This window comes from Domibacillus robiginosus (assembly GCF_000966195.1).
Lineage (GTDB): Bacteria > Bacillota > Bacilli > Bacillales > Domibacillaceae > Domibacillus > Domibacillus robiginosus.
Genome location: NZ_LAHL01000011.1, coordinates 57,672 through 173,014 on the forward strand (window position 1 = coordinate 57,672; position 115,343 = coordinate 173,014).

Annotated in this window: 104 protein-coding genes, 1 tRNA gene and 4 other annotated features (2 of these 109 cut by a window edge); of the genes, 86 read left to right on the forward strand and 19 right to left on the reverse strand. The window is 44.2% G+C overall.

Annotated features, from left to right (window positions below; genetic code table 11):
- Both VP97_RS07420 and ccpA read left to right on the forward strand, forming a co-directional pair.
- Nucleotides 1-734: the 3' portion of a bifunctional 3-deoxy-7-phosphoheptulonate synthase/chorismate mutase gene (locus tag VP97_RS07420; protein WP_050181106.1), read on the forward strand. Its footprint begins 343 nt before the window's first position; only the last 734 of its 1,077 coding nucleotides appear in the window; its start codon lies off the left edge, out of view; its stop codon occupies nt 732-734.
- A 78-nt stretch (nt 735-812) separates the two neighbouring features.
- Nucleotides 813-1,811 (forward strand): catabolite control protein A, encoded by a 999-nt coding sequence (gene ccpA / locus VP97_RS07425; protein ID WP_050181107.1) that lies wholly within the window; start codon nt 813-815, stop codon nt 1,809-1,811.
- Between the two features lie 55 nt (nt 1,812-1,866).
- Here the strand turns inward: ccpA and VP97_RS07430 are convergent, their stop codons facing one another.
- Genes VP97_RS07430 through VP97_RS07440 form a run of 3 tightly spaced genes read right to left on the reverse strand, consistent with a single transcriptional unit; the run spans nt 1,867 to nt 4,320 of the window.
- Nucleotides 1,867-3,027: an acetoin utilization protein AcuC gene (locus tag VP97_RS07430; protein ID WP_050181108.1), complete on the reverse strand. Its 1,161-nt coding sequence runs from the start codon at nt 3,025-3,027 to the stop codon at nt 1,867-1,869.
- A complete protein-coding gene (locus VP97_RS07435) occupies nt 3,024-3,671 on the reverse strand; it encodes an acetoin utilization AcuB family protein (RefSeq protein WP_050181109.1) in 648 nt (215 codons plus the stop codon). Before VP97_RS07435 ends, VP97_RS07430 begins: the two co-directional genes overlap by 4 nt.
- A gap of 16 nt (nt 3,672-3,687) precedes the next feature.
- Nucleotides 3,688-4,320, reverse strand: a complete 633-nt coding sequence (locus VP97_RS07440) for a GNAT family N-acetyltransferase (RefSeq protein ID WP_050181110.1) — start codon at nt 4,318-4,320, stop codon at nt 3,688-3,690.
- A 187-nt stretch (nt 4,321-4,507) separates the two neighbouring features.
- Here VP97_RS07440 and acsA point away from each other — a divergent pair, with 187 nt between their 5' ends.
- The 3 genes from acsA to VP97_RS07455 all read left to right on the forward strand — a co-directional run bounded on the left by acsA (nt 4,508) and on the right by VP97_RS07455 (nt 9,269).
- Entirely contained in the window at nt 4,508-6,226 is a 1,719-nt protein-coding gene (gene acsA, locus VP97_RS07445) for an acetate--CoA ligase (protein WP_050181111.1), read from the forward strand.
- A gap of 126 nt (nt 6,227-6,352) precedes the next feature.
- Nucleotides 6,353-6,565 (forward strand) — a binding site (T-box leader).
- A gap of 43 nt (nt 6,566-6,608) precedes the next feature.
- Entirely contained in the window at nt 6,609-7,871 is a 1,263-nt protein-coding gene (gene tyrS / locus VP97_RS07450; RefSeq protein WP_050181112.1) for a tyrosine--tRNA ligase, read from the forward strand.
- 180 nt (nt 7,872-8,051) lie between these two features.
- Nucleotides 8,052-9,269, forward strand: a complete 1,218-nt coding sequence (locus tag VP97_RS07455; RefSeq protein ID WP_050181113.1) for a sensor histidine kinase — start codon at nt 8,052-8,054, stop codon at nt 9,267-9,269.
- A gap of 82 nt (nt 9,270-9,351) precedes the next feature.
- On the opposite strand, the gene rpsD is transcribed toward VP97_RS07455, so the two are convergent.
- The 3 genes from rpsD to hisJ all read right to left on the reverse strand — a co-directional run bounded on the left by rpsD (nt 9,352) and on the right by hisJ (nt 11,497).
- On the reverse strand, nt 9,352-9,954 hold the full coding sequence (gene rpsD, locus VP97_RS07460; RefSeq protein WP_050181114.1) for a 30S ribosomal protein S4: 603 nt from the start codon (nt 9,952-9,954) through the stop codon (nt 9,352-9,354).
- A 239-nt stretch (nt 9,955-10,193) separates the two neighbouring features.
- Nucleotides 10,194-10,679 (reverse strand): GAF domain-containing protein, encoded by a 486-nt coding sequence (locus VP97_RS07465; protein ID WP_050181115.1) that lies wholly within the window; start codon nt 10,677-10,679, stop codon nt 10,194-10,196.
- 2 nt (nt 10,680-10,681) lie between these two features.
- Complete coding sequence (gene hisJ / locus VP97_RS07470) at nt 10,682-11,497, reverse strand: histidinol-phosphatase HisJ (RefSeq protein WP_050181116.1); 816 nt, start codon at nt 11,495-11,497, stop codon at nt 10,682-10,684.
- A 207-nt stretch (nt 11,498-11,704) separates the two neighbouring features.
- Here hisJ and ezrA point away from each other — a divergent pair, with 207 nt between their 5' ends.
- From ezrA to VP97_RS07505, 7 genes are all read left to right on the forward strand, one after another.
- A complete protein-coding gene (gene ezrA / locus VP97_RS07475; protein WP_050181117.1) occupies nt 11,705-13,402 on the forward strand; it encodes a septation ring formation regulator EzrA in 1,698 nt (565 codons plus the stop codon).
- Nucleotides 13,403-13,489: 87 nt separating this feature from the next.
- Nucleotides 13,490-14,632 (forward strand): cysteine desulfurase family protein, encoded by a 1,143-nt coding sequence (locus tag VP97_RS07480; RefSeq protein ID WP_050181118.1) that lies wholly within the window; start codon nt 13,490-13,492, stop codon nt 14,630-14,632.
- Nucleotides 14,629-15,825 (forward strand): tRNA uracil 4-sulfurtransferase ThiI, encoded by a 1,197-nt coding sequence (gene thiI, locus VP97_RS07485; RefSeq protein WP_050181119.1) that lies wholly within the window; start codon nt 14,629-14,631, stop codon nt 15,823-15,825. The genes VP97_RS07480 and thiI overlap by 4 nt, the downstream gene beginning before the upstream one ends.
- 69 nt (nt 15,826-15,894) lie before the next feature.
- Nucleotides 15,895-16,800 (forward strand): EamA family transporter RarD, encoded by a 906-nt coding sequence (gene rarD / locus VP97_RS07490; protein WP_050181120.1) that lies wholly within the window; start codon nt 15,895-15,897, stop codon nt 16,798-16,800.
- A 74-nt stretch (nt 16,801-16,874) separates the two neighbouring features.
- Nucleotides 16,875-17,375 (forward strand): thiol peroxidase, encoded by a 501-nt coding sequence (gene tpx, locus VP97_RS07495; protein WP_050181121.1) that lies wholly within the window; start codon nt 16,875-16,877, stop codon nt 17,373-17,375.
- Nucleotides 17,376-17,458: 83 nt separating this feature from the next.
- Nucleotides 17,459-18,451: a class I SAM-dependent methyltransferase gene (locus VP97_RS07500; protein WP_050181122.1), complete on the forward strand. Its 993-nt coding sequence runs from the start codon at nt 17,459-17,461 to the stop codon at nt 18,449-18,451.
- A 5-nt stretch (nt 18,452-18,456) separates the two neighbouring features.
- Entirely contained in the window at nt 18,457-19,281 is an 825-nt protein-coding gene (locus VP97_RS07505; RefSeq protein ID WP_050181123.1) for an EcsC family protein, read from the forward strand.
- A 14-nt stretch (nt 19,282-19,295) separates the two neighbouring features.
- On the opposite strand, the gene VP97_RS07510 is transcribed toward VP97_RS07505, so the two are convergent.
- Nucleotides 19,296-19,607: a hypothetical protein gene (locus VP97_RS07510; protein WP_050181124.1), complete on the reverse strand. Its 312-nt coding sequence runs from the start codon at nt 19,605-19,607 to the stop codon at nt 19,296-19,298.
- 232 nt (nt 19,608-19,839) lie between these two features.
- On the opposite strand from VP97_RS07510, the gene VP97_RS07515 reads away from it, so the two are divergent.
- Nucleotides 19,840-21,042, forward strand: a complete 1,203-nt coding sequence (locus VP97_RS07515; RefSeq protein WP_050181125.1) for an argininosuccinate synthase — start codon at nt 19,840-19,842, stop codon at nt 21,040-21,042.
- A 2-nt stretch (nt 21,043-21,044) separates the two neighbouring features.
- Entirely contained in the window at nt 21,045-22,421 is a 1,377-nt protein-coding gene (gene argH / locus VP97_RS07520; RefSeq protein ID WP_050181126.1) for an argininosuccinate lyase, read from the forward strand.
- Between the two features lie 192 nt (nt 22,422-22,613).
- On the opposite strand, the gene VP97_RS07525 is transcribed toward argH, so the two are convergent.
- Nucleotides 22,614-23,063, reverse strand: a complete 450-nt coding sequence (locus tag VP97_RS07525) for a universal stress protein (RefSeq protein WP_050181127.1) — start codon at nt 23,061-23,063, stop codon at nt 22,614-22,616.
- A gap of 494 nt (nt 23,064-23,557) precedes the next feature.
- On the opposite strand from VP97_RS07525, the gene VP97_RS23765 reads away from it, so the two are divergent.
- Together VP97_RS23765 and VP97_RS07535 are read left to right on the forward strand one after the other, a co-directional pair.
- Entirely contained in the window at nt 23,558-23,719 is a 162-nt protein-coding gene (locus tag VP97_RS23765) for a hypothetical protein (RefSeq protein ID WP_156153440.1), read from the forward strand.
- A gap of 127 nt (nt 23,720-23,846) precedes the next feature.
- The gene (locus VP97_RS07535) at nt 23,847-25,160 is read left to right on the forward strand and encodes a CBS domain-containing protein (protein WP_050181308.1); all 1,314 of its coding nucleotides are present in this window, start codon (nt 23,847-23,849) and stop codon (nt 25,158-25,160) included.
- 28 nt (nt 25,161-25,188) lie between these two features.
- On the opposite strand, the gene VP97_RS07540 is transcribed toward VP97_RS07535, so the two are convergent.
- The gene (locus VP97_RS07540) at nt 25,189-25,500 is read right to left on the reverse strand and encodes a YtpI family protein (protein WP_050181129.1); all 312 of its coding nucleotides are present in this window, start codon (nt 25,498-25,500) and stop codon (nt 25,189-25,191) included.
- Between the two features lie 97 nt (nt 25,501-25,597).
- Here VP97_RS07540 and VP97_RS07545 point away from each other — a divergent pair, with 97 nt between their 5' ends.
- From VP97_RS07545 to pyk, 8 genes are all read left to right on the forward strand, one after another.
- Nucleotides 25,598-26,533: a DHH family phosphoesterase gene (locus VP97_RS07545; protein ID WP_050181130.1), complete on the forward strand. Its 936-nt coding sequence runs from the start codon at nt 25,598-25,600 to the stop codon at nt 26,531-26,533.
- Between the two features lie 664 nt (nt 26,534-27,197).
- The gene (gene dnaE / locus VP97_RS07550; RefSeq protein ID WP_050181131.1) at nt 27,198-30,461 is read left to right on the forward strand and encodes a DNA polymerase III subunit alpha; all 3,264 of its coding nucleotides are present in this window, start codon (nt 27,198-27,200) and stop codon (nt 30,459-30,461) included.
- A gap of 86 nt (nt 30,462-30,547) precedes the next feature.
- Complete coding sequence (gene ystJ, locus VP97_RS07555; RefSeq protein ID WP_050181132.1) at nt 30,548-31,786, forward strand: NADP-dependent malic enzyme; 1,239 nt, start codon at nt 30,548-30,550, stop codon at nt 31,784-31,786.
- Between the two features lie 60 nt (nt 31,787-31,846).
- Nucleotides 31,847-32,320 carry a FadR/GntR family transcriptional regulator gene (locus tag VP97_RS07560; RefSeq protein ID WP_425388445.1) on the forward strand — a complete coding sequence of 158 codons (474 nt, stop codon included), beginning with the start codon at nt 31,847-31,849 and terminating at the stop codon, nt 32,318-32,320.
- A 12-nt stretch (nt 32,321-32,332) separates the two neighbouring features.
- A complete protein-coding gene (accD, locus tag VP97_RS07565; RefSeq protein ID WP_050181134.1) occupies nt 32,333-33,208 on the forward strand; it encodes an acetyl-CoA carboxylase, carboxyltransferase subunit beta in 876 nt (291 codons plus the stop codon).
- Nucleotides 33,205-34,176, forward strand: coding sequence for an acetyl-CoA carboxylase carboxyl transferase subunit alpha (gene accA / locus VP97_RS07570; RefSeq protein WP_050181135.1), 972 nt, complete (start codon nt 33,205-33,207; stop codon nt 34,174-34,176). Before accD ends, accA begins: the two co-directional genes overlap by 4 nt.
- A 156-nt stretch (nt 34,177-34,332) precedes the next feature.
- A complete protein-coding gene (gene pfkA / locus VP97_RS07575) occupies nt 34,333-35,292 on the forward strand; it encodes a 6-phosphofructokinase (protein ID WP_050181136.1) in 960 nt (319 codons plus the stop codon).
- Between the two features lie 23 nt (nt 35,293-35,315).
- Nucleotides 35,316-37,079: a pyruvate kinase gene (pyk, locus tag VP97_RS07580; RefSeq protein ID WP_050181137.1), complete on the forward strand. Its 1,764-nt coding sequence runs from the start codon at nt 35,316-35,318 to the stop codon at nt 37,077-37,079.
- On the opposite strand, the gene ytvI is transcribed toward pyk, so the two are convergent.
- The gene (gene ytvI, locus VP97_RS07585) at nt 37,066-38,085 is read right to left on the reverse strand and encodes a sporulation integral membrane protein YtvI (protein ID WP_050181138.1); all 1,020 of its coding nucleotides are present in this window, start codon (nt 38,083-38,085) and stop codon (nt 37,066-37,068) included. The two genes, pyk and ytvI, sit on opposite strands and share 14 nt — an antisense overlap.
- A gap of 76 nt (nt 38,086-38,161) precedes the next feature.
- On the opposite strand from ytvI, the gene VP97_RS07590 reads away from it, so the two are divergent.
- The 22 genes from VP97_RS07590 (at nt 38,162) to VP97_RS07700 (ending at nt 60,278) form a co-directional block, all read left to right on the forward strand.
- On the forward strand, nt 38,162-38,614 hold the full coding sequence (locus VP97_RS07590; protein WP_050181139.1) for a DUF441 domain-containing protein: 453 nt from the start codon (nt 38,162-38,164) through the stop codon (nt 38,612-38,614).
- Nucleotides 38,615-38,680: 66 nt separating this feature from the next.
- Nucleotides 38,681-38,917: a hypothetical protein gene (locus tag VP97_RS07595; protein WP_050181140.1), complete on the forward strand. Its 237-nt coding sequence runs from the start codon at nt 38,681-38,683 to the stop codon at nt 38,915-38,917.
- 294 nt (nt 38,918-39,211) lie between these two features.
- Nucleotides 39,212-40,330: a citrate synthase gene (citZ, locus tag VP97_RS07600; protein ID WP_050181141.1), complete on the forward strand. Its 1,119-nt coding sequence runs from the start codon at nt 39,212-39,214 to the stop codon at nt 40,328-40,330.
- Between the two features lie 111 nt (nt 40,331-40,441).
- Nucleotides 40,442-41,710 (forward strand): NADP-dependent isocitrate dehydrogenase, encoded by a 1,269-nt coding sequence (icd, locus tag VP97_RS07605; RefSeq protein WP_050181142.1) that lies wholly within the window; start codon nt 40,442-40,444, stop codon nt 41,708-41,710.
- Nucleotides 41,711-41,787: 77 nt separating this feature from the next.
- On the forward strand, nt 41,788-42,729 hold the full coding sequence (mdh, locus tag VP97_RS07610; RefSeq protein WP_050181143.1) for a malate dehydrogenase: 942 nt from the start codon (nt 41,788-41,790) through the stop codon (nt 42,727-42,729).
- 119 nt (nt 42,730-42,848) lie between these two features.
- The gene (locus VP97_RS07615) at nt 42,849-43,565 is read left to right on the forward strand and encodes a response regulator transcription factor (RefSeq protein ID WP_050181144.1); all 717 of its coding nucleotides are present in this window, start codon (nt 42,849-42,851) and stop codon (nt 43,563-43,565) included.
- Nucleotides 43,562-45,337 carry a two-component system histidine kinase PnpS gene (pnpS, locus tag VP97_RS07620; protein ID WP_050181145.1) on the forward strand — a complete coding sequence of 592 codons (1,776 nt, stop codon included), beginning with the start codon at nt 43,562-43,564 and terminating at the stop codon, nt 45,335-45,337. Before VP97_RS07615 ends, pnpS begins: the two co-directional genes overlap by 4 nt.
- Before the next feature lie 371 nt (nt 45,338-45,708).
- Nucleotides 45,709-48,333 (forward strand): DNA polymerase I, encoded by a 2,625-nt coding sequence (gene polA, locus VP97_RS07630; RefSeq protein ID WP_050181147.1) that lies wholly within the window; start codon nt 45,709-45,711, stop codon nt 48,331-48,333.
- A gap of 12 nt (nt 48,334-48,345) precedes the next feature.
- The gene (mutM, locus tag VP97_RS07635) at nt 48,346-49,182 is read left to right on the forward strand and encodes a DNA-formamidopyrimidine glycosylase (RefSeq protein WP_050181148.1); all 837 of its coding nucleotides are present in this window, start codon (nt 48,346-48,348) and stop codon (nt 49,180-49,182) included.
- Nucleotides 49,179-49,775 carry a dephospho-CoA kinase gene (gene coaE / locus VP97_RS07640; RefSeq protein WP_050181149.1) on the forward strand — a complete coding sequence of 199 codons (597 nt, stop codon included), beginning with the start codon at nt 49,179-49,181 and terminating at the stop codon, nt 49,773-49,775. The genes mutM and coaE overlap by 4 nt, the downstream gene beginning before the upstream one ends.
- 136 nt (nt 49,776-49,911) lie before the next feature.
- The gene (locus VP97_RS07645) at nt 49,912-50,943 is read left to right on the forward strand and encodes a glyceraldehyde-3-phosphate dehydrogenase (RefSeq protein ID WP_050181150.1); all 1,032 of its coding nucleotides are present in this window, start codon (nt 49,912-49,914) and stop codon (nt 50,941-50,943) included.
- A gap of 210 nt (nt 50,944-51,153) precedes the next feature.
- Entirely contained in the window at nt 51,154-51,537 is a 384-nt protein-coding gene (speD, locus tag VP97_RS07650) for an adenosylmethionine decarboxylase (protein WP_050181151.1), read from the forward strand.
- A gap of 130 nt (nt 51,538-51,667) precedes the next feature.
- Nucleotides 51,668-52,126, forward strand: coding sequence for a transcriptional regulator NrdR (gene nrdR / locus VP97_RS07655; RefSeq protein WP_050181152.1), 459 nt, complete (start codon nt 51,668-51,670; stop codon nt 52,124-52,126).
- A gap of 66 nt (nt 52,127-52,192) precedes the next feature.
- Nucleotides 52,193-53,596 carry a replication initiation and membrane attachment family protein gene (locus VP97_RS07660; RefSeq protein ID WP_050181153.1) on the forward strand — a complete coding sequence of 468 codons (1,404 nt, stop codon included), beginning with the start codon at nt 52,193-52,195 and terminating at the stop codon, nt 53,594-53,596.
- Nucleotides 53,583-54,518 carry a primosomal protein DnaI gene (gene dnaI / locus VP97_RS07665; protein WP_050181154.1) on the forward strand — a complete coding sequence of 312 codons (936 nt, stop codon included), beginning with the start codon at nt 53,583-53,585 and terminating at the stop codon, nt 54,516-54,518. The genes VP97_RS07660 and dnaI overlap by 14 nt, the downstream gene beginning before the upstream one ends.
- A 47-nt stretch (nt 54,519-54,565) precedes the next feature.
- Nucleotides 54,566-54,786: a binding site (T-box leader), on the forward strand.
- Between the two features lie 51 nt (nt 54,787-54,837).
- Nucleotides 54,838-56,769 carry a threonine--tRNA ligase gene (gene thrS / locus VP97_RS07670; RefSeq protein WP_050181155.1) on the forward strand — a complete coding sequence of 644 codons (1,932 nt, stop codon included), beginning with the start codon at nt 54,838-54,840 and terminating at the stop codon, nt 56,767-56,769.
- Between the two features lie 124 nt (nt 56,770-56,893).
- Nucleotides 56,894-57,031: a sequence feature (ribosomal protein L20 leader region), on the forward strand.
- A gap of 53 nt (nt 57,032-57,084) precedes the next feature.
- Nucleotides 57,085-57,603, forward strand: a complete 519-nt coding sequence (infC, locus tag VP97_RS07675; RefSeq protein ID WP_156153449.1) for a translation initiation factor IF-3 — start codon at nt 57,085-57,087, stop codon at nt 57,601-57,603.
- 23 nt (nt 57,604-57,626) lie between these two features.
- Entirely contained in the window at nt 57,627-57,824 is a 198-nt protein-coding gene (rpmI, locus tag VP97_RS07680) for a 50S ribosomal protein L35 (RefSeq protein WP_050181157.1), read from the forward strand.
- A 36-nt stretch (nt 57,825-57,860) separates the two neighbouring features.
- A complete protein-coding gene (gene rplT / locus VP97_RS07685) occupies nt 57,861-58,217 on the forward strand; it encodes a 50S ribosomal protein L20 (RefSeq protein WP_050181158.1) in 357 nt (118 codons plus the stop codon).
- Between the two features lie 205 nt (nt 58,218-58,422).
- Nucleotides 58,423-58,692, forward strand: coding sequence for a DUF1294 domain-containing protein (locus VP97_RS07690; protein ID WP_050181159.1), 270 nt, complete (start codon nt 58,423-58,425; stop codon nt 58,690-58,692).
- On the forward strand, nt 58,689-59,174 hold the full coding sequence (locus VP97_RS07695; protein ID WP_050181160.1) for a dUTP diphosphatase: 486 nt from the start codon (nt 58,689-58,691) through the stop codon (nt 59,172-59,174). Before VP97_RS07690 ends, VP97_RS07695 begins: the two co-directional genes overlap by 4 nt.
- Nucleotides 59,175-59,192: 18 nt before the next feature.
- Nucleotides 59,193-60,278 carry a M42 family metallopeptidase gene (locus tag VP97_RS07700; RefSeq protein ID WP_050181161.1) on the forward strand — a complete coding sequence of 362 codons (1,086 nt, stop codon included), beginning with the start codon at nt 59,193-59,195 and terminating at the stop codon, nt 60,276-60,278.
- A 39-nt stretch (nt 60,279-60,317) separates the two neighbouring features.
- On the opposite strand, the gene sspI is transcribed toward VP97_RS07700, so the two are convergent.
- The gene (gene sspI / locus VP97_RS07705; RefSeq protein ID WP_050181162.1) at nt 60,318-60,518 is read right to left on the reverse strand and encodes a small acid-soluble spore protein SspI; all 201 of its coding nucleotides are present in this window, start codon (nt 60,516-60,518) and stop codon (nt 60,318-60,320) included.
- Nucleotides 60,519-60,610: 92 nt separating this feature from the next.
- Here sspI and VP97_RS07710 point away from each other — a divergent pair, with 92 nt between their 5' ends.
- From VP97_RS07710 to pheT, 3 genes are all read left to right on the forward strand, one after another.
- Nucleotides 60,611-61,366: a TrmH family RNA methyltransferase gene (locus VP97_RS07710; protein ID WP_156153441.1), complete on the forward strand. Its 756-nt coding sequence runs from the start codon at nt 60,611-60,613 to the stop codon at nt 61,364-61,366.
- Between the two features lie 48 nt (nt 61,367-61,414).
- Nucleotides 61,415-61,646: a binding site (T-box leader), on the forward strand.
- Between the two features lie 42 nt (nt 61,647-61,688).
- A complete protein-coding gene (gene pheS, locus VP97_RS07715) occupies nt 61,689-62,723 on the forward strand; it encodes a phenylalanine--tRNA ligase subunit alpha (RefSeq protein ID WP_050181164.1) in 1,035 nt (344 codons plus the stop codon).
- Between the two features lie 14 nt (nt 62,724-62,737).
- Complete coding sequence (gene pheT / locus VP97_RS07720) at nt 62,738-65,152, forward strand: phenylalanine--tRNA ligase subunit beta (protein ID WP_050181165.1); 2,415 nt, start codon at nt 62,738-62,740, stop codon at nt 65,150-65,152.
- A 183-nt stretch (nt 65,153-65,335) separates the two neighbouring features.
- Here the strand turns inward: pheT and rnhC are convergent, their stop codons facing one another.
- Nucleotides 65,336-66,259: a ribonuclease HIII gene (gene rnhC / locus VP97_RS07730; RefSeq protein WP_050181167.1), complete on the reverse strand. Its 924-nt coding sequence runs from the start codon at nt 66,257-66,259 to the stop codon at nt 65,336-65,338.
- Between the two features lie 91 nt (nt 66,260-66,350).
- Between rnhC and zapA the strand changes: the two genes are divergently transcribed.
- The 10 genes from zapA (at nt 66,351) to uvrC (ending at nt 77,928) form a co-directional block, all read left to right on the forward strand.
- Complete coding sequence (gene zapA, locus VP97_RS07735; RefSeq protein WP_050181168.1) at nt 66,351-66,629, forward strand: cell division protein ZapA; 279 nt, start codon at nt 66,351-66,353, stop codon at nt 66,627-66,629.
- 66 nt (nt 66,630-66,695) lie between these two features.
- A complete protein-coding gene (gene polX / locus VP97_RS07740) occupies nt 66,696-68,402 on the forward strand; it encodes a DNA polymerase/3'-5' exonuclease PolX (protein WP_050181169.1) in 1,707 nt (568 codons plus the stop codon).
- Between the two features lie 25 nt (nt 68,403-68,427).
- A complete protein-coding gene (locus VP97_RS07745) occupies nt 68,428-70,782 on the forward strand; it encodes an endonuclease MutS2 (RefSeq protein WP_050181170.1) in 2,355 nt (784 codons plus the stop codon).
- Between the two features lie 11 nt (nt 70,783-70,793).
- Nucleotides 70,794-71,201 carry a DUF350 domain-containing protein gene (locus tag VP97_RS07750; protein ID WP_050181171.1) on the forward strand — a complete coding sequence of 136 codons (408 nt, stop codon included), beginning with the start codon at nt 70,794-70,796 and terminating at the stop codon, nt 71,199-71,201.
- Between the two features lie 227 nt (nt 71,202-71,428).
- On the forward strand, nt 71,429-73,108 hold the full coding sequence (locus VP97_RS07755; protein ID WP_050181172.1) for an AMP-binding protein: 1,680 nt from the start codon (nt 71,429-71,431) through the stop codon (nt 73,106-73,108).
- 108 nt (nt 73,109-73,216) lie between these two features.
- On the forward strand, nt 73,217-73,801 hold the full coding sequence (locus VP97_RS07760) for a fatty acid metabolism transcriptional regulator FadR (protein WP_050181173.1): 585 nt from the start codon (nt 73,217-73,219) through the stop codon (nt 73,799-73,801).
- Between the two features lie 25 nt (nt 73,802-73,826).
- Nucleotides 73,827-74,600: an electron transfer flavoprotein subunit beta/FixA family protein gene (locus VP97_RS07765; protein WP_050181174.1), complete on the forward strand. Its 774-nt coding sequence runs from the start codon at nt 73,827-73,829 to the stop codon at nt 74,598-74,600.
- Nucleotides 74,601-74,620: 20 nt separating this feature from the next.
- Entirely contained in the window at nt 74,621-75,601 is a 981-nt protein-coding gene (locus tag VP97_RS07770; protein ID WP_050181175.1) for an electron transfer flavoprotein subunit alpha/FixB family protein, read from the forward strand.
- Between the two features lie 101 nt (nt 75,602-75,702).
- Nucleotides 75,703-76,017 (forward strand): thioredoxin, encoded by a 315-nt coding sequence (gene trxA, locus VP97_RS07775; RefSeq protein ID WP_050181176.1) that lies wholly within the window; start codon nt 75,703-75,705, stop codon nt 76,015-76,017.
- A gap of 135 nt (nt 76,018-76,152) precedes the next feature.
- Entirely contained in the window at nt 76,153-77,928 is a 1,776-nt protein-coding gene (gene uvrC, locus VP97_RS07780) for an excinuclease ABC subunit UvrC (RefSeq protein WP_050181177.1), read from the forward strand.
- 17 nt (nt 77,929-77,945) lie between these two features.
- On the opposite strand, the gene VP97_RS07785 is transcribed toward uvrC, so the two are convergent.
- Nucleotides 77,946-78,380, reverse strand: coding sequence for a YslB family protein (locus tag VP97_RS07785; RefSeq protein ID WP_245629859.1), 435 nt, complete (start codon nt 78,378-78,380; stop codon nt 77,946-77,948).
- Nucleotides 78,381-78,600: 220 nt separating this feature from the next.
- Between VP97_RS07785 and VP97_RS07790 the strand changes: the two genes are divergently transcribed.
- The 11 genes from VP97_RS07790 to VP97_RS07840 all read left to right on the forward strand — a co-directional run bounded on the left by VP97_RS07790 (nt 78,601) and on the right by VP97_RS07840 (nt 87,085).
- Nucleotides 78,601-79,209 (forward strand): succinate dehydrogenase cytochrome b558 subunit, encoded by a 609-nt coding sequence (locus VP97_RS07790; protein WP_050181178.1) that lies wholly within the window; start codon nt 78,601-78,603, stop codon nt 79,207-79,209.
- Nucleotides 79,210-79,276: 67 nt separating this feature from the next.
- Nucleotides 79,277-81,040, forward strand: coding sequence for a succinate dehydrogenase flavoprotein subunit (gene sdhA / locus VP97_RS07795; protein WP_050181179.1), 1,764 nt, complete (start codon nt 79,277-79,279; stop codon nt 81,038-81,040).
- Nucleotides 81,040-81,807, forward strand: a complete 768-nt coding sequence (gene sdhB / locus VP97_RS07800) for a succinate dehydrogenase iron-sulfur subunit (protein ID WP_050181180.1) — start codon at nt 81,040-81,042, stop codon at nt 81,805-81,807. The genes sdhA and sdhB overlap by 1 nt, the downstream gene beginning before the upstream one ends.
- A gap of 485 nt (nt 81,808-82,292) precedes the next feature.
- Entirely contained in the window at nt 82,293-82,511 is a 219-nt protein-coding gene (locus VP97_RS07805; protein WP_050181181.1) for a helix-turn-helix domain-containing protein, read from the forward strand.
- A gap of 114 nt (nt 82,512-82,625) precedes the next feature.
- Nucleotides 82,626-83,075, forward strand: coding sequence for a MarR family winged helix-turn-helix transcriptional regulator (locus VP97_RS07810; RefSeq protein WP_050181182.1), 450 nt, complete (start codon nt 82,626-82,628; stop codon nt 83,073-83,075).
- A 10-nt stretch (nt 83,076-83,085) separates the two neighbouring features.
- Nucleotides 83,086-83,880 (forward strand): glutamate racemase, encoded by a 795-nt coding sequence (racE, locus tag VP97_RS07815; protein ID WP_050181183.1) that lies wholly within the window; start codon nt 83,086-83,088, stop codon nt 83,878-83,880.
- A gap of 64 nt (nt 83,881-83,944) precedes the next feature.
- Nucleotides 83,945-84,940 (forward strand): GerMN domain-containing protein, encoded by a 996-nt coding sequence (locus tag VP97_RS07820; RefSeq protein ID WP_050181184.1) that lies wholly within the window; start codon nt 83,945-83,947, stop codon nt 84,938-84,940.
- Nucleotides 84,941-85,008: 68 nt separating this feature from the next.
- Nucleotides 85,009-85,767 (forward strand): ribonuclease PH, encoded by a 759-nt coding sequence (gene rph, locus VP97_RS07825; RefSeq protein ID WP_050181185.1) that lies wholly within the window; start codon nt 85,009-85,011, stop codon nt 85,765-85,767.
- Nucleotides 85,760-86,368, forward strand: a complete 609-nt coding sequence (locus tag VP97_RS07830; RefSeq protein WP_050181186.1) for an XTP/dITP diphosphatase — start codon at nt 85,760-85,762, stop codon at nt 86,366-86,368. The genes rph and VP97_RS07830 overlap by 8 nt, the downstream gene beginning before the upstream one ends.
- On the forward strand, nt 86,365-86,874 hold the full coding sequence (locus VP97_RS07835; RefSeq protein ID WP_050181187.1) for a metallophosphoesterase: 510 nt from the start codon (nt 86,365-86,367) through the stop codon (nt 86,872-86,874). The genes VP97_RS07830 and VP97_RS07835 overlap by 4 nt, the downstream gene beginning before the upstream one ends.
- Nucleotides 86,875-87,011: 137 nt before the next feature.
- Nucleotides 87,012-87,085 (forward strand) — tRNA-Arg (locus tag VP97_RS07840).
- A gap of 979 nt (nt 87,086-88,064) precedes the next feature.
- Here the strand turns inward: VP97_RS07840 and VP97_RS07850 are convergent.
- Entirely contained in the window at nt 88,065-88,454 is a 390-nt protein-coding gene (locus tag VP97_RS07850) for an SET domain-containing protein (protein WP_050181189.1), read from the reverse strand.
- Between the two features lie 133 nt (nt 88,455-88,587).
- Between VP97_RS07850 and VP97_RS07855 the strand changes: the two genes are divergently transcribed.
- From VP97_RS07855 to yihA, 5 genes are all read left to right on the forward strand, one after another.
- On the forward strand, nt 88,588-89,535 hold the full coding sequence (locus VP97_RS07855; protein WP_050181190.1) for a hypothetical protein: 948 nt from the start codon (nt 88,588-88,590) through the stop codon (nt 89,533-89,535).
- 121 nt (nt 89,536-89,656) lie between these two features.
- Nucleotides 89,657-90,943, forward strand: coding sequence for a trigger factor (gene tig, locus VP97_RS07860; RefSeq protein ID WP_050181191.1), 1,287 nt, complete (start codon nt 89,657-89,659; stop codon nt 90,941-90,943).
- 198 nt (nt 90,944-91,141) lie between these two features.
- Entirely contained in the window at nt 91,142-92,407 is a 1,266-nt protein-coding gene (gene clpX / locus VP97_RS07865) for an ATP-dependent protease ATP-binding subunit ClpX (RefSeq protein ID WP_050181192.1), read from the forward strand.
- Between the two features lie 274 nt (nt 92,408-92,681).
- Nucleotides 92,682-95,006, forward strand: a complete 2,325-nt coding sequence (gene lon, locus VP97_RS07870; protein WP_050181193.1) for an endopeptidase La — start codon at nt 92,682-92,684, stop codon at nt 95,004-95,006.
- Nucleotides 95,003-95,641 carry a ribosome biogenesis GTP-binding protein YihA/YsxC gene (gene yihA / locus VP97_RS07875; protein ID WP_050181194.1) on the forward strand — a complete coding sequence of 213 codons (639 nt, stop codon included), beginning with the start codon at nt 95,003-95,005 and terminating at the stop codon, nt 95,639-95,641. The genes lon and yihA overlap by 4 nt, the downstream gene beginning before the upstream one ends.
- 32 nt (nt 95,642-95,673) lie before the next feature.
- Here the strand turns inward: yihA and VP97_RS07880 are convergent, their stop codons facing one another.
- Nucleotides 95,674-96,168, reverse strand: a complete 495-nt coding sequence (locus VP97_RS07880; RefSeq protein ID WP_050181310.1) for a hypothetical protein — start codon at nt 96,166-96,168, stop codon at nt 95,674-95,676.
- Nucleotides 96,169-96,548: 380 nt separating this feature from the next.
- On the opposite strand from VP97_RS07880, the gene hemA reads away from it, so the two are divergent.
- From hemA to VP97_RS07915, 7 genes are all read left to right on the forward strand, one after another.
- Entirely contained in the window at nt 96,549-97,892 is a 1,344-nt protein-coding gene (gene hemA, locus VP97_RS07885) for a glutamyl-tRNA reductase (RefSeq protein WP_050181195.1), read from the forward strand.
- 13 nt (nt 97,893-97,905) lie between these two features.
- Nucleotides 97,906-98,739 carry a cytochrome C assembly family protein gene (locus VP97_RS07890; protein ID WP_050181196.1) on the forward strand — a complete coding sequence of 278 codons (834 nt, stop codon included), beginning with the start codon at nt 97,906-97,908 and terminating at the stop codon, nt 98,737-98,739.
- A 34-nt stretch (nt 98,740-98,773) separates the two neighbouring features.
- On the forward strand, nt 98,774-99,700 hold the full coding sequence (hemC, locus tag VP97_RS07895; RefSeq protein WP_050181197.1) for a hydroxymethylbilane synthase: 927 nt from the start codon (nt 98,774-98,776) through the stop codon (nt 99,698-99,700).
- Nucleotides 99,697-100,452, forward strand: coding sequence for a uroporphyrinogen-III synthase (locus VP97_RS07900; RefSeq protein WP_050181198.1), 756 nt, complete (start codon nt 99,697-99,699; stop codon nt 100,450-100,452). The genes hemC and VP97_RS07900 overlap by 4 nt, the downstream gene beginning before the upstream one ends.
- 4 nt (nt 100,453-100,456) lie before the next feature.
- Nucleotides 100,457-101,434: a porphobilinogen synthase gene (gene hemB, locus VP97_RS07905; RefSeq protein WP_050181199.1), complete on the forward strand. Its 978-nt coding sequence runs from the start codon at nt 100,457-100,459 to the stop codon at nt 101,432-101,434.
- A gap of 14 nt (nt 101,435-101,448) precedes the next feature.
- On the forward strand, nt 101,449-102,738 hold the full coding sequence (hemL, locus tag VP97_RS07910) for a glutamate-1-semialdehyde 2,1-aminomutase (RefSeq protein WP_050181200.1): 1,290 nt from the start codon (nt 101,449-101,451) through the stop codon (nt 102,736-102,738).
- Nucleotides 102,739-102,843: 105 nt separating this feature from the next.
- Complete coding sequence (locus VP97_RS07915; RefSeq protein WP_050181201.1) at nt 102,844-103,533, forward strand: hypothetical protein; 690 nt, start codon at nt 102,844-102,846, stop codon at nt 103,531-103,533.
- On the opposite strand, the gene VP97_RS24490 is transcribed toward VP97_RS07915, so the two are convergent.
- Nucleotides 103,475-103,660, reverse strand: a complete 186-nt coding sequence (locus tag VP97_RS24490) for a hypothetical protein (protein WP_245629860.1) — start codon at nt 103,658-103,660, stop codon at nt 103,475-103,477. The two genes, VP97_RS07915 and VP97_RS24490, sit on opposite strands and share 59 nt — an antisense overlap.
- A gap of 451 nt (nt 103,661-104,111) precedes the next feature.
- Between VP97_RS24490 and VP97_RS07925 the strand changes: the two genes are divergently transcribed.
- From VP97_RS07925 to VP97_RS07935, 3 genes are all read left to right on the forward strand, one after another.
- Entirely contained in the window at nt 104,112-106,754 is a 2,643-nt protein-coding gene (locus tag VP97_RS07925) for a valine--tRNA ligase (RefSeq protein ID WP_050181203.1), read from the forward strand.
- Nucleotides 106,755-106,817: 63 nt separating this feature from the next.
- Complete coding sequence (locus VP97_RS07930; RefSeq protein WP_050181204.1) at nt 106,818-108,119, forward strand: bifunctional folylpolyglutamate synthase/dihydrofolate synthase; 1,302 nt, start codon at nt 106,818-106,820, stop codon at nt 108,117-108,119.
- A 57-nt stretch (nt 108,120-108,176) separates the two neighbouring features.
- Nucleotides 108,177-111,095 carry a vWA domain-containing protein gene (locus tag VP97_RS07935; protein WP_050181205.1) on the forward strand — a complete coding sequence of 973 codons (2,919 nt, stop codon included), beginning with the start codon at nt 108,177-108,179 and terminating at the stop codon, nt 111,093-111,095.
- A 51-nt stretch (nt 111,096-111,146) separates the two neighbouring features.
- On the opposite strand, the gene VP97_RS07940 is transcribed toward VP97_RS07935, so the two are convergent.
- Genes VP97_RS07940 through VP97_RS07950 form a run of 3 tightly spaced genes read right to left on the reverse strand, consistent with a single transcriptional unit; the run spans nt 111,147 to nt 114,551 of the window.
- A complete protein-coding gene (locus VP97_RS07940; RefSeq protein WP_050181206.1) occupies nt 111,147-113,447 on the reverse strand; it encodes a hypothetical protein in 2,301 nt (766 codons plus the stop codon).
- A complete protein-coding gene (locus VP97_RS07945) occupies nt 113,447-114,115 on the reverse strand; it encodes a PilW family protein (protein WP_082220290.1) in 669 nt (222 codons plus the stop codon). The genes VP97_RS07940 and VP97_RS07945 overlap by 1 nt, the downstream gene beginning before the upstream one ends.
- Nucleotides 114,063-114,551 (reverse strand): type IV pilus modification PilV family protein, encoded by a 489-nt coding sequence (locus VP97_RS07950; protein WP_050181208.1) that lies wholly within the window; start codon nt 114,549-114,551, stop codon nt 114,063-114,065. The genes VP97_RS07945 and VP97_RS07950 overlap by 53 nt, the downstream gene beginning before the upstream one ends.
- Nucleotides 114,552-114,671: 120 nt before the next feature.
- Here VP97_RS07950 and VP97_RS07955 point away from each other — a divergent pair, with 120 nt between their 5' ends.
- Nucleotides 114,672-115,343 carry the start of a hypothetical protein gene (locus tag VP97_RS07955; protein ID WP_050181209.1) on the forward strand. Its footprint extends 1,257 nt past the window's final position, so the window shows 672 of its 1,929 coding nt (coding positions 1-672); the start codon lies at nt 114,672-114,674; the stop codon falls past the right edge of the window.

Below are 115,343 nucleotides of genomic sequence, written 5' to 3' on the forward strand. Positions count from 1 at the left end.
GCGATGGAAATGTTACATTTGTTTTTGGTCCCTGTGCGGTTGAGTCGTACGAGCAGGTAGCAGAGGTAGCTAAATCGATCAAGGGAAAAGGGTTGAAAATGATCCGCGGCGGCGCCTACAAACCTCGTACCTCACCTTATGACTTCCAGGGTCTTGGGTTAGAAGGATTGAAAATTCTAAAACGTGTAGCTGATGAGTTTGATCTTGCTGTTGTCAGTGAAATTGTTAATCCAGCTGATATTGAAGCAGCGTGCGAGTATATCGATGTGATTCAAATCGGTGCCCGCAATATGCAAAATTTTGAGCTTTTAAAAGCAGCGGGATCTGTGAAAAAGCCGGTTCTCTTAAAACGCGGTTTAGCAGCTACGATTGATGAATTTATTAATGCAGCAGAATATATTCTGGCGCAAGGAAACGATCAAGTCATTCTTTGTGAGCGAGGAATTCGTACTTATGAGCGGGCCACTCGAAACACGCTTGATATCACAGCTGTGCCAATCTTAAAACAAGAAACACATCTTCCTGTTTTTGTTGACGTTACGCACTCAACTGGACGTCGCGATCTCCTTCTTCCAGCTGCAAAAGCAGGCATTGCGATTGGTGCAGACGGAATTATGGCAGAGGTGCATCCAGACCCGGCTGTTGCGCTTTCCGATGCAGCTCAACAAATGAATTTGCAACAATTTGATGAATTTTATGATGAGATTTTAAAATCTGTAGCAGTAAAAGCATAAAATTAAGGCTCCTGTGTTTGCACAGGAGCCTTTTTTCGTTAATATAGAGAGAAAGAAATGAAAAGGAGCAATTACTAAATGAATATTACGATTTATGATGTGGCAAGAGAGGCAAACGTGTCGATGGCAACCGTATCGCGCGTAGTAAATGGAAACCCGAATGTGAAACCAGCCACAAGAAAGAAAGTAAACGATGTAATCGAGCGTTTAGGCTATCGTCCAAATGCGGTTGCACGCGGGCTGGCGAGCAAAAAAACAACAACTGTCGGATTAATTATTCCTGACATTTCAAATATTTTCTATGCAGAGCTTGCACGCGGAATTGAAGATATTGCGACGATGTACAAATACAACATCATTTTAAGCAACTCTGATCAAAATGAAGAAAAAGAAATGCATTTAATTCAAACGATGCTTGGCAAACAAGTAGACGGCCTAATTTTTATGGGCAATCACATTACAGAAGAGCATGTAAAAGAATTTGACCGCTCGCCGGTTCCAGTTGTTTTGGCTGGTTCTGTTGAATCGTCTGGAAAAACAGCTTCTGTTAATATTGATTACAAAGAAGCAGCCCGGGAAGTCGTGCAGTCCTTGATTGACGGCGGTCATAAGCGTATTGCCTATGTAGCCAGCCCGTTTCATGATGTGATCAGTACGGAATATGCGCTTGCAGTTTATAAAGAAGTGTTAGCGGGCGCTGGCCTTTATGATGAATCACTGGTTGTAGAAGGTGATTACACATATGATTCTGGTATTGAGGCATGGGAAAAGTTAAGCGAAGCAGGTGAGAAGCCAACCGCTGTATTCGTTTACAATGATGAGATGGCCCTTGGCGTCGTTCATGCGGCACAGGAAGCAGGTTTATCGATTCCAGACGATCTTGAAGTCATCAGCTTTGATTCTACAAAGCTGTCCCTAATGGTCCGTCCTCAGCTAACAGCAGTTGCGCAGCCATTATATGATATTGGCGCAGTTGCGATGCGTTTGTTGACAAAGCTGATGAACAAAGAAGAAGTAGAAAATCCAGTTGTTGTCCTGCCGCACCGGGTTGAAAAACGCGGCTCTACAAAAGGATAAAGTAAAGCAATAAAAATCGAATGTGCACAGTTGGGCAAAAACTGTGCACATTCGATTATTTTTTTTGATCACGAAGTGGATAAAGAAGCTTATCAACGGTCAGCTTGTTCTTTTCTGCAATTTCACTTTTCCGTGGAATAGCAGGATACATATCAGGCGGGTCAGTCCAGGAAGAGGGAAGAGGATGCGGCGCTTTTGGCTGCCACTTTGCTGTCCAGCCCCCTGGAAATGTGGCTGCCAGGTGCTGCTGTCCACTCATCTCAAGCCACAGGAGAGACCAGGCACGGGGAACAACACGCCATATATCATAGCCGCCTCCGCCAACGGCAATCCAGCGGCCATCACAATATTCGTGGGCGAGCTCATGAGCAAGCGCCGGGATATGTTTGTAAATGTTGATTGTAGCAGACAAGTGCGTTAACGGGTCATAATAATGGGCATCCGCTCCGTTTTGCGTTAAAATCACGTCCGGCTTAAAAAAATGCGCTACTTCACGGAGTGTCGTTTCATAAGAAGCAAGCCAGGACTCATCTTCTGTAAATGCATCGAGCGGAACATTAAAAGAATACCCATACCCTTGGCCGTGTCCCCGTTCGGTTACATTGCCTGTACCGGGGAAAAGGTAGCGACCCGTTTCATGAATAGAATAGGTTGCTACGTCAGGATCATCGTAAAAAGACCACTGAACACCATCACCATGATGGGCATCCGTATCCACATACAACACACGTGCCTTGTATTTTTCCTGCAAATATTTGATCGCAACAGCACTGTCATTATAAATGCAAAAGCCGGATGCTTTTCCGCGAAACCCATGGTGAAGGCCGCCGCCTGGATGAAAGGCGTGATTCGCCTGGCCGGTCATCACCTGGTCAGCTGCGGTCAGCGTACCACCGACAAGAAAAGCACTTGCTTCGTGCATATCCTTAAACATAGGCGTATCTTCTGTACCAAGGCCAAACCCTTCGCCAATTGATTCAGACAATTCACCGCGGCCTGCTTTTTTTACCGCTTCTACATACTCAAGGTCGTGAATAAGTGTTAATTCTCCATCGTCAGCCATACGGGGTTCGATGATCTGGCTGTTATCTAATGCATGCAGCTGATGAAGTAAATCAATGGTTAACGTAAGACGAAACTGGTTAAAAGGATGCTGTTCTGAAAAACGGTACCGTAGTAATTGATCAGAATAAATAAAAACGGCATCGTGTTTCATGGACGAATACCCGGCATGTTTGGCCACAGCACTTCATGACCTTCTTTTTTCAAATCATCGATGATGCCGACAGGATTCATTGTTCGAATGCGCAAAACAATGACTTTATGTGTTTGCGCGATGCGGTCCGGATAAACCAGAACACTTTGCACATTCACTCGTCGATGATGCAGCACATGCAAAATTTCGTATAACACACCTGCTTTGTTTTCAACACGGATTTCAATACGTGAGCCCGGCTGATTTACACCTGTCAGCTCTACAAAGGTGTGAAGAACATCCGTTTCTGTTACCAGCCCGATGACAACACCATTGTGAACAACAGGCAAACAGCTGATATTATGTTCGTAAAATATTGCAGCGGCATCTTCAACAAAATCAAGTGGATGGCCGGTAATAACATTTGTCTTCATAATAAGGCTGAGCGGCTTGTTTAACTGCTCAGAGCCATTTTCCTGTTTTAAAATAGAAGGAGTCGCATCCTTTATGTCCCGATCGGTCACCAGCCCAACTAGTGTATGGGCCTTGTCCAAAATAGGGATATGGCGGATTTTATGATCGCGGCAAAGCTGAAGGGCAGCCGCAATCGTATCATCAGGGGTAAGTGTATGTATATCGACTTTCATAATTTCTTCTAGAACCATTAATAAGCCTCCTTTCTTAATACATAAAGCGGTTCATAAAGCGAATTTGATCAAATTTTTGTATAGACTCCTGATCGACTCTTGAACCGATTCGAACCATTAAGCAATTAGCAGGATGAGAGCTAATTTCAGGATCATCCGTTGCGTACCAGACAAGGCCACCGGCGCTCATCATTTTTTCCATAATCTTACGGTATTCCCACACGTTTAAACCGGTTCCTTTTAAATCCCAGTGCCAGTAGTATTCTGTTGTAATCGTAATGTATTCTTCCATTTGATCATCCATCATGGCAACCCGCAGCATCGTTTGACCGACCTGTGCCCCCCGGTAATCAGGCGCTACTTCAATGGCACCAAGCTCAATTAAATTATCAAGTTTCGCTTCTGACCATCGCTCAAGAGGGTCCGGATACAAAAAGGTTACATATCCAACGATTGTCTGGTCATTTCTTGCGATAATAATTCGTCCCTCTGGAAGACCGGCAATCTCAATAACTGCTTCGAGCTGCTGGTCAGGCTGCCGAAATGCAACCAGACCTTCGTGGAACTTGTATTGTGCGAGCTGTTCAGGCTCGATGGGTCCTTCGACAACCAGTGTCCCGCTGGGTGTTTGTAATTCTTTTGAATAATAGGTTTTCATATGTTCCATTAGGTCACCGCCTTCATAAATCTTCTATCCTAACCATATACATAATTAAACAATAAATAAAGCGGTTTCACTAAAAATTCAAAGAATCCTTACAATCTTCATAAATTTAATTTTGTATAAATTGTGAAAAATCTGGATGTATTATATAATAAAAGTGCATTCATCATACATAAGGGGGAATCGGTTTATGAAATTGGAAGCGCTATCAGCTGTGAAGGGGAATTATAACTTAGCGAATTACGATGAGACGTATACTTCCTTTGATTGGACAGAAGCAGAAAAAGCTTTTTCCTGGTCTCAAACGGGCAAAGTAAACGCCGCATATGAAGCGATCGACCGTCATGCCGAATCTGAAAAAAGGGAGAAAGTGGCGCTTTATTACCGGGATGCCAGCCGTAATGAGCAATACACCTTCGCGGAGATGAAGGCGAACACCAACAAAGCAGCCAATGTATTAAAACAGTATGGGGACCTTCAAAAAGGGGATCGTGTGTTTATTTTTATGCCGCGTTCACCAGAGCTTTATTTTGCAGCATTGGGGGCGATTAAAGCAGGAGCCATAGTGGGCCCGTTGTTTGAAGCGTTTATGGAAGGAGCGGTACGCGACCGTCTTGAAGACAGTGAGGCACGGATGATTATTACGACACCGGAGCTGGCCAGCCGTATTCCAGTGAACGAGCTACCAAAGCTGGAAAAAGTATTTATCGTATCTGATAGCGTAGAAGAAAATGAAAAGCAAATTGATTTCATGCAGAAATGGCAGGAAGCATCAGATCAGTTTGAGATTGAATGGGTAGACCGCCAGGATGGAATGCTGCTTCATTATACATCCGGTTCAACTGGAAAACCTAAAGGGGTTTTGCACGTACATAATGCAATGATTCAGCAATATCAAACAGCCAAGTGGGTGCTTGACCTGCAGGAGGATGACGTATATTGGTGCACAGCGGATCCCGGCTGGGTAACAGGTACAGCTTATGGCATTTTCGGTCCATGGCTGACCGGCTCTACAAACGTCATTGTTGGGGGACGCTTCAGTCCAGAAGCATGGTATGGAACGATTGAAGAGTATAAAGTAAGCGTCTGGTACAGTGCGCCAACCGCTTTCCGGATGTTGATGGGCGCTGGCGATGAAGTGGTGAAAAAGTTTGACTTGTCGTCCTTGCGCCACATTTTAAGCGTTGGAGAGCCATTAAATCCAGAGGTGGTACGCTGGGGGAAAAAAGTCTTTGACCTTCGCATTCACGATACATGGTGGATGACAGAAACAGGCGCTCAAGTGATTTGCAACTATCCGGCAATGGATATTCGTCCGGGCTCAATGGGAAAACCAATTCCAGGCGTGAAAGCAGCGATTGTAGATGATCAGGGCAATGAGCTGCCGCCAAACCGAATGGGCAACCTGGCAATCAAAAAAGGGTGGCCGTCTATGATGGCAGCGATTTGGAACAACGAAGCCAAATATGAATCTTATTTTATGCCGGGTGACTGGTATGTATCCGGAGATTCAGCATACATGGATGAAGACGGCTATTTTTGGTTCCAGGGCCGTGTCGATGATGTGATTATGACCGCAGGAGAGCGCGTTGGCCCATTTGAAGTAGAAAGCAAGCTTGTCGAACATCCTGCTATCGCTGAAGCAGGCGTGATTGGAAAACCAGATCCAGTCCGGGGAGAAGTGATTAAAGCGTTTATTGCACTTCGTGACGGATATGAGCAATCAGACGACTTAAAAGAAGAAATCCGCCAATTCGTGAAAACGGGCCTTGCTGCTCATGCTGCTCCACGCGAAATCGAGTTCCGTGACAAGCTTCCAAAAACACGCTCCGGCAAAATTATGCGCCGCGTCTTGAAAGCATGGGAGCTTGATCTGCCGACGGGTGATTTATCGACGATGGAAGACTAACAAGTTTGAACGGCTGCTCCGAAATGTGGAGCAGCTTTTTTAGTGAAGCTCGAGATCATGTAACAAAGAACAATTTCCGTTTGACAAACAAAGTGGTGCAGGCTACAATGTTTGTTATATTCAATAAACAAAGCGATGAACGGAACAAGTAGTCTGCTGTCCCTGTTACAAAGAGAGCTTTCGGCTGGTGGAAGAAAGCACAAACAGTGAGATGAATTACCTCCCGGAGCTTTCGCCGTGAACAACAAGTAGCGGCTGACGTCTGCCGTCGTTACCGGTATAGAGTGGAGAATGATTTCTCAAGCCTGGGTGGTACCGCGCGTAAACAGCGTCCCTGCATTGATTGCAGGGGCGTTTTTTTGTTGAAAAAGGAGAGGATAATGTGGAATTGTTAGAAGACTTAAAATGGCGGGGCATCGTCTACCAGCAGACAGACGAAGAAGGCATTGAAAAAATGCTGCAAGAGGAAAAAATTGCTTTGTACTGCGGTGTCGATCCGACGGCAGACAGCATGCATATTGGTCATTTGCTGCCATTTTTAACATTGCGCCGTTTTCAGCAGCACGGTCATAAGCCAATTGTATTGGTGGGCGGGGCAACAGGAACAATCGGTGATCCGAGCGGTAAAAAAGAAGAGCGCACACTACAGACGATGGAGCAAGTACAGAAAAATGTAGAAGGCCTTCGTGCTCAGCTGGAAAGAATCTTTTCCGTTGAAGGCGATAATGGTGCCGTTCTTGTCAATAACTACGACTGGATCGGGTCTATGGATGTGGTGACGTTTCTGCGCGACTTTGGAAAAAATATTGGTGTTAACTATATGCTCGCCAAGGACACTGTATCGTCGCGGCTTGAGAGCGGTATTTCATTTACAGAATTTGCTTACACGATTTTACAGGCGATGGATTTCTACTATCTTCATAAAAACCATGGCTGCCGCATGCAAATTGGAGGCAGTGATCAATGGGGCAATATTACAACCGGCCTTGAAATGATTCGTAAACTAAACCCGGAAGGCGAGCAGGCTTTTGGCTTTACGATCCCGCTTGTAACGAAATCAGACGGAACAAAATTTGGGAAAACGGAAAGCGGAGCAGTCTGGCTTGATCCTGAGAAAACATCTCCTTACGAGTTTTACCAGTTTTGGATTAACACAGCGGACGCTGATACAATCCGCTACTTGAAAATTTTCACATTCCTTTCAAAAGAAGAAATTGAAGCCCTTGAAGCGTCGATGAAAGAAGAGGCGCATCTTCGTAAAGCACAAAAAGCGCTTGCAGAAGAAATGACACGCCTCATTCATGGAGAGGAAGCACTGGCTCAAGCGATCAATATTACAAAAGCGCTTTTCAGCGGTGACATTAAGTCACTATCTGCTGATGAAATCGAGCAGGGGCTTAAAGATGTTCCAAGCTACACGGCAGAAGGCGAGCTCTCAAACATTGTTGACTTGCTTGTCGACGCTAAAATTTCTCCATCAAAACGCCAGGCGCGTGAAGATGTACAAAATGGTGCTGTATCGATCAATGGTGAAAAAATGACGGATACGGCTTACGTTTTATCAGAAGCAGACAAAATGGACGGCCGCTTCACTGTCATTCGGCGGGGGAAAAAGAAATACTTTTTAATTCAATACAATCAGTAATAAGCAGGTAAAATGTACAGGAATAAAAGAAAACCGCCGCATAAAAGTGGCGGTTTTTTCAATTTGATGCTAAAAAATAATGCCTGTTTATGGTAAGCTGAAAGGCAGTGAAAAAAAGCCGCATTTCGTTCAATGGAAAAAATAATAGTAATCTATTACAAGGCAGGGAGTAACGAAAAAGTGAAGAAAACAAACTTTAAATTGAAAAAAAAGTATTATATAGGGATAGGAACGGCTATAGCTGCCATGATCACAGGGCTTTTTTGGGGAAACCCGCATGTTGCTGTAATGGATTCAACCTTTATTTTGCATGCCTTTTTTTTAGCTAGTTTTTCTTTTTGCCTGGTCTTATATCCAATTTTTAAAAGTCGTATAATGAAGGCTGTAACCCTTATAACAGCCAGTGCTTATTTCTATACCATTTTCTTTTTATATCCAGATACATGGTCTACGTTCATATATATTTGTTTAATTCCAGCAGTTTCTATCTTCTTCTTTGATTCCGTACTTTTTTACTTCACGCTCATTTTAAATAGCTTGTTTATCACAAGTGTATTTGGTTATATCATGTTCAATAGACAGAGTGAGCTATTCTTTTTAACAAGTCAGGATGTAATAGGGAACATCATCAACTTTTTAGGGAGTCAGCTCATTTTATTTGTTCTTTATTATGTTACCTATTTACGGATTAAAAGACAGCAGGATGACTATGAACATATTCAACAGTCAGAGCGAATCAAAACAGCCGGACAATTAGCAGCTGCAGTTGCACATGAAATAAGAAATCCGCTAACGGTTGTGAAAGGATTTTTACAGCTATATGAACAAGACTCCTCATACAATGAAGAAACAAAAAAGCACTTTGCTTTAATGATAGATGAGCTCAATACGGCAGAGAAAGTGATTTCTCAATTTTTAACGCTTTCTGCGCCAAGCAAAGAAGTGAATATGGAAAAAATAAAGGTAAAAGAAAGTCTCTACAGTGTAACAGGCCTGCTTCATTCATATGGCCTGCTGCATGCAAATCAGATTAAGTTAGAAGTGGAGGAAGAGTGCTTAATTGCGGCCAATCAAATGGAATTCAAGCAATTATGCATTAATCTCATTAAAAACGCGATAGAAGCGTCTGAAGACGGCGATTCTGTACTTGTTCGGGCAAAACGGGTGAAAAAAAACGTAGAAATTAGCGTTATCGATTATGGAAAGGGCATGTCAGAAACAGAAATTCAATCACTGGGCACTCCTTTTTATTCATTAAAAAGCAAAGGAACCGGCCTCGGCTTAATGATTTGCTTTAATATCGTAAAAAAATACAAAGGAACAATCCGCTTTCAAAGCGTAAAAGAAAAAGGGACAACAGTAACAATTCAGTTTCCTTTGTATGAAGACACGGTATAAATCTATTTATTGAGCATAAAAAAACACCAGCTGTTATGTACATAACAGCTGGTGTTTTGCGTAAATCCATAAAGCGATAAAATTAACGAGAGTAGAACTCTACGATAAGCGCTTCGTTGATTTCTGCTGGAAGTTCAGAACGCTCTGGAAGACGAGTGAACGTACCTTCAAGTTTATCAGCATCAAACGTCAAGTAGTCAGGTACGAAGTTGTTTACTTCAACTGCTTCTTTGATGATTGAGAAGTTGCTTGATTTTTCGCGAACGCCGATTGTTTGGCCGATTTTCACTTGGTATGATGGAATATCAAGACGTTTTCCATCAACAAGGATGTGGCCGTGGTTAACAAGCTGACGAGCTTGACGACGAGTGCGGGCAAGACCTAAACGGTATACAAGGTTATCAAGACGTGATTCAAGAAGAATCATGAAGTTTTCGCCGTATACGCCTTTTAGTTTACCAGCGCGGTCAAACAAGTTACGGAATTGACGCTCAGTCACGCCGTACATGTGACGAAGTTTTTGTTTTTCTTGAAGTTGTTGTCCGTATTCAGACATCTTTTTACGCTGGTTCGGGCCGTGTGGACCTGGAGCGTAAGGGCGTTTTTCGATTTCTTTACCTGTACCGCTAAGAGAAATGCCTAGACGGCGGGATAATTTCCAGCTTGGACCTGTGTAACGAGCCATTGAATGACTCCTCCTTCTGTGTTTTTATTTTGTTGTAAAATAAAAACCGGTGTGAATAACTGTCAGCACATTTTGTTTTCATGCACCATCGCCCTGCAGCAACGGGTTACACGATGCCCCTTTTCCAGATTGATACCTGATAAAGAAACAAAATGACATCCAAACAGCGAACACATAGGCTGCATTTATTTTACACAAAGAATAGTATATAACGTGCCTACTATAGTGTCAACCTTTTCTTATAAAAAGCGGACGAGTGTTTCGGCGAACTGAACGAGTCCTTTTTCATCCTCTTCGTCAAAACGGTTTGTTTCCGGACTGTCAATATCGAGCACACCCAGCAGTTCACCATCTTTGATTAAAGGAACGACAATTTCAGACCGGGATGCAGCGTCACAGGCGATATGTCCCGGAAATGCATGTACATCCTCGATACGAAGAGTTTTTCGCTCTGCAGCAGCTGTTCCGCATACACCTTTGCTAAATGGAATGCGGACACAGGCGGGAAGTCCCTGGAAAGGACCAAGCACAAGTCCGGTTTTGTTTTCATCCAATACGTAAAACCCAACCCAGTTAATCCGGGAAAGGAATTGGCCAAGAAGAGCCGACGCATTGGCTAAATTGGCAATCGTATTTGTTTCTCCTGTCAGCAGAGCTTCTAACTGCTTGTTTGCAAGTGAATATTGTTCTGGTTTCGTTCCAGAGTAAGCGGCGGTTTGAAACATGTTTAAACACTTCCTTCTATTATAATAGTACGGTCAATTTGCTCTAGACCCTGACCAATGCCGGCAGCCGCGTGAGCATCTGACCCGTAAACGAGCGGAATACCGAGCGAATAAGCGGCACGGGCAATATCAAGAGGTGGATACGTTTCGCGGCAAAGGGGCTTAACAAAACCGGCGCCGTTGTAATCGAGTGAATAACCGGCTTTTTTCATTTCCTGGAGCACACGGTTAATCTCCGGCTCGAAAGACTTTGTACACGGAAACATGCGCTGAAATTTACGGGCGAGCGTAATATGCCCAATTCGAGTCGGTTTACATGGGCCGAGATTTGCCTGCACGGACTTCAATACGGTATCATAGTACAACTGATGCACAAATTCAATTGACCCAGCTTCTTTTACGATTCTTTCAAATTCTTCTTCACTAAAATCAATGCAAACAAATTGACCATTTAAGGGAAGAAAGTGAACAGATAAAATCGCATCATCTAAATGAGGACCATACTCTGTCAGGAATTGAGTAGTTTCTTTTTCAAAACCTGGAATAAAATCAACTTCAAGACCCGTGTATATGGTCAAAGAAGAGGCATACTGTTTTTTTACATATTCAACGTCCCTTAAGTAAAGTTCAAGGTCGCTTTTTCGCATTGAGCTGTCCCGGCTGGGCGCAGGGTCCATAAAGCCCTCGGGCAACGGTGCGTGTTCTGTAAAGGTGATCTCTGAAAAACCAAGCCCCAGCGCACGTTCAATGTATTGATCGAATGAATCTGTAGAGCCGTGCGGGCAGTACTGCGTATGAATGTGACCGTCTCTAAGCATACGAAAAACTCCTTTTTCTTTTGAAAAGCCATTATTTTGACATTTTTTTGCGAAAACTAGTTTAAAAAAACGTAAGTTCCCATTAAAAATGTGAACAATCGTGCTATTATTAAAGATAGTGAAATTATACGCAATTAGCTGAAAGGACGCAATGAGGCGTTTTCTTTCTATACATACTATTTATTTGTGGTTATGAGGGGGCTTATTATGGTGGGATTTGTCATTGGAGCGATCGTTGTCTTACTTGTTTTCCTTATTTATGCAATGATAAGAAAGAAAAAAAATAGGGCTGAAATTGATCAGCTGGATATGAAAAAAACCGAACTGCTTCATCGTCCAGTTCATGAAGAGCTGGCTAAAGTAAAAAGACTGAATATGACGGGGCAGACAGAGTCCCTGTTTGATAGATGGCGCACCGAGTGGGATGAAGTCGTGACAGTTGATATTCCTGCCGTAGATGAAAAACTTTTTCTTTCTGAAGAGCAGACGGATAAATTTCGGTTTGGTGCTGCCCAAAAAACAAATAATGAGATTCAAAGCCGCCTTCATCAAATTGAAAAAAAAGTAAATAATATTTTGTCGGAGCTTGAACAATTAGTCGGCAGTGAGGAAAAAAATCGATCTGAAGGTGAAGACATGCATACGCGCCAGCGAGAAGCCAAAAAAAGGCTTCTTGCACACCGTCATACTTTTGGCAAAGCAGCGAATGTTCTTGAATTACAGCTTGATATCCTCGCGGGTCGTTTTGAAAAGTTTGCTGATTTAACCGAAGATGGAAACTATCTTGAAGCACGGGAGCTGTTAATGGACATTCAAGCAGAAATGGATGTGATGGAGCATAAAATGGCTCGTATCCCTGTGTTGATGACAGAAGTGAATCAGACACTTCCGGCTCAAGTGTCTGAAATTGAACACGGTTATAAAGAAATGAAGCAGGATGGCTATCTGCTCGACCACTTGCAAATTGAAAAAGAAACAGCGGCGCTAAAGGAAGAGTTAAGTCGGGGACGCGATCTTCTTTTAAAAACAGAAGTGGGAGAAACAGAGCTTATTGTGTCGGATGCGAGAGACAGCATCGACTTTTTCTATGATCTGCTTGAAAAAGAAGTAATGGCCAAGCACCAGGTTTTAAAAGATGAAGGAGAAACGGGAACAGCCATTGCTGGAATTAGTGACCAGAACGAGGAGCTGCTTGAAGAAACCGATCTAGTGAAGCAAAGCTATCAGCTTAGCGGAGAAGAATCTGATGTACCGAAACGGCTGAAAGAGGAAATTTACCATCTTGAGAAACAATACGAAATTTTGCACGGGCGCATTCAAGAAGAAAAAACGGCTTATTCTTTTCTTCATGATGAATTGAAAGAAATTCAAGCCCGTATCGCCGAGATGAAAAAGGAACAGCAGGGCTTTGCTGCTTTTCTTCAAACACTTCGAAAAGATGAAGTAGAGGCAGCCGAGGAGCTGCACGGGCTCAGAAGCCGGCTTCAGCAGATTATGCGAAAAGTAAAACAAAGTAATCTTCCTGACATTCCGGACTACTACCGGGAAATGAGTGAAGATGCGCGGGTGCGTATTCAACAGACGAATACACATTTAAATGAAAAGCCGTTAAATATGAAAGCGGTCCGGGAACAGCTGGATGCAGCGAGCGGATCCATTGATCATCTCGCAAACAAAACAGATGAGCTGATTGAACAAGTGGCGCTGGCTGAACGAATGATTCAGTTTGGGAACAGGTACCGCCGTACTCACCCTGCTATAGGACCAAAGTTAAATGAAGCTGAACTTGCTTTTCGTCAGGCAGATTACAGCAAAGCATTGGAGCTATGTGCGACAGCGATCGACAGAGTGGATTCTAAAGGGCTTAAAAAGTTTGATGCCCAGTACAAACAAGAGCAATTGTGATGCAAGGCCGCCTCGAGAAAAAGAGGCGGCTTTTTCTGTCTCGATGTGCTAACATGGATAAGTAAAAAAAATGAGGAGCAGCGCCAAATGATTTATTTCGACAATAGTGCGACAACGATGCCCGATGAGTCGGTACTCGAGACATTTATAAAAGCAAGCACACGCTTTTTTGCCAATCCTTCTTCTCTTCATCATGCAGGCATGGAAGCGGAACGGTTTCTTCAAAAAGCACGATCACAAGTAGCTTCACTGTGCGGTGTGTCGGCTTCAGAAATTATTTTCACGTCAGGCGGAACAGAGTCGAATAACCTGGCGATCAAAGGGACGGCGCAATTTTACAGGAATAGAGGACGTCACATTATTACTACTCAAATTGAGCATCCATCTGTTTTTGAGGCCTGCCGGGATCTTGAAAGGGAAGGGTTTCAAGTTACCTACGTAAAGCCGTCTGAAAATGGCATTATTAACCCGGAAGATGTTGAACAGGCCATCACCAATGAAACCATTCTTGTTTCTGTTATGCATGTGAACAATGAAACAGGAGCGATACAGCCGGTTGAAAAAATTGGTCAAATCGTGAAAAAGCAACCGCAAATCCTTTTTCATGTTGATGCTGTTCAGGGATTCGGAAAAATACCACTTAACCTGGTCCGTTCAGGTATTGATCTTATGTCTGTGTCCGGACACAAATTAAATGGGTTAAAGGGAACAGGTTTTTTATTCAAGAAGCAAGGGATACATCTTCTTCCATTGCTCTCAGGCGGAGGACAGGAAAACGGGCTTCGCAGTGGCACAGAACATACCGCTGGCGCTGCATCGCTGGCAAAAGCGGCCCGGCTCTCATTTGAAGCGGATATGGAGCCCGTTTGGCACATCATTAAATGGATGCGACGCCAGCTGGAAGATCGTCCATGGGTGAATATTCATACGCCCGCTTCAAAGGCTGCTCCGCACATTTTGAATATATCTTTACCTGGCTTAAAGGGAGAAGTTCTTGTACATGCCCTTGAGCAGGAAGGCATTATTGTTTCAACAACAAGCGCCTGCTCTTCCAAGCTGGCGAAGCCAAGCAGGATACTCCAGGCGATGAATATTAGCAGCGAACTTGCTTCCTCGGCGGTCCGTCTAAGCTTGTCAACCCGCAACACGATGCAGGAAGCAGAACAATTTATCGACGCACTGGATCGGGTCGTTCCAGTGCTCGCAAAAAAAAGGAATGAACGAACATGAATTATGACCGCGTATTAATCCGGTACGGCGAAATGTCTACAAAAGGGCGGAACCGGAGTAAATTTACAAATAAAATGAAAACCAATATAAAACGTTTGTTAAAAGATGATCGAATTGGTGTAGAAGCACAGCGGGATCGGATGTTTCTTTATTTAAATGGAGCATCTTTTGACGATGTACGAGAAAAGCTTGTTCATGTATCAGGTATTCAGTCCTTCAGCCCGGTAATGAAAACGACACAGAATATCGATGAAATAAAGGAAGCAGCACTGGCGCTTGTTCAAAGAACAATGAACGGCAACCCGGCTTCTTTCAAAGTTAATACGCGCCGTGCAGACAAGCAATTTCCGCTTGATACGCATGAACTGAATCATGAAATTGGCGGACATGTATTACGCGAAACTAAAGAACTGAAGGTCGATGTTCGCAATCCAGACTTTATTTTAACGGTTGAAGTGCGCGCGGAAGGTGTTTACTTATCGTCCCAAACGATTCCGGGTGCAGGTGGGATGCCAGCTGGAGCTGCGGGAAAAGCTGTCTTGCTTTTATCGGGCGGTCTTGATAGTCCTGTAGCTGGTTATATGATGATGAAGCGCGGCGTTGAAATTGAAGCCGTCCACTTTTTCAGCCCTCCTTACACAAGCGACCGGGCAAAGCAAAAAGTCATTGATTTAGCGAATGTATTAACGACCTATGGCGGTAATGTCCGACTCCATATCGTTCCGTTTACAAAAATTCAGGAAACGATCCACAAGCAGGTGCCGGAAAATTATACGATGACGTCAACCCGGCGTATTATGATGCGTATTGCAGATCGCATTCGTGAACAAACCGGCGCATTGGCCATTGTGACAGGAGAAAGCCTCGGCCAGGTAGCCAGCCAGACAATGGAAAGCATGGCAGCAATCAACGATGTAACCAATACACCGGTTCTTCGCCCACTGATTGCAGCGGATAAGCTTGAAATTATGGACATCGCCCGCAAAATCGGGACGCATGACATTTCAATTCTTCCCTTTGAAGATTGCTGTACGATTTTTACACCTGCTGCACCAAAAACAAAGCCGAAAACAGAAAAAGTTCAGTTTTTTGAAAGCTTTTTGGATTTTGATCCACTGATTGAGGAAGCAATTGGGTCAACTGAAACGATCGTACTTCCAAACATTGAATCCGAAATGGATGAATTGTTATAATAGTCCGCGCTAATGAGCGCGGGATTTTTTAAGATATATTTCGTGTATAGAAATAAATGGGGTGAAAACATGCAGGATGAACGAAAAGCCGGCATTTTATCTACAGCCGGCTCTTATATTATGTGGGGATTGATTCCGATTTACTGGAAGCTGATCAGTGAAGTGTCAGCTTATGAGATACTGGCAAACCGTGTTATCTGGTCATTTGTATTTATGATTGTGCTGCTTGTATTTATGAGAAAGCTTACGCCGCTTGGGAAGGTGTTAAAAGAAATCACGGTTCAGCCAAAAAAAGCATTGGCACTAGCAGCGGCTTCTGTTTTAGTCAGCATCAACTGGTTTGTGTTTATTTGGGCAGTAAATAACGATCATATTATCGAAACAAGCATGGGCTATTATATTAACCCGTTGATGAGTGTGCTGCTTGGCGTTCTTGTCTTAAAGGAAGCTCTTTCAAAAGCACAAGTTTTTTCTTTTGTTCTGGCTGCATGCGGCGTCCTTATTATGACATTTTCTTATGGCTCTTTTCCGTGGGTATCCATCTCGCTTGCTGTTTCGTTTGCGTTTTACGGGCTGGCTAAAAAAATGATCCGCATGGATGCTGCAGTGGGCTTAACGATTGAAACGGCTGTTGTCACACCGCTCGCTATTATATACTTGCTTTTTTTGTCGTCAAATGGAGCACTTCAGTTGTTTTCCGGCAGTGTGCAAACGGACCTGCTTCTTATGGGAGGGGGCGTATTAACGGCTGTGCCGCTTCTTTTATTTGGGCACGGTGCCCAGAAGATTCCTCTTTATTTAATCGGTTTTTTGCAATACATCGCTCCTACGATGACACTGCTGCTCGGTGTGTTTTTGTATCATGAGCCTTTTACCTCGTCCCAATTGCTATCGTTTGCTTTTATCTGGAGCGCGCTGATTGTGTTTACATTTGCTCAATTAAAAGGTATTCAAAAGAAAAAAGCCGTCGTTTAACTCTTTTTCATTGCAATGGTATAAGCGGATTCAGTATGATGTATGTATAATGCTGAATTTGGAGGGAATTATAGATGGCAAACGTAACATTTAAAGGCAACCCAGTAACATTGATTGGCGATGAAGTAAAAGTAGGAGATCAAGCACCGGACTTCACAGTTCTGGCAAATGACTTATCCCCGGTTACGCTTGCTGATACAGCAGGCAAAGTACGCTTAATCAGCGTAGTGCCTTCGATTGATACTGGTGTATGCGATGCGCAGACACGCCGTTTTAATGAAGAAGCAGCGAAAGTAGATAATGTTGAAGTATTAACCATTTCAGCTGACCTTCCATTTGCTCAAAAACGCTGGTGCGCGGCAGCTGGCCTTGAAAATGTGAAAACTTTATCGGATCACCGTGACTTTTCATTTGCAAAAGCATACGGTGTTGGCATAAAAGAGCTTCGCCTTCTGGCACGTTCTGTTTTCGTTATTGATTCAAACGACAAGGTTACATACGTGGAGTATGTGGGAGAAGGAACGGATCATCCGGATTACGTCGCAGCGATTGAAGCAGCAAAAGCAGCAAACTAATTCAGTAAAGGTTCGGTTTGCAGCCGGCTTTGACATTATGTCGGAGCCGGCTGTTTTTTTCGAAACGAAAGTGAGGATTTTTTATGACACAGGAGCTAACAGTAGAAAAATTGTATGGGACACTTGATCAGTCTGCCGTGCTTTTAAGCCATCTTTTGTCGATTCCATATTTAGAAGCGCTGGGTGAGACGGCAGAAAACCTTTTTCACGGATATGTGGTGCAGGAAGAGTTAAACGAAATGGATGAAAAACGTCTGCAAAAGCTATACAGCAGCGCGCAGCTTGACCGCTATTCAAAAGAAGCGATTCGTAAATCGTTTCAGCTTGCTATTTTAAAAGGGATGAAAGAGCATGTACAGCCCAACCATCAGATGACACCGGATTCAATTGGATTGTTTATCGCTTATTTACTAAGAAAAAGTATGGGAAAAACAGCTTCTTTTACTCTGCTTGATCCAACGATCGGAACAGGAAACCTGGTCACAACTGTTTTAAATGAATTTGACGGGAAAGTGGAGGCGCACGGAGTAGATATTGATGATGTACTGCTCAAGCTGGCGTATGCTGGTGCCAATCTGCTCCACCATCCTATTTCACTTTATAATCAGGACGCGCTGGAGCCGCTTTTGATTGATCCGGTTGATGTGGTGGTATGCGACCTGCCTGTTGGCTACTATCCAAATGATGAGCGGGCGTCCTCTTATAAGCTAAAAGCAGACAGTGGCCATTCGTATGCACATCATTTGTTTATTGAGCAAAGCTTACATCATACAAAGCCAGGCGGCCAGCTTTTCTTTATTATTCCAAATGGTCTTTTTGAGTCTTCTGAAGCCAAAAAGCTGCAGGCTTTTTTAACGGAAGAAGCTTACATTGAAGGCGTAATTCAGCTGCCGGAAACCCTCTTTAAAAACAAAAGGGCGGCAAAAAGCATTTTAATGATTCGCAAAAAAGCACCTGGTGTCAAAAAGCCGCAGGAAGTGCTGCTTGCTGCGATGCCGTCTTTGACGGATAAAAGAGCAACAGCTTCCATTGTACAAAAAATTGATCGTTGGTTTGCAGATTATCAGAAGGGATGACAAAAATGTGGACGAAACGGGATCAGGCTTACTGGGATGAATTAATGATATGGGAACAGCAGCTTGCAGCTGCTCAAAACAGAGCGGCGAGTGAAGCTCATTTTTTTACAAGCCAGGCTGCAGCCGTCCTGCCAGAAGAAACACAAGTGCTTCTCGCTGAAAAAGTGGACGAAGGCTTACAGAGTATTTATGCGTTTATGCAAAAAACACAGCTTCAAAACGAAGCGTGTGAGCGGGTACTGGCTGTAGCCCGGGTTTTCGATGATGAAATTCAAACACTGGCACATATGCGCTGTCTGTCCATCGACCAACTTCATTACATAAGCAGCCAGCAAACAGTCCGCAGTCGTTTTATGGCTGTTGTACAGGGAGCCCTTACAGGGACGGGGAAGCTCCTGCCAATGGCGGCTGATGTTCTTTCGCTGCCCGTTATTCAGCTGCATGTGATTGAGACAACAGCCATGTCCTATGGCTTTGATCTTAACAAACCATTTGAAAGAGAAAATGTTCTCCATGTGCTTTACACAGCCATGCTCCCTAAGCAGTCCAGAATAGACGGATGGGCGCGGCTTATTACTGAGGTGGAGGAAGGGACATTTTACATCGACGGCAGCTGGTCATTCAATGAGTCAATGCTGCGGGAACCACTGCAGTATATGATCAAGCTTGCAGCTGTCAGAGGGCTTCGTCGTCAGAAGCTATCCGGCATTCCGCTTTTATCTATGGGAATCGGCATCGGATCGAGCTGGCAGATTGTAAACGAAACAGCCCTTTTAGCAGAACGATATTATCAATACCGTTATTTGCATGAAAAAAAGAACCGGAGCTAAAAAGCCGGTTCTTTTTATGTGTGCATTTTTCTTTCCTCATAAACATCTGGCGTTGTTCTAAACCAAAGCCATAAATCATTAATAACAGAAGCAAGTTCGCTGATTTCTGTATTAAGCCGGCAGGATTGATCAAAATTTTCTTCTTCGTTCAACTGAGATTGTTTCCGATGGATCTGCTTTTCAAGTTCACGAATACGATCAGGGATGGTGCCCCGAATGGTTTCCCATTCCAGCGTGATCTGCTGCCGCTCCTCTATCGTGTAAAGAAGCCAGTCGTGCTGGAGTATAGGAACGGGAACGCCCAGGCGTTTATCATACTGGAACATTTGGTCACCTGCTTTTGCCCATTTTCTTCTATAGTAAAAGAAAAAAGATAAAATAGCAAAAGAGCTGAATATGCAGGATTTTTACATAAATACACAAAAAAATGTATTTTTTTTTAGAAAAGTACTTGAAAGGCCCACTAGAACGTGATATTCTTTATACATAATATAAGAATAAAAATAAGATTTGTTGAATAATTATACTGTTGTTCGGGAAAATGAGGAGGAAATATAGATGGGTAAGAAAGTAGTTCTGGCATATTCGGGTGGTCTTGATACATCTGTTGCGATTCCGTGGCTAAAAGAAAAAGGATACGATGTCGTAGCGGTTTGCCTGGATGTCGGTGAAGGAAAAGACCTTGAATTCATTAAAAACAAAGCCCTGCAGGTAGGTGCAGTAGAAAGCTACATGATCGATGCGAAAAAAGAATTCGCGGAAGATTTTGCGCTTGTTGCTTTACAGGGGCATACATGGTATGAAAACAAGTATCCAGTTGTATCTGCACTTTCTCGTCCGCTTATTTCAAAAAAGCTGGTTGAAATCGCAGAAAAAGAAAATGCAACAGCTGTTGCGCACGGATGCACAGGAAAAGGAAACGACCAGGTTCGTTTTGAAGTGGCGATCCGCGCTCTTAATCCAGACCTTGAAGTACTGGCACCTGTTCGTGACTGGGCCTGGTCACGTGAAGAAGAAATCGAATATGCGAAGCAGCACAACGTTCCGGTTCCAATCGGTAAAGAAAGCCCGTTCTCAATTGACCAAAACCTGTGGGGACGCGCCAATGAGTGTGGTGCTCTGGAAGATCCGTGGGCAGCACCGCCGCTGGACGCTTATGACTTAACAGCACATTTAGAAGATACACCGGACACACCGGATATTATTGAAATCGAGTTCGAGCAAGGGGTTCCAACAGCTGTAAACGGCGAGAAAATGGAACTTGCTGAATTGATTCTTCACTTAAATGAAGTAGCTGGCAAGCACGGCATCGGCCGTATTGACCATATTGAAAACCGCTTGATCGGTATTAAATCACGTGAAGTATACGAGACTCCAGGTGCAACGACATTAATCACGGCACATAAAGAGCTTGAAGACATTACGCTTGTAAAAGAATTGGCTCATTTTAAGCCGGTTATCGAAAAACGTTTAACAGAAATTATTTATGATGGCCTTTGGTTCAATCCGATCCGCGAATCACTTGTAGCTTTCTTAAAAGATACGCAGAAATATGTAACAGGCACAGTGCGTGTGAAACTTTTTAAAGGCCATGCAATTGTAGAAGGAAGAAAATCACCGTATTCATTGTATGACGAAAGCCTGGCAACATACTCGAAAGACGATGCATTTGACCATGCGTCAGCGGTTGGTTTTATCAACTTGTACGGCCTTCCAACAGTTGTGAGCTCACGGGTTCATAAAGAGAAGGGGCTTAAGTAATCATGACGAAAAAGTTATGGGGCGGAAGATTTCAAAAATCAGCGGAAGAGTGGGTAGACGAATTCGGAGCGTCCATCTCATTTGACCAGGAGCTCGTTTTCGAAGATATCGAAGGCAGCATCGCCCACGTGACCATGCTTGGTGAAACAGGTATTTTAACAAATGAAGAAATGGATCAAATCAAGTCTGGGCTTGAGGCTTTAAAGAAGAAAGCCGAAGCTGGGGAAATCGAGTTTTCGGTTTCGCTTGAGGATATCCATTTAAACCTGGAAAAAGCATTGATTGATTCGATTGGTCCTGTTGGCGGAAAGCTTCATACCGGAAGAAGCCGGAATGACCAGGTCGCTACAGACATGCATTTGTACCTGAAGAAGCAGGTCAAAAACATTATCGGATTAATCAGCCAGTTCCAGTCGGTTTTAGTGGAGAAAGCCGACAAGCACAAAGAAACGATTGCGCCAGGCTATACACATTTGCAGCGGGCGCAGCCGATTTCATTCGGCCATCATTTAATGACATATTTTTGGATGCTTCAGCGTGACAAAGAACGGTTCACCGAAGCGCTTAAACGGATCGATGTATCACCGCTCGGGGCGGGGGCACTTGCGGGAACAACATTTCCGATCGACCGTGAGCGTTCGGCAGAACTGCTTGGATTCGCCGGCGTCTACCAAAACAGCATGGATGCGGTAAGCGACCGGGATTTCATTCTTGAGTTTTTAAGCGCATCGTCCATTTTAATGATGCACTTATCCCGCTTTGCGGAAGAGATTATTTTGTGGTCAAGCCAGGAGTTTCGCTTTGTCGAGATGGACGATACGTTCTCAACAGGCTCAAGCATTATGCCGCAAAAGAAAAATCCGGATATGGCCGAATTGATCCGCGGCAAAACAGGTCGTGTCTACGGTAACCTGTTCAGCCTGCTGACTATTTTAAAAGGATTGCCGCTTGCGTATAACAAAGATATGCAGGAGGACAAAGAGGGCATGTTCGACACCGTTCACACCGTTCTCGGTTCTTTAAAAATTTTCGCTGGCATGGTCGATACAATGACGGTAAATGAAGGCCGCATGAAAGACGCCGTGCAAAACGATTTCTCTAATGCAACGGAGCTTGCCGACTATCTGGCTGCAAAAGGTATCCCGTTCCGTGAAGCCCATGAAATTACAGGGAAACTCGTATTTACATGTATTCAAAAAGGATGCTTCCTGCTTGACCTTTCAATGGAAGAGCTGAAAGAAGCCTCTAATGTAATTGAAGAAGATATTTATGGTGTTCTGTCTCCCTATGAAGCAGTTAAGAGAAGGAAGTCTCTTGGCGGCACTGGATTCGATCAAGTGGAAAACCAAATTCAAGCGGCGAAAGAACTGCTTAAATAAGAAAAGCGCAAGGCGCCCGTTCATCAGCGAACAGCATAGGGCGGGCACTGCTGGAGGCGTTCTTTGCCTCCAGCAAGGACTGACTTATGACCTCGTGCTGATGGCGCCTGAAGCTGGAGCAGAAGAAAAGCGCAAGGCGTCTGCTCACCAGCAGCGCAAAAAAAACCGCCAAAGAAGTGGCGGTTTTTTTGTTTATTCATCGATATCATCTGTACGGACGATTAATACATCACAGCCGGCCGCTCTTGTAATATGCTCAGAAACGCTTCCGATTAAAAAGCGTTCCATGGCGTTCAGGCCAGTAGCACCACATATAATTAAATCGGCTTCGACATGCTTAGCAACGTCTTTTGGAATAACGGATTTTGGAGAACCATATTCTACAAACACGTTTACGTTTGTAACCCCAGCCGCTGCTGCTTCCTTTTTATAATCATTTAAAAGCTCATTACCGTATTTTGTTGCGCGATCGGCAATCGAACGGTCATACGCTTCAATTGCGGCGAATGAGCGGGTATCAATGACATGTACTAAGTTGAGCGAAGCGCCATTTCGTTTTGCAATTTGAACGGATTTTTTAAACGCCCATTCCGCTTCTTTTGACCCGTCTACCGCTACTAAGATGTGCTTATATTTCAGCATAAGTCATTCCCCCTTATACTTTTATATTACCTCAAAAAAAGGAAATCAAAAGTGATAACTCTAACATTTTTGTAAACTTTTCAAGACAGGTTTGAACTCTCTCAAAACGGGAAAAAGCGCTTGATGTATGAAAAAGCCTTCTTCTAAAAGTATCGTATCATGGCCATTCAGTTGCAAAAAACGAATCAAAAAAACAGTTTTAGATAATCCATTTATTACAGGAAGCGATTTAACAGATGTAAAGCAGAAGAACAAAATTCGACTTTATTTTTTTGCTATAGGCATGGGGAGCACACTGGCGATACGGTGGACATGACAATGACGAAGCGATACACTTGTGACGGCAAAAAATGAACTTTACAGTATTAAGGTATGGAAGCTTACCTAATACATATTGGCGGCAGTCATGATTTTGACTTTAGAAAAATAAAATTCACGCATGCTTTTCAAGTCTCAGCTCAGGATTTCAGCAGGAAAACGGAACCTTCCTTTACATGGGTATGCAGGCAGTTGTGCTGATTATGAATGCAGTTGATACAGGCTCATTATTAGATATGAAGCTGATTGCTAAGCATAACCTGATTGATCCTGACTTTTTGCCAATTGGAGATAATGTTACAATGGAACCGGACGACCCAGCCATTGCGGCAGAATGATGAGTGCTGGTGAAGTCATTGAATGATAAAAACCGGGCCGTCTCAGTTGGGGCGGCTTCTTTTTTTTCGCTTTGTTTTGTTCTATAATTGAAAAAGGAACAAGAGCGGAAAGGGACGGGTGGAGCCATTGATGACGAAACATGAACAAATCCTTCAATATATTGAGGAGTTGCCGATTGGTGAGAAAATTTCCGTCCGCCAGATTGCGAAGGCGTTGTCACTTAGTGAAGGAACGGCTTATCGAGCGATTAAAGATGCTGAAACAAAAGGAATGGTCAGTGCCATTGAGCGTGTTGGCACTATACGAATCGAGCAAAAGAAAAAAGAAAACATTGAAAAGCTGACATTTGCAGAGGTTGTAAACATTATAGATGGACAAGTGCTCGGCGGGCGGAATGGATTACATAAAACATTAAACAAATTTGTTATCGGAGCGATGCAGCTCGAAGCGATGATGCGCTATACAGGACCGGGTAACCTGTTGATTATCGGAAATCGTGTAAAAGCCCATGAGCTTGCTCTTCAAGCTGGTGCTGCCGTTCTTATAACAGGAGGCTTCGAGGCAGGAGATGAAATTAAAAAGCTGGCAGATGAGTTAGAGATGCCGGTTATTTCAACAAGTTATGACACGTTTACCGTGGCAGCTATGATTAACCGGGCGATTTACGATCAGCTGATCAAAAAAGAAATTGTTCTCGTCGGTGACATTTTAACGCCAGTAGAAAGCAGTGTTTTCTTGGAGATGGGAGATACAGTAGGGGACTGGCTCGATAAAAACAGAGAAACCTCACACAGCCGATTTCCGGTAGTGGATGAACATCTGAAGGTATTCGGGATGGTAACAGCGAAGGATATCATGGGGAGCGGCCGGGAAGTTGGCATTGAGAAAGTGATGACTAAGCACCCGATCACGGTTACGTTAAAAACAAGCGTGGCCTCAGCAGCTCATATGATGATTTGGGAAGGAATTGAGCTTCTGCCAGTTGTGGACGAACAAAACCGTCTGCAGGGCATTGTCAGCCGGCAGGATGTACTAAAAGCGATGCAGCTGTCGCAGCGTCAGCCGCAGGCGGCAGAAACACTTGATGACACGATTGCCAAGCAATTGATTTTACCGGAGGATCAAAGCGCAAACGGCAGTTATCAATTTGAAGTGACGCCGCAAATGACAAATCAGCTCGGTACGATTTCTTATGGAGTATTTACAACAATTGTTACGGAAGCGGCAAACCGTGTACTGCGTGCGCACAAACGCGGCGATCTTGTAGTTGAAAACATTACCATTTACTTTTTAAAGCCGGTTCAAATGGAATCTATTTTAACCGTTGTGCCAAAAGTACTGGAAATCGGACGTAAATTCGGAAAAGTGGATGTAGAGGTTTACAATGGAGGGGTGCTTGCAGGCAAGGTTATGATGATGTGCCAGTTAATTGACCGATAAAAAAGCAGGGGACCGCCTGGTTTCCCAGTTACGAACGGTCCATTTCTTCTGCTTCCTGACGGGCGAACGGGAGGTAATGCTTATACATTTTAAAGCCGGCAGCCATGCTTGCAAATCCATATAAAATGAAAATTGCTGCAATAATGTAAGCTGTTGTGGTTTGTTGAATAAGCAGGGTATTAACACCAAACATACCGACGAAGAAGCCCAGTGCCATACTGGATTTAGCGGACAGCCACTTTTTTTCCACAGGCCGTCTGCTTCTGACATATTGAACTTTATAAAACAAGTAGAACATGAATGACAACACAATAAAGACGACCAAAAAGAAATTAGGCATTCTATGTATTCCTCCGTTTTTGTATTTCCATTTTTATTGTAACGGGAATAACAGAGGATTTCCACCAGAAATGAGCCTGTAGAGAAGGGGAAAAAAGTTGAAACAACAAATTATTGATAAAATTAAACAATATGATACGATCATTCTTCACCGCCATGTGCGTCCGGATCCAGATGCGTATGGATCACAAGGTGGGCTTGCTGAAATTATTCGTGCTACCTTCCCTGAAAAAACTGTATACACCGTTGGTGAGGAAGAGCCGACTCTTTACTTTATGCGGCGTCTTGACCGGATCGAAGACAATGTTTATGAACAGGCACTCGTTATTGTATGTGATACAGCCAACCAGGCGCGTGTGTGTGATCAGCGCTTCAAGCTTGGTAAGGAAGTGATTAAAATTGATCATCATCCAAACGAAGACCCGTATGGAGATTTGCTTTGGGTAGATGAAGATGCCGCAGCATGCAGTCAAATGATTTATGAATTATATAAAACTTCCGGCGGTCAGTTGAAAATGAGTGATGAAGCTGCGCGTCTTCTTTATGCAGGCATCGTCAGTGACACGGGGCGGTTTTTATATCCATCTACAACAATTGAAACGATGCAATATGCAGGGGAGTTAATGCAATATGCTTTTGATCGGCAGACCTTGTTTAACCATTTGTATGAAAAAGACGCTCATGTCTTAAAGCTTGAAGGCTACATCCTGCAGCATTTTATCATGGATGCTTCTGGTGTAGCCGAGGTGAGGCTGACAAAAGACCTGCTCAAACAATTCGGTGCAACACAATCTGAAACCTCCCTTCTCGTCAGTATTTTAAGCGGTGTGAAAGGCATTCGGGCGTGGGTATTTTTTATTGAAGAAGAAGACCAGATTCGTGTACGGTTTCGTTCAAAGGGTCCAGTTATTAATGGGCTGGCGATGAAACATGGGGGCGGCGGTCATCCGCTTGCTGCAGGAGCAAGCGTTTATTCATGGGAAGAAGCAGACCAGGTGCTTGCAGATTTAAAAGCCCTTGTAGCAGGACAATAAAGAAAAATGGCTTTATTGGAAAAATATAATCAACGAAAGAAGCGGGCTTACTAAAAGCCCATTTCAAGTGTAGGCAAAGTCTTTCTCTTTGAAAAAAAGAGCCGATAAGTGCAGCCTGCCGGACTTCGTGTTCCTCGGGCAGTGCGGAAGCCTCCTCGGCTTGTGCCTGTAGGGTCTCCCGACTTCACTGTACGTCCCGCAGGATTCTTCGTCCAGCTGGCTTCACTAAGTATCGTTGAATGTGAATCAGCCAAGGACTGAATAGACATTTTTCTTTTTTTTAAAAGAACAAATATGACCTTATTAGCTCTACACCCTCCTGGTGCAAGCCACTTGGCGGCGTCCGGGCAGTGCAGACTCCTATGGGCTCAGCGCTTGCTCCATGGAAAGCGGAGCTGCCCGGACGCCGCCGATTTATCCTATTCATGTGCACGTTTATCAATCATTTATCTACACACTGAAGCAAGCTTGTTAAAAGCCCGTTTTTCGAGAAACGCTGCCGGATGGAAAGCAGAATATCCTTCTTGAGGTTATCACGATTCCTACACGGCAAGTGATGCCAAAAGCAGGCGTTTATCAACAGCCTGAAAGGAGAATTTTTTTCTCCTTTCTTTTTATATCAAAGGTAGAACATACATTCATACAGCGGAGGGAGTGAAAAAAAGTGATTCAACTGGAGACCGAAACAGCATACAGTTTTCGCAGTGCAACGCTTACACCGGAACAAATCGCCGAAAAAACGCGGCAAATGGGCGGGGAAGCTGTCGGACTGACAGACTGGAATAACCTTCATGCAGCAATTCCTTTTTACCTTGCCTGTCAAAAGCGTGGAATCAAGCCAATAATGGGATTAAAGGCAGAAGTGGAAGCACAGCAAAGTGAGCGTGCTTATCCGCTTCTTTTGTACGCACAAAATGACCATGGCTTTGCTAATTTAATGAAAATTTCTAGTGCATTGCAGACAAAAGCAGAGACCGGACTTCCGCTTCGCTGGCTGAGTGGATATGCAAAAGATCTTATTGCTGTTCTTCCTGGGCTGGACGGTGATCCTTCCGAAGAGGCGTTAGATTTTTTTAAAGAGGTCTTTCAACACTTTTATATCGGGCTTCGTGGAACGAATGACGAACGGTTTTTAGTGGAGAGAGCAAGAGCTGCCGGCATTCCAGTTGTGGCCATTGGTCATGTTCAATATTCTGATGCAGCAGGTGCCTTTGCTTCAAAGTGCCTTCAGGCCATTCGAGACAATCGATTAATCGAATCAGGTGAAGAGCTGGCCGAACCGGTACATGCCTTTAAATCTGAAGCCGAGTGGAAAGAGATTTTTAAAGAAATACCGGAAGCCATCGAAAATACTATAACAATTGCCAGGCTGTGTGATGTAAGTATAAAGTTTGGCAGTCGGCTTCTTCCTTTATTCCCTCTTCCAGACGGAGAGAGAGCAGATGAATATTTGAAACGTTTATGCCTGGAAGGAATCAAAAATCAAAGGGATCCTTCTTATAAGGAACGTCTTTTTTACGAGCTGTCCGTGATCAGCAGGATGAATTTTAGTGATTACTTTTTAATTGTGCATGACTTTGTGCAATTTGCTAAAAAGCAGGGGATTCTGCCGGGTCCAGGACGCGGGTCGGCTGCCGGGTCACTGGTAGCCTTTGCTCTTGGTATTACAGCAGTAGACCCCATACGTCATAACCTGTTGTTTGAGCGGTTTTTAAATCCGGAGCGGATTACAATGCCGGACATTGATATTGATTTTCCAGACTACCGCCGGGACGAGGTGATTCGGTATATTGCCCGAAAATATGGGACGGTTCATGCGGCACAAATTGTCACCTTTGGTACACTATCCGCCAAAGCAGTCATGAGAGATACAGCACGGGTATTTGGTTTTGACAGCGCGGGATTATCCCGTATTTCCAGGCTTATTCCGTCGACGCCTGGAACCAAGCTTTCACAGGTTCGGCTGGACGGCTGGCGGGCAGAGTCGCCGGTCCATGAGCGAATTTACCAAACGGCACTGCGCCTGGAAGGACTGCCGCGCCACACTTCTACACATGCAGCAGGTATTGTGATCTCCCAAAAGCCGCTAACTGACTATGTACCGATTATGAAAGGGCATGAAGAAGTTTATTTAACCCAATATCCGATGGAGCCGCTTGAGCAGCTGGGTCTTTTAAAAATAGACTTGCTTGGACTGCGGAATTTAACTACAGTTGAACGAATAGTGGCTTCTATTCGAAAAAAAACCGGCCGGCAAATTGATTTGTTGTCTCTTACGCTAGATGATCCGCGTGTTTTCGGGCTGCTTGGAGAAGGGAGAACAGCGGGTGTTTTTCAATTTGAATCTGAAGGAATGAAAAACGTTCTTATGCAGCTGCAGCCAAACCGCTTTGAGGATATGGTAGCCGTCAATGCCTTGTACCGTCCCGGCCCAATGGAACAAATTCCATTGTATATCAAGCGCCGGCATGGGCAGGAGTCCATCCAGTATCCGCATCCTGTATTACAAGAGATACTCGAGCCAACGTATGGCATTATTGTTTATCAAGAACAGATTATTCAAATTGCTGTGCAGCTGGCTGGTTTCACACCTGGTGAAGCAGATTTGCTGCGCCGGGCTGTAAGCAAAAAGAAAAAAGAGACATTAGAACAGGAGAGAAAACATTTTGTCAGCGGTGCTGTTCAAAACGGTGTGGATGAAAACACCGCTCTTCTGGTTTACGACCTGATTGTCCGGTTTGCTGACTACGGCTTTAACCGAAGTCACGCTGTTGCCTATAGTATGATTGCTTACTGGCTTGCCTGGCTAAAAGCTCATTATCCAGCGCACTTTTTATCAGCGCTTCTTCAAGCGCAAACAGGGAATGAAGAAAAGCTGCGGCAGTATGCGGCGGAAGCAGCAGAAAACGAAATTGCTTTTCTGGCACCCTCTATTAATTTGAGCGGTTATTCATTCCAGGCAGATCATGACGGGATTCGATTTGGCCTTGTTCCAATAAAAGGAGTGGGTCAGTCCGTCGCCAAAGCCATTATAGAGGAGCGGAAAAACGGCTCTTTTAAAAATTTATTTGATTTTTGCCAGCGTGTTCCCATCGGCAGTGTAAACAAAAAAGCGATCGAAGCACTTATTTATGCAGGTGCTATGGATGAGTTTGGCCAGGATCGTGCCGTGCTAGCAGCTAGTATAGATGCAGCCCTGGATCATGCAGCTCTCGTCCAGCCGGGTGAAGGAAGTTTGTTTGAGGGTCTTGGTGTATCGTTTCACCCCAAGTATGCGGATGTGGAGAAGCTTCCAAGTGACATGAAGCTCGAAAAAGAAAAAGAGCTGCTCGGTCTTTATGTTTCAGATCATCCTGTGGCCGCTCATCGGTCTCTGCTTAATCAAGCAGGAGCCGTTCCGCTCGTGAAAATTCAAGAAAAAAGAAAAGTAACGGTGGCTGGAATAACAGGGAACATTCGTGAAATTCGCACAAAAAAAGGAGATAAGATGGCTTTTTCCATCCTTGCAGATGAAACAGGTGAGCGGGAAATTGTCATATTTCCGGAAGTGTACCGAAAATATGGAGCATTCATTGAAAAGGGTCGCGCTGTTCTCGTAAATGGGGCGGCAGAAAAACGAAATGGCAGCCTTCAGCTCATTGTTCAATCGATTGAGTCGATTGAAGAAGGAGCGAATAAAGCTATTGAAGAAAAGCAAGTTCTTTTTATACAGCTGCCGGAGGGGAAAGGAGAAAGCGAGCTGGCTGAATGGGTGGTCGATATGCTGCAGCTTTATCCTGGCCAGGCCAGTGTTGTGATTCACTATGAGCGTACAAAAGAAACCGTGAGACTCGGACCAAAATATAAAGTATCACCAAAAGAGCGGCTAATTGATGAATTGAAAAGTCGGTGTGGAGCGCGAAACGTAGTTTTAAAAACCTTTGACTAACCTTTACAATTCTGAATGAATCGTTTAAAGTATTAAATGAATTGTGTGGTCTGACCACTTAAAGGAAGATAAGAGGAGCTGGCAGGATGTCAAATCGGGAAGAAGCACTTCAGATGCATAAAGAAAACCAGGGGAAATTGTCAACAGGCATTAAAACAGTTGTGCAAAATGCAAAAGACTTGAGCCTTGCTTATTCACCTGGTGTGGCCGAGCCGTGCAAAGAAATTTATGAAAAGCCGGAAACAGTGTATGATTATACGATGAAGGGCAATATGGTAGCCGTTGTATCCAACGGTACCGCAGTGCTTGGCCTTGGAAATATCGGTCCAGAGGCGTCTCTTCCGGTTATGGAAGGAAAAGCTGTCCTATTCAAAAGCTTTGCTGGTGTGGACGCATTTCCGATCTGTTTAAATTCATCCGATCCAGAAAAAATCATTGAAGCCGTTAAATTGATGGAACCAACGTTTGGCGGCGTGAATTTGGAAGACATTGCAGCTCCCAATTGTTTTATCATTGAGGAGCGCCTGAAAAAAGAAACAAATATCCCTGTTTTTCATGATGATCAGCATGGAACGGCTATTGTCACAGCAGCGGGACTGATTAATGCCCTCAAGCTGACAGGGCGGACAATGGCGGATATTAAGGTGGTCGCAAATGGTGCAGGCGCAGCAGGCATCGCGATTATTAAACTATTAAAAGGCTATGGAGTACAGGATATCATCATGTGCGATTCACGCGGAGCCATTTACGAAGGCCGCCCGGACGGCATGAATCCTGTAAAAGACGAAGTGGCAAAGTTTACAAACCGTGAGAAAAAAGCCGGCAGCCTTGCTGATGTTATTGAAGGAGCCGACGTATTTATCGGAGTATCTGTAGCAGGTGCGCTAACAAAAGAAATGATCGAAACAATGAACGATGAGCCCATTATTTTTGCAATGGCAAACCCGACACCGGAAATTATGCCGGAAGAAGCAAAAGCAGCCGGAGCAAAAGTAATCGGAACCGGCCGTTCTGATTTTCCGAATCAGGTAAATAATGTGCTGGCTTTTCCAGGTATTTTCCGCGGGGCATTAGATGTCCGTGCTACACATATAAATGAAAAAATGAAACAAGCTGCTGTAGAAGCGATTGCCAGCCTTGTGGATGAAAAAGATCTTCATGCTGATTATGTAATCCCAGGTCCTTTTGATCCTCGGGTTGCGCCTGCTGTAGCAGCGGCTGTAGCCAAGGCGGGTATGGAAACCGGTGTGGCGCGCCTTAAAGTAGATCCAGAGAATGTCCGTCAAAAAACAATGCAGCTGTCACTGATCGGCAAAGGTGAATAAATGACTGGTTCTGTGCGTCCGCCATCAAAATTTTTGGCTGCCATAGCACAAATTCAGGAAATGATCAAAAGGGACCGCCTTGGGCCCGGAGATAAAATCCCTTCAGAGCGCGAGCTTTCAGACAGGCTTTCCATTGGGCGTTCATCCGTTCGCGAGGCATTGCGGGCATTGGAACTGCTTGGGCTTATTGAAACACGGCGTGGTGAAGGGACTTTTCTGCGTGATTTTAAAGATCACCAGCTTGTTCCGCTCATCGGCACCTTTCTTTTTGATGGCGATCAAACAAAAGAAGATATTCATGATGTAAAAGCGATATTGGAATTGGGCTGTCTGGCTGTCTTGGTCAGAAACGAGACCGCAGATGCAAAAGAGCTGACAAATTCTGTTGGACAATTGATCGAAAAAACCGACAACCGGCTTTTGCAAAGTATATGGATGATCATTTCAAATTACGCAGGAAATGACCCGGACGATGAACGGCTCCAAAAGCTGCTCGCATCGGCCAGGGAAATTCAGTATTCAAAACGCCAGTAAAGGGGTGGGACAATGGCGATTAAAAATATGTTTACCAAACAAAAACCAAAAAAAATAAAATATGCCACAATTCCTTCAGAAGCAGCTAAACAAGATGTTCCAGAAGGCATTATGCAAAAGTGTCCGAAGTGCAAAAAGATTATGTACACGAAGGAATTAGAGAAAAACCTTCATGTTTGTTTTGGCTGCGGATATCATTATCCGATGAAGGCTTTTGAACGAATTAAGAGCCTGCTTGATGAAGGATCTTTCCGCCAGCTCGACGAAGAGCTGTCAACAGCGAATCCGCTTGGGTTCCCGGATTACGAAGAAAAAATCGCTGCTGACCGAAAAAAAACAGGGCTGAACGAAGCGATTGTTACAGGCGTTGGAACCATTGACGGACGTCCGTCTGCTTTTGCATTCATGGACTCTTCTTTCCGCATGGGCAGCATGGGTTCAGTTGTAGGCGAAAAAATTACGCGTGCCGTTGAAGAAGCGATTCGCTTGCAAATTCCTTTTATCATCTTTACCGCTTCCGGTGGCGCCCGAATGCAGGAGGGAGTTTTGTCTCTTATGCAAATGGCTAAAACAGGCGCTGCCTTTAAACGTCTCAGCGATCGTGGCGGATTAATTATTTCTGTAATGACCCATCCAACAACAGGTGGGGTGTCTGCGAGCTTCGCGTCTCTTGGTGATTACAATTTTGCGGAGCCGGGAGCACTGATTGGATTTGCCGGACGGCGGATTATCGAGCAGACCATCCGTGAAAAATTGCCCGAGGACTTTCAAACAGCCGAATTTTTGCTTCAATGTGGACAGCTTGATGCCGTTCTGCATAGAAAAGATATGAAAGAGAAGCTTTCATTTTTACTCGACATTCATCAAACGGGTGGTGTAGAAAAGTGACAGGACTTGAATTTGAAAAGCCGGTCCGTGACCTGCAGGAAAAAATAGCAGAACTTAAACATTTCACGTCTACGTCGGACGTGGACTTATCAGATGAAATTGCAAAACTTGAGCTTCGCTTAAAAAAGCTGGAGGACGATATTTATAACAGCATGACGCCCTGGGATCGTGTTCAAATGGCACGCCATCCAAATCGGCCAACCACGCTTGATTACATTCCCTGTTTGTTTGAAGGTTTTTTTGAGCTTCACGGGGACCGCGCTTACGGCGACGACGCAGCCATTGTAGCAGGCGTAGCAAAATATCATGGACAGCCTGTAACGGTCATTGGCCATCAGCGCGGCCGTGATACAAAAGAAAATATTCAGCGTACATTTGGGATGCCTCACCCGGAAGGCTACCGAAAAGCACTTCGTTTGATGAAGCAGGCGGAGAAGTTTAACCGGCCTATCATTTGTCTAATTGACACAAAAGGGGCGTATCCGGGAAAAGCCGCAGAGGAACGGGGGCAAAGTGAAGCAATTGCCCGTAATATTTTTGAAATGGCCGGTTTAACCGTTCCGATTATTTGTATCGTAATTGGAGAAGGAGGAAGTGGAGGAGCATTAGCACTTGGCGTCGGCGATCGCTTGCTTATGCTTGAGAATTCTACATACTCCGTTATCTCACCTGAAGGCGCAGCTGCTTTATTGTGGAAAGATGCGGGTCTTGCAAAGCGTGCAGCAGAAACAATGAAAATTACAGCACCTGACCTGCGTTCACTCGGCATTGTGGATGAAATTATTCCAGAGGTACGGGGTGGAGCGCATCGTGATGCGAAAAAGCAAGCAGAACTGATTGATCGGGTTTTACATCCAGCTCTTAAAGAATTGCAAGGAATGGGCCATTCGGAGCTGGTTGACCAGCGCTATGAGAAATACAAACGAATTGGCGGCTATGCTGATCAAACAACCGGACTGAATAGTTAATATTCAGGACCGGTTTTTTTCTGCGGCTTGATATTTTTCTTGTGGTAACGTTTACTTATTGAGTAAACATTGTGAACGGCAAAACGTTCTGTTATCTTAAAAGAGGGCAGACATACTAAAAATAAAACTGACAAAATATTTTAGAGGTGACCAGATATGAAACGAATTGGTGTATTAACAAGTGGTGGGGATGCACCTGGAATGAATGCAGCCGTGCGTGCTGTTGTTCGGAAAGCTATTTATCATGATATGGAAGTATTCGGTGTATACCAGGGTTACCATGGTCTAATTAATGGACATATTAAACAATTAGACCGCGGCTCGGTCGGCGATATTATTCATCGTGGCGGTACGATGCTGCGCTCTGCCCGCTGCTTAGAGTTTAAAACACTTGAAGGACAAAAGCAGGGCATTGCACAAATGGAGAAGTTTGGTATTGAAGGCCTAGTTGTAATTGGCGGAGATGGTTCTTACATGGGTGCAAAAGCATTAACAGAGCACGGTTTTCCATGTGTCGGCGTACCTGGAACAATTGACAATGATATTCCGGGCACTGAGTTTACGATTGGCTTTGACACTGCTTTAAATACAGTAATCGACGCCATTGATAAAATTCGTGATACAGCAAGCTCACATGAACGTACATTTATCGTTGAAGTAATGGGCCGCCATGCCGGCGATCTCGCGCTCTGGTCAGGTCTTGCAGGTGGTGCTGAGACCATCTTGATTCCAGAAGCGCCATATGACATGAATAAAATTGCATCCAAGCTAAAACGCAGCCAGGAGCGCGGTAAAAAACACAGTATTATTGTTGTGGCGGAGGGCGTCATGACAGGCAGCAAATTTGGTGCTATTATTGAAGAGTTGACAGGGTTCGACACGCGCGTTTCCGTTTTGGGCCATATGCAGCGCGGAGGCACGCCAAGTGCGGCAGATCGTGTACTTGCAAGTCGTCTTGGTGCGCATGCAGTGGAATTACTTCTAGAAGGAAAAGGTGGTCGTGCTGTCGGGATCGAACAAAACCAAATTGTTGATTACGACATTATTGAGGCTCTCTCGAAACCGCATAAAGTCGATCAGCGTATGTATGAATTATCGCAGGAACTGTCGATTTAATCACAAAAATGGAGGAACTATCAATGCAAAAAACGAAAATCGTCTGTACAATTGGACCAGCAAGCGAAGGCCTTGAGACGCTTCAATCATTAATGAACGCAGGCATGAACGTAGCACGCTTAAACTTTTCTCACGGAAGCCATGAGGAGCACGGAGCGCGCATTCAAAACATTCGCCAGGCAGCAAAAAACACAGGAAAAACTGTTGCGATTTTGCTTGATACAAAAGGTCCTGAAATTCGTACACACAACATGGAAAATGGAGCCATTGAGCTTGAAAGCGGCAAAGACGCAGTGATTTCCATGACAGAAGTACTGGGAACACCTGAAAAGTTTTCGATTACTTATTCGGGCTTAATTGATGATGTGGAGCCAGGTTCAAGTGTTTTGCTTGATGACGGCTTGATTGGTCTTCTGGTTACAGGCGTTGATCGTGAAAAAGGCGAAATCGGCGTTCGTATTTTAAACAGCGGTACATTAAAAAACAAAAAGGGTGTCAATGTACCAGGTGTTTCTGTTAAATTGCCAGGTATTACTGAAAAAGATGCGGACGATATTCGTTTTGGAATCGAGCAGGGTATCGACTTTATCGCTGCTTCTTTTGTACGCCGCACATCTGACGTGCTAGATATTCGCGAATTACTGGAAAAACACAATGCAACTCACATTCAAATCATCCCGAAAATTGAAAACCAAGAAGGCGTTGATAACATTGATGACATTCTTGAAGTATCAGACGGGCTAATGGTTGCACGTGGTGATCTTGGTGTGGAAATTCCAGCTGAAGAAGTGCCGATCGTTCAAAAGAAGCTGATTAAAAAGTGTAATTTGCTTGGTAAACCAGTTATTACGGCTACACAAATGCTTGATTCTATGCAGCGGAATCCGCGTCCAACACGTGCGGAAGCAAGTGACGTAGCGAATGCGATTTTCGATGGAACTGATGCGATTATGCTTTCAGGTGAAACAGCAGCAGGTTCATATCCGCTTGAAGCAGTAAAAACGATGCATAACATCGCAGTCCGTGCAGAAGCAGAGCTGCAAATGAGAGATATTCCGCCTCGCCGCCGCAATAATACAGGTCGTATGACTATGACAGATGCTATTGGCCAGTCTGTCGCAAAAACAGCAGAAGCACTGGAAGTAAAAGCGATTATCGCGCCAACGTCAAGCGGACATACTGCGCGGATGATTTCGCGTTATCGTTCTAAAGCATCTATCTATGCCGTAACAGACAGTGAACGCGTAATGAGAAGCTTGTCACTTGTCTGGGGCGTATTCCCAGTAATGGGCCTTAGTGTGTCTTCAACAGATGATATGCTGGATAATGCGATTGTTCGCTGCCTCGATGAAGGTCTGATCAGCCACGGTGAGCTTGTTGTCATTACAGCTGGCGTTCCAGTAGGTGAATCTGGAACAACTAATCTAATGAAAATCCATGTTGTAGGTGACATTCTTGTGAAAGCACAGGGTATCGGCCGTCATTCAGCATATGGAAGAGTTGTTACAGCTAAAACAGCTTCTGAAGCCCTTGAAAAAGTAAAGCCGGGCGATATTCTCGTCACATACGGAACAGATCGTGAAATGATGCCGGCGATTGAAAAATGCAGCGCCATCGTCACGGAAGAAGGCGGATTAACAAGCCATGCAGCGGTTGTTGGTATTAACCTTGGTATTCCGGTCATCGTAGACGTAGAAGGCGCACTAGCAACACTTTCAGATGGCCAGGAAATTACAGTAGATGCGGCACGCGGCATTATCTACAATGGCCACGCTAACGTTTTGTAAAAAGCAAACCGGCCTGGTGAACAGACAAACAAAGCAGCAAAAACAGAGGTCCTATAAGCAGTCCGAAAACCCCGAATAAATGGTAGCCGGCAAACGCTGTAAACAAAACAGCGAGGGGATGAAGGCCGGCTGAATCGGAAACAAGTTTTGGTTCAAGCAGCTGGCGCATCACCACAAGAAGCATGTACAAAACAGCGGCAAAAATGGCTGCATGCGTCTGGCCAGTAAGGACACAGAAAAAAATCCAGGGCAGAAATAAAAGGCTGGAGCCGATAATCGGAACGAATTCAAGAACAGCTGTTAAAAAAGCAAGCTCTAATACATGAGGGGTATCTAGTAGAAAAAAGCCTATGCATGCTGTACCAAACGTCACAGCAAATAGCTTTAACTGGGCGTATCCGTAAGCATAAAAAGAAAATGTAAAGGTATTGGCAGCAGCAGCAGCTTTGAAACGAATTGATTCAGGTAAGTAAGAAAGAAACAAAGATCCGTCTTTTGCAATGAAAAAAGCAGCCAGCAGGGCAATCAGCAACTGAGCAGCTGTCCCGGGAATAGAGAGAAAGTAAAAAGTGCCTGTTAAAAGCCATTTTCCAGCGGATTCTTCAATTGTGTGAGCAGCGGATGTTTCAATTGCATGTAAAGACTGCAGCAAAAGATCAAGCTGTTCTTTTGTAAGAAAGTCCATTATATTTTGAAGGTGCTGTTCCAAATGTGTAACGGCGATTGGAATATAATGAGGAATCACAAAGTGAAGATGCGAGATGGTGCGGGCACCGATCCAGGTAAACAGTAAGAAACAAGCTGACAGGAATAAAAAAACCCAGACGATCGACACACATACAGCTATAGTCCGGGAGGCATTTGTTTTTCTTTGAACAAAGTGGGCTGGTTTATGTAAAACAGCGGCGAAAAATGCCCCGGCTAAGAAAGGTTTGAAAATCGGCAGCAGCCAGTACACAAGCAGAAGAGCTGCGCTGGCAAAAAGATATTGAACAATAATCCGCATGGTACATGCCCCCATTTCTATACTACTCGTATGAGAAAAGGGGCACGTCCATGCGTCTTTTTTTAGGAGTGAAAGTATGCAGGCGTTTTTATTTTTACTTTTGCTGACGGTCATCAGCATCATAGCGAAAAATCAATCACTGCTCATTGCTTCCGTTTTCCTGTTGGTATTAAAAGCAGCAGGTCTTGATATAAAATGGTTTGATATGATGCAGAAAAACGGAATAAACTGGGGAGTGACGGTTATCACGATAGCCGTTCTGGTACCTATTGCAACAGGTGCCATTGGCTTTAGGGAGCTTGGTGCGGCCTTAAAATCGCCCTATGCATGGATTGCACTGGCGGCCGGCATCTTAGTAGCGCTCATTGCCAAAAATGGGGTGGTGCTTTTAGCAGAAGATCCGCATATTACAACGGCGCTTGTGCTCGGAACCGTACTCGCGGTAGCTCTTTTCAACGGAGTTCCGGTTGGTCCATTAATTGGTGCGGGAATTGCGTATTATGCCATGAAACTGTTTTCTGTGCTTTAGCAAAAAAGTGAAACTTTTTGATGATTCTATCCGTAAGCATAACCAACAAAATAAAAGGAGCTGGGAATGTTGTTAACTAAAAATCCGGGTATTGCGGCTGTCTTAAGCGTATTCTGGACGGGCGTGGGACAAATTTATAATGGGCAGATTATGAAAGGCTTAATTTTAATTGTTGTACAGATGATTAATGCGGCTTTGATGTTTGTCTTGATTGGTTTTATTACGTATCCGCTCGTATGGATCTGGGGCATTTATGATGCCTATAAAACAGCAGAAAGAATGAACCGGCGATCTGATTTTTAAACCAAAACATATTATAATACCATAAATTCCGGTTATTTCATGGCCGGAATTTTGTGGTTTTTTAAAAAAGTTCGAACAATTTGCTACGTTTTGATTCACAAACTTGCTTATATTGTTTATAATAAGCAATGTAAGCGCACAACTTTTTGAACATTTAAGTAATTTTGTTTCAAAAGGGCACGTCATTTACATATGCTTTTTTATTTTAAAAATGGTACTGAGCAGTTGCTCAGAATACATAAACAAATAAAAAAGCGGGTAACGGGGAAATAAACAAGCGAAGGAGAGATAATTATGACTACTGCACGCGGACTCGAAGGAGTAGTGGCTACAACGTCATCTGTCAGCTCAATCATCGATGATACACTTACATACGCAGGTTATGACATTGACGATCTGACTGAAAATGCGAGTTTTGAAGAAGTAATTTATTTGCTTTGGCACCGCAGCCTTCCAACACAGGCACAGCTAGATGAACTAAGATCACAGCTTTCAGAAAGCTATGAAATTCCTCAAGAAATTATCGATCATTTTAAGATGTATCCAATTGAAAAAGTTCATCCAATGGCTGCGCTTCGCTCTTCTGTTTCGCTGCTTGGCCTTTACGATGAAGAAGCAGATGTCATGACAGACGAAGCAAATTATCGTAAAGCAGTTCGTATTCAAGCGAAAATTCCGGCTCTTGTTACAGCTTTTGCCCGTATTCGTAGAGGAGAGGAACCTATTTCGCCTAAAAAAGAATACGGAATTGCAGCAAACTTCTTGTATATGCTTTCTGGTAATGAGCCAACAGAAGTGGAAATTGAAGCTTTTGATAAAGCGCTCGTTCTTCATGCTGACCACGAGTTAAATGCCTCAACATTTACGGCGCGCGTTTGTGTGGCTACGTTATCTGATATATATTCAGGTGTAACAGCTGCATTGGGCGCATTGAAAGGACCACTTCACGGTGGTGCAAACGAGCAAGTTATGAAAATGCTTACAGAGATTGGCTCTGCTGACAATGTTGAGCCTTATATTCTTGAAAAATTAAACAACAAAGAAAAAATCATGGGCTTTGGCCACCGCGTTTACCGTCAAGGCGACCCGCGAGCGAAGCACCTTCGTGAAATGTCAAAACGCCTGACTGAGCAAAACGGTCAGCCTGAGCTGTATAATATGTCGGTTGAAATTGAAGCGCTTGTGACAGGAAGCAAAAACCTTCCGCCAAACGTTGATTTCTATTCGGCTTCTGTTTACCACAGCCTCGGTATTGAGCATGACTTATTCACACCGATTTTTGCAGTAAGCCGTGCATCAGGCTGGATTGCACATATTCTGGAACAGTATGCCAACAACAGACTGATCCGTCCGAGAGCTGAATATACAGGCCCGGATATGCAAAAATATGTACCTATCAGTGAACGCGTATAATTAAGAAAGCATTTGCAAAAAAATAAAGAGTTAGTGTAATATGAAAGATGGTAAAACGGGTTAGAGAAAACTTCTCTAACCTTTGAACATGGAATTGGAGGGAAAGGCAAGATGACTCAAGGCGAAAAAATTTCAATGCAAAATGGCGTACTAAACGTACCAAATAATCCAATCGTTCCTTTTATTGAAGGCGATGGAATCGGTCCAGATATTTGGGCAGCTGCTTCACGTGTTTTAGATGCAGCAGTTGAAAAAGCATACAATGGCGAAAAGAAAATCGTCTGGAAAGAAGTTCTTGCGGGTGAAAAAGCTTTTAACCAAACTGGCGAATGGCTTCCAAAAGAAACGCTTGAGCAAATTGACGAGTATTTGATCGCAATTAAAGGTCCACTTACAACGCCAGTCGGCGGTGGAATCCGTTCACTGAACGTAGCACTTCGCCAGGAATTGGATCTTTTCACATGCCTTCGTCCTGTTCGTTATTTCGATGGCGTACCTTCACCAGTAAAACGTCCTGAGGATACTGATATGGTTATCTTCCGTGAAAACACAGAAGATATTTATGCAGGTATCGAGTATGCTGAAGGCTCAGATGAAGTGCAAAAAGTGATCGAGTTCTTGAAAAATGAAATGGGTGTTAATAAAATCCGTTTCCCTGAAACATCTGGTATTGGTATTAAGCCTGTATCAAAAGAAGGAACAGAGCGTCTAGTACGTGCAGCGATCAACTATGCAATTAAAGAAGGCCGCAAGTCACTAACGCTTGTTCATAAAGGCAACATCATGAAATTCACAGAAGGTGCATTTAAAAACTGGGGCTATGAGCTGGCTGAAAAAGAATTTGGCGATAAAGTGTTCACTTGGGCACAATACGACAAAATCAAAGAAGCTGAAGGCACAGAAGCAGCAAACAAAGCACAATCTGAAGCGGAAGCTGCAGGCAAAATTATCGTAAAAGATTCCATTGCCGATATCTTCTTACAACAAATTTTAACTCGTCCAAAAGAGTTTGATGTCGTAGCGACAATGAACTTGAACGGAGACTATATTTCTGATGCGCTTGCAGCTCAAGTAGGCGGAATTGGAATTGCACCAGGCGCCAATATCAACTATGAAACTGGCCATGCGATTTTCGAAGCAACACATGGTACTGCGCCGAAATATGCAGGTCTTGATAAAGTAAATCCATCATCTGTTTTGTTGTCAGGCGTTTTGCTTCTTGAGCACCTTGGCTGGAATGAAGCAGCAAATGCGATTACAAAATCAGTTGAAAAAACAATTTCTTCGAAGGTTGTTACATATGACTTTGCTCGTCTGATGGACGGAGCAACAGAAGTTAAATGTTCCGAGTTCGCTGACGAATTGATTAAAAACTTGTAATATTACTTGATGCTCTCCCCAAAAGGAGAGCATCTTACATAATATCTGGTTCCACCATATAAAGGAGGAGTTTTATTATGACAGCATACAATCGTAAAAAGGTTTCTGTAATCGGCGGAGGCTTTACGGGTGCCACAACTGCATTCCTGCTTGCACAAAAAGAGTTGGCCGATGTCGTTCTTGTTGATATCCCGCAAGCCGACGGCCCAACGAAAGGAAAAGCATTGGATATGCTTGAAGCAAGCCCAATTCAAGGGTTTGATGCAAATATTACCGGCACGTCTGATTATGCAGAAACAGCAGAATCAGATATCGTCATTATCACAGCTGGTATTGCGCGTAAGCCCGGCATGAGCCGCGATGATCTTGTGCAAACAAATCAAAAAGTTATGAAATCTGTTACCGCTGAAATTGTAAAATATTCTCCAAATTGTACAATTATTGTGTTGACAAATCCTGTTGATGCGATGACATACACAGTCCTAAAAGAATCAGGATTCCCGAAAAGCCGTGTTATTGGTCAGTCAGGTGTACTTGATACAGCTCGTTTCCGTACATTTGTAGCGCAAGAACTTAAAATTTCTGTGAAGGATGTAACAGGATTCGTTCTTGGCGGACATGGAGACGACATGGTGCCGCTTGTGCGCTATTCGTATGCAGGTGGCATTCCGCTAGAAACGCTTATTCCAAAAGATCGTTTAGAAGCCATCGTTGAACGCACACGCAAAGGCGGCGGTGAAATTGTTCAGCTTTTAGGCAACGGTTCAGCCTACTATGCACCAGCTGCATCACTTGTTGAAATGACTGAAGCTATTTTAAAAGACCAGCGCCGCATTTTGCCGGCTATTGCGTATCTTGAAGGTGAGTATGGCTACAACGATTTATATTTAGGTGTTCCTACTATTTTGGGCGGCAATGGTATTGAAAAAATCATTGAGCTTGAATTGACAGCGGACGAAAAAACAGGCCTTGATAAATCTGCTGAAGCTGTGCGCAATGTTATGTCTGTTCTTTCTTAATAAGTGACTAAAAGAACCTGCCACATAAAGGCAGGTTCTTTTTTTATGTAGAACGGTACTTTATTGGGTTCCATTTCTTCGTTATAATGAAAGATAGACATTTGAATCAGGAGGGACATATGAAGAAAATTTTGGTTGTAGATGATGAACCATCTATTGTCACACTAATTAAATATAATCTTGAGCAGGCAGGTTTCGAAGTAGAAACAGCTTGTGATGGAGAAGAAGCTCTTCAAAAAGCAGAGTCTGTGGCTGCAGATTTAATTATTTTAGATTGGATGCTGCCAAAGTACGATGGAATGGAAGTTTGCAAAGATTTGCGGCAAAGACGGGTTACTACGCCCATTTTAATGCTGACAGCAAAGGACGAAGAATTTGATAAAGTGCTTGGCCTAGAACTGGGTGCGGATGATTATATGACAAAACCATTCAGTCCAAGGGAACTAATTGCACGCGTAAAAGCTATTTTGCGGCGTGTACAGCTGCCGCCAGTGGAAGTTGTCCCTGTTGAGGAAGAAGACAGCGCACTGATTAAGGTGGCCGATTTAAAACTTTATCCTGAAAAATATGAAGCCTATTATAAAGAAAATTTGCTTGATTTAACGCCAAAGGAATTTGAACTGCTGTTGTTTTTAGCCGAAAACAAAACGAGAGTCTTGACGCGTGACCAGCTGCTTGCCGCGGTTTGGAAATATGACTTTGTGGGTGACACGAGAATTGTTGATGTACATATTAGCCATTTAAGAGACAAAATGGAAGAAAACACAAAGAAACCACAATATATCAAAACAATCCGGGGCCTCGGCTATAAATTGGAAGAGCCAAAAGAAGCGTGATCAATTTTCGTGCAAAACTGATTTTGTCGCTTTTTATTTTGATTGCTGCCGTATTAGCTGCTTTAGGCATTTGGCTCGGTCAAATGTTTAAATCATATTATTTGGCGACGATCAATGACCGCCTGGAACGAGAAACTTCTATGCTCGCTGGTACAATAGAAGACTGGGGAGGCGTGGAATCGTATAATTCTGACATGCTCGAAAAATGGAGCGGACAAATGGATACGCGTCTGAGTATCGCAGATAACAATGGGAACCTTCTTTATGATAGCGGTGGAGAAGATGAGCGAGAAACAAATATCCATCGCGATATTGTTTACCGTATTTCGAATACACTAAATGAAGAAAATTATAGAGATTCACTGCTTCGAAAAATGGATGTTCAATATCACTGGGAGCCTATCGTAAATGCGAGGGAAGAAAGGGAAGGTTATATCGTTGTCAGCATGCGGGTAGATGCGCTTGACGAAATTTATGGACAAATTTGGGCTATTTTGCTTGCATCGCTTGGGTTTTCGCTCGTTTTAATTGTGTTGATAGGTACAAAAATCACAACCCGTTATGTTAAGCCAATTGAATCTGCTGCTGCGGTTGCGATTGAACTGGCAAAAGGTAATTACCGGGCCAGAACGTATGAAACACCGCCAGACGAAATGGGGATGCTCAGTACATCGATTAATATCCTGGCGCGGAACCTTCAGGAAATGATGCAGGCGCAGGAAGTCCACCAAAATCGTCTTACCACATTGATTGAAAACATTGAAAGCGGCCTCCTGCTAATTGATGACCGTGGATATGTTGTGATGGCCAATCGATCTTTTAAAAAGATGTATAGTACGGGTCGTATTATTAAAAAACGATATTATGAAGTGATCACGCAGGAAGACGTGATCAAAATTGTCGAGGACGTCTTTATGACAGAAAAAAATGTCCGCCGCCAAATTAAAATAACATTTGATCTTGAAGAAAAGGATGTTGAAGTATCGGGTGCTCCAATTATCGGCACGAATGATGAATGGAAAGGTATCCTTGTCGTATTCCATGACATTACCGAAATCAAGCATCTTGAACAAATGCGGAAAGATTTTGTGGCTAACGTTTCTCACGAATTAAAAACACCTATTACCTCTATTAAAGGATTTTCTGAAACTTTATTGGATGGGGCTTTAAGTGATCCAGATGCTGCCAAGATGTTTCTGGATATTATTTGGAAAGAAAGTGGCCGGATGGAGCGGCTTGTTGCTGATTTATTAGACCTTTCAAAAATTGAGCAAAAAGGTCTTGCACTGAATGTAACGACTGTATCCCTGGCGAAACTTTTAGAAGAAGTGATCGTTACGCTTGAAAGCCGGATGGAGGCAAAGCAGATAGATCTTCAAGTCAATATACCGGATGGGCTGGTTATTGAAGGAGATGAGTACCGGCTAAAGCAGGTATTTGTCAATCTTATTACAAACGCCATTTTATATACACCAAAAGATGGCCAGATTTTTATTCAAGCAAATGAGTCAGATCAAATGGTAAATGTAAAAGTTTCCGACACCGGAATTGGGATTGAAAAAGCGGAGCTGCCGCGTATCTTTGAGCGTTTTTATCGTGTAGACAAAGCGCGAAGCCGTGATTCGGGTGGCACGGGACTGGGCCTGGCTATCGTTAAACATATTATGGAAGCCCATCATGGAAAAATCAATGTAGAAAGCAAGCTGAATGAAGGGACGACGTTTACTGTTTCATTTATCAAGGAATTAAGGCATGACTTTACAAAAGATTAATGAACCGTTTACATTCATTTTATATTGAGCTGGTATAGTATGAGTATCAACCCCTTTATCCAGCTTTTGTTTGGCGAAGGTACTTAGTTGATGGTCCTTCGCCGCTTTTTTTCCAGAGCGATCCAAGCCGTTGTTTTCTTTTTTTCTGCCGTGCATGGTAGAATAAAAAAGAAAAACAACGGCTTTTTTATTGAATAATGTCGAGCTCCAGTCGCTGTCGTGTCGGTTTGAAAGCTTACGGGAGGTCATTTATAAAGACGCTTAAGCAGGACGCTGCGTTATCAGCTTTTGTTTTATTCTGATGCTTACTACCGATAAACAGGCGCTTACGTTCTTTTAAATGTATTTACTATAGGTGTCAAGGAGGATGTATGGAAAAAAAATTAGTGCTTATCGATGGCAACAGCATTGCATACCGAGCTTTTTTTGCATTGCCGCTTTTAAGCAATTCAAAAGGCGTGCATACAAATGCAGTATATGGCTTTGCGATGATGCTGAATAAAATGGTGAAAGACGAACAGCCAACTCATATGCTAGTAGCGTTTGACGCAGGCAAAACCACTTTTCGCCACAAAACTTTTACTGAATATAAAGGGACGCGCCAAAAAACGCCGCCTGAGTTATCCGAGCAATTTTCTTATGTGCGTGAACTACTGAAAGCATACAGCATTCCTTATTTTGAATTAGAAAATTACGAGGCGGACGATATTATCGGAACACTGTCTCTTCAAGCAGAAAAAGAAGGATATACAGTCAAGGTTTATTCAGGTGACAAAGACTTAACACAGCTGGCAACAAATAAAACGACAGTATGCATTACCCGCAAAGGGATTACGGACATTGAAGAATATACGCCAGAGCATATTGAAGAAAAATACGGCTTAACCCCTCTTCAAATTATTGATATGAAGGGGCTGATGGGAGATGCCTCCGACAATATTCCCGGTGTGCCGGGCGTTGGTGAAAAAACAGCGATAAAATTGTTGAAGCAGTTTCGCTCTGTTGAAGAATTAATGGAGTCAATTGATCAGGTGAGCGGCGCCAAGCTCAAAGAAAAGCTTGTTGAACACAAAGACAAAGCGGTGATGAGCAAGCAGCTTGCTACTATTTTACGGACAGTGCCAATGGAGCTTGGGATCGAACGGCTTGCTTATAACGGGGCAGACCAGGATAAATTATATGATTTATACCGGGATCTTGAATTTAAAACGTTACTTGACGGCATTCAGCGCACCGAGGCAGCAGAACCCGTAAAAGATGTGGATTTTACAATTGTAAGGGAGCCGGAAGCGTCTTTTTTTGAACAAGCGGATGCTGTATATGTAGAAATGCTCGATGTAAATTACCACCGGTCGCCCATTGCGGGCATTTCGGTATCCGGAAATGGTAAAACAATTTTTATGCCGGGTGAAACGGCTGTATCTTCCTCAGCATTCAAAGAGTGGGCCGAAAACCCGTCCGTTCGAAAAACCGTTTATGATGCAAAAAGAACGGTGATTGCGCTTCGGCGTGCCGGCATTGAATTAGCGGGGATTGACTTTGATGTTTTCCTGGCCTCATATTTAATTAACCCGTCTGAATCACCGGAGGATTTTGCGGCTGTCGCAAAGCTGCATGGCGAAGAAGGCATTGCTTCTGATGAAACCATTTATGGAAAAGGAGCGAAGCTGGCTCTTCCAGACGAACAGGTTTATGCGAGGCATATTAGTGCAAAAGCAGAGGCATTAAGCCGTCTTGATGACACGTGTCGGCAGGAATTAACCCAAAACGATCAAAACCAGCTGTTTGATGAGCTGGAGCTCCCGCTTGCCCTTATTTTAGCAGATATGGAGTCAGAGGGCATTCGGGTGGATGTAGACCGGTTAAATGAAATGGGTACAGAATTGAAAAAACGACTGGCTCAAATGGAACAAACGATTCACGAGCTTGCCGGAACAGATTTTAATATTAATTCACCAAAGCAGCTTGGCGTCATTTTGTTTGAAAAGCTGGGGCTTCCGCCAATTAAAAAAACAAAAACCGGCTATTCCACTTCTGCAGACGTGTTGGAAAAGCTGGCGCCATCTCATGAAATTGTGCAGCACATATTAGATTACCGGCAAATTGGCAAGCTTCAGTCGACGTATATTGAAGGGCTGCTAAAAGTGGCGGATCCAGCTACACATAAAATTCATACCCGCTTTAACCAGGCTTTGACCCAGACAGGACGATTAAGCTCGACCGACCCCAACCTGCAAAACATTCCGATCCGTTTAGAGGAAGGACGAAAAATCCGGCAGGCATTCGTTCCGGAAAAAGAAGATTCTGTTCTGTTTGCGGCTGACTATTCCCAAATCGAGCTTCGGGTTCTGGCGCATATCAGCAGAGATGAAAAGCTCATTGATGCTTTTCAGCAGGGACTCGACATCCATACAGCAACCGCTATGGAGGTCTTTCACGTGGAAGAAGAGGGAGTCACCTCCAATATGCGACGCCAGGCAAAAGCAGTCAATTTCGGTATTGTGTATGGAATCAGTGATTACGGCTTGTCTCAAAGCCTTGGTATTACACGCAAGGATGCCGCTGCTTTTATTGAACGTTATTTAAACACGTATCCTGGTGTGAAAGAATACATGGACTCGGCTATCCGTGGAGCAAAAGAAAAAGGATACGTAACGACATTGCTAAACCGCCGCCGTTACATTCCTGAAGTAACCAGCCGGAATTTTAATTTGCGCTCTTTTGGTGAACGTACAGCGATGAACACGCCGATTCAAGGAAGTGCCGCTGATATTATTAAAAAAGCGATGATTGATACAGCAGAGCGTCTGGAACGGGAAGGCTTAACGTCCAAGCTTTTGCTGCAGGTGCATGATGAACTGATTTTTGATGTACCAAAAGAAGAAATTGAACAAATGGAGCGTATTGTGCCGGATGTAATGGAACATGCTTTTGAGCTCGATGTACCGCTCAAAGTGGATTATTCATTTGGTCCGACATGGTACGATGCCAAGTAAGGAGAGAGAAACATGCCGGAATTACCGGAGGTTGAAACCGTCCGCCGTACGCTCTTGGAACTTGCGGCGGGCAAAACGATTGCCAGTGTCGATGTGCGCTGGCCAAAGATGATTAAACAGCCCGAAGCAGATGCTTTTCGGGATGCACTAATCGGTGAAACGATTCAGTCAATCGATCGAAGAGGGAAGTTTTTGATTTTCCAGCTTGATCATTATGCCCTTATTTCTCATTTGCGGATGGAAGGTAAATTTAGTGTTAATCACTCTTCAGACCCTGAGGCACCTCATACGCATGTTGTTTTTACATTTACAGATAACACCGAGCTTCGGTACCGTGATGTTCGTAAATTTGGCACGATGCATTTAACAGCAAAAGGAACGGAACACGAGCTGGCTTCGTTGAGGGTGCTGGGACCTGAACCATTTGATGAACGTTTTACGGCCGAACATTTATATGAAAAACTGCAAAAAACATCACGTCAAGTCAAAACGGCTCTTTTAGATCAAATAATCGTTACAGGGCTTGGCAACATTTATGTAGATGAAGTGCTGTTTCGGTCACGCGTGCATCCGCACCGGCTTGGCCGGACGATTACAAAGAATGAAGCAAGGGATATTCATCAGCATACGATTTCCGTGCTGGCAGAGGCGGTTGAGCGGGGGGGAAGCACCATTCGCACGTATGTAAACAGTCAGGGACAGAAAGGAACATTTCAAGAAGTGCTGAATGTATATGGTCGTGCAGGAGAAGCGTGTGTAGAGTGTGGAGCAGAGATTGTCAAAACAAAAACGGGTGGGCGCGGCACCCACGTTTGCCTTCATTGTCAGCCGCTGGAGCATCCTTTATGATTATTGGATTAACGGGTGGGATTGCAAGCGGAAAAAGCACAGTCAGCGATATGTTAAAAGAAAAAGGCTTTCCTGTAATTGATGCTGATATTGCGGCTCGCGCTGTTGTTGAACCGGGCCAGCCGGCTCTGCAAAAAATTGCCGATACATTCGGTCGGGACATATTGAGCTCAGACGGAACGTTAAACCGGGAAAAGCTCGGCTCTGTTATTTTTCATGATGAGGAGAAGCGAAAGCAATTAAATGAAATTGTACATCCTGCTGTACGCGCCTGGATGATGGCGGAAAAGGATAAAGCGATAGATAAAGGACATAAAACCATTGTTTTTGACGTTCCACTTCTTTTTGAAAGCAAGCTCACATGGATGGCGGATCGTACATTGCTTATTTACGTTGCTCCCCCTATTCAACTAGAAAGGCTGATGAAGCGTAATGGTTATACAGAAGAAGAAGCATCAGCCCGTATTGCGTCTCAAATGCCCATTGAAGAAAAAAAAGAACTAGCTGATGACATAATCGACAACAGTGGAACAAAAGAGGAAACAGCGAAGCAGCTGGAACAATGGCTTGCCCGATTAGGAATTGATTCTTAATCGGGTCTTTTTTTGTCCCCTTCTAAAAAAAATTCAATAAGTGGGACATTTATTGTTCCATTGTCGATGAAATATGTTATACTAAATTCAGTTAATTAATATAAAGTATAACATTATTAGTAGGAGGGGCTTTTTTATGACAAAAGCAAAAGTAGCAATTAACGGATTTGGACGTATTGGACGTATGGTGTTTCGTAAAGCCATTTTAGAAGACAATCTTGATATTATTGCGGTAAACGCCAGTTATCCAGCCGAAACACTTGCACATTTGCTTAAATATGATACAAATCATGGCAAATTTGAAGGAGATATTCAAATTGACGAAAAAGCCCTTATCGTAAATGGGAAGCGCGTTCAGCTTCTGTCCAGCCGTGATCCGCTTGAGCTTCCATGGGGTGAACTTGAGATAGATATTGTAATTGAAGCAACAGGGAAATTTAATGCTCGTGATAAAGCAGCCCTTCACCTGCAGGCAGGAGCCAAAAAAGTGATTTTGACTGCGCCTGGCAAAGAGGAAGATGTAACGATTGTAATGGGTGTTAATGAAGAAGTACTTGATATTGACAATCACCATATTATTTCCAATGCATCCTGCACAACAAATTGTCTTGCGCCGGTAGCAAAAGTGCTTGATGACCAATTTGGCATCGAAAATGGCTTGATGACAACTGTACATGCTTACACAAATGACCAAAAAAATATTGATAATCCACATAAAGATCTGCGCCGCGCCCGTGCATGCGCTCAGTCTATTATTCCTACTTCAACAGGAGCAGCGAAAGCACTTTCTCTTGTGCTGCCGCAGTTAAAAGGAAAAGTGCATGGAATGGCCCTGCGTGTGCCAACTTCTAATGTTTCACTGGTTGACCTTGTTGTTGATGTGAAAAAGCCGGTAACAGTAGAAGAAGTAAACGAAGCCTTTCAAAAAGCAGCGGCAGGTCCATTGAATGGTATTCTTGGCTTTACGGAAGAGCCGCTTGTATCGGTTGATTTTAATACAAATCCTCATTCTTCTACGATTGATGGCCTGACTACGATGGTGATGGGTGAAACAAAAGTAAAAGTGCTCGCCTGGTACGATAATGAGTGGGGATACTCCTGCCGTGTTGTCGATCTTGCTCAGTTTGTTGCGAAAGAAATGAAGAAAGAAGCTTACGTTCCAGCTTAAGTATCCCATACATAAGCTCCGGTGCCGTCCGGAGCTTTTTTGTTTGAAAAAAATAGAGAAACTTGTTGCAAAATGTTGTGACAGGTCGTATACTCAACTTTGTGAAATAAATGCTTAAAGGGTTAGGACCTCTTCGGACTAACTTTCCCCCGTGGCAGTGATCACTTTTACAATTGATTCAAAAAATACTTTGTAAAAGGGGGAACGATCATGGAAACAATGGGTCGTCACGTCATTTCAGAATTATGGGGCTGCAATTTTGACAAATTAAACGATATGGAAGTCATCGAGAGAACGTTTGTCGACGCCGCTCTTAAGTCAGGTGCGGAAATTCGCGAAGTCGCGTTCCACAAGTTTGCTCCGCAGGGAGTTAGTGGAGTCGTCATCATCTCCGAGTCTCATTTAACGATTCACAGCTTCCCGGAACATGGATATGCTAGTATTGATGTTTATACATGTGGGGATCTTGATCCGAACATTGCTGCCAACTATATTGCAGATGCGCTTGAAGCTGAAACCCGCGAAACAATTGAAATGCCGCGCGGTATGGGTCCTGTGCGCACGCAACTTAAAGAAACTGCAAATGCGCTGTAAACAAAACGGGGTGTATGAACTTTCATACACCTCTTTTTTATTTTCATAAAGTCTCTTTTTTAGTATGATAATGAGTAAGAACAAACCAGCACATTGAAGGATATAAATAAAATCGGAGTTGATTAAAGCCATGATTTGCCCTGACTGCCGTTTTAACGGGACGAAAGTTGTTGATTCGCGCCCGGCAGATGACGGGCATTCCATCCGCCGGCGCCGTGAATGCGAAAAATGCGGCTACCGGTTTACGACATTTGAACGTGTAGAGCATATGCCGCTCATCGTTGTAAAAAAAGAAGGAATGCGCGAAGAATTTAACCGCGAAAAAATGCTTCGCGGATTAATAAAAGCATGTGAGAAGCGTCCGGTTCCGCTTGGAACGCTTGAGAAAATAACTGCAGATATTGAACAGGAACTGCGCTCAAAAGGTACATCGGAAGTACAGTCAGATGAAATTGGTGAAATGGTGATGGACCGCCTTGCAGACATTGACGAAGTAGCGTATGTTCGCTTTGCATCGGTTTATCGGCAGTTTAAAGATATTAATGTGTTTTTGGATGAATTAAAAGAAATCATTAACAAAGAAAAATAAACTCCCGGGAGAAACATGGCTCCGGGCTTTTTTCTTCTTATTTAAGAAAACTTTGAGGTGAAGAACATGAATCGGCACTGGAATGAAATGCAGCCCGCCGATGCTTACAGGGTAACAGTATCTGGCTGCGTGGACAGCCTTGAACAAAAAGTGATGGCGCTGTTGTACCAGCCGCTAATTGGCGCCCAGGCGCTCAGCTTATATATGACCATGTACGCGGAAGTAGAGGATGGCAAGCTGTCATCTGATAGTGCCCTGCACTATCACTTAATGAATACACTCGGCTGCAGTCCGCAGCAAATATATGAAGATCGGCTGAAGCTTGAAGGAATCGGCTTACTAAAAACATATGTAAAAAAAGCAGAGGAAAACCGGGAATTTCTTTATGAACTGCTGTCTCCGCTTGCGCCAGACCAGTTTTTTACAGACGGACTTTTAAATGTTTTTCTTTATCGAAAAATCGGCCGGCCTCATTTTTTACGGCTCAAACGGATGTTTTGTGACCGGGAAGCAAAGTCATCGGATTATCGCGAGGTGACACATGCATTCCCAGATGTATTTTCGACAGGGTATGCCGATGCGCAGGAAGCAGAACAAGAAAGCATGCCGGAGCCTGGCAGCCGATTCGCTTCAAAGGGGGCAAAAGCAGGACCCGTTTTAAATGAGTCATTCGATTTTTCAGAGCTTGAGCGTGCACTCAAGGATGCGCTTATTCCCGCGTCTTCCTTAACGCCGTTTATTAAAGAAACGATAAAAAAATTGTCTTTTTTGTATGGGATCAAAGCGCTGGATATGAAAAACCTGGTTTTGTCTTCTTTGAATGAGCAGGATGAAATTGATGTAGACGAGCTTCGAAAGTCTGCACGTAACGCGTACCAGTTTGAGTCAGGCGGCCGTCTTCCTGACATGACGCCGCGTATGGGAAGCCCCGAACATAAAGAAGTAGTTCAGCCGAAAACGCAGGAAGAAAAGCTGATTTTTCATTGTGAATCGGTCACACCTTATCAAATGATGATCGATATATCAGATAGAGCGCCTTCATCTGTTGATATGAAGCTGATTGAACAGGTGATGCTTCAATACGATTTTACGCCAGGTGTGATGAATGCACTTATTCAATATGTTATGCTGAGATCAAATATGAAGCTGTCGAAAAGCTTTATGGACAAAATTGCTGCTCAGTGGGCGCGTAAAAAAGTGAAAACAGCCAAAGAAGGCATTGAACTGGCGAGAAGCGAGCAAAAGCAATCAAAGGAATGGACGTCCAGTAAATCAAAAGCCGGCCAAAAACCGAATGTGAGAGCCACCCGTATAGAAAGAATGCCGGACTGGCTTCAGGAAAAAGATCAAAAGTCTAAACGCTCTCCAGAAGAAGAGAAAGCACTTGAGAAAGAAAGCCGTGAACTTGAAGAGAGAATTAAAAATAGGCAGCGAAGAAGGCAGGCGATGAAGACAAATGAAAAGGATTAATGAAAGTTTAAAGAAAATGACAAATTCGCTTGATTTTCAATCGCGCTTTGAGGCTATGCGAAATGAAATTTTAAGCGATCCGTCTATTAGAAATTTTATTGAGAAAAATAAAAGTGATTTATCTGATGAGGCGATCCAAAAAAATTTGGTGAAACTATATGAGTATAAGACTCAAAGTAAAAAATGTGATAAATGCCCAAGCCTTTCTCAATGTATAAACATCATGCAAGGCTTTGAGCCGGAATTGTTGTGGCGTCGAGGAAGAGTAGAGCTGGATTACCATCGTTGCTCGCGAAAAATAAATGACGACCAGAAAAAAGAGAATGAAAAATTAATTAAAAGTTTGTATGTGCCAAAAAATATACTTAATGCCAGATTTGATGACCTGGATTTTAAAGATCCTGATCGACATAATGCAATAAAAGCAGCAGAAGAATTTGTCGAGAACTATATAAAAGATAAGCAAACGAAAGGCCTGTACATTTACGGAGCGTTTGGCGTGGGCAAGTCATATTTGTTAGGCGCTATCGCAAATGATCTGGCTGAGGAAAATAATACATCTTCACTTATCATGTACTTTCCGGAATTTGTAAGGGAAATGAAGCAATCTTTAAGTGATCAATCACTGGATAGTAAGCTGGAGAAAGTAAAAAGTGCGCCAGTGCTTATGATAGATGATATTGGAGCCGAGTCTATGTCCAGCTGGGTACGCGATGATATCTTAGGAACGATTCTTCAGTTTAGAATGCTTGAAAATCTGCCAACGCTTTTTACATCTAATTTTAAGCTTGACGATTTAGAATACCATCTTACTTACTCACAACGTGGAGAACAAGAAGGGCTAAAAGCAAAGCGGATCATGGAGCGCATTAAATATCTGGCGCTTCCGGTTGAAATGGCCGGTATGAACCGCCGTCATTAAAACTCATGCTTGATTTTGAATGAACGGGAGACTATAATAACGTCATACGAAAAGCGAAGACAGGGACATGTTTTATTTGAGACGTCTACAGAGAGGGAAAGCAAAAGAGCTGCAACTTTCCCGTCGGACCAAATAAATTCACCACCCTCGAGCTCTGCTTCTGAACCTGAAAGTAAGAAGCGGCGGCACCAGACCGTTATCTGACTGCAATTGAGCCAGGGATTCCCTGGAAAGTTGGGTGGAACCGCGATTAAACCTCGCCCCTTCATTTATGGAGGAGCGGGGTTTTTTGTCGTTTAAAAAGAAGGAGGAAACACATATGTCGATTCAATTAACATTCCCAGATGGCGCTGTAAAGGAATTTCCGTCTGGAACAACAATGGAAGAAGTGGCGCAGTCAATCAGCCCGGGTCTGCGTAAAAAAGCACTTGCGGGAAAAGTCTCAGGTCAGTTTATTGATTTAAAAACACCAATCGAGCAGGATGGCGCGATTGAAATTATCACACCGGAGCATGCGGATGCGCTTGAAGTGCTGCGCCACAGTACAGCGCACTTGATGGCTCAGGCAATCAAGCGTGTTTATGGAGCTGATAAAGTCAAGCTTGGTGTTGGGCCGGTTATCGAGGGCGGCTTTTACTATGACATTGATCTTGACGAATCTATTACACCAGAAGATTTGCCGAAAATTGAAAAAGAAATGAAAAAGATCATTAACGAAAATGTGCCAGTTATCCGTAAAGAAGTGTCACGTGTGGAAGCAGAGCAGTTTTTCAAAGAAATCAATGATGAATATAAACTGGAGCTTCTCCAGGCGATTCCAGCGGACGAAACCGTAACACTTTATGAGCAGGGTGATTTCACTGATTTATGTCGCGGTGTGCACGTTCCGTCAACGGGAAAATTAAAAGAATTCAAGCTGCTGAATATTGCCGGTGCATACTGGCGCGGAAATTCCGATAATAAAATGCTTCAGCGCATTTATGGAACAGCTTTCTTTAAAAAGGAAGACCTTGAACATCACTTGAAGATGATTGAAGAAGCAAAAGAGCGCGATCACCGCAAAATCGGAAAAGAGCTTGATTTGTTTACCAATTCTCAGAAAGTTGGACAGGGTCTGCCGCTCTGGCTGCCAAAAGGCGCAACAATACGCCGTATTATTGAGCGCTATATCGTCGATAAAGAAGTAAGCCTTGGCTATGATCACGTATATACTCCGGTGCTTGGAAGCGTTGAATTGTATAAAACAAGCGGCCATTGGGGGCATTATCAAGAAGGCATGTTTCCGGCGATGGAAATGGATAATGAAGATCTTGTGCTTCGCCCAATGAACTGCCCGCATCATATGATGATTTACAAAAATGATATTCACAGCTATCGTGAGCTGCCAATTCGTATTGCGGAACTGGGTACGATGCACCGCTATGAAATGTCAGGAGCGCTCGCTGGCCTTCAGCGCGTTCGCGGTATGACATTAAATGATGCTCATATTTTTGTTCGCCCAGATCAGATCAAAGAGGAATTAAAGCGTGTTGTTGAATTGATACTCGCTGTGTACGAGGATTTCGGCTTGAACGATTATTCATTCCGTCTGTCTTATCGTGATCCGGAAAACACTGAAAAATATTACAATGATGATGAAATGTGGGAAAAAGCACAGGCGATGCTGAAAGAAGCAATGGATGATTTTGGAATGGAATATGTTGAGGCAGAAGACGAAGCGGCATTTTACGGGCCGAAGCTTGATGTACAGGTGAAAACAGCGCTTGGTAAAGAAGAAACGTTGTCTACTGTGCAGCTGGATTTCCTTCTTCCGGAACGCTTTGACTTAACGTATGTCGGGGAAGATGGCAAGCAGCACCGTCCGGTCGTTATTCATCGTGGTGTTGTTTCCACAATGGAACGCTTTGTTGCGTTTTTGATTGAGGAATACAAAGGGGCATTCCCAACATGGCTTGCACCTGTGCAGGTTCAAATCATTCCTGTTTCCAATGAGGTTCACTACGACTATGCAAGAAAATTACAGGATGAGCTGAAGGCAGCCGGTATCCGTGTCGAGATGGACAGCCGTGAAGAAAAGCTTGGCTACAAAATCCGTGAATCACAAATGAAGAAAATTCCATACATGCTTGTTGTTGGTGATAAAGAACTTGAGGGCGGTACGGTGAATGTCCGCAAGTATGGTGAACAGAAGTCTGAAACAATGTCTTTTGACGCTTTCCGCGACCTTGTTCAAAAAGAAGGCAAACGTTAAGAAAAAAACTATTGTTTTTTTTGAAAAGCAATGGTATTATTTAAAACGTTGGTTCTTTCAATTTGTTTTCTGGACATTTGAAAGACGATATGATATAGTTACTTAGGTGAATAAAACACGTAATAAAAGAAAGCAGAAGCACCCGCTTCTCACCTCGTCTGGCAAACAAGCTGGCAGGTTGACATGGTAAACGACTAAGCTGACTCGTTCAGCTTTTTACTGGCGGGGCATCTACTTCTAGATGTCTCGCTTTTTTCATGCTGCAGTGCGCTTCTCTTTTAACCAGTGTTTTTTAAAATGACCCGGAGGTGGCTTATTATTAGCAAAGACATGAATTTAAACGAAGGCATTCGTGCCCGTGAAGTACGCTTGATCGATCAAAACGGCGATCAGCTCGGCATCAAACAAAAACGCGAAGCACTTGAAATTGCTGCCCGCGTAAATCTTGATCTTGTACTTGTTGCTCCGAATGCGAAACCACCTGTAGCCCGTATCATGGACTACGGCAAATTCAAATTCGAACAGCAGAAGAAAGAGAAAGAAGCCCGCAAAAACCAGAAAATCATCCAATTAAAAGAAGTGCGCTTCAGTCCAACGATTGATGACCACGATTTTAATACCAAGCTTCGCAATGCGATTAAGTTCTTGGAAAAAGGTGACAAAGTAAAAGCATCGATCCGATTCAAAGGACGTGCGATTACGCATAAAGAAATCGGCCAGCGTGTACTTGACCGCTTTGCAGAAGCGTGCAAGGACGTTGCGACTGTTGAGTCCAAGCCGAAAATGGACGGCCGTAGTATGTTCCTTATTATGGCGCCTAAAAACGAAAAGTAAACCAGTTTGAGGAGGAAGACGAAATGCCAAAAATGAAAACTCACCGTGGTTCTGCCAAACGTTTCAAGAAAACAGGTTCAGGTAAACTGAAACGTTCACATGGTTACACAAGCCACTTGTTTGCAAACAAATCTACTAAACAAAAACGTAAATTGCGTAAAAGCGCAATGGTTTCTAAAGGCGATTTCAAACGCATTCGCCACATGCTTGACAATCTGTAAGAAAAATTTTTGTAACATCACTAGGAGGGAAATAGTATGCCACGCGTAAAAGGCGGTACTGTAACACGCAAACGTCGTAAAAAGGTTCTTAAATTAGCAAAAGGTTATTTCGGTTCGAAACATCGTTTATATAAAGTTGCCAACCAACAAGTTATGAAATCCCTGCAATATGCATACCGGGATCGCCGTAACAAAAAACGTGACTTCCGCAAATTGTGGATCACTCGTATCAACGCAGCTGCTCGCACAAACGGTCTTTCTTATAGCCGTTTAATGCACGGTTTGAAGCTTGCTGGTATCGAAGTGAACCGCAAAATGCTTGCTGATCTTGCTGTTAGCGATTCACAAGCATTTGCACAGCTTGCAGACGCTGCAAAAAAACAACTAGGTTAATAACCTCAAAACCGTCCTGATTGATCAGGGCGGTTTTTTCGTATACATAAACATCATCTGTGACGCTGAAGACCCAAGACGAGTAGAATATGGGCTGAATTGCTGGTCCATCATCTTGTCGTTTTTTTAAAAAAGAGAAAGGGGCCGTTCTCCAAATTAGGCTGTTTCGGGAAAAGTTTGTTAAAATAAAGAAGGAGGAAAGCAGATGTCTATTGTTTTTATTTATTTTATCTTTATAAACTTTATCGCTTATCTTACAATGGCAAATGACAAAAAAAAGGCTCAGAAGCGGCTTTATCGAACCAGGGAAAGGACGCTCTGGCTGCTGGCTTTGCTTGGTGGTGCGCCCGGCGGATGGGTCGCCATGCAGACGTATCGGCATAAAACAAAGCATGCATCCTTTAAATATGGAATGCCGCTCCTTGCTGTGCTTGATTTGATCGTGTTAGCCATGATAGGAGGAACAGCCATTTGAATATGAATACATTGTTTCACATGCAGCGCGGACTTGATTCTTACATAGAAAAAGAGCATAACCTGGAAGGAACCGACCTGTTTGACCAAAAGGTGCTTGCTCTGCTTGTTGAAATAGGCGAACTGGCCAATGAAACCCGCTGCTTTAAATTTTGGAGTACAAAAGGTCCTTCAGATCGAAGTGTAATTTTAGAGGAATTCGTAGATGGCGTCCATTTTATTTTATCACTCGGTATTTTAACAAATTGGACAGATACCACTCCGGCGTCTCAGCAGCCTGCTAAAACGGTGACTGATCAGTTTTTGCTGGTGACAGGAGCGATTCATGCCTTTCACCAAAGCAAAACAAAGAAAGCTTATCAATTACTAATGAACCGCTTTTTCACACTGGGTGATATGCTTGGGTTTTCAACAAAAGAAGTGGAAGAAGCGTATATTGCCAAAAATGAAGTAAACTATAAACGCCAGCAATCGGGCTACTAAGAAAGGGGATTTTATTTAATGAAGAAACTGGATGAAACATTGACGATGCTAAAAGAGTTAACCGACGCAAAGGGGATTGCCGGAAATGAACGTGAAGCACGTGAAGTGATGCAAAAGTATATCGAGCCATTCGCTGAAGAAGTCACAACAGATGGGCTTGGCAGCTTGATTGCGAAAAAAACAGGAGATGCAAACGGACCCAAAATTATGGTGGCTGGACACCTGGATGAAGTCGGCTTTATGGTTACACGCATTGATGACAAGGGATTCATTCGTTTTCAAACCGTTGGCGGATGGTGGAGCCAGGTTATGCTCGCGCAGCGTGTGACAATCGTGACCCGTAAAGGAGATGTAACGGGCGTGATCGGTTCAAAGCCGCCGCATATTTTGCCGGCTGAAGCACGCAAAAAACCGGTTGATATTAAAGATATGTTTATCGATATTGGAGCATCAAGTCGTGAAGAAGCTTCAGAATGGGGCGTGCGTCCTGGCGACATGGTCGTTCCATACTTTGAATTTACCGTTATGAATAATGAAAAAATGCTCCTTGCTAAAGCATGGGATAACCGAATTGGCTGTGCGATTGCCATTGATGTGATGAAATATGTGAAGGATAAACAACATGCGAATATTGTTTACGGTGTTGGGACTGTACAGGAAGAGGTCGGTCTGCGTGGAGCGAAAACGTCCGCTCACCAAATCGGTCCGGATATCGCGTTTGGTGTTGATGTCGGCATTGCCGGCGACACACCGGGCGTAACGGAAAAAGAAGCAATGGGTAAAATGGGCAAAGGCCCGCAAATCATTTTGTATGATGCATCGATGGTATCCCACAAAGGACTGCGTGACTTTGTAACAGACGTAGCAGATGAATTGAATATTCCTTATCAATTTGACGCTATGGCAGGCGGCGGAACAGATTCCGGGGAAATTCATAAAACAGGCAACGGTGTTCCGTCATTGTCTGTGACGATTGCTACACGCTATATTCATTCTCATGCAGCTATGCTTCACCGTGATGATTATGAAAATGCTGTAAAGCTGCTTGGAGAAGTTATCCTTCGCCTTGACCGCGATACGGTTAATACCATCACTTTTGATTGAAAATAAAACCGCTCACAGCGCTGTGAGCGGTTTTTAATGTTACTGAAGAGCTGATGCCATACGTTCTAACACAACTTTTTGCTCTTCCGTTGTGCTTTTTTTCCAGAAAAGTTCAAGCATCACACCAAGACCTGGAAGTGTTTTTTCTTCGCCATTTGAAATGGCATCCTGAATAACAGCCGATAATTCATTTGGGTTTTGTCCGTTTAAATTTTGAATAATAGCGCCTCGTAAATTCATGTGTATCCCTCCTTGTTTTGATTATTTTTACCACTACAGCGCCCATTATACAGAGAAATGCTATAATGGATTACGGCGAAAGGAGAATGACATTGACTTACATTCAATCCGTAAACAACACGCATATAAAACAGCTGAATAAACTATGGACAAAAAAAGAACGGGATAAAACAGGCCTCTATATGCTTGAAGGCTTTCATCTTGTGGAAGAGGCGCTTCGCTATAAAGACCAAATAGAGGAACTTCTTTTATCAGAAAAAGCAGCAGTACCCGCATCATGGAATATAGATAATATAAACGTGACGATGATTTCGGAAGAGGTAGCGAAAAAGCTTTCTGACACTGAAAACGGCCAGGGTGTTTTTGCAGTGTGCAGAAAACAGGAATCAGCAGGGCTGCCGGCAGGAAAAACGTTTCTGATGCTTGATGCTGTCCAGGACCCGGGCAACATTGGCACGATGATCCGGACTGCTGATGCAGCCGGGATTGATGCGGTGCTGCTCAGCCATGGATCTGCTGATCTATTCAATCCAAAAGTGCTTCGTTCTGCACAGGGAAGCCATTTTCACCTGCCTATTGTCAGCATGGATTTAATCGAAGCGGCCGAGGAACTTCAAAAGCGAGATATTCCCGTGTACGGAACGGCTTTAGATGGAGCATCGGATTACAGACAAGAACAGGCGGGACCGTTTGCATTGATTGTGGGCAACGAAGGAAATGGCGTGCGTCCAGAGCTTTTAGCAAAAACAACAAAAAATGTATACATTCCGATTTTCGGACAAAGCGAATCGCTGAACGTTGCAGTGGCAGCCGGCATCCTTCTTTATCATTTTCGGGAAAACAATTGAATTCTAAAAATGGGTTGTCTATAATAAGAAAGTATAAAATTTGATAATTAAAAGGCAATGACGGAGAAAAGTACGCCATCCTTCTTTTTTTAGGAAGAAAATGCCCTGACTGAAAGCATTTTTAAAAAGAAATGGCTGAAGTTCACCTCCCGAGCCGGTGCTTGGACCACACTCGTGTAAAGGCATACCGGTTTTTACCGTTATCTGAATGAAGTGAATACGTGTTTTTTTTGCGTATTAAAAAGGGTGGTACCGCGATATCAAAAGCCTCGTCCCTTTCCGGGAACGGGGCTTTTTTTGTTGCCAAAAAGGAGGAAAAAACGTGGAAGAACAGTTGAAAGGGCTGCAGGAAGAAGCGATTTTAAAAGCAGCGGCTGCACAGGATTTAAAGGAACTGAATGATGTACGCGTAGCGTATCTTGGCAAAAAAGGGCCTGTAACAGAAGTGCTAAAAGGCATGGGCAAGCTGTCGGCAGAAGAGCGTCCGAAAATGGGAGCGCTTGTGAATGTCGTGCGTGAAGCGATCACAAAAGCGATTGAATCAAAGCAGGCTTCTCTAGAGTCTGAAGCCATTCAAAAACAGCTGGCAGAGGAATCCATTGATGTGACACTGCCGGGCCGTCCAGTGAAACTTGGCGGACATCATCCGCTTACGCGTGTGACCGAAGAAATTGAAGACTTGTTTATTGGTATGGGTTACAAAGTAGCGGAAGGACCGGAAGTGGAGCAGGATTATTACAACTTCGAAGCACTTAACCTGCCAAAAGGTCATCCGGCGCGTGATATGCAGGATACCTTTTACATTACACCAGAGTTGTTAATGCGTACGCACACGTCACCGGTGCAGGTACGGACGATGCTTGAGCATGCAGGTAAAGGACCCGTTAAAATTATTTGTCCGGGTAAAGTGTATCGCCGCGACAGCGATGATGCGACGCATTCCCACCAATTCAATCAGATTGAAGGGCTTGTGGTTGGCGAAAACATCCGCATGAGTGACTTGAAAGGCACACTGGATGCGTTCGCAAAGAAAATGTTTGGTGAAGACCGCGAAATCCGCCTTCGTCCAAGCTTTTTCCCGTTCACTGAGCCATCTGTTGAAGTAGATGTCAGCTGCATGTGCGGCGGCAAAGGATGCTCGATCTGCAAGGGCACTGGCTGGATTGAAGTGCTTGGTGCCGGAATGGTACATCCAAATGTACTGGAAATGGCCGGTTTTGATTCAAATGTGTACTCCGGCTTTGCATTCGGCATGGGGCAGGAGCGCATTGCCATGCTGAAGTACGGCATTGATGATATCCGCCACTTTTACACGAACGACCTGCGTTTCTTAAAGCAATTTTCTGTACATGAATAAGGAGGAATTAACCCATGTTTGTTTCATATAAATGGCTGTCTCAATATGTGGACATTGCCGACCAAACACCGGAAGAGCTGGCGGAGAAAATTACACGCGCCGGTATTGAAGTAGAAGGCGTTGAAATGCCTGCTTCTGAAATGAAAGGCATTGTGGTAGGGTATGTACAATCACGTGAACAGCATCCGAATGCCGACAAATTAAGCAAGTGCCTTGTAGATGTGGGCGAAGCGGAGCCAGTACAAATCATCTGTGGTGCCAAAAATGTAGATGCCGGCCAGTTTGTTGCCGTTGCCAGAACCGGTGCGGTTTTGCCGGGTAACTTTAAAATCAAACGTGCAAAGCTGCGCGGTGAGGAATCAAACGGCATGATTTGCTCGCTTTCCGAGCTTGGGATTGAAAGCCGCTTAAATCCGAAAGAATACGCGGAAGGCATTTTTAATTTTCCAAATGATGTAACGCCAGGGGAGGATGCGCTTGCTGCCTTGAACCGTGACGATGCGATTCTGGAATTGTCCCTAACACCGAACCGCTCGGACGCACTCAGCATGATCGGGGTAGCGTATGAAGTAGCTGCCATCCTGGGCCGAGATGTCAAGCTGCCGGAGCCAAAGCCGGCTGAAGCGGCTGAACAGGCGTCAGACGCGATTCGTATTCACATTGACGCACCGGAAGACAACCCGCTTTATATTGCGCGTGTTGTGAAAAACGTAAAAATCGGCCCGTCACCGCTCTGGATGCAGACGCTACTCATGAATGCCGGTGTTCGTCCGCACAATAACGTCGTTGATATTACAAATTACGTATTGATGGAATACGGACAGCCGCTTCACGCTTTTGACCTTCACCGGATCGAAACAGGTGAAATCGTGGTTCGCCGAGCTGCAGAAGGTGAAAAGTTCACAACACTTGATGACGCAGAACGGACATTATCAGCCGATCAGCTTGTGATTACAAACGGGCAGGAGCCGATCGCCCTCGCCGGTGTAATGGGAGGAGCAAACTCGGAAGTAACTGACCAAACCGTAAATGTATTAATTGAGTCTGCTTATTTTAACGGTCAAACCGTCCGTACAGCTTCTAAAGCGCACGGTCTTCGTTCAGAAGCAAGCGCCCGTTTTGAAAAAGGGGTAGATCCATCCCGTGTGCAGGCGGCATGTGACCGTGCGGCCGAGCTTATGTCAGAGCTTGCAGAAGGAACGGTTCTTTCAGGATCGGTTGTGGCCGGGGAGTATGCACCCGAGCCTAAAGAAGTATCCGTTACATTGGATCGTTTAAATACCCGCCTTGGCACAAGCTTAACAATGGAAAACGTGGAAGATATCTTCAGCCGTTTGAAATTTAAAACAGCAACAAACGGGGATACCATCACCGTGACCGTGCCAACGCGCCGTGGCGATATCACTATTCCGGAGGATTTAACGGAAGAAGTAGCCCGTCTTTATGGCTATGACCATATTCCGCTTACACTGCCGGAGGGAGAAGCGCTGCCGGGAGCTTTATCACCGTATCAGCTTGGGCGCCGCATCGTTCGCCGTTATTTGGAAGGAGCCGGCTTTACTCAAGCTGTAACGTACTCTTTAACATCCCAGAAGCGGGCAACACAGTTTGCGCTTGAGGTACGCGAGCCGGTCGCGCTTGCGATGCCGATGAGTGAAGAGCGTGCGTACTTGCGTGAAAGCCTGCTGCCGCATTTAATTGAAGCAGCTGCTTACAACAATGCACGTCAAATGGGATCTGTCGCTTTATACGAAACGGGCTCCGTTTATTTAAATGAAGGGGATAACGTGCAGCCGAAAGAAGAAGAGCGGCTTGCCGGGATCGTTACAGGGCTTTGGCAGGAACATCTATGGCAGGGAGAGAAAAAAGCTGTTGATTTCTTTGCCGTAAAAGGTGTGATTGAAGGAATAGCAGCTCGTCTTGGCTTGACCGACCGCCTATCGTTCCAAAAAGCTGCGCCGGAAGGATTTCACCCGGGCCGTACAGCCTTTGTGCTGCTTGATGGGCAGCCGGTCGGAGTCATTGGGCAAATTCATCCATCACTTACAAAAGAAGTAGATGTAAAAGAAGCTTATTTGTTTGAATTAAAGCTTGATGTTCTCTTGAGTGTGGAACGCCCGGCGCTTTCTTATACGCCGATTCCGCGTTTTCCATCCATCAGCCGCGATATTGCCCTTGTAGTAGACAGCGCCGTTGAAGCAGCTTCGCTTGAGTCCATCATTAAAGAAGCAGGCGGAGCGCTTTTAACAAACGTTCATGTGTTTGATGTATATGAAGGAGAGCGGATGGAAGCAGGCAAGAAATCTGTTGCCTTTGCTCTGACGTATATGAATCCCGAGAAAACATTAACAGACGAAGAAGTAACCGCGGTGCATGAAAAAGTACTTGCTGCACTCAAAGACAAAGCAAACGCTGATTTGCGCGCATAAAAGAAAAAAGCAGTCCCTCACATAGCGGGACTGCTTTTTTGATGAAAAATATACTTTCTGGGCCGGAATAAGCTCTTTTAAACCGGATTTTTAAAGTGGCAGGCCGGATTTTGGGGGAATCCGGCTTTCGAATGGGATAAACCGGCCACAATTTTTTTATTCCGTTTCTGCAGGAATAAACCATTATCTTCCTCGCACGATCTGTCTTGCTTTTTCCGTATTGGCAAAATGAAGCTTGGTAAAATGACGCAGCACACTTTCATTGTACGTTCGAAGGAGACGGGCAGCCGCTTCGTCAACCTTTTGGCCGGCGCCTTTCGGAAGCTTAAAGCCCGCTTTTTCGGACAGCAGATCCATTTCTTTCAAAAAAGCATAGCGGGCCAGAATCGAAGCAGCCGCTACAGATAAATGGATGCTCTCACCCTTTGTGCTGAAAAAGACGTTTTCTTCTACGATCCGTTTCTGCCCTTTTAAGTGCCGGTAATAAATCGGTTTTTCAGCAAATTGGTCGATTAGGATGGCTTCTGGCTTAACAGGGGATATTTTTTCCTGCAGCTTGCCGAGCGCCTGATTATGCAAAATGGCTTTTATTTTCCCTTGCGACATGCCGCTTTCCTGCAGATCATTGTATTTTTCATTGCGCAAAACAAGCAGGCTGTATGGAAGGGTTTTAAGCAGCTTTTTTGCAACCGAGACAATTTCCGGGTCTTTCATATCTTTCGAATCACGTACACCAAGTGCGGCAAGCTCGGAGATTCGACTCCTTTCGACGTAGGCGGCTACGACTGTAATAGGTCCGAAATAATCTCCGGTGCCCACTTCATCGCTTCCCATGACCGACATTTGAGCAAACCCAGCGGGCAGCTGCCCGCTCGGCTGGGACACTTTTTTCTGCTTGGGAACAGCGGCCTGTCCGTCCCATTTAGCGGACTCTGTTTGGGCTTGTCTGCCTTGAAACAGAACTTTACCTGACCGGTAGCCTGTCACAGAACAGCCGTCTACTTTTGCCGCAAAAACAGCGCCAGCAGGAAGCTTTGTTGAAATTCCGTAATGATCTTTCATTTTTTGAAGTGTAGCTTCGTTTACAACAAGGACAGTATGACTCAATTCGACACCCTCCAGACTTTCTTCCTTTTCACGGTAAATGACTCATGGTATGATATATAACAGAATTGCAACAGAAATGGGGGCCTTGCATTTGTCAGATAGACAAAAGACTCGCCTAACAGTTGACATTTACGGTTATCAGTACACAATTGTTGGAACTGAATCAGAATACCATATTCGCCGCGTGACGGAAATGGTTGACGATAAAATGCGTGAAATCGGCAGCCGCAATGCTTCGCTCGATACGCAGAAAATTGCGGTGCTGACGGCTGTTAATATGGTGAACGATTATTTAAAAATGGAAGAAGAATTGGAACAAATGAAAATGGAAATGAGCCGAATGAAAAATCGGAACGCCGTTAACGGCTGAAAACTTCTCTCCTATTTGGTAGAGAAGTTTTTTTCTGCTACTATAAAAGAAAAGCAGGTGACCTATATGGTAAATAAAAAAGACATTATTCGACTACTTGAAAAAATCGCAATTTATATGGAACTAAAAGGGGACAATCCATTTAAAATATCCGCATTTCGAAAAGCGGCTGCTGCTCTTGAGCAGGACGACCGCAGTCTTTCTGAAATTGATGATGTAACAAAGCTGTCCGGCATTGGAAAAGGAACCGCTGCTGTGATTACGGAGTACATGGAAACAGGGCAATCAACTGTACTAACCGAGCTGTCAAGTGAAGTGCCGGAAGGGCTTGTAGCCCTGCTCGGTCTACCGGGGCTCGGCGGCAAAAAAATTGCCAAGCTGTATAAGGAGCTCGGTATTACCAGCATGGTTGAACTAAAAGCAGCCTGTGAGGAACATCGCGTACAGGAGCTCGCCGGGTTTGGCGCTAAAACGGAAGAAAAAATTCTGGCAGCAGTAGCAAAGGCCGGCACGCAGCCCGAGCGGCTTCCGATTATGTATGTAATGCCTGTTGCAGAAGGTATTGAAGCATATCTCGACAGCTTCGAGGAAATTAGCCGCTTTTCACGTGCCGGCAGCTTGCGGCGTCTGCGTGAAACAGTCAAAGACCTTGACTTTATTGTAGCCACTGAACAGCCAGAGCGGGTAAAGGAACATCTTTTAGCGATGCCGGAGATCAAAGAAGTGATTGCCGCCGGGCCAACAAAGGTGTCAGTTATTATTGGAGGAGAGTTTGATCTGTCGATTGATTTCCGTATTGTCACGCCGGATCAATTTGCGAGCGCACTCCATCACTTTACTGGTTCGAAAGATCATAATGTGAAGATCCGCCAAATTGCGAAAGAGCGGGACGAAAAAGTAAGCGAATACGGTATTGAGCAGCCTGATGGCAGCGTAAAAACATTTGACAGTGAGGAATCGCTGTACTACCATCTTGGGCTTCCGTATTTTCCGCCGGAAATTCGCGAGGACGGCACAGAAACGGATAAATATAAAGCGGGTACTTTAATTGAATTGTCTGATATAAAAGGTGATTTGCATATGCACACAGCCTGGTCGGACGGAGCATTTTCGATTGAAGAAATGATTGAAGCATGCCGCACGCGCGGATACGAGTACATGGCCATTACAGATCACTCTAAATATTTAAAAGTAGCAAACGGATTGTCTGTTGACAGGCTGATCCGCCAAAACGAGGAAATCAAAGAATGGAATGCCAAATATAGTGATATCGAAATCCTATCTGGCATTGAAATGGATATTCTTCCAGATGGAACGCTTGACTATGAGGACGACGTTTTAAAGCAGCTGGATTTTGTCATCGCATCGATTCATTCAAGCTTTTCGCAGACGCAGGCGCAGATTATGGAGCGTTTAAAAACAGCACTGTACAATCCATATGTAAAACTGATTGCCCACCCGACCGGACGGATTATTGGCCGGCGAGACGGCTATTCGGTTGACATGGCGGAGCTGATCCGGCTTGCTGCCGAAACAAATACCGCACTGGAATTAAATGCAAATCCGCACCGGCTCGATTTGTCCGCTGAGCACTTAAAGGCGGCACAGGAAGCCGGTGCGAAAATAATGATTAATACAGATGCCCATGCCATCGAGCATCTTCAATTTATGGAAACAGGCGCGAGTGCTGGCCGAAAAGGATGGCTACGGCCGGAAACGGTTGTTAATACATGGCCAAAAGCGGAGCTGATGTCATTTCTCCGCCGCTTGTAAGCGTCTTTAAAGGAGTCGAAACGCATTGAATAAAAAAGTGCTTGCCACACTTGAATTTGATAAAATCATTGCAAAATTGGCCGAACACGCATCTTCTGAAGTGGGCCGGCAGTTTGCGGAAGAATTAAAGCCATCACAAAATAAAGAGGAAGTCCAGCGGTGGCTTGATGAAACAGAAGAAGCGGCTGCTGTGATTCGAATTAAAGGCAATGTACCGCTTGCCGGTATTTATGACATTCGGCCGCATGCCAAGCGCGCTCAAATCGGCGGTGTTTTAAGTGGAGCTGAATTGATGCGGATTGCGAGTACGATCGCTGCAAGCCGGCACATCCGTAATTTTATTGACGATGTGCGCTCAGAAGGACAGGTAACGCTGCGTATTTTACCGGAAAAAACCTCTGTTATTCCTGTTCTGACAGAATTAGAGCATAAAATTAAGCATACAGTTGATGAAAATGGGCGTGTGCTCGATTCTGCGAGTGACAGCCTGCGTCATATCCGTCATGGCATGCGTTCAGCAGAATCACGTATCCGGGCAAAGCTGGAAAGTCTGACACGCGGGCAAAGCGCCCAAAAAATGCTGTCGGATGCAATTGTAACCATTCGAAATGACCGCTATGTGATTCCGGTAAAGCAGGAATACCGTTCCCATTATGGTGGCATCGTACATGATCAATCGTCTTCTGGACAAACCCTCTTTATTGAACCGGCATCCGTTGTCAGCTTAAACAATGAGCTGCGAGAGCTAACGGTCAAAGAACAATATGAAGTAGAAAAGATTTTACAGGAGCTGACAGCCCAGACAGCTGAACACGCGCCCGGTCTTTTTACCATGACGAAAATGCTGTCCGAAATTGATTTTATTTTTACAAAAGGAAAATTTGCCCGCTCGATGAGTGCAACAAAGCCGCTTTTGAATGAGGAGGGGTATATTCATTATATTGGAGCGCGTCATCCGCTTTTGCCTGCGGACGAAGCAGTAGCGAGTGATATCGAAATTGGCCGCGACTACACAGCAATTGTTATTACTGGGCCGAATACAGGGGGGAAAACCGTTACGTTAAAAACAACCGGTCTTTCCGTATTGATGGCGCAGTCCGGCTTGTTTATTCCGGCGGAGGACGGATCGGAAACCGCTGTTTTCCAGTCTGTGTTTGCAGATATCGGCGATGAGCAGTCAATTGAACAAAACTTGAGTACGTTTTCTTCCCATATGGTCAACATTGCGGCCATGTTGAAAGAAATTGATCATGAAAGCCTTGTCCTGTTTGATGAGCTTGGATCAGGAACCGACCCGCAGGAAGGCTCCGCTCTAGCTATTTCCATTTTAGATGAAGTCATCGGCCGGGGGGCACGAATTATCGCCACGACACACTACCCCGAATTAAAAGCGTACGGGTACAACCGTGACCGTGTCATTAATGCAAGCGTGGAATTTGATGTAGAAACCTTGAGTCCGACCTACCGATTGTTGATTGGTATACCAGGGCGAAGCAATGCTTTTGAAATCTCCAAACGAATCGGTCTTGATACCAATATCATTGAAAATGCCCGTAACATGATCAGTGCGGATTCACATGAAGTCGATAACATGATTGCAGCGCTTGATGAAAGCCGCCGTAAGGCCGAACAGCACGAGCAGGAGACGCGGGACTATTTGCGCGATACAGAAAAGCTGCACCGTGACCTGCAAAAAGAAGTAATCGCTTATCATGAGCAGAAAGAAAAGATGGAGGAAAAAGCGCGTGCTGAAGCGGCTGAAATTGTAGCAAAAGCGCGTGTGGAAGCAGAAGAGGTCATGAAAGAGCTGCGGGCCCTTCGATTAGCAGGCGGCGCGAATGTCAAGGAGCATGAGCTGATCGAGGCGCGAAAACGGCTTGAAGGTGCTGTGCCAGAACAGAAAACGAAAAAACCGGCTATTGAACCAGCAAAGCGTCAGTGGAAACCAGGTGATGAAGTGAAAGTAATCAGCTTCGGCCAAAAAGGAAACATTATCGAAAAGGCGGCCGGGGATGAATGGGTTGTTCAAATGGGGATCATCAAAATGAAGGTAGCGGAATCAGATATGCAGTTTATTAAATCTGATAAAAAGAAAGAGCCAAAACCGATTGCGACACTTCGAGGTAAAGATTTTCATGTTTCCTCTGAATTGGATTTACGCGGTGAGCGCTATGAAGATGCACTGAAGAGAGTAGAAAAATATTTGGACGATGCACTTTTAGCCGGTTATCATCAAGTATCCATTATTCATGGGAAAGGTACTGGCGCTCTTATGAAAGGTGTACGCAGCTATTTAACAAAACACCGGTTGGTAAAGAATATACGTTTTGGCGGAGCGGGCGAAGGCGGACTCGGAGTGACAATCGCTGAACTAAAATAAGGGGGGCCAGAATGACAGGTTTTTGGGAAAATCAATATGTTCAACTGGCGGGCTATTACAGCATTGCGACGATCTGCATTATTCTCTGTCTCGCTATATTTGAGTTAGTCACATCCTACCGGAATTGGGAGGAAATCAAAAAAGGAAATATGGCAGTGGCTATGGCAACAGGGGGAAAAATCTTTGGTATTGCCAACGTGTTTCGTCACTCTATTTTACACAATGACTCTGTTTTAACGATGGCAGGATGGGGCATCTTTGGCTTTATTCTGCTATTGATCGGTTATTTTATGTTTGAATTTCTGACGCCGAGCTTTAATGTAGACAAAGAAATTGAACAGGATAACCGTGCTGTCGGCTTTATTTCATTCGTGATTTCAGCAGGTCTTTCATACATGATTGGCGCTGCGCTTCTGTAAAGAAAAGAGGGGCGAAGAGATGGAAACATTGGCAAAAGTACTAATAGCCTGCTGTGCAGCTTTTTTGATTGTTGGTATCATTTATATGATGATGAATTAATAAAATAAACGTGTATGTAACGAAATGAAAAAGCGGTTTTAAAGCCGCTTTTTCTTGTCTTGTAAAATGAATTAGCATTCATTATACTGTAAGGAGCACGTATTCTTTTCGCAAGGGGTGGGTGAAGATGTCCGAAAAACCGTGGCTGCTTCATTATCCAGAGGAAATTCCCGCTGCGCTTCATTATCCAAAGGAACCGCTGCCACTATTTTTAACCAGAGCTGCTGCCAGGTACTCTGATAAAACCGCTATTCACTTTCTCGGAAAAAAATTGTCTTACCGGGAATTGCATGCATCCGCACTAAAGCTTGCCGCCTATTTTAAAAAGCTGGGTATTCAAAAAGGCGACCGGATTGGTATCATGCTCCCTAATACGCCGCAGGCTGTGATCAGCTTTTATGCGATCTTGTACGCAGAGGCAGTAGTAGTCCAATTTAATCCGCTTTATAAAGAGCGGGAAATCGAGTATCAGTTAAAAGACTCGGGTGCCAAAGCGATGATTGTCCTCGACCTACTTTACCCGCGCATTCAAAAAGTCATTCAACATACAAACGTTCAACATACAATTGTAACCGCACTCAAAGATTATCTACCTTTTCCCAAAAACATCCTTTACCCATTTATACAGAAAAAGCAAACTGGTATGCTCGTCCACGTAGAAAACCGCTATAATAATCACTTTTTTACAGAGATTATGGAAGAGCCTGCTGTAAAAGAAGAAGCAATGAATGTGAATATTGAACAAGATACCGCTGTTTTGCAATATACAGGAGGCACCACCGGATTTCCAAAAGGGGTGGTGTTAACCCACCAAAACCTTATAGCAAACGCATCGATGTGTGGAGCATGGATGTACAAATACCGGCCCGGCAAAGAAGTAATTTTAGGCGTTATCCCGTTTTTTCATGTATATGGTATGACGACTGTTATGATTTTCGGTGTTATGCAGGGATATAAAATGGTACTGCTGCCAAAGTTTGATGCAAAAACAACTTTAAAAACCATCCATAAGCAGAAGCCTACTATTTTTCCAGGGGCGCCCACCATTTATATTGGCTTGCTTAATGATCCCAACCTGCACAAATATAATTTGTCCTCTATTGATTCATGTATTAGTGGTTCGGCTCCGCTGCCCGTTGAAGTACAGCAGAAATTTGAACAGGCAACCGGGGGAAAGCTTGTGGAAGGCTATGGACTAACCGAAACTTCGCCTGTTACGCATGCTAATTTTATCTGGGAAAAGCGAGTGAAAGGAAGCGTGGGTGTACCATGGCCGGATACCGATGCAGTGATTTTATCCCTGAAAACAGGTAGGCCGGTGGATCAGCCGGGTGAGCGGGGAGAAATAGCAGTCCGGGGGCCACAGGTGATGAAAGGCTACTGGAATCGTCCAGAGGAAACAGAACAGTCCTTTCAAGATGGCTGGCTACTAACCGGGGATATAGGCTATATGGATGAGCAAGGGTTCTTTTATGTAGTTGATCGGAAAAAAGACTTGATCATTGCCGGAGGATTTAATATTTATCCGCGTGAAGTCGAAGAGGTATTGTATGAGCATGCAAGCGTTCAAGAAGCAATCGTGATTGGCGTGCCGGACCCGTACCGCGGCGAAACCGTAAAAGCATTTGTTGTTTTAAAAGAAGGCCAGGAAACAGAAGCGGAGGAACTGGACCGTCATTGCCGCAACCAGTTAGCTGCTTTTAAAGTGCCCCGCTTATATGAATTTCGCACTGAATTGCCCAAAACAGCTGTCGGTAAAATATTGCGCCGTGTACTGGTTGAAGAAGAAAAACAAAAAAATAGGTAGAAAAAGCTGAACGAGGCCGCCTGCTTGACGAAATCAAAAAATAGGCATAAGATAAATCTATGAATGAATGGTCATTCATTATTGATTTCACAGGAGGCGGCTTGCTGCATGCAGCGAAACAAACCAAAATACCATCAAATCATCGATGCCGCTGTTGTCGCGATTGCGGAGAACGGCTACCATCAAGCGCAAGTATCAAAAATAGCCCGGCAGGCCGGTGTTGCAGATGGAACAATCTATTTATATTTTAAAAACAAAGAAGACATTTTAATTTCATTGTTTCAAGAAAAAATGGGAACCTTTATCCAAAAAACAAGCGAAATTATTGAAGCAAAAAAAACAGCCGCCGAGCAATTGGAACTGCTTGTTCATAACCATTTCGGGCTTCTTTCAGAAGATCCTTACCTGGCTGTTGTCACCCAGCTGGAGCTGCGTCAATCCAATAAAGAGCTGCGCTTAAAAATTAACGAAGTATTGAAGTCTTATTTGCTGCTTATTGAACAAATTCTGCAGACCGGTGTGAAAAACGGAGAATTCAATGCGGATTTAAATATACGAGTGTCCCGGCAAATGATATTTGGGACACTGGACGAAATGGTGACAACCTGGGTGATGAACGATCAGAAGTACAATTTGCCTGCTTCAGCAAAAGAAGTAAGCAGGCTGCTGTTAAACGGGCTTTGTGGCCGATAAGGTCTGAATAATAGGAGGAAATCAAATGAACTTATATGTATTAATGAAAAGAACATTTGATACAGAGGAAACAATCTTACTTTCAGACGGAAGCGTTCAAGAAGACGGGGCAGAATGGATTATCAACCCTTATGATGAGTATGCGATTGAGGAAGCGATCCGCATTCGGGACGTACATGGTGGTGAAGTCATTGTAGTGACCGTCGGCTCAGATGAAGCAGAAAAACAGCTGCGTACAGCACTTGCAATGGGAGCGGACCGAGCGATTTTACTCGATATAGAGGATGACATCGAAAATGGTGACGCCTATACAACAGCCCGCGTTTTAACGGAATACTTAAAAGATAAAAAAGCAGATTTGATTTTAACAGGGAATGTGACGATTGATGGCGGAAGCGGCCAGGTAGGTCCGCGTGTAGCAGAAGGGCTTGATATTCCTTATGTGACGACCATTACAGAAATTGAGATTGACGGGACAGATGCATTGATTATACGGGACGTTGAAGGAGCCGCTGAAAAAATCAGCACCACTTTGCCGCTGCTTGTAACCTGCCAGCAGGGATTAAACGAACCCCGTTACCCTTCTCTTCCTGGTATTATGAAAGCAAAGAAAAAGCCACTCGAAAAACTAGAGCTTGATGATCTTGGTTTAGACGAAGATGATGCAGCACCGAAAACCAAAACGCTTGAAGTATTTTTGCCGTCCCAAAAAGCAGCCGGCCATATCCTGCAGGGAGAGCTCGCCGGACAGGTAAGTGAGCTGGTCACCCTGCTCCGCTCTGAAGCAAAAGTGATTTGAATTCTACGGGAGGGATTTTCATGCCAAAGAAAATCATGGCGGTAGGAGAAATGCGAGACGGACATCTTCGTCAAATTTCTTTTGAGACAATTGCTGCTGCAAAGAAAGCGGCACAAGGCGGTAAGGTGATTGGCGTTTTGATTGGCAGAAAAGTCGCCACTCTAGCCGAAGAAATGGTTCAGTGTGGTGCCGACGAAGTGCGAATTGTAGAAGATGAAACGCTTGGTCAGTATACAGCGGACGGCTTTGCACGGGCATTGACTGTCGTTGTCGAACAGGAGCAGCCGGATGGCATTTTTTTTGGACATACAGCATTGGGCAAGGATTTATCACCTAAAATAGCTGCTAAACTGGATGCAGGCCTGGTTTCAGATGCGATATCCATTGAAGTGAAAGGAGAAGAAGTTATTTTCACAAGGCCTATTTATGCAGGGAAGGCCTTCGAAAAAGTAACGTTGCCGGAGGGCCTGTTGATCGCAACAATCCGGCCAAACAATATTAATCCACTTCCAAAGGATCGTGCCCGTACTGGGGATATTTCTTCTGTCTCTTATTCTGTTCCAGAACTGCGCGTGGTCATTCAAGAGGTGGTCCGGAAATCAGCAGGCAGGGTTGATCTGTCAGAAGCAAAAGTCATTGTGGCAGGAGGGCGCGGTGTAAAAAGTGCAGAAGGCTTTCAGCCGCTGCAGGAGCTGGCGGATGTGCTTGGCGGTGCTGTGGGTGCTTCGAGGGGAGCTTGCGATGCGGATTACTGTGACTACTCGCTGCAAATCGGACAGACAGGCAAGGTGGTAACACCGGATTTGTATATTGCCTGCGGTATTTCAGGGGCGATTCAGCATTTAGCTGGAATGTCGAATTCAAAGGTGATTGTAGCGATTAACAAAGATCCGGACGCGGACATTTTTAAGGTGGCGGATTACGGAATTATCGGCGACCTATTTGAGGTCGTGCCGCTGCTGACGGAGGAATTAAAAAAAGCGAAAGCAGTCAGCTCCTAAGTTTGATGCTCTCCTGCTAAGGGTAAGCAAAATAATAGCTAACCCTAAAAAACGGTGATATACTTTCCGTATGATGGAGAAACTTTAGGAGGTATTTATACATGGCGATTGTAAAAGCAACTGATGCAAACTTCTCAACTGAAACAGAAAGCGGACTTGTTCTGGCGGATTTCTGGGCACCCTGGTGCGGACCGTGCAAAATGATTGCGCCTGTTCTTGAGGAGTTAGATTCTGAAATGAGCGATAAACTAAAAATCGTCAAAATTGACGTTGATGAAAATCAACAAACAGCTGGCGAGTACGGCGTTATGAGTATCCCAACATTAATCTTGTTCAAAGACGGCCAGCCGGTCGACAAAGTGATTGGATTCCAGCCGAAAGAAGCGCTTGAAGAACTAATCAACCGTAACGCGTAATGAAAAAAGGCGTCCCGCTTTGACGGGACGTTTTTTTTACGTCATCTATTCAGCAAGCTTCAGGCGCAGTTGTCTGGCGGCCATGAAGTGACAGGCAGGCGCCTTGCGTTTTCCTATATAAAAGAGGTGAAAAGTATGAATGAATTAATTCAGCATAAGCTGGCTCTTCTACCGGATGAATCTGGATGTTACCTGATGAAGGACCGGCATGGAACAGTCATTTACGTTGGAAAAGCAAAAGTGCTTAAGAACCGGGTCCGCTCATACTTTACCGGCTCTCATGATGCGAAAACAACGAGACTTGTCAGTGAGATCGTCGATTTTGAATATATCATTACTTCATCGGATCTTGAGGCACTTATACTAGAGTTGAATTTAATTAAAAAATACGATCCGAAGTATAATATCATGCTTAAAGACGATAAAAGCTACCCGTTCATTAAGCTGACAGCAGAACGTCATCCACGCTTGATCATTACAAGAAAAGTGAAAAAAGACAAAGCAAAATATTTTGGACCATATCCGAATGCCTATGCGGCGTCTGAAACAAAAAAGCTTTTAGACCGCTTATACCCTCTCCGGAAGTGCTCCACACTCCCTGACCGCGTCTGTCTTTATTACCATATGGGACAATGCCTGGCCCCTTGCGTAAAAGAGGTGCCGAACGAAACGTATAAGGACATAGCCGCAGAAATTACCCGTTTTTTAAATGGCGGTCATCAGGAAGTGAAAAAAGCACTGACCGCTAAAATGGAAGAAGCGGCCGAAAAACTCGAATTTGAACGAGCGAAAGAATACCGTGATCAAATTTCTCATATTGACACGCTGATGGAAAAACAAAAAATCAATATGGCAGATCTGACAGATCGTGATGTATTTGGCTACACAGTTGATAAGGGATGGATGTGTGTACAAGTATTTTTTGTACGGCAGGGCCGTTTAATTGAACGGGACGTGTCCACTTTTCCCATTTATAGTGAACCCGAAGAAGAGTTTTTAACTTTTCTTGGACGCTTTTACGAAGCACCGGAACATTTTAAGCCGAAAGAAATTCTTCTTCCGGATGCAGTTGATGCAGAGCTTGCCGGTCAGCTGATCGGCGTGCCGGTTACAAAACCACAGCGCGGGAAAAAAAGAGAGCTGGTAGAGCTTGCAGGCAATAACGCAAAAGCGGCTTTACGAGAGAAGTTTGCCTTGATTGACCGGGACGAGGAAAGAACAATCAAAGCCGCCGAACAGCTTGGAGAAGTAATGAACATTCACGTTCCTCTTCGAATTGAAGCGTTCGATAATTCAAATATACAAGGAACAGCACCAGTGTCTGCTATGATTGTTTTTATCGATGGGAAGCCTGAGAAAAAAGAATATCGAAAATATAAAATCAAAACGGTAACAGGGCCGGATGATTACGGCTCCATGAGGGAAGTAGTCCGGCGTCGGTACACACGCGTCCTGCGTGATGGGCTGCCGCTTCCAGATTTGATTATTATTGATGGCGGGAAGGGGCAGATTGAAGCAGCACGTGATGTATTGCTGCATGAGCTCGGGCTCGATATCCCGATCGCCGGTCTTGCAAAAGATGATCGCCACCGCACCTCTCAGCTGCTTTACGGAAGTCCCCTGCAAATTGTACCGCTTGCCCATAACAGCCAGGCTTTTTATTTGCTGCAGCGGATTCAGGATGAGGTTCACCGGTTTGCGATTTCCTTTCATCGACAGATTCGGGGCAAAGGCGCTTTTCAATCGATTTTAGATGATATTGAAGGTGTAGGCCCGCAGCGGAAAAAGCAGCTATTAAAAGCATTCGGATCTTTAAAAAAATTAAAGGAAGCCTCTAAAGACGATATTGTAGCTGCCGGAATTCCAGCCAAAACAGCCGAAGCCATTGTGATAGCTTTAAGTGAAAAATAGACCGCTCCCAGAGCGGTCTATCCCCATTTCACAGTAATGTCGACATGCTTGTGTTTCTTATGTAGCTGGCAAACTGCCTCCGCGTCCGATTCGAAACGGGCCGCTGCCTGCTCAGCAATAAACCCGCTTTCTAGTGTAAAAGAAGGTTCTGTTTGCAGGTTAAATCGTCTTTCAACCAGGCTGCCTGACAAACGGTATATCCATTCCTTTCTCGTTTCTTTTACAAGTTCTATCGTACCCCACCCGGCTTCTTGAAAAAAATCTATTAATTCTTCTGTATTTGTACAAGGAAAGCGCCGTGCCAGCGTTTTTCCGCCCCAGTATAAGATTTCAGATGCATCACTCCCAAGCAGGTCACCAAGTAAAACATCCCGGATTAGCTCGTAGCCAAAGACAGAAACGGACTCTTTTGGCGCTTCAACGGGTTCCTGTTCTTCGTTTTCAATAGTCAAAATGAATTCCTCGCTTTCTCTCTCGTTATTATATACAATTGACCGCGTCAAAAAAAGAATATTCGACATGAAAAGCCGGACAAAAATGTGCCCACCTCTCCTTGACGCTCGTAGTTTATGGGAGTAAAATGTATTTGTCACATCGAAAGATTACTAGATGAAGCAATGTGCGAATAAACAAACTATTTGTCGGATGCTTCAAATTCAAGGGGGGAAAATGGTGGCTGACAATCGAGAATTTTTTTACCGCAGGCTGCATTCATTGCTCGGTGTCATTCCGGTCGGGCTTTTTATGACGCAGCACTTAGTCGTCAATCATTTTGCGACGAAAGGAGAAGAAGCGTTTAACCAGGCAGCAGGCTTTATGGGAAGTTTACCTTTTGTACTTGTACTTGAAACGTTAATTATCTTCCTGCCGCTTTTGTTTCACGCGATTTATGGGCTTTACATTGCGTTCACAGCAAAAAACAATCCTGGACGTTTTGGCTATTTTCGTAACTGGATGTTTGTGCTGCAACGCTGGTCAGGTGTTATCACACTCATCTTTATTGCATGGCACGTATGGGAAACACGAGTTCAAGCTGCGCTTGGTGCAGAAGTGAATTTTCAGATGATGGAGAATATTTTAGATAATCCATTTATGCTCGTCTTTTACATAGCTGGAGTGCTTGCGGCGATTTTCCATTTTGCAAATGGTTTATGGTCGTTCTGTGTAAGCTGGGGAATTGCAGTATCTCCTCGTTCCCAACGAATTGTTACATATGCAACACTGATTGTCTTTTTTGCTTTATCATACGTCGGCTTAAGCGCTATTCTTGCGTTTGTATAAGCCTGGCAATGAATGGAGTTTTGTCAGATAGATAGAAGGCAGGACTGAAAAGGGAGTGGAACTCACAATGAGTAAAGGTAAAGTTATCGTAGTCGGCGGCGGATTGGCCGGTTTGATGGCTACGATTAAAGCAGCGGAAGCAGGTACGCCTGTTGAGTTATTTTCGCTCGTTCCGGTAAAGCGTTCTCATTCCGTTTGTGCGCAGGGCGGCATTAACGGGGCTGTTAATACAAAAGGGGAAGGCGATTCTCCTTGGGTGCATTTTGATGACACGATTTATGGAGGCGATTTCTTAGCGAATCAGCCGCCGGTAAAAGCAATGGCAGAAGCGGCACCTGGCATTATTCACCTGCTTGACCGTATGGGCGTTATGTTTAACCGTACACCGGAAGGTCTACTTGATTTCCGCCGTTTCGGAGGCACACAGCATCACCGTACCGCTTTTGCAGGTGCTACCACGGGCCAGCAGCTGCTTTATGCATTGGATGAGCAGGTGCGCCGTTTTGAAGTGGCGGGTCTTGTTACGAAATATGAAGGCTGGGAATTCCTCGGCGCGGTTATTGATGATGAAGGGATCTGCCGCGGAATCGTTGGTCAAAACCTGGCTACGATGGAGATTCAATCGTTTGCGGGAGACGCAGTTATCATGGCGACAGGCGGTCCTGGTATTATTTTTGGTAAATCAACTAACTCGATTATCAACACAGGTTCAGCAGCATCAATTGTATACCAGCAGGGTGTAAACTATGCAAACGGTGAGTTTATCCAGATTCATCCAACCGCTATTCCGGGCGACGACAAGCTTCGCTTGATGAGTGAATCGGCACGTGGCGAAGGTGGACGCGTTTGGACATACAAAGATGGAAAGCCTTGGTATTTCCTTGAAGAGAAGTATCCAGCTTACGGAAACCTTGTACCACGGGATATTGCAACGCGTGAAATCTTTGACGTTTGCGTAAACCAAAAGCTCGGTATCAACGGTGAAAATATGGTATACCTTGATTTATCTCATAAAGACCCGCATGAACTAGATATTAAGCTGGGCGGTATCATTGAAATTTATGAAAAATTCATGGGAGATGATCCGCGTAAAGTACCGATGAAAATCTTCCCGGCAGTTCATTACTCAATGGGCGGGCTATGGGTTGATTATGATCAGCAAACAAACATTCCGGGTCTTTTTGCTGCAGGTGAGTGTGACTATTCACAGCACGGTGCAAACCGTCTTGGGGCGAACTCTCTCCTTTCCGCTATTTACGGCGGTATGGTAGCAGGACCAAACGCGGTACGGTACATTAATGGACTTGAAAAAAGTGCCGACGCGGTTTCTTCCTCTGTTTTCGATAATCACGTAAAGCAGGAGCAAGAAAAGTGGAACGGTATCATGTCTTTGAACAAAGGTTCCGAAAATGCTTACGTTCTTCATAAAGAGCTGGGCGAGTGGATGACCGCGAATGTAACCGTTGTTCGTTATAATGACAAGCTACAGCAGACAGACGATAAAATCGTTGAGTTGATGGAACGCTATCAAAACATTGATATTAACGATACAGCCAAATGGAGCAACCAGGGTGCCATGTTTACCCGCCAGTTGAAAAACATGCTTCATTTAGCACGTGTTATGACAATTGGTGCCCTAAACCGTAATGAAAGCCGCGGGGCACACTACAAGCCAGACTTCCCGGAACGTAATGATGAAGAGTTTATGAAAACAACGATGGCCACGTTTACAGGTGAAAACACGGCGCCTTCTTTCCACTATGAAGACATCGATGTATCGCTCATTGCGCCTCGTAAACGGGATTACTCGAAGAAAAAGGAGGAGAAATAATGAGTGAGCAGAAAACAGTTCGATTCGTCATCACACGCCAAAATGCCGCTGATTCTACTCCGTACGAGGAAGAATTCGAATTACCATATCGTCCGAATATGAACGTAATTTCGGCATTGATGGAAATCCGTCGTAATCCGGTAAATAGAAAAGGGGAAAAAACAACACCGATCAACTGGGACATGAACTGCCTGGAAGAAGTATGTGGTGCCTGCTCCATGAATATTAATGGCAAGCCGCGCCAATCTTGTACCGCTCTTGTTGACCAGTTGGAACAGCCAATCCGTTTGGCTCCAATGAATACATTCCCGGTTGTCCGTGATTTGCAGGTAGACCGCAGCCGTATGTTTGATTCATTAAAACGTGTGAAAGCATGGGTGCCAATTGATGGAACGTACGATCTTGGTCCTGGTCCGCGTATGCCAGAGCGGAAGCGTCAATGGGCATACGAGCTTTCAAAATGTATGACATGCGGTGTTTGCCTGGAAGCATGCCCGAATGTAAACAGTAAATCAAACTTTATCGGCCCGCAGCCGTTGTCGCAGGTTCGTTTGTTTAACGCGCATCCAACAGGTGCGATGAACCGTGATGAGCGCCTGGAAACGATTATGGGAGACGGAGGGCTTGCCAACTGCGGTAACTCGCAAAACTGTGTACAGTCCTGCCCGAAAGGCATTCCGTTGACTACATCGATTGCGGCATTAAACCGTGAAGCAACATTCCAGTCTTTCCGTAACTTCTTCGGAAGCGACCACGCAGTAGATTGATAAAAAAACCTCCAGCACACGCTGGAGGTTTTTTTATCTTCAATCCTCAATGCTTTGTAAGAAGACAGTTATGAAAATATTCCATACGTGAAGGCTTAGAAAGAATGGACACAGTCATTTATCTATTACTGACCTGCATTTGTCCAATTTTTAAAAATAGACATGCTCAATCATATGGCTGTATTTAAATATTTTGAAAAAGCCTATATTGACTGTTTGCAGGCAAAAGGATTAGAAAATGAATGGATGCAGGATGCTTGTATCTGTCATGGCCGATTTACAATGCGCTTATATGAAGCAGGTGTTTTATGAGGGGATAAGCTAAAAATTTACGTAAAAACAGCCTCTATCAGTACTTCTTCCTGCGATCTTCATTAAAAAAGAATAAATGAAATAAAAGAGCTTCTTATGTAAAACCAATTAAGAACAGCGCGCATATGATAAGGGTAGTGGCGGCTAACCGACATAGGCTGCTCTTCGAAAGGGTGACGTTGTTTGTGGCAGCTCTGATTTTGACGAAACGAGAAAAAGACGTATTCAAGAGGCTGGTCGACGGTAAATCTACGCATGACATTGCAACAGAACTGGGGATCAGCGAAAAAACGGTCCGAAATCATATTTCAAATGGCATTCAAAAGCTTGGCGTTAAAGGAAGGGCACAGGCTATCGTAGAATTGCTTCGGATCGGGGAGCTTACATTATAAAGCTGAAGCCGTGTCGATAAAGGCACGGCTTTTCCCTTACTTGCATTTTGTTTAAAAAACAGCGAAAATAAAATAGAATGGCATATTGTTTTACATATGAAAGGGTGCAAAAAAATGTCTCTCATACAAAGCAGTTCGGGAGAAGCGGTCGCTGATATTGAAAGGAACCTGCGTCATATCGATGGGATTATTAAGCAAAAGGGCCGTGAAATTTTAAATGATTATATGATCACGCCGCCACAATTTATTGCCTTGCATTCATTATACGAAAAAGGGGATACAACGATTGGAGACCTTTCTTCCAGAATGTTTTTGGCATGCAGCACAACAACGGATTTAATTAATAGAATGGAAAAAGCGTCTCTTGTTGCACGAGTTCGTGATACAAAGGATCGGCGAATTGTTCGTATTCATCTTTTAGAAGAAGGCGAAAAAATCATTAAAGAGGTTATTAAAAGGCGGCGGCAATATGTGGAGAATGTGCTGGACAACTTTTCGGAGGAAGAAACGGCACAATTAAATGCCCTTTTAAATAAAATGCATATTGAAATGAAAGTGGAATGAGGCATTCGTGTTGAACAGACCAATTGGAGTAATTGATTCAGGTGTCGGCGGGCTGACGGTTGCAAAAGAAATGATGCGCCAGCTGCCCAAAGAAACGATTTATTATATAGGAGATACTGCGCGTTGTCCCTATGGTCCGCGCCTGCCGGGAGAAGTTCGGCAGTTTACCTGGGAAATGACCAGGTTTTTAGAACGATATGATATGAAAATGCTGGTGATTGCTTGCAATACGGCAACCGCTGTTGTACTGGATGAAATAAAGCGTCAATTGCCTATTCCGGTAATCGGTGTAATTCAGCCCGGGTCCCGCGCAGCGATTAAACAAACAAAAAACCGCCGTATTGCAGTGCTCGGTACACTCGGCACTGTTAAAAGCAAGGCATATGAAAAAGCAATCACGGCTATTGATCCGAGTGCAGAAGTGTTTGCTCTTGCTTGTCCGGGTTTTGTTCCGCTTGTAGAAAGCGGAAAATATCGCAGCGAGCGGGCTCAACAAGTTGTGGCTCATACACTTGAGCCGCTAAAGGAAACGCCTTCTGATACGGTGATACTAGGTTGTACACATTACCCGCTGCTAGAGCCGATTATTGCAGATTTTATGGGAGAAGAAGTATCTGTCATTAGCTCTGGCGATGAAACGGCCCGTGAAGTCAGTGCGATTCTAGAATTTAACAATATGCTTTCAGAAAACGAGCAGGCAGCGCATCGTTTTTTCACAACGGGAAGTGTTCAGGCCTTTAATGCGATTGCAGCAGACTGGCTCGAGGGTATTCCATTAAATACAAAAAAAATTCAGCTGGCATAAATGCCGGCTTTTTTTCATTTGCCTGCATATATTTGTATGAATGCAAATGAAAGGGGCGGTTTAAGTGCAGAAAAAATATGGCTTACTGATGCTGCTTATACTGTCAGGGTGCGCAGCAGAACCAGAGGATGGCCTGCCGGTAAAAGTGGTTTATACTGAGGAAGAAGAAGACAAGCCGGTATCAGCAGATGAAACTGTAATGGCAGAGTTGTATGCAGTGGATGAAAATGGTTTTCTAGTACCGCAAACAGTCGCAATTGAAGGGAATAGTCAGGAAGAGCAGGCTGCCCTCATAGCGCTGGCAGAAGGAAGTGTACCGGCTGGGTTTCGTTCTCCACTGCCTGAAGGAACGGTTATTCAAGATGTAGAGCTTGACGGAAAAACAGCCACTGTGAGTGTAGGAGGCGCTTTTGATCAGTACCCGGCAGAAGAAGAAGAGCTTGTTGCATCAGCCATTACATGGACGGTTACTGGTATCGGACAGGCTGACCGCGTGCAGATTAAATTTAATGGAGAAACATTGAGGGAGATGCCGAAAGCGGGAATGCCTATTGCAGCAGGCGGGATGAAGCGGGAAGATGGGATTAACTTAAAGGCGGGATATACAGATACGGGAGCAACAAAACCTATTACAGTGTTTTTTACAGGACAAAATGAAAAGGGGACCTATTTAGTACCGGTTACCCGCCGTATTTCCGAGGAGGAAACAGACCTTATTACTGCTTCTGTAGAAGAGCTGGCAAAAGGGCCAGTACCGGGCAGTGGGCTTATGACAAGCTGGCCTGCGGATGCAAAATTAGTAGAAGAGCCGGCTGTTGAAAATGGACGGGCTGTTCTTCAATTTAATGATGCTATATTGGAAGACAATGGAGAAGCGCTTGTATCAAGCAGCCTGCTTAAACCGCTGTCTTTCACCCTTGCGGCTTCAGCCGAAATTGAAAGCGTAGCAGTTCAAGTAGAAGGACATCCTGATGTAAAAATGGAAACAGGAGCTCCACTTCCTGCTTCATTAACTACTCCTTTATTTATAAATGAAGAAAGTCTTCCATCTGCTGAATGAATATTTGACAGACACGCGTAATTTTTGGAAAATGGACAGCGGAAGCAGGAAAAAACGGAGGAATGTATATGCGCACAGATGGACGAACAGCAAAAGAACTTCGGCCGGTTGAAATTCAAACCAGCTTTTTAACACACCCGGAAGGATCCGTACTCATTTCTGTCGGAAACACAAAAGTCATTTGTACGGCGAGCATTGAAGACCGAGTTCCACCGTTTATGAGAGGAAGTGGAAAAGGGTGGGTTACAGCTGAATATGCGATGATTCCGCGTGCAACCGGTCAGCGCAACATGCGGGAATCAACAAAAGGAAAAGTAACAGGGCGAACGATGGAAATTCAACGCCTAATCGGCCGTGCGCTGCGTACGGTTGTTGACCTTGATGTTATCGGAGAACGGACCCTTTGGATTGATTGTGATGTGATCCAAGCGGATGGTGGAACTCGTACCGCAGCGATTACCGGCGCATTCGTAGCCATGACATTGGCTTTGCATGATTTGGCGATCGAAAAAGATTTCCCTGTCTATCCGATCACAGACTTTCTTGCGGCGACCAGTGTCGGTATTGTCGGGGAGCATGGAGTTGTTGTAGATTTAAACTACGAAGAAGACAGCAGCGCTGAAGTAGACATGAATGTGGTTATGACCGGGTCTGGCCAGTTTGTTGAAGTGCAGGGAACTGGAGAGGAAGCGACATTCTCCATGAATGAGCTTCAACAAATGCTTGAAGCGGCACAGGGAAGTCTTGAAGCTTTATTTGAGATTCAAGCAGAAGTGCTTGGCGTTGCAGCAGAGTTGATTTACGAAAGGAAGTCAGCAAATGAATGAAGTAATAATAGCTACACGCAATGTGGGCAAAGCAAAGGAATTTGTCCGCATGTTTGAACCTATGGGAATAACAGTTAAAACGTTGCTCGATTATCCTGAACTTCCAGACGTAGAAGAGACAGGTGAAACATTTGCAGAAAATGCGCTGTTAAAAGCAGAGTTTGCCGCCCGATCAACAGGCCGGCCGGCAATTGCTGATGATTCAGGACTGATTATTGATGCGCTTAACGGTCGGCCAGGCGTGTACTCAGCTCGTTATGCGGGAACAGAAAAAGATGACCAGGCAAACAATGATAAGGTGCTTGAGGAAATGAAAAACATACCAGAGGAAAGCCGCAGTGCCCGCTTTATGTGTATACTGGCTGTAGCATTTCCGGATGGGCGTGATCCCCTCTGGGCAGAAGGAAGCTGTGAGGGAACGATAGGATTTGAAGAAGCGGGAGAGCACGGTTTTGGGTATGATCCGCTGTTTTTTCCGGAAGGGTACAATGTAACAATGGCACAGCTGGATCCGGAGGAAAAAAACAAAATCAGTCACCGGGCGAAAGCGCTGCATTCCTTGCGAGCACAGCTGCCAGAATTGGCAGGTGATTTAAAGTGAAAATGTTAGTGGTAAGTGACAACCATGGCTGGAGCAGTATTTTATCAGATTTAAAACGCCGTTATGCTGATAAAGTCTCTGTCATGATTCATTGTGGAGATTCTGAAATGGATGCGTCATCGCCGGAAGTGGTCGGTTACACGATCGTCCGTGGAAACTGCGATGACGAGGACAAGTTTCCATATGATATATTAGAAAGTGTAGAAGACTGTCGTGTGTTTGTGACACATGGACATCGTTATAACATTAAGATGACTTTAACAAACCTGGCAATGAAAGCAAAAGAAACAGGAGCTGACTTTGTTTTTTTTGGCCATTCCCATTCGCCTGGTGCTGAAATGGCCGACGGGGTTTTATACTTGAATCCGGGAAGTATTGCGCTCCCACGGGGGCGGCGTGAAAAAACATACGCGATTGTAGAAGTAAGCAAATCGACCATTTCTGTTCAATTCTATGATGAAAAGCACCATGAAGTGAAAGAGCTTGGCTGCACGTTCAGTCGTTGAGTGAACAAAACGTCCTGCCTCTGCAGGACGTTTTCACTCAAAAATAAAAGAAATCGATCAGCATTTTATTTTAAATTAAAAATAGGTGTTGACAGGGGATATATGGATTGATATTATAGATATTGTCTTCAGAAGAAGTCTCAGTAGCTCAGCTGGATAGAGCAACGGCCTTCTAAGCCGTCGGTCGGGGGTTCGAATCCCTCCTGGGACGTAATAAAAAAAGCGCCGTAGGGCGCTTTTTTGTTTGCTTAAAAAGAAATCGCTTGCAAAATCTGAGGCGATTTTTTTCTATCTAGTTTTATTCTTTTTACAGAAAAAAAGTTTGCGATAAAAGTATTAATCAATGCTTTTTATACTGTAGACAAATGATTGATAACTGTGCACATGAATGGGATAGATCGGCGGCGTCCGGGCAGCTCCGCTTTCCAAGGGGCAGGAGGTGAGCTCGCCTTCACCACTTCGCGGCAAAGCCAATCTCACCTGTCCCGCTAGTCCCTTAGGAGTCTTCGCCCCGCGCCTGCCACCTTTGTGGGGATGAAAAGAAGCCAGTAAAACCAGTCTATTTCCCTTTCTTTGCTGGAAAGAACAGAAAAAGCCTTTCACTCCCCTGTTTTTCAGAAGCACAACGGGTGGAGGGCTGCCGGCGCAGACTCCCGCGGGAAGAGCGGACAGGCTGACACAGACAGCGCGAAGCGGTGGCTGGTTCAGCGTTCGCCCTGCAGGAAAGCGCAGCCGCCAGTCCGGAGCCCCCTGACGCTGTTTTTAGAAAGGGAAGACTTTCAGGCAAGCTAAGAAAGAGAAACACCATATAAACTTTTTAAAAAATGAACTTCTTCTTGACTTCTTTGTTTTTCAACACTATGAAAAGCATTAACCAATGCTTTTCTTTTTTTTGTAAAGCTAAAAAAAGAAATGGCGGCAGTCTTTTAAAAAAGCTTCAAAATAGAAGAGCAAAAAACGGCGAGGATTATTTATGACGGGGGTTATATGATAAACAGTCACATACCGGGTTGAAGCATGGTTTACGCACACGGCGCTATTTCATTGTGAAAATCCTTCCTCGAACATTAGGCAGTTCAACCATGTAAAAGAATATTGATATATTCACCTACTATGAATTTGAGCGTCCATTCTATCCCCAATATAAAGGGAAGCCGAGCTATAAGTGAAGAATAAAAAAAGCCCTGAACTTATTGTTCGAGGCTTTCGTCATTAAACCAGAGCGGGGCGTTATCATCCACATCTCCGTTGTAGTTAATTAAAATTTCTTCGCCAGCTTGAATGTCCCGGTATGCATAAAACTTAAATGAATGGCTTTCAAAATGGATATCATATATGGCATTGGGCTCGTAAGAATGATTAAACAGCATACCGTAGCCGAGCAGGATAGCAGTATGGTTGGCGCCGTATTCAAAAGCATAATCCGCTAAAAGAGTTTTCTCGATATGGATGTGCTGTTCGTTCGGGTAAGGGATAACAGGAGCTTCATGCAGCATTTCTCCTTTTTTTATATCACGCACAGCAAAAACGCCCCGATTGAATTCGCCGTCACTTAGTGCAGATGTTTTAACTTCGATCATAATGGAATCTCCTCTTCTGTATGTTCATACTATTAGCATGACAGTCAAAAGAGGTAAGAGCAACTGTTTTCTCTGTTCAATCGCGCGGCACCATGCTACACTCAACTATTATAAGAGCGAGCGGGTGAGAAAGATGAAAAAAAAGAAGCGGAAAAAATCCGGTAATGTTGTACAATTCCCCGGAACATCGGCCCGGCTCCAGCAGCAGGGGCAGCAGGCATTAGAAAAAAAGCGGTTTGATGAAGCGATCCGCCTGTATACTGAAGCCCTCCGCTTTGAAGACGAGCATCAGGAAGATATTAAAACGGCTCTTTTAATTGCCTACCATGAAAGTGGCAGCCACGATGAAGGAATTGAACTTTCGCGCGCAATGCTTCATGCAGGGGAAGGGCAATACTTCGATGTATTGGATTTGCATGTGCTTATGCTAATTCAAAAAAGAAGATACAAGGAAGTAGCGGAGACGTTATCCGTTTTGCTTGAAGAAGGGCTTCCTCCGGACCGTTATGAGCATTTTGCTCATTTAAAAGCTTTGGCAGACCGAATGAGTGTGAAAAAAGAAGAAGTCTTGTTTAAGCCGTCCGATTTTCTTCAGGATAAAATAATGAAGCTGGCAGAACTGGCGAAAACCGATCCGGCCCCTTTTAAAGAGGAACTGATAGACAGGGCTGGAGACAAAACAGAGCATCCATTTATTCAAACGATGGCCATTGGACTGTTACGGGACATTGGAACAGCCGAAAAAGTATGGGTGCGGAAATTTCAATTGGAAAAAGAAATCATTCCGGTAATGGAAGGAGAAGCATTCAGTCAGCCGTTTTTCAAAGAGGTAATCGAGCTTTTGGAAGAAACCGCCGGTCAAAATGAGCCGGCTCTGTTTGAACAGGCAGTGGAGCTGGCCAGGCAGTATCAATTTTTGCTTTACCCGTTTGACCCGCCTGCTTCCATTGAGCAATGGGCAGAGGCTATTGCAGCAAAAATAAAGCGCCTGTATGAGATGGACAGTGTAAAAGAAGTGTCGGCGGAGATGGAAGCAGCACTTCTGTTTATGAAAGAACTCGATGAAATTTCAGCCTTTTAGTTGAAACAGAGTGACTGTATGGTATAATGTAAAAGTCGTATTGTGTCCTTTTTATATCAATCGAGAATATACATAGGACGAACGTTCATATTTATTAATAGATTGTTGGAGGGAATTTTTTATGTCAGCAAAGTGGGAAAAACAAGAAGGCAACCAAGGCGTATTAACAGTTGAGGTTGACGTTGAAACGGTTAATAAAGGCCTTAACACAGCATTCCAAAAAGTCGTTAAAACAATTAATGTTCCAGGATTCCGTAAAGGGAAAATGCCTCGTCCGTTGTTTGAACAGCGTTTTGGCGTAGAAGCACTTTACCAGGATGCAATTGATGCAATTCTTCCTGAAGCATATGGAAATGCGATCGACGAAACAGGCATCGAGCCAGTTGACCGTCCTGAAATCGATGTAGAGCAATTTGAAAAAGGCAAGCCGTTCATTTTCACAGCAAAAGTAACAGTGAAACCAGAAGTAACGCTTGGCGATTACAAAGGTCTTGAAGTAGAAAAAGAGAGCACAGAAGTAACAGAAGAAGATGTTGAAAACGAATTGAAGGATCTTCAAAAACGTCACGCTGAGCTTGTTGTAAAAGAAGACGGCACTGTTGAAAACGATGATACAGTTGTTATCGACTTTGAAGGTTTCGTAAACGGTGAAGCATTTGAAGGCGGCCAGGCGGACAATTACTCAATCGTAATCGGCTCTGGCACATTTATCCCAGGCTTTGAAGAGCAGCTGATCGGTATGAAAACAGGAGAAGAAAAAGACGTTGAAGTTACATTCCCTGAAGAATATCATGCAGAAGAGCTTGCAGGACAGCCGGCAACATTCAAAGTGAAGCTTCACGAAATCAAAGCACAAGAGCTTCCTGAGCTAAACGATGAGTTTGCAAAAGAAACAGACGAAGAAGTAGAAACACTTGAAGCGCTAAAATCAAAAATTCAAGAACGTCTTGTAGAGCAAAAGAAAAATGCTTCTGAACAAAAGCTTCGTGACGATCTTGTTGAAAAAGCTGTTGCAAACGCACAAACAGATGTGCCTGAAGCAATGATCAACACAGAAATCGACCGTATGCTTCAAGAGTTCACACAAAACCTTTCTATGCAAGGTATGAATCTTGACTTGTACTATCAGTTCTCAGGACAGACAGAAGAAGATCTTCGCAGCCAAATGAAAGAAAATGCTGAAACGCGTGTACGCACAAGCTTAACGCTTGAAGCAATCGCTGAAGCAGAAAATCTTGAGCCGACAGATGAAGATGTAGATGCAGAAGTAAACAAAATGTCTGAGCAATTTGGTCTTTCAAAAGAAGACATTCAAAAAGCACTTGGCAGCCTTGAAGGCATGAAAGCAGACTTGAAAATTCGCAAAGCAGTCGAATTTCTTGTCGAAAACAGCACTGCTGGTGCATAATAAATAAAGAACACACTGACAGGGCGCGACGTGATCGTGCCTTGTTTTCTACCCATAAAGAGTCCAAAAACGCTTTTTCTTTTTGGTTTTGTGGCAAGTGTGCTACAATGCGATACATAACTTAGTTACGGCGCAGTTAAAAGGCGGACTGCTAAAAATGGCTCCGGCTGCACCAACATAGCATAAGGGGTGAACCAGATGTTTAAGTTCAATGAAGAAAAAGGACAATTAAAGTGCTCGTTTTGCGGGAAATCGCAGGACCAGGTGAGGAAACTCGTCGCGGGACCGGGCGTTTATATTTGCGATGAGTGTATTGAGCTATGCACAGAGATCGTAGAAGAAGAACTTGGCACAGAAGAAGAAGTAGAATTTAAAGATGTACCGAAGCCAACGGAAATTCGTGAAATTTTAGGGGAATATGTAATCGGACAGGAACGTGCGAAAAAATCGCTCGCTGTTGCGGTATATAACCACTATAAGCGTATTAATTCAAACAGTAAAATCGATGACGTTGAACTGGCGAAATCAAATATTTGCTTGATCGGCCCGACAGGAAGCGGGAAAACGCTTCTTGCTCAAACGCTGGCGCGTATTTTAAATGTGCCATTTGCGATTGCTGATGCAACGTCACTGACAGAAGCTGGTTACGTGGGAGAAGACGTTGAGAACATCCTGCTTAAATTAATCCAGGCGGCTGACTATGATGTAGAAAAAGCTGAAAAAGGAATTATCTATATCGATGAAATTGATAAAGTAGCTCGCAAATCGGAAAATCCATCTATTACTCGAGATGTATCCGGTGAAGGCGTTCAGCAGGCGCTTTTGAAAATTTTAGAAGGAACAGTCGCAAGCGTTCCGCCACAGGGTGGACGTAAGCATCCGCATCAAGAGTTTATCCAAATTGATACAACCAATATCCTCTTTATTTGCGGTGGAGCATTTGATGGTGTTGAGCAAATTATTAAACGCCGTCTGGGCCAAAAAGTGATTGGTTTTGGTTCTGAACAGAAAAATGAGCAGGCAGAAGAAAAGTCCTACCTGGCACAGCTTGTACCAGAAGACTTACTTCGTTTTGGTTTAATTCCAGAATTTATTGGCCGTCTTCCAGTTATTGCAAGTCTGGAGCAGCTGGATGAAGAAGCGTTGATTGAAATTTTAACGAAGCCGAAAAATGCGCTTATTAAGCAATATCAAAAAATGCTGGAACTTGACGATGTAGAGCTTCAATTTGATGATGCGGCTTTAAGTGAAATTTCGAAAAAAGCGATTGAGCGGAAAACAGGTGCCCGCGGCCTTCGTTCTATTATTGAAAGTATTATGCTTGATGTAATGTATGAATTGCCGACACGTGAAGATATTAAAACATGTGTGATCACGAAAGAAACTGTAACTGACCTTGCGCCGCCGCGTCTTCTCGATGAAAACGGGAACGATGTCGGCTCTGCTGATAAAACGTCTGCATAAACGCTGATTGATCTTTTAAGGAAGGGACAGTGCCTCAAGGGGTGCTGTCCCTTCTTTTCAATCGACAGTGTCTATACCTTTGCGTTAAGATAGGAAGAAAGAAAGGGAAGAAAAGAGATAAATTGGACGTTGTCCAGCTTCAGACACTATCGGAAGTCTGCAAAATGCGGGTGACAAAAGTAAGGCAGCATATGATACGTCACGTGCTTCCGCTTTGTTCCAATAGCCGATAAATGGATGTCTTGCGCTTTTCTTACTGGGAGGGAGATTTGCCATGAAGGCAGATACAATTTACACTGTGCCATTGCTTCCGCTGCGCGGAATGCATGTATATCCGACAATGGTGCTGCATTTAGATGTAGGCCGGGATCGGTCAATTGAAGCACTTGAAAAAGCAATGATGAACGACCAGCTTGTTTTTTTATCCGCTCAAAAAGACCCGGATTTAGATGATCCATCCGGAGATGATGTATACGAAGTCGGTACCTTAACAAAAGTGAAGCAAATGCTAAAGCTTCCAAATGGAACGATCCGTGTGCTTGTTGAAGGATTAGAGCGGGCGAAACTAATTTCGGTTGTAGATCAGGAAGCTTTTTATGAAGCTGTCGTGGAAGTGCATACAGAAGATGCATCAAAAGATGCGGAAACTGAAGCGCTTATGCGGATGCTGTTAAAACAATTTGAGCAGTATGTCAAGCTGTCCAAGAAAGGCTCAACGGAAGCAATCAGTTCTGTTGCCGACATTGAAGAGCCAGGAAGACTGGCTGACATTGCTACATCACATATGTCACTGAAAGTAAAAGAAAAGCAGGAGATTTTAGCAACGTTTTCAGTGAAAAAAAGACTTGAACGTTTAATTGCCCTTCTTCACAGTGAGCGGGAAGTATTAAACTTGGAAAAGAAAATCGGTCAACGTGTGAAAACGTCGATGGAAAAAACACAGAAAGAATATTATTTGCGTGAGCAAATGAAAGCTATTCAGCTTGAACTTGGCGACAAAGAAGGAAAAACAGGGGAAGTCGAAGAGCTGACCTCGCGTATTATGGCGGCAAATATGCCGGAGCATGTCGAAAAAACAGCGATGAAAGAGCTTGATCGCTATGAAAAAATTCCACAAAGTGCTGCGGAAAGTGCGGTCATTCGTAACTATCTTGAATGGCTTGTTACACTGCCGTGGTCTCATGCAACAGAAGATGACCTGGATGTGTTAAAAGCAGAAAATGTATTGAATCGTGACCATTATGGGCTTGAAAAAGTAAAAGAACGCGTGCTTGAATTTTTGGCAGTTCGTCAATTGACACAGTCGCTTCGAGGACCGATTCTCTGTCTTGGTGGCCCTCCTGGAGTAGGGAAAACAAGTCTCGTTCGTTCGATTGCCGAATCGCTTGGCCGGAACTTTGTACGCATCTCACTTGGAGGCGTCCGCGATGAATCGGAAATCCGCGGTCATCGCCGCACCTATGTCGGTGCAATGCCAGGCCGAATTATTCAAGGTATGAAAAAAGCCGGCACTGTAAATCCAGTTTTTTTGCTGGATGAAATTGATAAAATGTCGAGCGATTTCCGTGGCGACCCATCCGCAGCTCTTCTTGAAGTGCTTGACCCAGAACAAAATCATAACTTCAGTGATCATTACATTGAAGAAACGTATGATTTGTCGAATGTTATGTTTATTGCAACAGCAAATGATTTAAGTGCCATTCCGGGACCGCTCCGTGACCGTATGGAGGTTATATCTATCGCCGGCTATACGGAAGTAGAAAAAATCAATATCGCTAAAGATCACTTGTTCCCGAAGCAAGTAAATGAAAATGGCCTTACGCGAAATCAGCTTCGGTTAAAAGATGAAGCCATTCGAGACATTGTCCGCTATTATACGCGCGAAGCCGGCGTACGGGGTCTGGAGCGTCAAATGGCTGCTATCTGCCGCAAAGCAGCTAAAAAAATCGTGTCAGGCGAGAAAAAGCGGATTACCGTTACCGATAAGAATTTGCAAGAGTATCTCGGCAAGCGTATTTTCCGCTACGGGCAGGCAGATACTGAAGACCAGGTCGGCGTGGCCAATGGGCTTGCTTATACTTCGGTTGGCGGAGATACCCTTCAAATCGAAGTATCACTTTCGCCAGGAAAAGGCAAGCTTATTTTAACCGGAAAATTGGGTGACGTAATGAAAGAATCGGCACAAGCCGCCTTTAGCTATGTACGCTCAAAAGCGAATGAACTGGGTATTGAAGCAGATTTTCATGAACATCATGATATTCATATTCATGTTCCAGAAGGCGCTGTTCCAAAGGATGGACCATCTGCAGGGATTACAATGGCGACAGCCCTTATTTCGGCACTTACGGGGCGTGCAGTACGCCGTGATGTAGGGATGACCGGGGAAATTACGCTGCGCGGCCGTGTCCTGCCGATTGGCGGTGTAAAAGAAAAATCACTTGGTGCACACCGTGCCGGTTTAACAACGATTATTTTGCCGAAGGATAATGAAAAAGATATCGATGATGTTCCAGAAAGCATCCGGGAAGGAATGACATTCCTGCCTGTTTCAACAATGGATGAAGTATTGGACATCGCGATCGGAGGAAGCAATTCATGAAAGTAAACAATGTGGAACTGGTGATCAGTGCCGCGAAACCGCATCAGTATCCAACAGATGGTCTGCCGGAATTTGCGCTCGCTGGGCGTTCAAATGTCGGGAAGTCATCTTTTATCAACCGGATGATTGGCCGTAAAAGCATGGCCCGCATTTCATCAAAACCGGGTAAAACACAAACGCTGAATTTCTATAAAATCGAAGACACTGTGTTTTTTGTCGATGTGCCGGGCTACGGCTATGCAAAAGTAGCGAAAACAGAACGGGCTGCCTGGGGCCGGATGATCGAAACGTATATGACAGACCGGGAACCGCTTGCCGCCTGCATTCATATTGTCGATTTACGTCATGCTCCTTCCGCTGATGACGTAGCGATGTATGAGTTTTTAAAGCACCATGATATTCCGACCATTGTCATTGCGACAAAAGCGGACAAAATTCCAAGGGGCAAATGGCAGAAGCATTTGAAGGTAGTAAAAGAAACACTTGATTTTGATCCGCTTGATGACATTATTGTGTTTTCATCAGAAACAGGTCTTGGGAAAGAAGAAGTATGGAAAGCCGTGAAAAAGCGGATGTTTGAACAAAAAGAATATCAAACAGAGCTTCGTCAAGAAGAGCAGTTTGAAGAAGAATAAAAGGAGCCTCCCGTATTTTAGGGAGGCTCCTTTTACGTTTTTTTTCGGGCTGGGCCGCTGTTTTTTTGCACGAACAGCAAGTATCCACCTATGACAATTAAAATGAGCGGCCAAAACTGCCAGAATGACCCGGCCGGCCCCAGCCATTGTTTTACAGTACCATAAAAAAGCATGACAGCCGCGAGAGCCAAAAATAAAACACCATTTAAAAGGCCTCGTCCTGTCTGCTGATGCTGTAGCAAAAAGCCGACGGCAATAATTAGCAGGAAAACACCTGTATCATTTGCCCACCAGCCGAGGTAATCTACTACATAAAAGTGAAGACCAAACCCTGCGAGTACGACACCTGGAACAATTCCATTTCCATCGCCTTTAAACCCCTGGGCGAGAAAAGCAACTCCTGTAATAAAAAGCAAAGCTGGCCAGCCGAGATAAGGTTTTACCCATGTAAAAGCGGATTGATGAAGAAAAAAGTACAAACCAAAGCCGATCAATAAAATTCCTGGGAAGATACGCTGTTCGTTCATGTCGATTAAGCCCCGCTTTCCAACACATTTAATAAAAGTTTCCAAAATGCAGATTATGAAGACATAATAATAGACGCTCCTGTTACTTTTGATCCTTACTAGCTTCCAATTCATTCTATTGCTAAAATTATTTTTATTTGATAATATTTATAAATAAGAAAGAAACAGGACGTAAGGCATAAAGGCGTACGATGGATGCCATGGTTTTCGTTTTTGATTTTCTGTCTATGGTATAGAAAGAAGCATTACATGTTTATCCCTGTTCAGTAAGCATGTCTGCCTTTTATGTTAGCATATGTTCACAATTTATGAATAATAAAAACGTCGCATTATGATATAATGAGACCTACAATGAATCGTTTTTCGGGGGTGCAAGTAACGTGCATATCATCACGGTGGGATTAAATTATAAAACAGCCCCGGTAGAAATTCGCGAGCGTCTTTCTTTTAGAGAAGATACGCTTGCAGCAGCGATGACAGAGCTCCAAAAACAAAAAAGTGTGCTTGAAAATGTTATCGTATCGACTTGCAACCGTACAGAAATTTATGCGGTTGTAGATCAGCTGCATACCGGCCGCTACTATATAAAAGAATTTTTATCTAAATGGTTCGATATTCCGCAGGCAGACTTTACACCGTTCTTGTTCATTTATGAGCAAGAAGCAGCAGTCGAGCATCTTTTTCGTGTGTCTGCCGGGTTAAATTCAATGGTTCTTGGAGAAACACAAATTTTAGGACAGGTTCGCCAGAGCTTTCTGCAATCACAGGAAGTAAAAGCGGCGGGTACTGTATTTAATCATTTGTTTAAGCAAGCTGTTACACTAGCAAAACGAGCGCATGCAGAAACAGATATTGGCGCGAATGCTGTATCTGTCAGCTATGCAGCGGTGGAGCTCGCTAAGAAAATTTTTGGCGAGTTATCAGGACGCCATGTGCTGGTGCTTGGTGCCGGAAAAATGGGCGAGCTGGCGATCAAGAACCTGCATGGCAGCGGAGCAACTAAAGTGACAGTGGTGAACCGGACGTTCCAAAAAGCAGAAGCGCTTGCTGAACGCTTTGACGGACAGGCTAAAACAATGGATGAGCTGCAAAGCGCACTGGTTGAAGCAGATATTTTAATCAGTTCAACTGGTTCAAAGGATTATGTGGTTACAAAAGAGGTAATGACAGGTGTCCAGAAAATGCGCAAAGGACGGCCGTTGTTTATGGTTGATATTGCTGTGCCTCGTGATATTGCGCCGGAAGTAGCAGAGCTTGACAGCATTTTCTTATATGATATTGATGACCTGGAAGGCATTGTCGAGGCGAATCTGGCTGAACGCGAAAAAGCCGCTGCGAAAATAGGGCTTATGATTGAAGGGGAAATTGTTGCCTTTAATGAATGGATTAATGTGCTGGGTGTAGTGCCGGTAATCTCGGCTTTACGTCAAAAAGCACTTTCAATCCAATCGGAAACGATGGACAGCTTAAATCGGAAGCTGCCGCACCTGTCGGATCGCGATCGGAAAGTGCTGAGCAAGCACACGAAAAGTATTGTGAATCAAATGCTGAAGGATCCGATTTTGCAGGCAAAAGAATTAGCCGGTGACAAGCGGGCAGCTGAAAAGCTTGAACTCTTTATGCACATTTTCAATATTGAAGAAGATGTTCAAGAACTGAAACGTGCACAGGAAGAAGAAGAGCGTGTTCAAATGGTTCAAACAAAGCCTTTACTCCAGTTTTAAGTGAGGTTACGCCATGTTGGAGCAGGGAATGACTCGCCTTCATGAACTTATGATTATTTTATACGCCGTAAGCGTATTGCTTTATTTTCTTGATTTTGTTCAAAAAAACCAGCGGGCGAATCGAATCGCCTTCTGGATCCTAACGATCGTTTGGAGTCTGCAAACGATTTTTTTGGCCCTGTACATGTACAATGCCGGACGTTTTCCGGTACTGACTCTTTTTGAGGGTCTTTATTTTTATGCATGGGTGCTGATTACATTTTCGCTTGTGCTAAACAAGCTCCTACGGATGGACTTTACCGTTTTTTTCACAAATGTTATCGGGTTTATGATTATGACAGTTCATACCTTTGCACCTATTCAGGTGGAATCACAGGCAGCAGCGGAAAAGCTCGTATCAGAACTTTTGCTTCTTCACATTACAACGGCTATTTTGTCCTATGGCGCTTTTTCTCTGTCCTTTATTTTTTCCGCACTTTACTTGCTGCAATATCGTCTTTTAAAGCTGAAAAAGTGGAATGAACGGCTATGGAGACTTGGAGACCTGGGCCAGCTCGAAAAGCTGTCGGTTGTTTTGAACGCAATAGGTGTTCCGCTTCTGCTGCTCAGCTTAATCTTAGGACTTGTCTGGAAAACGATTAAGCTGCCCGAGGTAAGCTGGTTTGATTTGAAAATTGTTACATCTTTTGTTTTACTGTTTATATATAGCACTTTTTTGTACGTTAAAGTACGAAAAGGAGTATCGGGAAAAACACTCGCATACATCAATGCAGCAGCTTTTCTCATCATCTTAATGAACTTTTTCCTCGGAAGCCGGCTGTCCACATTCCATTTCTGGTATTCGTGACACCGGCTTTCGAGCGGTTATGGAGGGAATTATCTTGCGGAAAATTATTGTCGGATCAAGAAAAAGCCGCCTGGCGCTTACGCAAACAAACCAGGTGATTGACCAGCTGAAAGCACTGTCGCCAGGAACAGAATTTGAAGTAAAAGAAATTGTGACAAAAGGCGACCGTATTTTAGATGTGACATTATCTAAAGTGGGCGGCAAAGGCTTGTTCGTAAAAGAAATCGAGCAGGCACTTTTTGACGGCGAAATAGACATGGCTGTTCATAGCATGAAGGACATGCCGGCTGTTTTGCCTGAAGGACTTGTGATTGGCGCTGTGCCTGAGAGAGAAGATCACCGCGATGCGCTTATTTCTAATGGTCATGTAAAGTTCCATGAATTGCCTTCGGGCTCTATTATAGGCACGAGCAGTCTGCGCCGCAGTGCTCAGATTTTAGCTGCAAGACCGGATCTTGAAATCAAATGGATTCGCGGTAATATTGATACCCGGCTGGCGAAGCTGAAAAATGAAGAATATGATGCCATTATTTTAGCCGCAGCCGGTCTTGCACGTATGGGCTGGGCAGCAGATACCGTAACAGAATTTTTGGATGAAGAATTATCTGTTTCAGCTGTTGGGCAGGGTGCGCTGGCGATTGAATGCCGTGAAGATGATCAGGAGTTGCGGGCACTTCTAAACCAGTTTACCTGTGAAAACACGAAGCGGACTGTTGCAGCCGAGCGGTTTTTCCTGGGTGCTGTAGAAGGAAGCTGTCAGGTGCCTGTTGCTGGATTTGCAAAGGCAGATGGCGCGGAGCTGTCTCTGACTGCGCTTGTCGCTTCACCGGATGGGAAAACAATTTTAAAAGAAACGGTTTCAGGAAGTGATGCCGAGCAAGTGGGCTTACAAGCAGCCGAGCTTTTAAAGAACCGGGGTGCGCTGGAATTAATCGAAGCCGCAAGAGCAGCGTCTGAATGAAGCCGCTCGCTGGTAAACGAATTGTTGTAACACGTCCCAGGGGACAGGCGGCACCGTTTATTGGTAAAATAGAAGAAGCGGGCGGCACAGCATACGCAGTGCCGCTTATCGCATTCCGGCCATCGCAAGACAGGCAGGAGGAAGCCATTTTGGCTGCCTTGCATACATATGATTGGATTTTGTTTACAAGTAAAAACGGTGTTGATTTTTTTATGCAAAAAGCCGGCCACCTTTTGCATAAGATTGGAGCCAAGTGGGCAGCAATTGGTACTCAAACCGCCAGGGCAGCAGAAGCTTATGGGCTTTCTGTTTCCTATATGCCGGGACGCTTTTCAGCAGAGGATATGGCGGAGGAAATACGAAATGGATTATTTCTTCCAAAAAAAATGCTCGTTCCAAAGAGCAGCATGGCGCGCAGTGTAATAGCGGATACAGTTCGTCAGTCAGGAGGGCAGGCAGACGAGTGGATTGTATATGAAACGTACTTTCCTGCTGATGAAAAGGAACACTTATTAGAAGTAATTCGGATGGAAAAGATAGACATGATTACTTTTACAAGTCCGTCTGCCGTTCGTCATTTTATGCAGATTCTGAAGCAGTCACAGGAGCCGCTGCCTGATACGGATTACGGCGTAATTGGACGGGTAACGAAAAAAGAAGCGTTGTCGAATGGCATACGTGTTGCCGTTTGCCCGGCTGTGTTTACGATTGATGCGCTTGTGGAGGAAATGGGCCAATTTTATAAGGAGTGATAGTATGGAATTGAATTTTGATCGTCACCGCCGCTTGCGTCAAACTGCTAATATGCGTGCGCTTGTGCGGGAAACACAGCTTCATGTAAATGATTTTATTTATCCGCTTTTTGTAGCAGAAGGAGAAGGAATCCGCAATGAGGTTCCATCTATGCCGGGCGTTTTTCAATTATCTCTTGATCAATTAAACCAGGAGATTGACGAAGTGATTGAGCTGGGCATTAAATCGATTATTTTGTTCGGCCTGCCTGACGTAAAAGATGCGATTGGAACAGGTGCCTACCATAACGACGGCATTGTTCAAAAGGCTACACGGCATATTAAAGAACAATATCCAGACCTTATCGTGATCGCGGATACATGTTTGTGTGAATATACCGATCATGGCCATTGCGGTGTGATTGAAGGAAGCCGTGTGTTAAATGATCCTTCACTTGATTTGCTGGCGAAAGCAGCGATCAGCCAGGCAAAAGCGGGAGCGGATATTATTGCACCATCCAATATGATGGATGGATTTGTTGCCGCTATTCGCCAGGGACTGGATGAAGCAGGCTTTGAAGAAGTACCGATTATGTCTTACGCTGTAAAATATTCTTCTGCTTATTACGGGCCATTCCGTGATGCGGCGGACTCCACACCGCAATTTGGAGACCGGAAAACCTATCAAATGGATCCGGCCAACCGGCGTGAAGCAATTAGGGAAGCACAGGCTGATATAGAGCAGGGGGCTGACTTCTTGATCGTAAAGCCGGCTCTTTCTTACCTGGATATTGTCCGGGACGTACGGAATGAATTCCAGGCACCTGTTGTCGCTTATAGCGTAAGCGGCGAATATGCCATGGTGAAGGCTGCCGCTTTAAACGGCTGGGTGGATGAAAAAGCCATTGTGCTTGAAACATTGACGAGCATGAAGCGTGCAGGCGCGGACTTAATTATGACCTATCATGCAAAAGATGCTGCACGTTGGCTGAACGAACAATAATAGGAGGCGTTTTCATGCGTTCATTTGAAAAATCAAAAGCTGCTTTTAAAGAAGCGGTGGAAATGATGCCGGGCGGCGTAAACAGCCCGGTCCGCGCGTTTAAATCAGTTAACATTGATCCTATTTTTATGGAGCGGGGTAAAGGCTCTAAAATTTGGGATATTGACGGGAATGAATACATCGACTACGTGCTTTCATGGGGACCACTTATTTTAGGCCACTCGAATGACCAGGTAGTCCAAGCGCTGAAAAGAAGTGCGGAAACCGGTACAAGCTTTGGTGCCTCTACACTACTTGAAAATGAAATGGCAAAGCTTGTTATTGAGCGGGTGCCATCGATTGAAGTGGTTCGAATGGTATCAAGTGGTACAGAAGCAACCATGAGTGCTCTCCGGCTTGCGCGTGGATATACAGGGCGCAATAAAATCCTTAAGTTTGAAGGCTGCTATCATGGCCACGGAGATTCACTGCTGATCAAAGCGGGTTCCGGCGTAGCCACACTTGGACTGCCGGACAGCCCGGGTGTGCCGGAAAGTGTTGCGAAAAATACAATCACTGTACCATACAATGATACAGAAAGCGTCCGCTATGCATTTGAGCAATTTGGTGAAGATATTGCCTGCGTTATTGTTGAGCCTGTTGCCGGCAATATGGGGGTTGTTCCTCCACAGCCGGGATTTTTAGAAGGACTGCGTGAAATAACAGAGCAAAATGGTGCTCTACTTATTTTTGATGAAGTGATGACAGGCTTCCGCGTCGGCTACAATTGCGCACAGGGACATTTCGGCGTAACACCGGACCTTACCTGCCTTGGCAAAGTCATCGGTGGCGGTCTGCCAGTAGGCGCTTACGGTGGAAAAGCAGACATTATGAATCAAATTGCACCGGCCGGAACGATTTATCAGGCAGGAACACTGTCTGGAAACCCAATGGCGATGACCGCTGGAATCGAAACGCTTCGCCAATTGACGCCGGCTTCTTATGAAGAATTTGGGCGCAAAGCGGATATGCTTGAAAAAGGGCTGACAGAAGCGGCAAAGAAACATGGCATTCCAATTACCTTTAACCGTGCAGGTTCAATGATCGGCTACTTTTTCCATGAAGGACCGGTTCAAAATTACGACGATGCAAAAGAATCAGACCTTGCCCTATTCGCAAACTACTTCCGCGAAATGGCACTTGAAGGCGTCTTTTTAGCACCGTCCCAATTTGAAGGACTGTTCCTATCCACAGCACATTCTGATGAAGATATCAATAAAACGATTCAAGCTGCTGAAAAAGCATTCAGTCGCTTGAAAAAATAAAACTTTCAGTGCCTGTTCTATTGCGTTTTTATACGTTTGGACAGGCACTTTTTTTCATGTTTTCCTTTTTACGCGCATACACTAGCGCGAAAGGGAGGGGTGTGCATGGAAGAGTTATTTTTCGTTGCGCTTCAGGAGGATGTTGTATTTCCAGAAGGAGAAGAAGTGGATGAACTGCTGTCTATCTCTCTTGACCCGCAGGTGGTGATTCAAGGGGCAAGTGTACAGGGCTCTATTGAGGTAACAGGCGAATATCGAATAAACGATCATTTTGGAATGGAAGAAGATTCTGTCCGCCAGTTTTTCCGCCATATCCCGGTGCAGGCCATTTTGCCTCCGGATCAGCGTGCGGCGGATGGAGCAGATATTGAAATTCACACCTTTGATTATACAGTGAAAAAGCCAGACCGGCTTATTTTAGAAGCAGAACTTGCCATTGCAGTGTCTGCTGTAAGAAAAGTAGAGGAAGAGCAAGAGCCGATTGTGGCAGCTGCTTATGAGTATGAAACAGAGGCAAGCTTCGAGAATGATTTAGAAGAGCTTGAAGACAGCGAGACGGAAGAAAGCATCCAAGCCGAAGAGGATCAGGAAGCAGATCAAACGGCAGAAACAGAAGATGCCGCTGTTCAAGTTCAAAAGCGGGCGGAAGACGATGCTTCCATTTTTAGCTGGCTTGAAGAGCGGCCGGTGCAACAAACAAAATGGCGTTTTCAAGTATCGTCTGGCAATGTAGAGCTTATAGCCACTCAAGATGAAGAGCAGCCGCCAGGAGAATCAAAAGAGACAGCAGAATAACATCAAATGTCGTTGGCAAAAACAGCGTACGCAGTCCTTGAAAGCAGCAAAGGGGGATGATAATCCGGCAGCACATAAAGCGGCAGCGGCGCAGCCAAGGCGGCCATCTGTCGTAATGACGCATCATAAAAAACACTCCTTTTAAAGTTACTGTCCAGCTTGGGATGCCACGGAAAGTCTACGCGGTTTTGCGACACAAGGTAATCTCTTTTGAAGGTATAAAAATGCCTTCGTCCGTGATCACCTGATGCTTGCAGACGATAAGCGGCACCTGCCCTTTTCTTATCATATGAATTGCACGAAAAACGGTGCGCAAGGTTGACGCACAGAAGCGTTTTCGGCTAAGATAATGGTATTGAAAAGAAACGTGTGGACCGAGAAAAGGTGGTACCGCAAGCAGCCTCTTCGTCCTTTTCAGGCGGTGGGGCTTTTTTTTATGATGTCCAAGCTTAGCGCCGTCAGCTTAACGTTATACGTTCATTTCTGATAGAGTCCCCAAAAAAGTCTCTGACAGAGACAAGTGTATGGCGGCCGCTGAAAATTGTGTGCTTTGCGCTTTTTTACAAGGAGGAAAAACAATGTCACAACAAGAAACAAACATGCCGACGAAATATGATCCACAGGCAATCGAGCAGGGTCGATATGACTGGTGGACAGCCGGTAAATTTTTTGAAGCAAAAAACGATGAGTCTAAACCCCCTTATACAATCGTGATTCCACCGCCAAATGTTACCGGGAAACTTCATCTTGGGCATGCGTGGGATACAACGCTGCAGGACATTTTAACGCGTATGAAGCGGATGCAGGGCTTTGACGTTCTATGGCTTCCAGGAATGGACCATGCAGGTATTGCTACGCAGGCAAAGGTAGAGCAGAAATTAAAAGAAGAAGGCACCACGCGCTATGACCTGGGCCGTGAAAAATTCCTTGAAGAATCATGGAAATGGAAAGAAGAATATGCCGGGCATATTCGTGCCCAATGGGCGAAGCTTGGTCTTGGCCTTGATTACAGCCGTGAACGCTTTACACTTGATGAAGGACTGTCAAAAGCGGTTCGTGAAGTGTTTGTAAAGCTGTATGAAAAAGGACTCATCTATCGCGGTGAATACATTATCAACTGGGATCCGTCCACGAAAACAGCACTGTCAGATATTGAAGTCATCTATAAAGACGTACAGGGCGCTTTTTATCATATGAAATATCCGCTTGAAGATGGCTCCGGCTCGATTGAAATCGCAACAACACGTCCGGAAACAATGCTTGGTGATACGGCGGTAGCCGTTCACCCGGAAGACGAGCGTTACAAGCATTTAATCGGCAAAAATGTTGTTCTCCCAATTGTCGGCCGTGTGATTCCGATTGTGGCAGACGATTATGTAGATCCTGAATTTGGAAGCGGCGTTGTGAAAATTACGCCAGCGCATGATCCGAATGACTTTGAAGTTGGGAACCGTCATAACCTCCCGCGTATTCTCGTGATGAACGAAGACGGCACGATGAACGAAGAAGCCGGTACATACAACGGCATGGACCGCTTTGATTGCCGTAAGCAAATCGTTAAAGATCTTCAGGAATCAGGTGTCCTGTTTAAGATTGAAGAGCATATGCACTCAGTCGGCCATTCAGAAAGAAGCGGCGCTGTGGTGGAGCCGTATTTATCCACACAATGGTTTGTAAAAATGGAGCCTCTGGCGCAAGAAGCAGTCGAGCTTCAAAAAACGGAAAACAAAGTAAATTTTGTGCCGGACCGCTTTGAAAAAACGTACCTGCACTGGATGGACAATATTCGTGACTGGTGTATTTCCCGTCAGCTCTGGTGGGGACACCGCATTCCAGCCTGGTATCATAAAGAAACAGGCGAAGTGTATGTTGGCCATGAAGCGCCAAAGGATGCGGAAAACTGGGAGCAGGATACAGATGTACTGGATACATGGTTCTCATCTGCTCTATGGCCGTTTTCAACAATGGGCTGGCCGGATACGGATTCTGCTGAATTCAAGCGTTATTACCCAACAGCGGCCCTGGTAACAGGGTATGATATCATTTTCTTCTGGGTATCCCGGATGATTTTCCAGGGACTTGAATTTACCGGTGAACGACCGTTCCAGGATGTTTTGATCCATGGTCTTGTCCGTGATGCGGAAGGTCGCAAAATGTCCAAGTCTCTTGGCAACGGCGTGGACCCAATGGAAGTAATCGACCAGTACGGTGCCGATTCACTTCGCTACTTCCTTGCGACAGGCAGCTCGCCAGGACAGGATCTGCGCTACACAACGGAAAAGGTTGAAGCAACATGGAATTTCGCCAATAAAATTTGGAACGCATCCCGTTTTGCCCTTATGAATATGGGCGGCATGACGTATGATCAAATTGATTTGACCGGCAAAAAATCCGTCGCAGATGAGTGGATTTTAACCCGCTTAAATGAAACCATTGAAAGTGTGACACACTTATCGGACAAATACGAGTTTGGTGAAGTCGGCCGGACGCTGTATAACTTTATTTGGGACGATTTCTGCGACTGGTATATCGAAATGGCGAAACTGCCATTGTACGGTGAGGATGAGCAGGCAAAAGCAATGACCCGCTCGGTTCTGGCTTATGTACTCGACAACACAATGCGTCTTCTGCATCCGTTTATGCCGTTTATTACAGAAGAAATCTGGCAGAACCTGCCGCATGAAGGCGAAACAATTGTTGAAGCTTCATGGCCAAAAACGGATTCTTCTTTAACGAATAAAGAAGCGGCAGCAGACATGAAGCTGCTTGTTGATATTATTCGTGCTGTACGTAATATCCGTTCAGAAGTAAATACGCCAATGAGCAAAAAAGTACCGCTCGTGTTAAAAGCAAAAGACGAAGCAGTTCTTGCCACTTTAACCGAAAACCGCTACTACATTGAGCGCTTCTGTAATCCAGATGAGCTGGTAATTGATACAAACCCGGCTGCACCGGAAAAAGCCATGACGGCTGTTGTAACAGGTGCCGAGCTGTTTATGCCGCTTGCGGGTCTGTTAAACATTGACGAAGAAATTGCCCGTCTCGAAAAAGAAAAAGCAAAATGGCAGTCTGAAGTAGACCGCGTACTGAAAAAGCTGGCCAATGAGCGGTTTATGTCCAAAGCGCCGCAAAAAGTGGTTGATGAAGAGCGTGCGAAAGAAACGGATTACCGTGAAAAGCTTGCTGCTGTAGAAGCACGCATTGAAGATTTAAAGAATTAATCGTACAAGACGAACCCGCCTCAAAGCGGTTCGTCTTTTTCGTACATAAGGAGAGAAATCAATATGAATCATTACGAAGAAGCCCTGGACTGGATCCATGGACGCCTGAGAGTAGGAATCAAGCCGGGTTTAATGCGGATGGACTATATGATGGAGCAGCTGGGTCATCCGGAGCGGCATATAAAAGCCGTTCACATTGGAGGAACAAACGGAAAGGGCTCAACTACGGCAATGCTACGGTCGATTTTAACGGAAGCGGGTTTTGAAACAGGGACCTTTACATCGCCTTACATTGAACAATTCAATGAGCGGATCAGCGTAAACGGAATTCCTATTTCAGATGAAGAAATCACAATCCTTGCCCAAAAAATTAAATCGATTGCCGACGAAATGGAAGAGCTGGAAATGGGCGGGCCGAGTGAATTTGAAATTATCACCGCAATGGCATTTTATTATTTTGCTTACGTTCATCCAGTTGATATTGTCCTGTTTGAAGTCGGGCTCGGCGGCCGCCTCGATTCAACGAATATCGTGTACCCGCTGCTTTCGGTCATTACGACAATCGGCATGGATCATCTTCAGTTTCTCGGTGATACGCTCGCGGATATTGCACGGGAAAAAGCTGGAATCATTAAAAGCGGCGTGCCGGTGTTAACCGCTGTCCATCAGCCGGAAGCACTCGATATTATTGCTAGAACGGCAAAGGAAAAGAGATCAGCTCTTTATCAATTCGGCCGGGATTTTAACGGCACCTGGACCGCTTCAACGGAAGGCGGGGAGCAGTTTGACTTTACTTCTCTTTACGGCAGCCAGCCCGCTCTCCAAACAGGTCTCGCGGGGCTGCACCAGGTGCAAAATGCATCAGTAGCGGTTATGGCCGCTGACTTTTTACGGATTTATTATTCTTTTTTAATCGAAGACGATCACATTAAAAAAGGACTCGAAACGGCGATATGGCCGGGCCGGTTTGAAACCTTGTCGAATGACCCACTTATTATTGCAGACGGCGCCCATAATGAAGAAGGCGTAGAAGCGCTCACGCGGACGATTGCACAGCGTTTCCCGGATAAAAGAGTGACGGTGCTGTTTGCGGCGATGAAGGATAAACCTCTTGATGGGATGATTGCACGGTTGAAAAAATCGGCAGACCGCCTATATCTCGCGCCTTTTGATTTTCCACGTGCTGCAAGTGCTGAACATTATGAACAATTTACGTCTGAAACAGTTCAAATAGTTCAAAGCTATCTATCTGTAATTCAGCTGTTTCAACAGAATGCTTCCAAGCAGGACGTTTTAATCATTACCGGATCGCTTTATTTTATATCTAGCGTGAAAAAAGACATAAAAACCATTCTTTCCAAATGAGAACGGGGTATATATAATAGTAAGAAAGAATGCCTCAAAGGAAAAGGCTGGTGTGTAATGAAGAAATTTATAGTTAACATTCTCTTATTTATTATGGTTGGTTTATTAATATTGCCGCATGATATGTTACAGGCAGAAGCTGCAGGAAATGATATAGGGGTTTCTGTGACTGCAACCCCTTCTCAATCTATCGTTGTGAAACCGGTGGACAGCAACGCCAAAGCACGAATTGATATGAAAATGACGCCGTTTGGAAAATACGATCAATTAGATCGTAAGCCCGTTGATGTTGTATTTATATTCGATACCTCGGGCTCAATGAATGAGTCGGGAAAAAGAAAACAGAAATTTGAGAGTGCAAAAGCTGCCATGTATAAGGCACTTGATTATTTCAAGGAAAATGCCGGACCAAATGACCGGTTTGCATTTATTCCATTTAATACAACTGTTGATGATAATGGAAATGTAGTGCCATTAACCAAAGCCTCAAATATAACTTTTTCCACAATTAGAAGCAAAGTTTATTCGACTTACGCTCTCGGTGGAACAAATTACCGGGACCCAATAGAATTGGCACAACAAATGCTCAGTGGTTCAACAAATGATAAAAATATTATCTTTATGACGGATGGCTTTTTAACAGCTTCTACTGAAACTATTGATTTTGAAAGGAAATGTGTTGAATTTAAAAGAAATGGAAATTGTCAAAGAACCGATCTTGATTATTCAAAACCAATTAAAGAAGTAGTTCATTTTTATGACTATGACAACGGTGTATTTATCCAATATAATAACTCTTATCGTTATAATCTTGAAGTTATATACGATAATCAAAACAAATCTCGTTCTACTGATTCCAGGTCGGACAGACTATCTTTAATTCGATATATTAAAGAACGAGCAAAAAATACGGCTCAGCAGATAGGTCAAAATGGAATTAAAATGTATTCAATTGGTTTTGGAAACAATCGTGATGAACTTGACCAGGGTTATTTAGAAGAGCTTTCTTCTGTCACAGGTGCTTACGCCAGTGCGGCATCGGAAGGGAATGTGGATCAAATCTTTCTTGATATTGCAGAGTCTATCAGCAAGCAGAAGCTTGATGCGGAAGTAACGCTAGACTTGGCTAAGTTTGGAAGCAAGGTAACAGTCGCTGAAGGCGCTAACGCCGCAGTAGACGGCACAAAGGTAACGCTGCGTAAATCATTTGAGTATGAATACTTACAAAATGCGCCCGCACCAGTTGATTTAACGCTGCCGCTTGAGTTTAGTGAAGTAGGAACATACACGTTTGACAATATGAAACTCACATATAAACGTCCGGACGGCTCTACAGTCTCAATCACGATTCCATCTGTTACAATTCAAGTCGCTGCGGAGGCACCTCCAGCAATTAACGGCAGCATGGTTTTAAAAGGAGAAGCGAATGAGGTTAACAACTTAATTAAACAATCTGGAAAGCGCACCAATTATTTTAATGCCGAGTACAGCTTAAAGCCGGAAGGACTCAGCAGCAAATCCGTCAGTGGAAAATTGCAAAATATGAAGCTGATCCAGCTGCTTCCTGATGGAGTCAGCATTGAACCGGCAGAAGGTGTAACGGTTCGTGATGAAGCCTCTGGCGGGAAAGAAGCAGTAATCACTTTGTCCCGAACTGTTTCTTATGCGAATGGGGTATTTAACCCCGCTTCTTTTACAACAGCGTTAAAGTTGAAGGCGGATTGGGCGCTTAACAATGTAACGATGCCGCAAGCGCGTATAGAATACGAGGATACACGATTTAAGCAAACGTACAGCTCATCTATCCCAGCCGCTTCTGACCGTATTACAAACAAAGTACGGCTTGATGATGGGGGCAGCTATTATTATGATGGCTACGCCAATGGGATTATCCGGAAAGTAGAGAAAGCAACAGGACTGACTGTAGCAGAAACAGCATTCCCGAATGACTATGGATTGCTGCCAAAGCCAGTAAAGGATATGGTTTTCGCAGGCAATGATAAAAAAGCCATTACGATCACCTATTTTGATAACACAACGGCTACTCTTTACTTTACAGCGGATGTCGCAATGACGGGAGCTGAAAGTAAGACGTCAGTCGCCAATAAATCGACTGTATATGAAAATGTAAACGCAAAGCTTTCACAGCTTGTTGGCGGAGAAAATGTTCAATACTCCTATCGGATCGATAATGGTAATTGGCAGCCACTCGGGGAAGATCAAGTTATAGAATTAACCAAACCAGGCTTAAATAAAATCGATGTAAAATCCACCGGCGGCTTTTCTTTGACCGATCAAATTGTGTCAAAAGAAGTGACGATTGCTAAAAAAGTTGAACAAATTGAAATTTGGTCAACTGGTGATGATCCAAAAAAGATTGATCAGGTCTCAATAGTCGAAGGAACTGCTATGGATTTTGAAGTAAGAGTATTCCCTGAAGACGCAACGGATCAGTCCTGGAAAGTGGATGTGACAAGCGGCGGCGAATTTGCCGGAGCTCAGAAAAAGTCAGATAAGAAAGAAGAAATGAACGGAACTGTCTTCGGTTTGAAAGAAGGAGTATCCGAGTTCACAGTAACATCCAACAGTAATCCGGACGCTAAGGTTACAATGCCTGTTAACGTAACTTCGGATTTCATTCCACTTGAAGGCGTATCATTTGAACAAGCTAAGTACACGAATAAAGAAAGTGAGCTGGTTGACAACCTGCTGGACATCACGCCATCTGACGCAACCGAGCCTGATGTGGTTGACGTGAGAGCGGCAGATGATGGGGTAGTTATTATAAAGAAAGAAGCGAATGGAGATTGGTACATCGAGTCTGATAAATCAGGTAAAGGCTATACTGATGTTACTGCAACGGTTACTCAGGAGCAGCCTGATGGCAGTATAGTAACAAAAGAAGCAACGACTGTGTTTGAAACCGGCAATGATAGTGGAGGCGAATCGGCCGACAGCATTGATGGAAGATGGTAGTAAAGTAAAAATCCCCAGGGACCAGTTTCCCAGGGGATTTTTACGCAGTTATTATTCCACTGTCAACTGGTCACTATATACCGACAAATACTTCACCCGTGGCAAATAGTCGAGTTGACCAAGCAGGATATTACGGTCGTAATTAACGATAAACCGTGAGTATCGGTTTAATTGCTGATCACGTCCGGGAATACTGCTTTCGATGTCATAACCCTTTGTTTCCCCGCGCACCGCGTTAATCTCAAAGTCACCTTTGGCAAACAAGCCGCCATCGATAAAAAATAAAGAGCCAACGCCGTACAGCTCAGCGGCTTTTGATTCTGTTTGTGCAATTACCTCTTTGTTTGTATAAAAAAATCCTTTCAGCGGCTGGATATTACGGTCCGAATCTTCTTCTGGCACGTATGGCCCGCCTTCTGGCTCATCCTTCAGGTCGTTTCCATTCCTGTCTTGAAAGTTCTGGAACTCATTTATTCGGGTAATTAGCAATGAACCGCCCGATAAAGATACAAGCTGTCCGTCCTGCCAGCCGCGGATCGATAAATTTGAGATATGCGTTTCTCCTCTTGCATACATCGTACCGTTAATGGCAAAAAGGTCATTTTCTGCCTGTCCCTCCTCTTCTATGCCGCCTTGAATCGTCAAGTTTTCCCCCGTAAACAGCGCACCGTCAAAGTAAATATTATTATCTTCCGTACTGTCTTCTTTTTTACTATCTTTTGCATAAAGGTTTATGTTGCTCTGAGAAAGAATCAGCCCTTCAACTGCCGCTTTATTTGTTAAATCAAGCGTGATCGAACCGATCGCTTCCAAATGGTTCTTTAATTCAAAATTTCCATCAGAAGTAATTTTCATGTTACCTAAACTGTAGACTGTATTGATGTTATTGACCTCGGACGAAAAATCAATTGCCAGGTCCCCTTTATTATCAATAATTAGATTTTTACCCGTTTGTAAAGGAGCTGAAAACGTCATATCTCCGCTGGCGTTTGTCATAAAGGCATCTTCCTGACTGTAAATGGATCCTGCATTCACTGTCCCGCTGTCATTATTGATTTTAATTGCCAATTCATCATACAGGTTGGCGGTATTCGCCTCTATAGTCCCCGTGTTATTTTCAAGAGTGATCCCTTTGTCGGAGACAATGTTCCCATCTAATGTAATTGTACCGTCGCTCTCATTAACAATGTGCAAAACACCACTGGAAACAGCAAGATTTCTAATCGTAAGATCCTTCTCTGCAAAGATCGTTAATGATCCCTTTACGTTTACGTTTTCGATTAAGCTGCCCTTTGGCCTTAAAACGGCACTTCCAATATAATCAACCCCAACAATGTCCGCTCCTGTTGCAGCATATTCTGAAAAGGATTGAGGCACCTGTTTAACTACGCCTTCGAAGAGCGAATTAACGGGCGGAATGCCGCTTGTTGTTCCAACATCCTTTGCAGGGTTATTCGGTGCGCCAGACGGGGGAAGCGTTGTTTGTTTTTCAGCAGAAGCAAAACCTTCCGAATAAGCCTGATCAAATTCAATCGACTGGTATTGGCTGTCGTTTTTCAACGTTGGCACTTTTCCATGATAAAAATTTTCAGGTACAAGCACGTCTGTCAGTTCGGTTGGATTAAAGTTCCAATCTGCGTAATTCCCTGGTGTGCCGACATACAAGTCTCCAGAAATAGAAGGCATGGGCGTTGCATTGGGACGTTTGGGTCCGCCTGTTGTTAAATAATAATACGCATTTTCATCGATGGATAATTTATTAGCAAAAACATTGCCTTCAAGATGTGGAGAGCCGTTCAGCGATAGTGTTCCCTTTTCAGAGCCGAGTGCGTATTTTAAAAAACTTGGTAAAGGCGAGACAATTAATTCTTTTTTAGCTGTCCGTGACACAACAGCTGTTCCATCCGGCTCGTTTGCTGTAATGGACACTTCGAGCACCCGGGTCAGGGTTTCTGTTCTTTCAATCGAATAGTTATCAGTGACATCATCAACATTTATCGCCGTAATAGCGTCATTTTCAGCTTTCAATGTATCGTGGATGCTAGTTTCTGCATCTTCTAGCAGAATATCAATATTTGAGGGAGTGACGGGTTCATGGCTGACTGATCCTTCTCCTAATGTTTTAAATAGTACAAATCTGTCATTTCTCAAAGCTTCCGACAGCTTGGCGCTATAAGAGTCTATCGCTTTAACAGCTTCATACGTCGCGTCTACATCCGCCACCCGGACCGTCGTTCGCTTTGCTCCGCCGATCGTAGAAGCAACAATGGCAAGGCCGATAGTTGAGAAAACAACCGCGACCAACAGAACAAGCAGCAGCGCATTTCCTTTTTCATTCCATAATCGTTTCATTAAAATCCAAACCTACTTTCCAGTTGCATATTCTCAACGGTCCGGTCATTTTTCAGGGTGAAAACTAGTTTAATCGTACCGCTCTGGCAGGAAGGGGCGGCTTCTTCATCCGCAGAAGAAGCAGGTGCTTCGGATGTGCAAGTGACATGAAAAGTAGGTTCGCCATCCGGGTTTGCGATGAAATCAGAAGGAACCTCCAGCATTTCAGTACCGTCATCTTTAGTGCCGGATTTCTCGATTTTAATTTGGCTGTCTTCAATAAAGATCTTTTTTGTTTCCGTTTTGGTGCCTTTGCTCTCTTGAATAGGGTCATAATAGGACTCAAGACTATCATTATCTTCATTTTGATTTTCGACTTCGGTGAAGTTTGTTTCCAAGCTGTTAATAATCGTGATGCAAGAGCCGTCCGGGCAGCTCGTTACTTCATCAAATGGCGTTGAGTAAAATTCATTCATGATCCGCGTTGTCACATAATCAGCATCTTCCCGAAATTGAGTTTCAGCAGTCTGCTTTGTAAAGATTTTTTGCCCGGTTACAAGCGTACTCGCCATTACGGAGCTGACAATCGCTAAAATGACAATGACGGCTAAAAGCTCCATCAATGTAAGACCGCGCTCATCGCATATCCTCGCTTTTAATCGTTCCATCCAACTCCACTTCCGGCTCATTTTCTTTCCACCTCACTTTAACAGTTACAGGGATATAGTATTTTTTCGTTTCCTCGTCGATAGAACTAGAGGTTATGGTTACAGCGTATGTCCCATCATTGACTGGAATATCACTGCAATCTGCTTCATTGATACGATCGGACTGAAGCGTATATACTTTGTCTTCGGTCGTACCGGGACACATTTTCAGCCATTTTACTGTATCTGGATCCTCGAATTCGTGGCGCATTTCGACAAATGATTGCTTTTCCATAAACATCAGGGCATTGCGGGCTACATTCAGGGCAATAGTACGGCTTTCATTTGCCGCATTAAAGGTTCCGGCTTGAAAAAAGAACCGGGTGACGGACAATAAAATAATGCTTAATATAGTAAGAGACACTAAAAGCTCCAGTAAGGTGACACCATCTTGACAATTTTTGATCTTTTTCGTCACGGTTTTTTTTCCTTTCTTTGCAATTACGTAACTTTATTATACAATATTCCTATTAAACTGCATTTTTCCTACGTAAATTTTGTATGAAGTCTACTACATTGGTAACAGAGAGGGTTTTGGATGACGAAAACAATTATGATGTTTATCGGTTTTTTACTTGTTTTACCGATTTTGCCCTGGCTTCCGCTTGGCATTTCCCTAAAAGGCAAGGTGATTATTGCACTTGAGAGCTTTGCGATTGCAGGAGCCGTCATGGCTGCGGCTGTTTATCTGCCGCTCTGGCAAAGTCTATTGATCGGGCTGCTTGTTTTGATCATGACAGGTTACTTTACAGTAAAGTATGGCCTTCCTTCCTGGGCGGCAGAAGCCGAATGGTTAGAAGGCGATGAGGATCGAAGTGAAACGGCCAATGCACCTAAAAAACGTTTTGGTAAATCGTGGATAAAAAGAAAACAAATGCCTAAAGAAATAGATTACAAGCTGATTCAAGAACAGGCAGACACAGAAAAGCCAGATCCGATTGAGTCAAAACAGAATATGGCTGTGGCAGTTGAAGAGAAAAAAGCACCTGCTGCAGCGAATGAGACGATTATGTTTGAAGCGAAAAAAGAGGATGCAGCACAAATGGATGACGAGAAAACACCCCTCCCCCAGCTGAATGACCTTGAAGAAATTGGCGAGCTTGCATGGCCTGAGGAAAACCATTTTAAAGAAAAAATGGAAAAAGAGCAGGAAATGGAATCAGAAGATGAACTAGAAGAACTTGAGCTTCTTTTCGCAGAGGACAAAGCA

Excerpts from the sequence above, each read along its gene's own strand:
- ccpA (WP_050181107.1), top strand. The coding sequence starts at position 813 with ATGAATATTACGATTTATGATGTGGCAAGAGAGGCAAACGTGTCGATG.
- VP97_RS07430 (WP_050181108.1), bottom strand. The coding sequence starts at position 3,027 with ATGAAACACGATGCCGTTTTTATTTATTCTGATCAATTACTACGGTAC.
- VP97_RS07435 (WP_050181109.1), bottom strand. The coding sequence starts at position 3,671 with ATGGTTCTAGAAGAAATTATGAAAGTCGATATACATACACTTACCCCT.
- VP97_RS07440 (WP_050181110.1), bottom strand. The coding sequence starts at position 4,320 with ATGGAACATATGAAAACCTATTATTCAAAAGAATTACAAACACCCAGC.
- acsA (WP_050181111.1), top strand. The coding sequence starts at position 4,508 with ATGAAATTGGAAGCGCTATCAGCTGTGAAGGGGAATTATAACTTAGCG.
- rpsD (WP_050181114.1), bottom strand. The coding sequence starts at position 9,954 with ATGGCTCGTTACACAGGTCCAAGCTGGAAATTATCCCGCCGTCTAGGC.
- VP97_RS07465 (WP_050181115.1), bottom strand. The coding sequence starts at position 10,679 with ATGTTTCAAACCGCCGCTTACTCTGGAACGAAACCAGAACAATATTCA.
- hisJ (WP_050181116.1), bottom strand. The coding sequence starts at position 11,497 with ATGCTTAGAGACGGTCACATTCATACGCAGTACTGCCCGCACGGCTCT.
- ezrA (WP_050181117.1), top strand. The coding sequence starts at position 11,705 with ATGGTGGGATTTGTCATTGGAGCGATCGTTGTCTTACTTGTTTTCCTT.
- VP97_RS07480 (WP_050181118.1), top strand. The coding sequence starts at position 13,490 with ATGATTTATTTCGACAATAGTGCGACAACGATGCCCGATGAGTCGGTA.
- thiI (WP_050181119.1), top strand. The coding sequence starts at position 14,629 with ATGAATTATGACCGCGTATTAATCCGGTACGGCGAAATGTCTACAAAA.
- rarD (WP_050181120.1), top strand. The coding sequence starts at position 15,895 with ATGCAGGATGAACGAAAAGCCGGCATTTTATCTACAGCCGGCTCTTAT.
- tpx (WP_050181121.1), top strand. The coding sequence starts at position 16,875 with ATGGCAAACGTAACATTTAAAGGCAACCCAGTAACATTGATTGGCGAT.
- VP97_RS07500 (WP_050181122.1), top strand. The coding sequence starts at position 17,459 with ATGACACAGGAGCTAACAGTAGAAAAATTGTATGGGACACTTGATCAG.
- VP97_RS07505 (WP_050181123.1), top strand. The coding sequence starts at position 18,457 with ATGTGGACGAAACGGGATCAGGCTTACTGGGATGAATTAATGATATGG.
- VP97_RS07510 (WP_050181124.1), bottom strand. The coding sequence starts at position 19,607 with ATGTTCCAGTATGATAAACGCCTGGGCGTTCCCGTTCCTATACTCCAG.
- VP97_RS07515 (WP_050181125.1), top strand. The coding sequence starts at position 19,840 with ATGGGTAAGAAAGTAGTTCTGGCATATTCGGGTGGTCTTGATACATCT.
- argH (WP_050181126.1), top strand. The coding sequence starts at position 21,045 with ATGACGAAAAAGTTATGGGGCGGAAGATTTCAAAAATCAGCGGAAGAG.
- VP97_RS07525 (WP_050181127.1), bottom strand. The coding sequence starts at position 23,063 with ATGCTGAAATATAAGCACATCTTAGTAGCGGTAGACGGGTCAAAAGAA.
- VP97_RS23765 (WP_156153440.1), top strand. The coding sequence starts at position 23,558 with ATGGGTATGCAGGCAGTTGTGCTGATTATGAATGCAGTTGATACAGGC.
- VP97_RS07540 (WP_050181129.1), bottom strand. The coding sequence starts at position 25,500 with ATGCCTAATTTCTTTTTGGTCGTCTTTATTGTGTTGTCATTCATGTTC.
- ystJ (WP_050181132.1), top strand. The coding sequence starts at position 30,548 with ATGTCAAATCGGGAAGAAGCACTTCAGATGCATAAAGAAAACCAGGGG.
- VP97_RS07560 (WP_425388445.1), top strand. The coding sequence starts at position 31,847 with ATGATCAAAAGGGACCGCCTTGGGCCCGGAGATAAAATCCCTTCAGAG.
- accD (WP_050181134.1), top strand. The coding sequence starts at position 32,333 with ATGGCGATTAAAAATATGTTTACCAAACAAAAACCAAAAAAAATAAAA.
- pfkA (WP_050181136.1), top strand. The coding sequence starts at position 34,333 with ATGAAACGAATTGGTGTATTAACAAGTGGTGGGGATGCACCTGGAATG.
- pyk (WP_050181137.1), top strand. The coding sequence starts at position 35,316 with ATGCAAAAAACGAAAATCGTCTGTACAATTGGACCAGCAAGCGAAGGC.
- ytvI (WP_050181138.1), bottom strand. The coding sequence starts at position 38,085 with ATGCGGATTATTGTTCAATATCTTTTTGCCAGCGCAGCTCTTCTGCTT.
- VP97_RS07590 (WP_050181139.1), top strand. The coding sequence starts at position 38,162 with ATGCAGGCGTTTTTATTTTTACTTTTGCTGACGGTCATCAGCATCATA.
- VP97_RS07595 (WP_050181140.1), top strand. The coding sequence starts at position 38,681 with ATGTTGTTAACTAAAAATCCGGGTATTGCGGCTGTCTTAAGCGTATTC.
- citZ (WP_050181141.1), top strand. The coding sequence starts at position 39,212 with ATGACTACTGCACGCGGACTCGAAGGAGTAGTGGCTACAACGTCATCT.
- icd (WP_050181142.1), top strand. The coding sequence starts at position 40,442 with ATGACTCAAGGCGAAAAAATTTCAATGCAAAATGGCGTACTAAACGTA.
- mdh (WP_050181143.1), top strand. The coding sequence starts at position 41,788 with ATGACAGCATACAATCGTAAAAAGGTTTCTGTAATCGGCGGAGGCTTT.
- VP97_RS07615 (WP_050181144.1), top strand. The coding sequence starts at position 42,849 with ATGAAGAAAATTTTGGTTGTAGATGATGAACCATCTATTGTCACACTA.
- polA (WP_050181147.1), top strand. The coding sequence starts at position 45,709 with ATGGAAAAAAAATTAGTGCTTATCGATGGCAACAGCATTGCATACCGA.
- mutM (WP_050181148.1), top strand. The coding sequence starts at position 48,346 with ATGCCGGAATTACCGGAGGTTGAAACCGTCCGCCGTACGCTCTTGGAA.
- coaE (WP_050181149.1), top strand. The coding sequence starts at position 49,179 with ATGATTATTGGATTAACGGGTGGGATTGCAAGCGGAAAAAGCACAGTC.
- VP97_RS07645 (WP_050181150.1), top strand. The coding sequence starts at position 49,912 with ATGACAAAAGCAAAAGTAGCAATTAACGGATTTGGACGTATTGGACGT.
- speD (WP_050181151.1), top strand. The coding sequence starts at position 51,154 with ATGGAAACAATGGGTCGTCACGTCATTTCAGAATTATGGGGCTGCAAT.
- nrdR (WP_050181152.1), top strand. The coding sequence starts at position 51,668 with ATGATTTGCCCTGACTGCCGTTTTAACGGGACGAAAGTTGTTGATTCG.
- VP97_RS07660 (WP_050181153.1), top strand. The coding sequence starts at position 52,193 with ATGAATCGGCACTGGAATGAAATGCAGCCCGCCGATGCTTACAGGGTA.
- dnaI (WP_050181154.1), top strand. The coding sequence starts at position 53,583 with ATGAAAAGGATTAATGAAAGTTTAAAGAAAATGACAAATTCGCTTGAT.
- thrS (WP_050181155.1), top strand. The coding sequence starts at position 54,838 with ATGTCGATTCAATTAACATTCCCAGATGGCGCTGTAAAGGAATTTCCG.
- rpmI (WP_050181157.1), top strand. The coding sequence starts at position 57,627 with ATGCCAAAAATGAAAACTCACCGTGGTTCTGCCAAACGTTTCAAGAAA.
- rplT (WP_050181158.1), top strand. The coding sequence starts at position 57,861 with ATGCCACGCGTAAAAGGCGGTACTGTAACACGCAAACGTCGTAAAAAG.
- VP97_RS07690 (WP_050181159.1), top strand. The coding sequence starts at position 58,423 with ATGTCTATTGTTTTTATTTATTTTATCTTTATAAACTTTATCGCTTAT.
- VP97_RS07700 (WP_050181161.1), top strand. The coding sequence starts at position 59,193 with ATGAAGAAACTGGATGAAACATTGACGATGCTAAAAGAGTTAACCGAC.
- sspI (WP_050181162.1), bottom strand. The coding sequence starts at position 60,518 with ATGAATTTACGAGGCGCTATTATTCAAAATTTAAACGGACAAAACCCA.
- pheT (WP_050181165.1), top strand. The coding sequence starts at position 62,738 with ATGTTTGTTTCATATAAATGGCTGTCTCAATATGTGGACATTGCCGAC.
- polX (WP_050181169.1), top strand. The coding sequence starts at position 66,696 with ATGGTAAATAAAAAAGACATTATTCGACTACTTGAAAAAATCGCAATT.
- VP97_RS07750 (WP_050181171.1), top strand. The coding sequence starts at position 70,794 with ATGACAGGTTTTTGGGAAAATCAATATGTTCAACTGGCGGGCTATTAC.
- VP97_RS07755 (WP_050181172.1), top strand. The coding sequence starts at position 71,429 with ATGTCCGAAAAACCGTGGCTGCTTCATTATCCAGAGGAAATTCCCGCT.
- VP97_RS07760 (WP_050181173.1), top strand. The coding sequence starts at position 73,217 with ATGCAGCGAAACAAACCAAAATACCATCAAATCATCGATGCCGCTGTT.
- VP97_RS07765 (WP_050181174.1), top strand. The coding sequence starts at position 73,827 with ATGAACTTATATGTATTAATGAAAAGAACATTTGATACAGAGGAAACA.
- VP97_RS07770 (WP_050181175.1), top strand. The coding sequence starts at position 74,621 with ATGCCAAAGAAAATCATGGCGGTAGGAGAAATGCGAGACGGACATCTT.
- trxA (WP_050181176.1), top strand. The coding sequence starts at position 75,703 with ATGGCGATTGTAAAAGCAACTGATGCAAACTTCTCAACTGAAACAGAA.
- uvrC (WP_050181177.1), top strand. The coding sequence starts at position 76,153 with ATGAATGAATTAATTCAGCATAAGCTGGCTCTTCTACCGGATGAATCT.
- sdhA (WP_050181179.1), top strand. The coding sequence starts at position 79,277 with ATGAGTAAAGGTAAAGTTATCGTAGTCGGCGGCGGATTGGCCGGTTTG.
- sdhB (WP_050181180.1), top strand. The coding sequence starts at position 81,040 with ATGAGTGAGCAGAAAACAGTTCGATTCGTCATCACACGCCAAAATGCC.
- VP97_RS07810 (WP_050181182.1), top strand. The coding sequence starts at position 82,626 with ATGTCTCTCATACAAAGCAGTTCGGGAGAAGCGGTCGCTGATATTGAA.
- rph (WP_050181185.1), top strand. The coding sequence starts at position 85,009 with ATGCGCACAGATGGACGAACAGCAAAAGAACTTCGGCCGGTTGAAATT.
- VP97_RS07830 (WP_050181186.1), top strand. The coding sequence starts at position 85,760 with ATGAATGAAGTAATAATAGCTACACGCAATGTGGGCAAAGCAAAGGAA.
- VP97_RS07850 (WP_050181189.1), bottom strand. The coding sequence starts at position 88,454 with ATGATCGAAGTTAAAACATCTGCACTAAGTGACGGCGAATTCAATCGG.
- VP97_RS07855 (WP_050181190.1), top strand. The coding sequence starts at position 88,588 with ATGAAAAAAAAGAAGCGGAAAAAATCCGGTAATGTTGTACAATTCCCC.
- tig (WP_050181191.1), top strand. The coding sequence starts at position 89,657 with ATGTCAGCAAAGTGGGAAAAACAAGAAGGCAACCAAGGCGTATTAACA.
- clpX (WP_050181192.1), top strand. The coding sequence starts at position 91,142 with ATGTTTAAGTTCAATGAAGAAAAAGGACAATTAAAGTGCTCGTTTTGC.
- lon (WP_050181193.1), top strand. The coding sequence starts at position 92,682 with ATGAAGGCAGATACAATTTACACTGTGCCATTGCTTCCGCTGCGCGGA.
- yihA (WP_050181194.1), top strand. The coding sequence starts at position 95,003 with ATGAAAGTAAACAATGTGGAACTGGTGATCAGTGCCGCGAAACCGCAT.
- VP97_RS07880 (WP_050181310.1), bottom strand. The coding sequence starts at position 96,168 with ATGAACGAACAGCGTATCTTCCCAGGAATTTTATTGATCGGCTTTGGT.
- VP97_RS07890 (WP_050181196.1), top strand. The coding sequence starts at position 97,906 with ATGTTGGAGCAGGGAATGACTCGCCTTCATGAACTTATGATTATTTTA.
- VP97_RS07900 (WP_050181198.1), top strand. The coding sequence starts at position 99,697 with ATGAAGCCGCTCGCTGGTAAACGAATTGTTGTAACACGTCCCAGGGGA.
- hemB (WP_050181199.1), top strand. The coding sequence starts at position 100,457 with ATGGAATTGAATTTTGATCGTCACCGCCGCTTGCGTCAAACTGCTAAT.
- hemL (WP_050181200.1), top strand. The coding sequence starts at position 101,449 with ATGCGTTCATTTGAAAAATCAAAAGCTGCTTTTAAAGAAGCGGTGGAA.
- VP97_RS07915 (WP_050181201.1), top strand. The coding sequence starts at position 102,844 with ATGGAAGAGTTATTTTTCGTTGCGCTTCAGGAGGATGTTGTATTTCCA.
- VP97_RS24490 (WP_245629860.1), bottom strand. The coding sequence starts at position 103,660 with ATGATGCGTCATTACGACAGATGGCCGCCTTGGCTGCGCCGCTGCCGC.
- VP97_RS07925 (WP_050181203.1), top strand. The coding sequence starts at position 104,112 with ATGTCACAACAAGAAACAAACATGCCGACGAAATATGATCCACAGGCA.
- VP97_RS07930 (WP_050181204.1), top strand. The coding sequence starts at position 106,818 with ATGAATCATTACGAAGAAGCCCTGGACTGGATCCATGGACGCCTGAGA.
- VP97_RS07935 (WP_050181205.1), top strand. The coding sequence starts at position 108,177 with ATGAAGAAATTTATAGTTAACATTCTCTTATTTATTATGGTTGGTTTA.
- VP97_RS07940 (WP_050181206.1), bottom strand. The coding sequence starts at position 113,447 with ATGAAACGATTATGGAATGAAAAAGGAAATGCGCTGCTGCTTGTTCTG.
- VP97_RS07945 (WP_082220290.1), bottom strand. The coding sequence starts at position 114,115 with ATGAGCCGGAAGTGGAGTTGGATGGAACGATTAAAAGCGAGGATATGC.